Raw genomic sequence first — 114,784 nt, 5'->3', positions numbered from 1 at the left:
CCCCCCTATTGCGCTAGACTTTCTAGCGTGCCCGCCCGCACCGAGCGGTACGTTCGGGCGGGGCTACCAATTCCACCACGCCTGCATTTCAATTATCAATTCGGGATGCAAATATAAAGCAATTTTTGAAATCTCTAAATTTTAAAACTACTAAAACGTTCTTTTTTGTAATTTTAAAAACTACCCTAATTTCGTATCATGCAAAATATACAGGAATACCTGGCCCAAAACAAGGGCCGCTTTTTAGACGAACTTATCGATTTACTCAAAATTCCGTCGATAAGCGCCGATACGGCATTCTCCCAAGACGTTCTCGACACCTCCGAAGCGGTAAGGACCGCCCTGGAAAATGCAGGCTGCGATACGGTCGAGATTTGCGAAACCGATGGCTACCCCATTGTCTATGGCGAAAAGATCATCGACCCCGATCTGCCGACCGTCTTGGTATACGGGCACTACGACGTGCAACCCCCCGATCCGGTGGACCTCTGGAACTCCCCGCCCTTCGAGCCCGTGATCAAGGAAACGCCCACACACCCCGAAGGGGCCATCTACGCCCGCGGGGCCTGCGACGACAAGGGTCAAATGTACATGCATGTAAAGGCCTTCGAGTTTATGGTCAAGACCGACCAATTGCCTTGCAACGTCAAGTTTATGATCGAGGGCGAGGAAGAAGTGGGCAGTAGAAACCTAGGGACCTTCGTTGCCGCCAACAAGGAAAAACTCGCCAACGACGTCATCCTGATTTCCGATACCGGCATGATCGCCAACGACGTACCTTCCATAACCACGGGCCTGCGAGGCCTCAGCTACGTCGAAGTGGAGGTCACCGGACCCAATCGCGATCTACATTCCGGACTCTATGGCGGGGCCGTGGCCAACCCCATCAACGTACTGGCCCAAATGATCGCGTCGCTTCACGATGAAAACAACCACATTACCATACCCGGCTTTTACGACAAGGTAGAAGACCTATCGGAACAAGAACGGTCCGAAATGGCAAAGGCCCCCTTTAGCCTCGAGAATTATAAAAACACCCTCGAAATAGATGACGTCTACGGCGAAAAAGGGTATTCGACCAACGAGAGAAACTCCATTCGCCCCACTTTGGACGTAAACGGTATCTGGGGCGGCTATACTGGCGAAGGGGCCAAGACCGTAATCCCCAGTAAGGCCTTTGCCAAAATATCGATGCGTCTGGTGCCCCACCAAGATTGGGAAGAAATCACCCAGCTCTTTAAAGATCATTTTGAGCGTATCGCCCCAAAAAGCGTAAAGGTAAAGGTTACCCCCCATCACGGCGGGCAGGGCTATGTTACCCCGATCGACAACGTGGCCTACCGCGCGGCGGCCAAGGCCTACGAGACCACCTTTGGAAAAACCCCGGTACCCCAACGTAGCGGGGGCAGTATACCCATCGTCGCCCTATTCGAAAAGGAACTGAAAAGCAAGACCATACTGATGGGCTTCGGACTCGATAGCGACGCCATACACTCGCCCAACGAACACTTCGGGGTGTGGAACTACTTTAAGGGAATCGAGACCATTCCCTATTTTTACCGGTATTTCACCGATATGAAGGCATAAAAAAAGTAAAAAAAGGGAGTCGATGCAAAATGACTCCCTTTTAACTCAGGTTTTCTTGACGTACTTGGTAATGATCACGATCTGTTGGCCGTCTACCTTGCCCTCGATATACTCCGCATTCTCGCGGTCCAGCGAAATACGCCGTACCGCCGTACCCTGCTTGGCCACCATGCTCGAGCCTTTTACCTTTAAGTCTTTAATGAGCACCACGTTATCGCCGTTCTCCAAAATGGCGCCATTGGCATCGCGGTGAACGATTTTTTCGCTCTCCGAAAGACCTTCTCCCGTGGCCTTCGCCCACTCCAAGGCCTCATCTTCCAAATACATCATATCGAGCAGGTCTTTGGGCCAGCCCTCGTCCTTTAAACGCGAAAGCATCCGCCAGGCGACCACCTTTACGGCATCGTGCTCGCTCCACATACTATCGTTAAGGCACCTCCAATGGTTGGGATCCATCGTATCGGCATTTTCGATTTGACCGATACAGGTACCACAGGCCAAAATGCTGCCGTCCACACCACCGGTAGAGATCGGCGGCACCTCGTAAACCTTCAATTCGTCCGTGGCACCACATAGTTCACAGGCATTGCCACTTCTATTCTGTAACTCTTCAAGTACACTCATAATTCTTAAATAAGGCCCAAATTTAAAATTTTCGATCAGAAAAGGCCGTTCGCGGCCCGACTTTTATACAGCAATTCCTATGTCGGGCGTTCCCTCGTCGTGAACGAGGTCGGGCTATCCGTTGCAAGTCCGCTTCGCCTCAGGGCGAATGCGGGCTTTTCCCTCCTATCCCTAACGCGATCACGCCCCATATGCAAATAAAACATTCTACATTTGTAGAATTAAAATATTTGTTCTATGTTTGTAGAACAAAAAGAAAGCCAAGATGAAACTATCAAAAGCGGAAGAAGAACTGATGAACCTTTTGTGGAAGCAAAAAAAGGCCTTTATGAAAGACCTTCTCGATGCCTATCCCGAACCCAAACCGGCCATCACCACCATAGCTACCCTTCTTCGGCGCATGACAGACAAGGGCTTTGTGGCCTATACCCATGTGGGGCGCTCGCGCGAATACTACCCGCTGGTCAAAAAGAAGGACTATTTTTCAAAGCACGTCAACGGACTCATCAAAGACTTTTTCAACAACAGTCCCGGCCAGTTCGCCTCCTTCTTTACCCAAGAGACCGACCTCACCCGCGAAGAGCTCGAAGAGCTGAGAAAACTTATAGACAACGAAATCAAAAAACGATAGCCATGTGGGTATTCCTTCTTAAATCGACCGCTTGTTTGGCCATCTTTATGGCCTTCTACAAGCTTTTGCTCGAAAACGAGCCGATGCACGGTTTTAAGCGCGTCTACCTCATTGGCGCATTGTTGCTTTCCCTTGTAATTCCTTCGATCGTTTTCGTAGAATATATCGAGGTCGCCCCGCCCGTCGTCCAGGTCGAGAACCTTGAAACGCCCCCGCAGCAAATGGTCGTCGCCACGGCCGACGAACCTGCCGACCTTGACGGAACCTATATCCTTGCCTTTGTCTATCTATTGGGCCTGTCGGTGCTTCTCTTTCGGTTTTCAAAGAACTTAAGGCGAATCGTTATCGACATCCGCAACAACCCAAAACTGAGGGTGCATTCCCTGGTCAAGGTATTGCTTCCCAACGGTACGGTGCCCCACACCTTTTTCAACTACATATTTTTGAACAAACGCAAGTTCGAATCGAGCGAGATTCCCGAAGAGGTGCTGCTTCACGAGGCCGCCCATGCCAAACAGAAACACAGCCTCGACATCCTGTTCGTAGAACTGGCACAAATTCTCTTTTGGTTCAACCCCTTGGTCTACGTCTTAAAAAATTGGATCAAGCTGAACCACGAATTTTTGGCCGACCAGGCCGTCATAAAATCAGGTACCCCGACCCATCAATACCAAAATACACTTTTGGCGTTTGCCTCATCAACAAACCCTAAAGATAATCAGTCGAGTTTGGCCAATGCCATCAATTATTCATCAATCAAAAAACGTTTTACAGTCATGAAAAAAAGCACCTCCCAAAAGTCGGTGATCTTAAGAAGCTTTGCCGCCTTGCCCTTGATCGCCATGCTCATACTGGGCTTTAGCGAACAGGTTACCCTGCCCAAAGAGCCAGCACCCCTGCAAATTACCCAAAACGGGGCCACTGATGGCGAACTGGAACGGTACGACAAACTGGCCCGTAAGTACAACGCCCAACCTGTTGAGAAGCGGCTTATACCGCTAAAAGACCTAAAGGTACTCGAAACCCTGTACCGAAAAATGTCGGAAAGCCAGAAAGAAAATGCCCGGCCCTTTCCGGAATGCCACCTGCAAAAAACCGTTCAGGAAATTGAGATCGGCGTCAATAAAAACGGCCTCCTACTGATCGACGCACAGCTACTGGAAGTCGACGAACTTCCCGAATACCTCAAGCAACTCAATACCCCAAAAACCTACGAGGAAAGGGAGAAAAAACTAAGGGTACTCATCACCGCCGACGCCAAGGCCCCGCAGGAGGTCTTGGAAAAAATCGATGCCATAGTATCGGAATTCGGCGCCGCGATGGTAAACATTATCGAACACAAGGCCTATCCCCAACAAGCCTCACTAACGCCGAAGGAATTTAAGGAGTACAATAAACTGGCAGGCAAGTACAACGCGATGATCGCCAAGGGCAAAAACCTACGCATACGCCAATCGGATGTAGAACGCATGCAATACCTCTACGAAGGTATGGACGCCGAGCAACGAAAAAACGCGGAACCTTTCCCCGAACTGCCCGAACCCCCGGCCCCGCCCGTACCGCCTACGCCGCCCGAAGAAGCGATCGAATTGGAGGAAGATATGGACTTTACCATAGCCATCGATGAAAAGGCGGTAGCGGACATCGTCGAACACCAGGAAATTTACGATGCCGTAGGGTCGGTTCCCGTCCATAAGATCATCGTAAGCACGAAAAACAAAGACCACGTTATAGAGCTAAGTCCATCGACCAAGGCAGCGATCAAGAAGAAAATACTTGTGATGGCCCCGCCCCTAACGGCCGAAGAAGCCACTGAAATTGCCGAAGACATCGAATACTCCATAACCATCGACGAGAAGGCCGTTGAAGAACTCATAGAGGCAAAGGAAATTTACGACGAGGTACAAGTGGTAGAACACATCGATCGCCCCCATGGCGAAGCCGTAGTCGTCCGCAAAAGTTTTACCGTGAAACCGGTAAGTCCGCCCCAGCCCAAATCCCCCGTCGAACATGTAAGGGAGATGGCGCAAAAAAATGCCCTGTTCTACTATAAAGGCAAGAAAATCAGTTCGAAAAAGGCCATCGAGATTCTTGAAAAGAGCAAGAGCGTCAACATCGATTCCCGAAGCACCAAGGGTAAGAGGCCCGTCGTAAAACTATCGACCGAACCCATTGAGATCGACGACTGAGCCGAACAAACAATACGTTAAAGCCTTCATTTAGAAGGCTTTTTTTGTAACAAATTGTTGAATTTACCGTTCTAACAGTCTATATGGATCATCATCAATCAAAACCAGAACACTATGTTACAACGTTTCTTTATCCTCTGCTCGGGGGCCGATACCGCTATTCTTGATACGTGCTCCGAAGGCGAACAAAACAAATTCGCCGGTATCGGCGCCACGGTCTTCTTTACCGCCCTAATGGCCTTCATCGCCAGCAGTTATGCGCTTTATACGGTTTTCGACAATATGTACTCAGCCCTTCCCTTCGGACTCATTTGGGGCCTTTTGATCTTTAATCTCGATCGTTTTATCGTCTCCACCCTAAAAAAACGAAACCGCTGGGGCAAGGAACTACTACAGGCCGTACCCCGGATTCTATTGGCCCTAATCATCGCCATCGTTATTTCAAAACCCTTGGAGTTGAAAATCTTTGAAAAAGAGATCGACCAGGTCTTGCTGGAGGAAAAAAACGGGATGACCTTGGCCAACAAACAACAGCTGGCCCAACAATATACCCCGGTCATTGAAAAACTAAACCAAGACATCAACGACCTAAAGCAGGAAATCGCCATAAAGGAAGCCGAGACCAACGCCCTATACGATACCTATATTTCAGAGGCGGAGGGCACGGCCGGAACCGGCCTACTGGGCAAGGGTCCCGTATATGCCGAAAAACGCGACAAGCACGATGCGTCCCTTGCAGAATTAAGGCAGCTAAAGGAAGGCAACGCAGAAAAAATAGCGGTCATAGAAAGCCAGATCGCCGCATTGAACACCGAGTATGCAGAAACCGTAAAGAACACCCAACCGATCATCGATGGCTTTGACGGGCTCATGGCCCGCATCAACGCCCTCGAAAAACTCCCTTGGTTACCTTCGTTCTTTATATTTCTATTGTTCCTCGCTATCGAAACCTCCCCGATCATCGCCAAATTATTGGCCCCAAAGGGCGAATACGACCTAAAACTGGAAGATAAGGAAAGTAGCCTCCGTACTTGGGTAAGCCAAAAGGTACACCAACGGGAAAAGATATGGGCTACCGATACCGAACTGAACAACCGGATATATAGCGATATTACCGAAGAGGAAGCCGTATATGCCTATAAAAAACAAAAGGCCGAGGAGCTTTTGAAACTTCAGGCAGATGCCTTTCAAAAAGGACAGTTGGAGGGACTTTAAACAGGTTTAAACCGTATCCAAAAAACGGGTGACGGTCTTTAGCAATACCTTAAAATCGGGATCGAGACTAGTATCACCCACTTCCAGCCGTTCTTTATGGGCCTCGGCAAAGTCAAAACCCTTTTTCATGCCCAGCACACTGAACTTGTACTTCAGCTTATGGACGATCTCGGCCGCCGCCCTGGGCTCATCGATTTTGATATGGTATAGATACTTACCCAAATCCCATCTGAATTCAGTTTTCATGATGGCCACAAACTTTTGTTTAAACTCAAAATCCTGTGTGCCTACCAGATCAACTACATAATCTAGATTAGGTACTTCCCGTAAATATTCTTCCTGTACATCCATAATTAGAGCACGCATTTAAGAGCATACACCGTTTAAACAAAATCCATCTTAGATTTTAAAGGTAAGAATTATACTACCTTTTCCTAAGGTTTTGTTGTGAAAACGGAAATTTAAGTAGGCAGCAGGGAATTAAACGTGGTTTCTCCCTGTAGAGGTAAATAACGATGGGCGCAATACAATAGTATTTACTTTAAAATTTTTTTGGGGAAAGGCCGTTTTATCGAGGTTTGGCACCCTGTACCGCGTAATTTTGTCCTTCCATCCCTTTTGGACAACTTCAAAGACAGGGACGTTGGGATCAATTTCCCCAAATACGCTTCCATAGGGCCGCCATCAATCTTTTGGCATCGTCCTTCCTTCGGGGAAGTTTGACCACCTCCACATCACCGTCCGGTCTTGGTTTCAAAAGATAGCTAAAGGCAAATTGGGTTTCCCCCGGGTCGAGGCTGACCAATCCGAAGCGCAGGTCGTTAAAAAGGAGTCCTTCGTCCGATCTTCCGATGGCGTACCAGCCGTCGGTAATGCCGATCAAGCGCCTAACCCGGCCGTTGGCTGCCAAATCTCCCAAATCTTGATGGTTCTTCGGATAGCTTTCGAAGCTTATTCCCCTTGAATCGAAAAAGGAGTAATTGCCCATCAGATAGGCATCGCCCACATCTATGTTGGCCATCCACAACACACCGTTGAAGGGCGACGGACGGGTGTCCATTTTTACATACGGTATATTCTGCGCCTCGAGGGCCTGGTCGAATTTGTAATAGGCCACCCCCTTCAAGATCAGGGTCAGCACCAGGTACGAAGTACTGACCACAAGCCCCAGCCCATTCCATTTTCTTCGCTTGGGCGAGGTTCGGTCTTCCCTCATGGCCAAAATCAGAAAGACCAGAAACGGAAGGGTATACAGCGGGTCTATGACAAAGATGCTCTGAAAGGCCAGGCGTAGGTCAAAGGGCCAGAACAAGCGCGTTCCCCAAGTCGTGAAGGCGTCGAGCACCGGGTGGGTGACCATGCCCCAGAACATCAGCCACGACCAGTCTTTAAAACCTGCCGGTCCCCGGCTTTCGATTTTGGAGACCAATGCCCCGAACAAGGGGGCGAACACCACGGAGAAGAAGATGGAATGCGTAAACCCCCGGTGCAATTCGGTTGCCGTAACGGTATCGAAAAAGTAGTTGGCGAGCACATCCAAATCGGGAATGGTACCGGCGATAGCCCCGTAAAGCATGGCTTTATTGCCTACCTTTTTCCCCAGTACCGCCTCCCCGACGGCGGCCCCCAAAACGATCTGGGTCAATGAATCCATGTGCTACAATATTCGGTGTTTCTATTTTTTTAACTGCCTATGGCTAATCAACGATTTCCATTTTCCTCAATAAGAACGAGGCGTTCATATTTTTACAGACGCCGTCTTTAAACTTATAGTCGAAATGCAGCTCGTTGTCAATAATTTCCGCGTCAAAATAATGGTTCTCCACTTGCGGCAGTTCATCGGCCACCTCGCAAAGACTTAGGTCGTGGGTGGCAATAATGCCCGTTGACCTTGATCGGACAAGGCGTTCGACGAACTTTCGGCTGCCCTTGGCCTTATCAATGCTGTTCGTTCCCTTTAAGATCTCATCAAGTACAATAAAATAGCGGTCCTTTTGAATTTCATCGACGATAAACTTCAGCCGTTTCAGTTCGGAAAAGAAATACGATTCGTCATCGGTCAGCGAATCGGTGGTACGCATACTGGTAATCAGCTTGATCGGCGAATACCTTACCTCCTTTGCACATACGGGCAATCCCAAGTTGGCCATCACGATTTCCAGTGAAACGGTGCGCAAAAAAGTGCTTTTGCCCGCCATATTGGCCCCTGTAACAATAAAAAACTGCTGCTTGTCTATGGTAAAGTCGTTCAAGACACTCTGTTCGGGGTCCAAAAGCGGGTGTCCGGTACCTATCGATTCCAAAACCCGGTCGCCGTTCGCGATCTTGGGAAAACTGTACGAAGGGTGGTTGAACGCAAAGTTGCCCAAACTGTTGTACGCATCGAAAAAGGCCACGGTGTCGAACCATTTTTCGGTATAGGTCCCGTACTTCCCGATCCAATCCTCAACCTGATAGCAATGGCTTACCGTTCTGAGAAAGAATCCGTTCGCAAAAATGGAATAGACCAGGTTGCCCACCTTGTCCAAATTGTACAACAGCTTCGAAAAACGCTCCGTAACCTCCGAAACCTTGAATTTCTCCGAGGTAATGTTGGTCTTTTCGTTTTGCAACATCCTGGCCTCGAACTCTTGGTCCTCTATGAGTACCATCAACTTGTGGTATTGCTGAAAAACACTTTGGGCATTTGCCGTGTGCTCCATCAAGAACATTGTTTTTTTCAGGTAGGCCCCCGTTATGCCCATTCCTACCACCCACCAGGTTATCAAAAGGGCCTCGGGTACGACATCCATAAAATAAAGTACCAACCAGCACAGGGTGAGCGCCGAGAAGACATAGGGAATCACTTTCATGACCCCCGGAACGAAGCGCTGGTAACCCTTTAACCAATCTGAAATGCCTTGGGTGGTCGCCCCTGTTTTCGCCAATGAGGCGATGGCCGAAAACCTTTGCCGCCATTCCGGATTTTGAGCCAGTTCCTTTATGGCCTCTTGCTTTAATTCGATTCCATCGATGCCATTTTCAGTAAGCAAACGGGCAAAAATTTCAGAGCCTTGCTTAAGGGCCGTTCGGTTGGCATACTGATAAAACGAGCCCCTGCCGAAGAGGTCGATGTCTTGGCTATAATAATGCAAGGGGTCCTTGAATTCGGATCCGTCGGGCAAATCGTGAAAATCGCGCCGGAGTACCCGTAGTTCGGTTGTATTGATATCTATGAGCGCTGTCAACAGGTCGCGCCGGTACTGCAGGCGCGAATGTCTTGTCACCAAAAAAAGAAACAAGGCGATTGCAGGCAAGAGCAGGGCCAACATCCATTTTCCTTGGGGATAGGCAAGGTAGAGTCCGCCGATTGCCCCGCAAAAAACGAGCAATCGAAGCATGCTCGAGGCGTAAAGACGCTTTTTGGCAACAGACAGTTCACTCTCGTACCTTTCGATTTCAGCGGTGTAAAAGGAAATCAATTCTTGCATTATGGGCCTCGATTTTTGATGGCGCATAAAGATACACCTTCTCTACCAGTTGAACGAAAGCCTTTGCCCCACCCTAATCGAGACCCTCGTACTCCGCCCTTAGTTTTTTGGTGAACTTGGCCACGACGAGGTCATAGGAATGGTCGATAAGCTCGGCCACCAAGTTCGATGGAACCTTGTGGAGTATGATCGTATTCCAATGTGCCTTGTTCATATGGTATCCGGCGATAATCGCCCCATCGTAGCTTTCGCGCAGGGCAAGGGCACGTTCGGGTGCACACTTTAAATTTACCTGTTGCGGGAGCCTTTCTAGTCCCGTAAGGGCGAACACCTTGCCCATTACCTTGAACACAAGGGTGTCGGGACCAAAAGGCAGTTCTTCGGTAACGCCCTTTTTGGCCAAACAGTAATCGCGAAACGCTTCGATGTCCATATCCTACGATTTTTTCTCTATTGGGGCCAAGGCCGCCAATGCCTTTACCATTTGACCGTTTCCCTTATCATCGCCGGCAGGGTTGCAATCACCCCGCCACCCTTGCCCGCAACCCGGTTAATCCTGTATCGTCATCGAATCGTAGACGATGACCTTCGACCATAATTTTTCCGATTCCTCCACAAAAAGTTTATGCGGCGGCTCGTCTTGATAGTTTTGCTGGGCTTCCGCCGATTCGAAGGTTACGATCAAAGAGTAGGTAAACGAGCCATCTACCACATCGCGGCTTGCCTTAGGCGGCTTGCCGATAAATTTGGTCTTGGCATAGGCCGAATTGTCCAAAAACTTTTGAAGTGATGTTTCGAAGGCCTTACGGTCTTCTTGACTGTCCGGGTTTTTTAACCAGAAATAAACCGTGTGTGCAAAGTTAGGGTCAAATTCTCTCATTTCAGTTGTTGTTTGGCCATAAGAAGTTATGGCTATCATTAAAAATACAATAGTGGTCGTCAATTTTTTCATGGTTCCGTAGATGCTTCTTTTTCAATTAATTCTTTCTGTTTTTCTGAAATCTTCAGACTCGAATAATCCAATTTCCAACCTATGGTCTCCACAATTTTTTCAATGAGGAGCACGGCCTGAACGGCTTCCTTTTTAGCCGTTTCCATTAGTCCGCTTTCCGGAATTTTTTCCCGAATGTGCTGTTTGGCCTCCTTGTTCAACAAAGTAAGGTCGTCGGGGGAGAAGAAATTGAACATCCCGCTCTGTATGTCGTAAAATTGGATATCGGGCTCTATGGAAAGTATCTCGGGCTCGGGGAAGTTGGTCATGACAATTCGCTTGTTTTCATTGTCGGCGTGCATCCCTATCTTTTTGAGGTCGTAGCCGATCTGTGCCTTGGCATTGATTACGATAAGGGCCTTTTTCTTGCTCGTCACCAAACTCATGAACCGTTCCTTTTTATTCTCGTAGCGGTAAATCTCGGCAAAATCACCTTCCACGGAGACCAGTTTACAGACCGTACGTATTTTGTCGAGCAGTACCTCCGACTGGTGTTCGGTAACCTCCTTGCTCTTCTTGTTCCGAAAAAAGGAGAACACCCAGTACATGAGAATGGCCCCAAGGACGAGACCCAAAAAAGAATCGAAAATCGTATCCATTTTATTTTCCTATTTCACCCAAATGGGTAAACTTAAAGCCTTTGTCATACTTTAGCCCATAACCGAACATACGGTCCATGGCCGAATGCGAAAATAAGATAATCCCGACCAACTGCCATTCCGGTCGCGAAAAATAACTTGCCAAAACATAAATTGCAATGGCTATGGCCTTATGGTGAAAGAGATTATAGACCAAGGCCCCTATCCTATTTCCAAAAAGATAACCGACCATTCCTATGTCCGGAGCCAACAAAAGTGCCAAAAACCACCACCATGCGTACGGCAGCATGGCAAAAAGGTAAATGCCCAGGCCGAACATGGCCAACTCTTCCAACTTTAAACTGTTCTTCATACCCATTAAATTATCAGGTTACCCTTTTATGGCTCTATTTTGTAAAGTACGGGGCGACTGGGACTGGCGTCGTTTTCGAAGGCGGCGACCTGAAGGTTCAGAAAATAGAATCCGTCCTCGATCCCGTCAGGCACGTAAACAAACTCCGTTATCGTTGCATTTTTACGCAACTGTCCGTTAAAGTCCCAAAAGGTCTTATGGGCGCTCAATGCCCCACCGTCCTTTTCCTTATCTATCGATGGAAGGTCTACCAGTAAATGGCGCACTCCCTTTTCCAGCAAGAGCTCCACGGCTTCCGGCAATACATAAGGCGGATTGGTATGCGAATAGTGCTTTGACAACTTATCGCGCCCATTGGGTGCGGTTCGGATAATAAGGGCCTCAATGGCCGCGCTTTGCATGGCGTGGTCCAAAACATGCCTTGAAACCACCCAATCATCTTCCCGAAGTTCGGGAACCACCGTTACCAGTTCGGCCCGAAAAAAGTACCTGTCCAGGTTCTGGTTGACCGAATGAAACTCTTCGGTAATATGCCCGACACACTCGGTATGGGTACCGTGCGCATGCGGATTGAACCAAATATCGTTGAAATTGGTGGAGCCGCCCTCGGCAACCCTGCCCACAAAATCGCCGTCCCTATGGGGTTCGATTTTTGGATGGCCTAGGTACCAGGCGTTCACGTTTTGGGCATTGCCCCTTAAAGGAATCGAAATATCAAGGGGCTTCGCCAAGTCTATCGTATATTTTTTTTTGTCGAGTTCTATGGATGCTTTCATAATTTTCGTCCTGGTTTTAGAATTAAGACTACGATAAATTAACCATAAATAAATCGGCTGCTATGCCATCGGCCAAAAATTTTCCCTTTTTGGTGGTCAAGAGAACATCCCCCTTAAAATAAAGCAAATTTTCCCCAACATGCTTTTCCGCTTGGCGAAGGGCGTAATTTCTATACCTTTCCCCGAAATCCGAAGCTATTCTCTCCATCGATACGCCCCAAATGGTCCGCAGCCCTGTCATTACGTACTCGTTGTAGCGGTCCGTTACCGAAAGGGTCTCCGTTTCCATGGGAAGCTCCCCCGAGCCAATGGCCTTGATGTATTTTGGGTTGTTGCTGATGTTCCAAGCCCTGCGAACACCGTCAAAGGAATGCGCCGACGGACCGATACCCAGGTACTTTTTTTGCTGCCAATAGGCCGTATTGTTTTTTGAAAAGTATCCGGGTTTCCCAAAATTCGACAGCTCATAATGTTCAAAACCGGCGGCTTGCAAGGTGTCGACCAACAGATGAAAATGGGCCTGTGCCGCCTCGTCGTCCACATTCTTTACGATTCCCCTTTCAATAAAATTGGCCAGGGCGGTACGGGGCTCTACCGTTAGGGCGTAGCTCGAAATATGCGGAACACCAAAGGAAAGGGCTTTGTCTATATTATGCTTCCAGCGCTCATTGGTCATATCCGGAACGCCGTAGATCAAATCGATGGAAATATTATCGAAATAGGCGGTCGCTTCCCTAATGCAATTCTCCGCTTCACTGGCATTATGCGCCCGGTTCATCAGTTTTAAATCCTCTTCAAAGAAGGACTGTATTCCAATACTCAAGCGGTTGACAGGACTCTTGGAAAGGGCCTTTATCTTCTCGGTGGACAAATCGTCGGGGTTGGCCTCCAAGGTAATCTCGGGCGCCTCCGCAACCTTATAATCGGCGTAAACCGCATCGATTATCGACCGTATCTCGTGCAGCTCCAGAACGCTGGGCGTACCCCCGCCCAAATAAATGGTCTCGACCACCTCGCCCTTAAACTCATCCTTACGCAAGAGCAGTTCTTTCCGCAAAGCCGCAACCATGGCTTCTTTCTTCCCCATTGAAGTCGAGAAATGGAAGTCGCAATAATGGCAGGCCTGTTTGCAAAAGGGGATATGGATGTAGATGCCGCTCATGGTTCAATTTACAATTAGCAATTAACAATGTACAATTGGGAAGACCCTGATATCAGTCAAAGCTTTTTCATTCTTGTAGATTTTAAAACAGAGAACATAATGCGCGATAACTCATCCGCCTTTTCAATCAAACACCCCGCCTTACTATCGGACAAATAGCCTGAATCCATCAACAATCTCAGCCAATATTTAGTTTCTAGGCTTTCCTTATAGGCAATCGACACCTTAGCTGAAAAATCTGCACTGGAGATAGCTCCATTTGCTTCAGCGATATTGGCGCCAATCGAAGTTCCTGAACGAAGAAGCTGTTTAGAAAGTATATATTCCTTTTTCCGCTCGGAGAGAAACCTTGAAACCTTCACAATCTCCAATGCCAAGGAATATGACTTTTCCGCTAAAGGATTGCTTTTTTGAGTCATTGTTCATTGTTTATTGTTCATTGTTCATTGCTAATTGCTCATTGCTAATTGACCTTTTTAGGATTCTGCTTTACAAACGCCTCCCAGCCCGAATAATTTTTACCGACATCGACCCGGCCCTGGTTGTAAAAGTGGCAAACGGCCGCTGCAAGGCCATCGGTGCTGTCCAGGTTTTTGGGCAAGGTTTTTAATCCCAATAGGCTTTGGAGCATCTTGGCCACTTGCTCCTTACTGGCATTACCGTTGCCGGTAATCGCCATCTTTATCTTTTTGGGAAGATACTCCGTAATGGGAATCTGTCTTGACAGGCCCGCGGCCATGGCCACGCCCTGTGCCCTGCCCAGTTTGAGCATCGACTGAACGTTTTTGCCGAAGAAAGGCGCTTCTATGGCGATCTCATCGGGGTGATAGGTATCGATCAACTCGATCGTACGCTCAAAGATCAGTTTCAGTTTGACATAGGGATCGTTGTACTTTTGCAGCAAAAGCTCGTTCATTTGGATGAACTCCATCTTCTTGCCCACTACCTTTATGAGTCCGAAACCCATAATGGTCGTACCGGGATCGATTCCTAATATAATTTTTTCAGTTTTCAAGTATTTTTATGATTGCTTTTCCCGAAACCTTTCGGGGTGATACATGTATTGTTTGTTCTTCGCCATGGGTGCACCCTACCCCAACTACCCAATAACTATCAACTTATAACTAATAACTTACAACTAATAACTATTAACTAGTAACTAATAACTCGTAACTATTAACCCGTAACCCTATTGCGGACTCAAGACAATGGGCACACGAAACTTGACCTTTACGGGAATGCCCCTTTTTAGGGCCGGCTTGATCGTTGGCAAGCTGTCGAGTCCGGATTGGATATGGTTTTTGAACACCGCTTCAAAATTGCGGGTTCCTTCCGCACCGTGAATTTCCGTCAAGGTAATCGCACCGAGGTCATCCATCAAAAAGTCGACATAAAGGGTATCTGCCACCTCTTCCTCCAATACGAGCTCCGATCTTTGTAGGCTGTGCGAAAGGTAGTCGAGCAGGGTTTTGGTAAAACAAGCCTTTTGCTCGTCTTTGTCGACGGTTTCGTCGCAGACCTCAAAGAGGGGGTATTTATCCACATCGTCCCAATCGATACCCAAAATCTCTTCATTGACCAGTTCACGGGTTTTCTTTTCACGCGAGGCGCTCCAGTTGCAGCCTGTCAAAAAACAAAGAAGTAAGAATGTTATGAGGTTTCGCATTGCCTAGATTTCTAAGAGACTGTACATCTTCGCGCCTCTTTTGCCCAGTTCTACCTCAAAAATAACACAATAAAATCCTAATCTCCTATTTAAGAAAGTTACGTTGCGGAAATTTGACGGATTTTGTAGGAAATCAATCCGCCGAAAAATGAATCTCTTCCCTTAACTGCGCGATTCGCTTCTTGGCCATTTGCACGGCATAGCCCTTTTCATGCCCATAGCGCCCGAGATATTCCTCATATAGGGGCAATACCTTTTTGGGGTCATCATCAACTTGATCCGATAGGGTACATACATTGTAGAACAGGAGGGAAACCTCGGGTGCCTCCTTGTGTGCCATTTGATAATATTCCAAGGCTTTTTTAGGGTTGTCCCTTACACGTTCAATACGGGCCAAGGCCTCATACTCCCCGGCCAGAACCGGTGTCTGCACCTCAATGGATCGGCGTATGTGGATGTGGGCACTATCGGTCTGTTGTTCCTTTAGATAAACCAGACCCAAATTGTAATACGCATCGGCATTCTTGTCGTTTAGCAAAAGGACTTGTCGGTAAACGGATTTCGCCTTTTGGAATTCCCAATTTTTAAAATAGCAGTAAGCCAACTTGGAAAGTATGTACTCTTTGGCCTCCCCTAGTTCGACCAAACGCTCGAACAAGGGCAGGGCCTTTGGGTATTCGTCATTGTTGAAGTACGCCAAGGCCTTCAAATTGATGAGCGACACATCATCGGGGTATACCGAAAGCCCTTGGTCTATATACGACAGCGCCGTCTCCTTTTCCCGTTTGGCCACAAAGTATTTTCCCAATTGAAACAGGCTTCTTAAATGAAGGCTATCGTTTTCTATCGCCCTTTTGTACGAATTGAGACTGCTTGCGGGTTGGTCGAGCCCGGCATAGGTTTCGGCCAGGTAATAGTGATACTCGGGATTGGTGGCATTTATGGCTATCAACTTCGAAAACAATTGTAGCCCCTCGTCATAGGCCTTGGTCTTCAAGAGCAGCTTGCCCAGTTCAAAACCGGCAATCTGGGCCGTGGAGTCGGTACGCAAAACATACCTATACTCCTTCATGGCCTTGTCCAACCGGCCCAATGCGGTATAGGATCGGGCCATTTGAAGGTGGGCCCGCTCACTATCGGAACGGGCATAAGCATTTATGGCCTTGGTGTAATCGCCTATGGCATAGAGGCTATCGGCTACGGCAAAAACCGGAGACTGGGCCTCGGCCTTTGCCGCAATCAACAGGCCGATAAGAATCAGTTTTCTCAATATCATTTTTTAAGGGTCACTTCCACAACGCCATGGCTTCCTTTCTCCCCATATTTTTTACGGGCCGCTTCCCCTTTAAGAACATTGACCGATTCGATCGTTTCCGGAACCGTTTTCTTCAGCTCCCCATAAGAGACCTCCTTACCATCGATGTAGACTAAGGGTTCTTGATCGGGGCCTTCGATACTTCTAATTTGTATTTCGTTGCCCGATGCGTCGCCCTGCAACTTAAAGGTAATGGGAATGGAATAGGCCACGGCCACCTCTTTCCCTTGGTGAATGGCCGGCTGCATTTGAGGCAGTTTTTTTATGATCCTGAGGGCCTCCTCTTCCAAGGAGGGGTCGGGACCCCGGTAGCGTATACCTTGGACGCTTCCATCCTCGGCAATGGTAAATACAAGGGCCACCCTGCCCTGTACGCCCCTCTCCTGGGCATCTTGGGGATAGCTGAAATTCTCACGGATATGTCTTTGCATGCTTTGCTGAAAACAGGCCTTGGTATCGGCCTCGTTTTCACAGCCGGGAAAGATGGGCGCCTGGTCCACCTCGGCAAAGGGGACCATATTCAAGCCCGCCATCACCTCGTCCATCGACATGCGTTCCTCTTGGGGCGTATCACCTGCAAATGTTCCTAACGAGCTCGACTGCAGTTTAAAAACGATGGGAATGGAAAACGGTACGTTAACAGCCTTACCTCGTTGTTTTCCCGGCTCCATCCGGGGCAGGCGTGAAATGATGCGTTCTACCTCGTCTTCCAAAAGTTTATGTGGCCCACGTTTTCTGATGTTGGTGATATTTCCGTCTTCGCTTATGGTAAATATAACAGACACCTTTCCCTCAATCCCCTGTTTTTGGGCTTCTTCCGGATACCGGAAGTTCTTACTGATGTGCTTTTGCACGCTCTGCTGAAAGCAGTCCCGTGGATCATCGGCATTTTCACAGCCCGGAAAGACCGGAACCTCTTCGACCACCCTAAAGGGAACCTCGACCTTGTCTCCGGTAAGCGCAATACTTTTTAACCCGCTTTCAAAAATATCAAAATCACTTTCCAGCACTTTCGATTCAATTTGCATTCGAGCCTTGATGGGCACCCCGTTGGGTCCGGAGATAAAGGAATTGTCATTTGCGGGATTCGCAAAAGTGATGGTAGAGTTATCGTCTTTGAGAACCAAGGTCCATTCGCCTCCCTGCTTGGAGTGTTCCATTAGACGGATATACAGGTCTTGCTCTTCTTCCGCCGTAAGGCTTTCGACATTGCTTACCGTTATCGTATTTTCAGAAGTTCCATCTTGAAAATCCCGTTCGCAAGAGGTATAGAACAGAATGCCCAACAACAAGGGCACCAAGGCCAAATACTTTAATTTCGAGATTTCGCTTGATTTTGATTTTTGTAACATGACTATTCGTTTTTTGATTAATGATGATTTAAAAAATTGATTGATGAAGGAGATATCTTGGGTCTGAAAGACCTGTGACAGCAATAGCTCGTAATGTTCCCTTTTGTTATTATGGGCCACCTCCGCATCTGCAATAAACTCGTGAAGCTCAGAGACCCGGCTTTGATAGACGTAGACCAAGGGGTTGAACCAGCCCACTATGCGCATAAGCTCAAAGAAAAGCAGGTCGTAGGTGTGCCTTTGCCTGATGTGCACCAGCTCGTGCTTGATGATGTTCCCGTGCTCCGATTCGAGTACCTTGTCCCCCAAGAAAATGGATTTGAAAAAGGAAAAGGCCATGTGGCTATCGGCCATCACAATCCGGGTAAAGTCCGTAAAATAGGATATGGTCCCTGTTTGGCGCAGGCGGTACAACTGCCACATTTTTCGGGCAAAAACAATTAGGCTTGCGAGCGCCCCAAGTACAAAGACCCAGACCATCGGAGGGAGAGGAAAAGGTGAAGCTTCGGGGGCAGAAACCTCTACCCCATCGTTAAGCCCCCACAAATATTCGGGATAGACATAATACTTTTCGGGCACAGTGGTTTTAAAGGTTTCTATTTTTATCCAGGGCAGCACCAATGACAAAAGGTAGGTACCGATAAGGTAAAAACGGTTCCATTGAAAAAAGGTCTCCCGTTTCAAAAAGAAATCGTAGACGGCCAAAAACACCAATTGAAAGGCGATGCATTCTAAAACGTACTGTGCCATTATTACCAATTTTACCTGTTCTATTTGTTATCCGGTCCTTCCTGGCCGTCGGATTTCCTGATTTCCTTCATTATCGATTCCAACTCCGAAAGGCTCATGTCGTTCTTCTTCATAAAGAAGGATACCATACTCTTAAAAGAGCCCTGAAAATAGCCATCGACCAATTTGTTGATGCTCTGGTTGCTGTAATCCGATTTCTTTACCAATGGAAAATACAAATGCCCCTTGCCTGCCTTTTCGTGGTCGACAAAGCCCTTGTTTTCCAAGATCCGCACAATGGTCGACACCGTATTATAGGCCGGTTTTGGTTCCGGTAATTCTTCAATAATTGCCGCAACATTGCATTTTTCCAACTTCCACAATATCTGCATTACCTCTTCTTCGGCCTTTGTCAACTGTTTCATTTCATCCTAATTTTCTACTACACCCCAAATATAACTAAATTTTTAGTTTAAACTAATTTTATAGTTGAAAAAATTTTTGATGTGCGCCGAGGCCCTACCTTGGAATCTCGACTCCCCAGGCGGTTTTGGCATCCGTCGAAAGTATTGCCCATCGACCTTCAATTGTAACAAATTCACTTTATCTTAGTCAAACAAGAAATTTTGAACCATGGATATTGCATTGTTGATTATAGGCTTCTTTTTTATGGTCATCGGCATTTTGGGAAGTTTTTTGCCCGTCTTGCCCGGGCCACCCTTAAGTTGGGTCGGACTCCTGCTCCTGCAACTCACCGATGCCGTACCCAAAGACGGGTGGTTTTTAGGAATCACCGGCCTGATAGCCCTCGTGGTCTTTGGGCTCGATTATGTCATACCGGCCATGGGAACCAAGAAGTTCGGGGGCACCAAGGCCGGTATGATCGGCACCACCATAGGCCTATTGGTGGCCCTGTTCTTCCCCGTTTTTGGTCCCTTTGGCATCATCATATGGCCCTTTGTGGGCGCCTTGGTGGGCGAACTTTTGAACAAGGCCGACAAAAAAACGGCCACCAAGGCCGCTTTTGGGTCCTTTCTCGGTTTTTTAACGGGAACCTTTATCAAGTTTCTCGTGGCCATCGTCTACCTAGGCCTTTTTATTTCCATGGCCTGGGAACATCGCGCCGCCTTATTTCCCTTTCTCCAATAAAATCCCAAAAAATGAAAAAATTTGTACTTGTATTTCTGATCGGCTGTCTGTCCGCCCTTTCCATTTCGGCCCAAGAACTCAACAGGGCCAAGTTGGACAGTCTCTTCAACATCTTGGAAAGCAACGACAGGTATATGGGCAGTTTTGCCCTGTCGCACAAAGGACGTATCCTATATTCCAAGGCCATCGGCTACGAAGACCGGGCCTTGGGCAAAAAGGCCACCCCCGATACCAAATACAGGATCGGCTCCATTACCAAAATGTTCACCTCGGCCCTTGTTTTTATGGCGGTTGAAGAAAATAAGATCGGCCTCGACCAAACGATCGACACCTATTTCCCCGAGGTAAAAAACGCCAGTGCAATAACGATAGGCCATCTGCTCAACCACCGCAGCGGCATTCACAACCTTACGAGTGTAGAAGATTACCTGAACTGGAACACCCAGCCCAAAACCAAGGAAGAGCTCCTTAAAAAAATTGCCGATGGGCCAAGCGTCTTTGACCCCGGTAGCAAGGCCGAGTATAGCAATAGCAATTATGTATTGCTCACCTTTATACTGGAAGATGTATTCGACAGGCCGTATGGCGACCTGATAGCCGACAAAATAACGGTGCCCCTAGGCCTCGACGACACCTATGTGGGCTCAAAAATATACAACGCCCGACACGAGGCGTTTTCATACACGTATACCTCGTCGTGGAAAAAAGAATCGGAAACGGACATGTCGATTCCCTTGGGAGCGGGAGCCCTTGTATCAAACCCGACCGACCTGAACAAATTTATAGAAGGCCTGTTCTCCGGCCAACTCATAGCGCAAAAAAGCCTTGACCAAATGAAGACCATAACCGACGGTTACGGCATGGGTATTTTTCAAATGCCCTTTTACGAAAAAAAGGGCTTCGGCCACAACGGGGGCATCGACGGGTTTTCTTCGGCCCTGGGCTATATTCCCGAAGACCAATTGGCCTTTGCCCTGACCAGCAACGGAAGCCGGTTTTCAAACAACGACATCTTGATTGCCGCCCTCAGCGCATTTTACGGCAAGCCTTTCGACCTTCCCTCCTTCACCTCGATTGAACTGACATCGGAAGAACTCGACCCGTATTTGGGCAGCTACGCCAGTGACCAGATACCGTTAAAAATAACGATCACCAAAGAAAAGAACGTTCTGATCGCCCAAGCCACCGGCCAGCCTTCCTTCCCGTTGGAGGCTACGGAAAAACACGTATTTGAGTTTGCCATGGCCGGAGTGCGCTTAGAGTTCGATCCCGACCAAAATACCATGATCCTTAAACAAGGGGGCGGAGTCTATACTTATTCAAAGGAGTAGAAACCCCGCCCATGGCCCTTTGTTTGCCCCACCACATCCCATTCAGGCCTACCGTTCGTCTATAAGGCGTTATACCGTTCGTCTAGTTTTGCCCAAGACATATACTAAATTGATTTTTAATTTGTTGTTAAGGCCAATTAAAGACACAAGCTGGTTTTATGAAACAAAAACTACACCCCCCAAAGTACCCTTTGCTGCTTATTTCCTTCTTATTACTGAGCATCGGCTCCAAGGCACAATGCGAACTGTTCAAGAGCGAGATGATCGAAGTACAGAAGTTTATGATGGAAGTCAGCCAAATAACGGACTCCCTATCGACCGTAGCCGAGTCGGCTTCCCATGGGGCCCATTTAAAGAGCGTACAATCGGATGTAAGGAAATTCGAGGCCCTGGTGGCCAAAGCCCTTACCTCTTCGGAAGAAGCGGCAACCATGTCCGCCGAGGCCCAATACTACTCCGAGGTATGCGGTATGGAAGGCATCATCAGCTATGCCAACGCGGTCGAGGATTATGCCACGGACGCACGTGACTTCGCCGACGAGGCCTACATCAATGCCAAGCAAGCGCTAGCTACCAAGAACCTAGGCAATATACGATACTATGTGCGCAAGGCGCATGTCGCCATTCAGGAAGCCCAAAATGCGGCCGACTACGCCGTTATCGCCGCATCAAATTCCTTGGCAGGCTCCATTGAAAACAGTTATACCAAGAATCGGTGAATAGTAGCGTATATACCCGATTATCCCCATAACCCGAAAGGCTTAGCGATCCATCCAAGTCACCTTATCCTCGATAGGGGTTCTGTTCGCTTCGGGAAGCTTTTCGTCAAAATGCCCCATATAGAAAAAACCAAGGCAAACCTCACCCTCCTGCATCTCAAAAAACTCGTCCATATACTTGACCAAGGGTGGGGAACTCCAGTAACAACCTATTCCCATTTCGGTACAACACAGCCACATGTTCTGTACGGCCATGGCCGTAGCCGCCACTTCTTCCCATTCCGGGATACGTTCTTGGGGGTCGCGCTGCATACAAATGGCAATAATGGCACCGGCCTTTTTGGGGTTGTCAATAAGTTTTTTGGCCTTTATCTGCTTCGGGTTGGGCACATGCTCCATATACATGTAACTCAGAAAAAGTCCTAATTTTTCCTTTGACTCCCCGGTCATTACCTTAAAGCGCCAAGGTTCGGTGTTTTTATGGTTCGGGGCCCAGTTGGCCGCCTGAAGTATTTTTTCTATGTCGGCCACGGCTATCGGCCTATCGTTATATTGGACCGGAAAAACCGACCGTCTTTTCTTTATTATATCAAATACCACAATTCAGATAATTTCTTTCAAAAATACCCTTTTTCCCTCTTTCCTTCGGGCCATTGGGAAAAAGATAACAAAGCAGTGCGTGCCTACTCCTCGTCCAACCAGCTCTTGTAATAGTTGCCGTCATCGATATCCAAGGCGGTCCGGGTCAGTTTCAGGGGTTTGAACGTATCGATCATAACGGCGAGTTCCTCCGTTCCCTTTTTGCCGATACTGGCTTCATAGGTCCCCGGATGCGGTCCATGGGGTATACCTGCCGGATGGAGCGAAATATAGCCCTTGTCGATACCCTTGCGGCTCATAAAGTCGCCATCCACATAGTACAATAGCTCATCGGAATCGATGTTCGAATGATTGTAGGGAGCCGGAATCGCCTCGGGGTGGTAATCGTACAAACGCGGGCAAAAAGAGCAGACTACAAAGGCAGCGGTCTCAAAGGTTTGGTGTACCGGTGGCGGTTGGTGCACACGGCCCGTTATCGGCTCAAAATTATGTATGGAAAAACCGTACGGATAGTTATAACCGTCCCATCCCACTACGTCAAAAGGATGGGTGGCATAGGTTAAGTGATGCAACTGCCCCTGCTTCTTCACCTTGATCAAAAAGGCTCCCTTCTCGTCGTAGGTCTGCAGGTTTCTTGGCAGCTTAAAATCCCGCTCGCAAAAGGGGGAGTGTTCCAAGTGTTGGCCGAACCAGTTCCTATACCGCTTCGGGGTGTAAATGGGGTGGTAGCTTTCGGTGATCAACAGGCGGTTGTCGGCATCGTCAAAATGGATCTGGTAGATCATCCCCCTCGGAATCAACAGGTAATCGCCGTACTCGAAGGGAATCTCGCCCAATAGGGTTTTCAGGTTACCCTTGCCCCGGTGCACGAACAGCAGCTCGTCGGCATCGGCGTTTTTATAGAAATAGTCGGTCATCGAGGTTTTGGGTGCGGCGAGGGCCACATGAACATCGTTGTTGAACAACACGATTTTACGACTTGCGAGGTAGTCGTCTTCGGGCCTGACCTCCAAGCCCTTCAACAACCTAGAGGTAATATTGTATTCCACCGCCGCACGGGGGGCCACGTCCAGGGTTTTTCCGATCTCTTTGACCTGGGTCGGCCGATGCAGGTGGTAGAGCAACGACGACATGCCGTCAAACCCTATGGTGCCGAACAACTGCTCGTAGTACAGTGAGCCATCTTCCTTTCTAAATTGGGTATGCCGCTTTTGCGGGATTTTTCCCAGCTTGTGATATATAGGCATAGAATTGTAGTTTTAAGTCGTCCCTTTAAATTTACGACAAATTTTACATTCGAAGCAGCTCCCTTTTTGCCGAAAAGACGGGAAGGGGCCATGTACCACCACAAACAAAAAAAGCCTTCCGATTTGGAAAGCCTTTCATTGGCCCTCACCTAAAATTAGGTGCGTGGGTCACAACACAACACGACAAATATAGTAAAGCTTTTTAATAATTGGGCATGAAGCCCCAAACTATGTTCCGGATTTATACGGCCGAACGATCAAACGGGCCGCCTTATCGTAGTTAATATAGTTGTAGGCCCAGTTAAAGAATACGATTACCTTGTTCCTAAAGCCCACCAAGGCCATGAGGTGGACGAACATCCATACGAACCAGGCCAGAAAACCGGAAAACTTCACTTTTTTAAGATCGACCACGGCCCGGTTTCTTCCCACAGTGGCCATGGTTCCCTTATCGTTATAGGCAAACGGCACCATGGGCCGACCCTGCATCAGGCGTTTTAGGTTTTCCGCCAAGTGTTCGCCCTGTTGAATGGCCGGTTGGGCTACCTGCGGATGTCCGGCCTTATAGGCCTCCGTTTCCATATAGGCGATATCGCCTATGGCGTAGATATTGTCGTAACCTTCTACTTTGTTATACCTGTCGACTCGATATCTGTTCAACCTCTCCACTATCGAATCGGAACCCATACCCTCAATTTTGGCGCCGGTAACCCCGGCCGCCCAGACCAGGTTTTTGCTACGCAAGGTGCTTCCGTCGTTCAGCGTTACCGTTTCGCCATCGTAATCGCTGACCAAGGTCTTGAGGTGAATTTGCACCCCCAATTCTTCGAGAAAGGCCGTCGCCTTCTCCGAGGCATGTTCGCTCATAGGAGGCAGGATCCGGTCGGCTCCCTCAAAGAGATGGATTTCCATTTCATCAATGTTCAGGTGCCTGTAGTCCTTTGGAAAAACATTTCGTTTCAGTTCGGCCAGGGCCCCTGAAAGCTCTACCCCCGTCGGACCACCACCCACAATACAAAAATTGAGCAAGGCCCTTCGTTCGTCCGCATTGTCAGAATCATCGGCCTTTTCAAAGTTTTGCAACATCAGGCTTCGGATGTTCAGCGCTTGCGGAACGTTCTTCATCGGCAAGGCGTTTTGGGCCACTTTTTCATTGCCGAAGAAATTGGTACGGGTACCGGTGGCGATGACCAGATAATCATAGGTAAGACGGCCAATGTTCGTCACCAGGGTATTGCTTTCGGCATCTATACGTTCAACGGTGGCCAATCGGAAATGAAAATTATCCAGGCGTTTGAGCACTTTTCGAATCGGATAGGCAATGGAGTCGGGCTCGAGTCCACTCGTCGAAACCTGATATAGTAGGGGCTGAAAGGTATGGTAGTTGTGCTTGTCGATAAGAACAAGTTGAACATCGAGGTCCTTTAGTTTCTTGGCCAGGGAAATTCCGGCAAAACCACCGCCTATGATCACTAATCGCTTCTTCTCGGTTTGGGGTAGGTTCATTTATTTTTAAGACAAATTTACGCTTAATTCAGGAGGAAATGGAGCCGATTCGCCCAAATAGCTGCCCCAAAAAACAATAGAATGCCCCCGATGGGCACCGGAGAGGCCAAAGTGCCTCCCTTAGCCTTTGGTTTTCAACATAAAGCCGATACCAAGGCCCTTGTCGGGTATACCCAAACTCTTTTCCATGGGGAATGACAACGATCATATTTTAACTCGATGCCCATTGGGATCTTTGCGGCTCAAAACAAAAAGCTATGAAAATTGTACCGAAGGCCGAGGCCGTATCTGTGGTAAACCCTGGCGACCGAGTGTTCATTCAAGGTGCGGCCATGACCCCCAATGCCTTGATCGATGCACTGTGCGACAGGTATCAAGAACTGGACAACGTTGAAATAATTTCGATACACACCGAGGGTGATGCCAAATACGCCCGCGAACCCTACAACAAAAGTTTTACAATGAACAGCTGTTTTGTGGGCAGCAATGTGCGCAAGGTTGTCAACAGTACGCAAGGCGATTATATCCCTATCTTTCTAAGCGAAATACACTTATTGTTCAGACAGCGGATATTACCCATCGATGTAGCCATAGTACAGGTCTCCCCACCGGACAAGCACGGATTTTGCTCCTTGGGGGTTTCGATCGATATCGCCCTACCTGCCATAGAAACGGCAAAAAAGGTAATTGCCCAGATCAATCCATCGGTACCAAGAACCCATGGCGACGGCATCATACACATAAAAAACATTGATTACGCCATAGAAGTGGATAGCCCCATACATATACATGGCATAAGCCCCATATCATCCGTAGAGGCCGAGATCGGAAAAAATGTCGCCGAACTCATAGAAGACGGGGCCACTTTGCAAATGGGCATCGGAAGTATTCCGAATGCCGTACTGAACAACCTGCACAACCACAAACACCTGGGCGTTCACACCGAAATGTTTACCGACGGTATTCTGCCCCTAATCGAAAAAGGAGTGGTTACGGGGGAAAAAAAGAAGGTGAAGACCGGCAAGATCGTAACCTGTTTCGCCGTAGGCTCCCAAGATTTATACGACTTTGTCGACGACAACCCCTTGGTTCACTTTAAGGAAGCCGCCTATACCAACGACACGGCCATTATACGCAGAAATCCCAAGGTGACGGCCATCAACAGTGCAATCGAAATAGATTTGACCGGCCAAATCTGTGCCGATACCATAGGAAACCGACAGTATTCGGGGGTCGGCGGCCAAATGGATTTTATCAGGGGCGCCTCCCTTTCCAAAGGCGGAAAACCCATATTCGCCATGCCCTCGACAACCGCCAAGGGAATTTCAAAGATAACGCCCTACCTCAAACCCGGAGCCGGCGTAACCACCACCAGGGCCCACGTCCACTATGTGGTTACGGAGTACGGGGTTGCCAATTTGTTCGGCAAAAACCTAAAGGAAAGAGCCAAGGCCCTCATTGAAATTGCCCACCCCGACCACAGACAAGAACTGGAAAAAGCTACCTTTGAACGTTTTCGCACCTAACTTTGGCCGGCAAGCCGTTTTAAACCCATGGCAAGAACAGAAATAAAAAATAGGGAGCAGGTCGACACCTTGGTACGAACCTTTTATGGCAAAATCAGAAAGCATCAGGTTTTGGGTCCCATATTCGAGCGTATAATAGACGATTGGGAAGCACATTTTAAAATACTTGTCGATTTCTGGGAAACCCAGCTGTTTTTAAGGCGAAAATATCACGGAAACCCGATCGCGGCACATCAGGCCGTTGACAAAGAAATGAAATACGGGATTACCTCCGAGCATTTTGGCCTCTGGCTCAACCTTTGGTTCGAAACCATTGACGAACTCTTTGAGGGCGAAACGGCCTATATTGCCAAGAACAGGGCACAGAAAATGAGCACCATGCTCTATATTGAAATGTTCAAGGCCAGGCCAAAGGAAATTTAGTGCCCCAACGGTACCCCACCCCCTTATTCATTTTAATTTTTGCTAAATTCGGCCCAAATTTGTTTTGCATGAAAGTTCGCGAAAAGTTTATATTGATTGCCTTTTTGACGGTGGTATCGATCTTGGCCATTTCACTGGTATGGCCTCCGATCTTATGGTTGTTCTTATTGGTCGGGCCCTTGGTATTGATGGGCGTGTTCGATATGGTACAAAAGAAGCATACCATTCGCAGAAACTTTCCGGTAATAGGACGCTTCCGCTACTTATTGGAGTCCATTCGGCCGGAAATCATGCAGTACTTTGTAGAAACCGATACCGAAGGCCGCCCCCTGAACCGCATTCTGAGGTCGCTTATATACAGAAGGGCCAAAAGTGCGAACGACACCGAGCCCTTCGGCACCCAAATGGACCTCTACCAGCCCGGCTACGAATGGATGGAACACTCGATGTACGCCAAGAACAACCCTAAGAACATCGGGGCCTTCCCCAGGATCACCATTGGGGGCAAAGACTGTAAACAGCCCTATTCATCAAGTCTCTTGAACATTTCGGCCATGAGTTTCGGCTCCCTGAGCAAAAATGCGGTTTTGGCCATGAACCAAGGGGCCAAAATGGGAAACTTTGCCCATAACACGGGAGAAGGGGGTATAAGCGATTACCACATTGAAGGGGGAGGCGACCTGATCTGGCAAATAGGTACCGGTTACTTCGGATGTAGAAACGACGATGGCACCTTCAACGAAAAGACCTTTAGGGAGAATGCCCTTCGCCCCACCGTAAAAATGATCGAAATAAAGCTGTCGCAAGGTGCCAAGCCCGGCCATGGGGGAATATTGCCGGCGGTGAAGAACACCGAGGAAATCGCCAAGATCAGACACATTAAACCCGGGGTGGCGGTACACTCGCCCCCATCGCATTCCGCATTTTCGAACCCTATAGAGTTCATGTACTTTATCAAGAAGCTCCGTGAGCTTTCCGATGGAAAGCCCATAGGCTTTAAACTCTGTATCGGGAGAAAACAGGAATTCATGGATTTTTGCGAGGCCATGGTACACACCGGCATCACCCCCGACTTCATCACCGTCGACGGAGGGGAAGGCGGTACGGGAGCGGCCCCTGTCGAGTTTTCGAACACCATGGGCATGCCCTCACGGGAAGGCCTGATCTTCGTACACGACACTTTGGTGGGCTTCGGCCTTAGAAAAGAGATAAAGGTAATCGTCGCCGGAAAGATCATATCGGGCTTTGATATGGCCAGGGCCATAGCCCTTGGGGCGGATGGTTGCAACAGTGCCCGGGCCATGATGCTCGCCGTGGGTTGTATCCAAGCCCTAAAATGCAATACCAATACCTGTCCGGTCGGCGTGGCGACACAAAACAAATCGCTGATGAAAGGTTTGGTAGTCAGCGATAAGGCGCCAAGGGTAAAAAACTACCACGAAGCGACCATAAAAAGTTTCTTGGAGCTAGTAGCCGCGGCGGGACTCTCGGGACCTGACGAGCTGGGTCGCGAACACATCAGTAAGCGGGTGGGCATGTACGACGTTAAGACCTATGACGAAATTTACCCCTACATGGAAGAAGGTTGCCTGTTGGACGCATCGAACATTCCCGAATGCTACCAACGGTATTTTAGGCATACACGCATTATGACCTGATTACGCCTGTATTTCATTATATTGGGATTAAGCGTTTGGCATTCCTTACGAAAAAATGTAATTTCCTTTCTTTTTTCAAGCCAAACCCATTAATCCAAGTTATCAATGAAGCAAAAACCTTCAAGAAGGGCATTTTTAAAAAAAGTGACCTTGGGTTCTGCCGCCCTTACCACGGCCCCCATGGTCTTGGCATCCCGAGGAAATGAAACCATACTCCTTGGCAGGCACTACGAACAGAGCCTGTATTCGACAAACGACCAGATCAACCTGGGCGTAATCGGAGTAGGCATTCAGGGCATTTACGATGCCAAGGATGCCTTGAAGGTCGGCGGCTGTAAGGTAGTTGCGGCCTGCGACCTCTATACGGGCCGGCTCGATCGCGCCAAGGAACTCTGGGGAAGCGATATTTATACCACACGCGATTACAGGGCTTTACTCGACCGAAAGGACATCGACGCCGTAATTGTGGCGACCCCCGACCACTGGCACAAAAAGATAACCATCGATGCACTAAAAGGGGGCAAGCATGTGTACTGCGAAAAACCCATGGTGCAGAAGTGGGAAGACGGCCAGGCCATCATTTCGGCACAAAAAAAATCGGGAAAGCTGTGCCAAATAGGGAGCCAGGGCATGGCCTCGCTAGGTAACGAAAAGGCGAAACAACTCTATGAAGAAGGCGCCATCGGCGACATTGTCATGCTCGATTTCTTTAACGACCGCTATTCGGCCGAGGGCGCATGGCAATACCCCATCCCTCCCGACGCCAATAAGGAAACCGTAGACTTCGACACCTTTTTGGGTTCGGCGCCCAAGGTGCCCTTCGAGCCCAAACGCTTCTTTCGCTGGAGAAACTACCGCGACTACGGCACAGGAGTGGCGGGCGACCTTTTCGTCCATGCCTTTTCGACCCTCAACCACGTCATCGGCTCGCACGGCCCCAACCGTGCCCTTGCCACGGGGGGACTAAGATACTGGAAGGATGGTCGCGACGTACCCGATGTAAGCATAACGCTGTACGATTATCCCAAGACCGAAACCCATGCCGCCTTCAACGCGGCCTTCCGCATTAATTTCATCGCAGGAAGCGGTGGCGGCGGCGGCTTTAAACTGATCGGTACCGAAGGGGAAATGGAGGTAGGCCAGAACGCCGTTACCCTAAGACGCTCCAAACTGAACATGGTTCCCGGTGGGTATTCAATGGTATCGTTTACCGAGGAAATGCAGGAGAAAATAAAAGAGGGCTATGCTTCCCAAAACTTGGAGACCAGGGAATCGGCACTAAGTACCGGAACCACAACCTGGCAGGCCCCAAAAGACTATAAAGGTGGACGCTACGATCATTTTTACAATTTTTTCCAGGCCATTCGGGGCAAGGGCAAAATCGTACAAGACCCGACTTTTGGACTAAGGGCTGCCGGTGCCGCCCTTTTGGCCAACGATAGTTATTACAAAAAACAACCCGTAAACTGGGACCCGACCGCCATGAAAATGATATAGGACCAAGGCGACAAATGCGGCAACGGATGCTTTCTGAAAAACCTAAAACACGATAGAAATGAAAACACGATCACAATCTTTTCAGTACAGTTGTACCAAGCTAGTTCGCGGTGTTGTCGCAGCCACGCTATTCTCGACCCTCGGGCCGGTAGCGAACGCACAAATTCAATTTCCCGTTGATGTCGGGACCAAGCCCGAAAGCATCACCAAGGGGTTTGACGACAAGTACTACGTTACCCTGATGAACGGTAAAGAGCAGGGCGATGGCCAGGTAGCGGAAATATCGAGCAGTGGGGTTCGGGTATTCTCCGAAGGCTTCGACGAACCCAAAGGCATAGTCTACTTGAACGGAAACCTTTATTTGTCGGACATCACGCGCGTATGGAAGGTTGACAAGAACGGCAAAGCCACCGTTTTCGCAAAAAAGGAGGATTTTCCCGAGGAGGTTCTCTACCTGAACGATGTGGCCGTCGATGCCGATGGGAAAGGGATCTATGTGGCCGATATGGGTGCAACCAGCTATATGCGTGACGAGAACAACCAACTTTGGCCACTTGATAGCGAGCAGGCCAAAAAAATACCGCAATTGGGCCGAATATACCATATTGACCTCAATGGAAAGATAAGCATAGCGCAAGACACCTCTCCCCTACTTCCAAACCCCAATGGGGTAGGCGTCGACAACGATGGCGAAATCATGATCGGCGCTTTTTTTCTCGGTAATTTTCTCGTGAAGAAAAATGGGGTCCTAACCCCATTGGACGGAGTCTATAGAGGTGCCGATGCCGTTGAACAAGACAGTAAGGGCGATTATTACATCAGTAGCTGGGCCTTGGCCAAGGTTTGGAAGATAGACGGCAAAACGGAAAAAGCCATAGTATTAAAGGACGACCTGGAATCGGCCGCTGACTTTTACCTGGAGGAAGATAAGGGACGATTGCTTTTGCCCGATATGCTCGCAGGGAAAATTTATGCCGTCGACATCAACCCCTGACATAGCTGTCGAAGGACCATTGAGAAAACAAAGGGGCGGCCGAATTCGGCCGCCCCTTCTCGATCAAAAGCTAAATACTAATCTAATCACTTATCTTAAAGGTTATAACCGGTATCTTTGAATGGTTTGCAATATCTTCCCCGATACTGCCCATAAAGAAATGGGACAGCCCCTTGCGTCCATGGGTTGGTATGCCAACGGCGTCGGCCCCGTTCGTTTCACAATAATTCAACACCCCTCTTTCGACACTGTAATCGTTGTGTATGCTTACCTCATCGGAACTATTGGCCTTGTGCAAAAATGTATTGATCCGTTCATAGGCGTCGCCAGTACTCAAGAAATTATCCCCGGGCGTATTCACGTAAACAAGGTTAAACTCGGCCGAGAGCATTTCGGCGAAGGCCTTGGCCCTTTTAAAGGCCGATAGGTTTTCAAGTTTAAAATCGCATGCGAATACAAACCGATCGATCTTAAACCCGGCCATTTCATCCTTGACCACGATTACGGGCACATCGGCATTTCTAACCACCCTTTCGGCATTTGACCCTACGAAAATTTCCGTAAGTCCGTCCGCCCCGTGCGATCCCATTACGATGAGTTCAGCACCGTGTTCCTTGGCCACCTCGTTCACTTCGCTGAACACTTTGTAGTGTTTTATGATCGGCTTGACCTCCACCCCTTCGAGGTAAGGTTTCTCCAAAAACTCCTTGAACCGTTTTTCGGCCAATTTGATCAAAAAAACGGTCTGCTCGGGGTAAAACCCTTCGGTAGAGGTAATTATGGCCTGGTTGAGTTCCAGCATGTGCAGGGCCAAAATTTTCGCCCCGTGTTTTTTTGCCAATGACACGGCTACCTTTAAGGCATATTCCGACTGTTGTGAAAAGTCTACGGGAACAATGATTGTTTTCATTCTGCTGTTTTTAGGATGGTTTTGATAACAACTTCTTCAAAAGTATAAAAGACCCTGGAATCGAAATATGACAATTCTCAGTTATACGATGATTATAAACGGCCCCGGTATGAATTTAGTATCCCCCTTCGATAGGGACGGGCCGTAACTCGTTTCCATCGCCATCCAACAAATAGGGTTCAAAGTCGCCATCGTTCACCCAGCCGGCCTTGGGGCGCTTTCCTGCCATAAAATCCGAATAAAAGTTACGCCCATTTACAAAAGGGGCCTGTTCATAAATAGGTCCGTAGCCCATCATGCGCAAATCGCCCTGATCGCGCAACTGACTTTCCATCTCGGCCTTAAGTGCTTCCTTTTTGGCGGCAAAGGCAAGGTCGGCCGCCAGGTTGTCGATGCAAAAGGGATCCTTTTCAATGTCGTACAATTCTTCCGCTACCCTTTTCCCAAAATTCATTTTCCAATAGTGGGCGTCGCCCCTTCTTCGTAAATTCAATATTTCCGTTTTGGTGGGGCTACCATCGGTATTGAGGTAGCCGGTTTCGGGATTGCCCTTCGGCCATCGGTCTATTTCATAATTCCTGACATATAAAAAATTGTCCTTGTGTATGCCGCGGATAGGGTATCCCACATCATTGGGGCGACCGGTATCGTGCCTTTCTTTTCCCACCAATACGAAATCCCTGTCCGGGTCCAATTGCCCCGATTTTTCGGAAGTGATCAAAGGCATCAAACTTTTTCCCGGCGAGGGGTGCATTCCGGATGACCGCCAGTCGACCCCGGCAGCCTCGAGAATGGTGGGGGCCAAGTCGATAAAGCTGACATAGTCGTCTACCTTTCTTCCCCCTACCTTCGTTTTTTCCTTCCACAGTATGGCCATGGGCACGTGGTTGGCATTTTCGTACTGATCGCCCTTTACCCGCGGGAAAGGCATCCCGTGATCCGAGGTAACAATGACCAAGGTATTTTCCAACTCGCCCGCGTCTTTTAAGGCCTCCATGATTTTCTGGATGTGCGCATCCATGGTCTCAATTTCAAAGGCATAGTCAAGAAGGTCGTTTCGGGTTACCTCGTTATCGGGCCAATAGGGCGGAAAATTTTTGATCATATCCTCCGTTTTGCCCCCCAGTCTTTTGCCCGAGCCGTATTCATAGCCCCGGTGGGGCTCCAGGCTACCGACCCAAAAGCTCCAAGGCCTGTCTTTTGGGGCCGCTTCCAAAAAAGCCTTGAAATTTGCACTGTAGTCGTTTGTGGAAATACTGGAAGTCGGCGGCACCAGCTTTAGTTCGTTATAGGCCGGCCCCACGACCTCCCTGTCATCACCATAGGCCGTTTTGGTAACGGCCGGGGCATAGCCCTTGCCCGTATGGCCGGTCACATATCCGTGTTCGAGCAATACTTCCTGATAGGTCTTGAACTTAGGGGGAAAGTAGATGACGTGGTTGGCGGCCGCGTCGAGCTGCCAAGAGTTTCTTCCGGTAATAATCGAGGCCCTTGAGGGGGCGCATTTGGCATTGGGGGTATAGGCCCGGTTAAACAGAATTCCCTCTTCCGCTATGGCATCAAAACCAGGCGTCCGCACATAGGTGCTACCGTAGGCTCCCATATCAAGACCCGCATCGTCAAAAATTATGACCAGCACATTGGGACGATCGGGCTTCTGGGACACCATGGGGAAGGTGACTTGAAAAAAGAACAAAAAAAGTAATGCGAATCTCATTTCCATACCAAACTTTAAATAAAAGACAGTTTAGAAAATTATAAAATATTTGTGAGGATAAATACTACCAACATAAATAAAATGTTACGTATACGGGCAATTAATGAGGATTCTATACATAAAATTATATTTTTGCCCCAACTCAATTAAAACAACAAGCGGATGATCTTACTTTTAATGGCGGCCGGAAGCGGTAGCCGATATGGAAAACTAAAACAATTTGACGATTTAGGCCCCAATGGTGAATTTCTTATGGAATTTGGCATATCGGATGCCCTTAAAAACGGATTTGACCATATTGTACTAATTACCAAAAAAGACAACGTAGCTTTTTTGGACGACCATTTAAGAAGCCGTTTGCCCTCCAATATCAAACTGGATGTCCTGGCCCAGGAAATCACCGATTTACCCGATGGCTGCACCTTTGAAGGTGAGCGTACAAAACCTTGGGGCACGGCCCACGCCGTTTGGACGGCCCGAAAAGTTATCGATGGCCCCTTCGCCGTAATCAATGCCGATGACTTTTACGGGCAACCCGCCTACGAAAATGCCGCCAATTTTATGCGTGCGCACCAAGCGGACAACACCTATGCCTTGGTCGGCTACACCCTGAAAGACACACTTTCGGAGCATGGATCGGTCTCTCGCGGAGTATGCAAGGTCGACGGCGACAATCTGGTCTCGGTCGACGAACGGTTAAAACTGGTACAGGAGGAAGGCAAGGTCATTGACCTTGACTCGGGCAACGAATATACGGGCAACGAAAGCGTAAGTATGAACTTTTGGATCTGTAAACCCTCGATCTTCGATAAAATCGAAAACGATTTTAGAACCTTCTTGGACTGCAAGGACCTAGATGCAAAAAGCGAACTGTACATCCCAAAAATAATCCAAGACATGCTCCAGGCCGGTGAAATCAAGGTAAAGGTCGTGCCCTCGGGCGGTGACTGGTTCGGCGTTACCTATGCCAGCGACCGCGATGCCGCCGTGGCCTACCTAAAGGAAAAAACCGAAGCCGGAAAATATACATCGCCACTCTGGCCAAACGAATGAGCAGATATTCAGATAAAGAACTCGAAAACCTTTTAAGAAATTTCTCGGTAGAAGAGAAAAAATACACCTTTCGTCCGATTACGAACGGTTACATCAACGATACCTTTTTGGTCTTCGACGGGCCCACGCCCAAGTACATTTTGCAAAGGATCAACCATAAGGTGTTTGAAAATGTCGCGGGCTTGATGAACAATGTCCAAGATGCCTTTAAGCATTTGAACGACGATGATTATCAATCCATTACCCTGACCGAGACCGTGAATGGGAGCAGTTACCTCAGCGTTGAAAACGGGGAGAAGGCGTTTTGGCGGGTAATGACCTATATCGACGGTAGCACGGCCTATAACACCACCGAAGATCCCAAAGTCGCCTTTGAGGCCGGTAAAGTAATCGCCAAGTTCAACATTTTGCTGCAAAAGGCCAATACCGCCGACTACGTTGATACCATTCCGCAATTTCACGATCTCGACCTGCGTAAACGACAATTCGAAGAAGCACTGCGGTCAGCGGATCCGAGTAAAAAAGAAACGGCCAAGGACGCCCTGCTTTTTACCAACAAGGTTTTGGCAAAATTAGCCGACCTTAAATTTAACGGACTACCGATCCGGGTGTGCCATAACGACACCAAGCTCAACAACATACTGTTTTCGAAGGCAACGAAGAAAGCGCTATGCCTGATCGACCTCGACACCCTTATGCGGGGCTATTTTCTCTACGATTTCGGCGATGCCGTCCGTACCATCGTCAATACGGCCCCTGAAGACGAACAAGACCATGGGAAAATCGTCTTTGACAAAGGGCTTTTCGATGCTTTTGTAGACGGTCTTTCGGCCAATGTGCCCTTTCTTTCAAAAAGGGAAATCGACACTTTGCCATGGGGCGCGGTTCTTATGCCCTTCTTGCACGGTATTCGGGCCCTTACCGATTACCTCAATGGAAACATCTATTACAAGATTGCCTACGAAAACCAAAATTTGGACCGCAGCCTGAGTCTGTTCGCCTTTACCCAAAAGGCCTTGGACCATTTTTCGTACATGACCGAGGTTACCCAGAAAAAGTTACCTTCAATAGACTGAAGCGCTTTTTTGACCGCAACTATTTTTGGCGCCTTTGAACAACTCGCGCCCTGATGTCGCAGCTCGCCCTTACCTTCTTGTAACTTTATAATGATCGGCCCGAAAAAGGGCCGATTGTAAAAGAATTACACCCCAGGCCACTCTTAACGCTTCCTTAGGGAAGTCAGGGAGGATTATTGGTTAATTTTGTCTTCGGAAAGAAAGAATACCATGCCACAAGCCCCAAAAGATAAAATACCTTATTCCATATTGGAATTGGCCACCATTGGTGTCGGCTTTACCCCGACCCAAGTTTTCAAAAACAGCCTCGACCTTGCCCAAAAAGCGGAAGCATTTGGTTATCACCGATTTTGGTTGGCCGAGCACCACAACATGGTCAGTATAGCCAGTGCGGCCACCTCGGTACTTATCGGCCATATTGCCGGCGGTACGGAAAAAATTCGAGTAGGCTCGGGAGGCATAATGCTTCCGAACCACTCGTCATTGTTGGTCGCCGAACAGTTTGCCACCTTGGCCTCGCTGTACCCCGATCGCATCGACCTGGGACTGGGCAGGGCGCCGGGTACCGACCAGTTGACCGCACAGGCCATCCGCCCCGACAGGATGCAGGCCGTGTACAGGTTTCCCGAGGAATTGCACAACATTCAACGTTATTTTTCTTCCGAAAACAAGCAGGCCAAGGTTAGGGTACCCATGGCCGAGGGCATCGATATGCCCATATACATTTTGGGCTCCAGTACAGACAGTGCCCATTTGGCGGCCAAAGAGGGACTCCCCTATGTTTTTGCCAGTCATTTTGCCCCCACCCATCTTTTTGAGGCACTTTCTATCTACTACAATAATTTTCAGCCGTCAAAATATTTAAAAGAACCCTATACCATGGCCTGCATCAACGTTATCGCGGCCGATACCGACGCCGAGGCGGAACGGATATCAACGTCGAGCATACGCATGGTAGTCGGCGTATTGACGGGCAAGATAGACTATTTACAGCCCCCGACCGAAATGACCCCCGAACTGAGGCAAATTTCACAAGACCCGGCTTTGCAGCGTATGATGAAATATTCCTTCATCGGAAGCAAGGAAACCGTTAAAAAGAAAACGGAAGCTTTTTTAAAGGAGACCGGAGTGAACGAGATCATGGTCGCCTCCCATATTTACGACCCGCAAGCCCGAATTGCCTCCTACCGTATTTTTTCGGAGCTTATGAAAGAACTTGAAAACGCAAAGACCTTGAATTAACGTAAAACACATATAAGGACCGGAGCAAGGGCTACCGCAAAAGAACAGGGGCCAAATTCATGGCCCCTTTTGTCCTCATTTCTTACCGGTTGTAATTATACCTACCTCGGCGAAAGAAGCGGTCTGGTCGTCCCCGTCAACCATAAGGGCCCTTAATTTTATATAGCGCGCCGAAACGGGATCGAAACCAATGGTTTGCAATATTCGGTTGTTGACCACATTGCCAAATTCACCCTTGGAAACGACATGCCAATTTCTATTGTTCGTACTTACCGAAAATTCATAATCGGTTATTATACCAAAGGGGTACCTGTCTTGTATCGGCAGATAAGTAAAGCCCTTTAACTCGTGGGTATCACCCAGATCGATTACGATCTCTTGGGGAGTGCCCGCCCCTTTTTCCGTTGCCCACGTACTATTGGGGTCCTCGTCCATAAGTTTTACGGCCTCATCGATATTGCCCGATGAAACATGTATTACTTTCCAATCTTTCTTCGCAACATCGAGGTGTACCGATAGGCTTTCGGACCGTTCACCGGTTTTGGCATCGTATCCAATAGCCTTGAGCGTGCCCGGTGCATCTACCATAAAGGGTTTTTCGTACTTTGTACTGTTGGGGCCAGGCTCGCTTCCATCTAAAGTATAGTAAATACCTACCTCATCGTCAGGCACCGAAAGACCGACCATACCGCTGCGGTCCCTACTTATTTCGGGAGCGGTCAAAAGATTGGGGGCCCGGTACAATTCAACATTGCAAATGACAAGGGGCCCTTTGGCTTCCTCAAAATTGACCCTTATTTTGGTCGCCTCCACCGTATCGAAACGAAGAATGCGTTTGTTGCCTATGGTCGTTTGTCCGTCTATTTTCTTCCATTGCCCATCTACTTCCGCTTCCACGGAAAACCGGATTACCCTTTGCCCCAAGGGAATATATTCCTGCAATAAAATACGATTGACCTCGGTAGGTTGGTCAAATTCAAAAGTTAACGAAGCCTTCTCTACCCCATCGCTCGTCGCCCAGTAGGTCTTGTCGTCCCCGTCATTGACATTTGAGGCGGAATAGGCCGCATCCCCTCCCCTTACCTCGCTTGCCGTTACCTTGGCATCCTTAGCGAGTTCATGGGCAAAATCCTTATCGATCTGTTCTTTAAGGGCCATTAATTGCCTTACATCGTTTTCATGGACCAGCCCCCTATCGTCTACGGGAAGGTTCAATAAAAAATTGCCGTTTCTCCCTATGGATTCGTAGTAGGTTTGTACCAAACGGGCCAAACTCTTTACCTGATGGTCTTCCCGCGGATGGTAGTACCACCCTGGCCGAATGGAGGTATTCACCTCGGCCGGAAGCCAATGGGTACCGTCTTGGTGTCCCGAACGCAATTCTTTGTATCGGGGCCAACCGGGATAGATCTCATCGCGTCTCATAATGCTCCAGTTGGTTTCATTGGCAAACCCCTCTTCGGTTCCCACCCAGCGGATATCCGGTCCGCCATCACTAAAAATAACGGCATTGGGCTGAAGTTCGCGAACAATCTCGGTAACCTTATCCCATTGATAATAGGTTTTATTGTCGATCTTTCGTTCTTCGTTGGCCCCGCCATAATATCCTGTACCCCCATTGGCCCCGTCGAACCACACTTCGAACACCTCACCGTAGTTGGTCAGCAGTTCGCGCAATTGTTCGTGGTACTTGGCCACGTACGCCGGTGTGCCGTAATCGGCATCGTGACGGTCCCACGGGGAAAGATAGACCCCGAATTTGAGTCCGTATTCTTTGCAGGCTTCCGACAAATCTTTTATTACATCTCCCTTTCCGTCTTTCCAAGGAGCGTTTTTGACCGAATGTTCGGTAGTCTTGGTCGGCCACAGGCAAAACCCGTCGTGGTGCTTGGCCGTAATTATAATGCCTTTCATACCGGCATCCTTGGCAACCTTGGCCCATTGCCTTGTATCCAATTGCGATGGATTGAACAACTCCGGCGACTCGTCGCCCAAGCCCCATTCCATATCGGTAAAGGTGTTCATATTGAAATGAACGAAGGCATAATACTCCAAATCGTGCCAAGCCAAGTGCCTCTCGGAAGGCAAAGGCCCCACAGGTTTTGGGGGTTCGGTCGTTTGGCAGGATATCAAGGTAAGGATCAAGCCGATTGCAAATAGTTTGGTCTTCTTCATAATTATCGGATTTTATTGTACCGTAAGCCAGGTATACCCCTCGGCAGGTATTTGGATCGGAACATCTACTTTATACGTTCTATCGAGTTCAAAAACTTTTGGTGTCCGCCCCTTCGTGGCAATCTTTGCCTGGGTATCCAACCCGGTATAATACAATGGAATTTCGACGACCTCATCAATCGGTCGGTCGGTCGGATTAAAAATGAGTATAAGGCCTTTGTATTCCAAAGAAGGATCTACGTGCATAAAGCCGTCCCACGACCTGCCGTTCGGCCTTCCCAAATGAATGATATCGGCATTTAATATATCGCGATACTTCTTATACCAGTCGATCTGCTCCTTCACCAATCTTTTGGTTTCCTTGCTATCGTAAAGCCGGGGGCCCCGATAACAGGCCTGTACCCCTGAGCCATAATTTTGTACCATATGTGCCTTGTAGGCGTCCAAATGGTCCTTTAACGGCTCTAAGGTAGCTATTTCGCCGCCCCCGTGGTACTCGGTCAAAGGCACAAAGGTCCATGCCATGGAGGGCGATTTTTCCCAAGTGCCATCATAAATATTCTGGCGTCCGAGCATAATCTGTTGGTCCCTGGGCAAAGACCAATTTACCTCGCGATAGCCGATTCCGCATTTATTGGATCCCTGCAAAAAATAAAAATCCGGGGCGTTCAGATATATATCATTTTCGCGCAGACGGTTGTAAAAATCGACACTCATTTTCCATTGCGCCCATTGTGAATCTTCATAACCCTTATGGTATTTATGGGAGGTAGACGCACAATAATCACCGGGATACGGTCCATCATGCTCCAATAGGTCAAAACCCGTTTTCCCTAAAAAGTAGGCGATCTTATCGAGATAATCGCGACCCCACTCCGATGCCAGACAAGGTGCGTTTAAAAATTTGGCCCCTCCCGGCTTGCCCGTGGCCTTGTCTATCACATCTACGGAGTCGTTTATGGTTCTGCTGGAAAAAAGGGAATACCCGCCCAGTTGAATACCTTTCTTGTGGGCATAATCGGCCAATTTCCTGAACTTGGAAATATTCACCGCCGTAGTGTCTTCCATATTGAGTCCGCTACCAAAACTTAGAATTACCATTTCGTAACCCGTTTCGACGCATTGGTCGATCGCCGATTTGACCACTTTGGGCTCTGTGGTGGTCAAATGCATAAATATGGGGTTTTCAGTGACCCATGGTGCCAAGGCCCTGTACATCTTTCGAATAGCCAGGGTATTTCTTTCCCTATCCGTACCGTCCAACAACAATTCATAGGTGCGGAAACCCTGAAAGGTATCGCCCGCCTTCAATGTGGCATTCGGACCCACCTTTAGCGTACTGACCAAGAGACATGGTGTTTCCAACAACCAGTTAACCTGGGAGGTGTACTCGGGGTCGGGCTCCCAAAACGTTGTTACATTCGACTCGCCCGAGGTGAAGCCCCCGAAGGCATAATCGCTTTCTACATGCATGTTGGGTTTTTTCCAATCGGTGGGCGTCTCTACCGGATTCTCCATTTCGGGAAAGGCCAAAATTTCACTTTTAAAACCGGTAATCGTAAGGGACCGCCCCGAAGCGTTTTCTACGGTTATCCTTTTCGATAGCAGTGGCAGGCCATCGTAAACAACGTAATGAACGTTTACCGTTACCCCCGACATGGCCTCGGAGGCATGGGTAAAACTAAGCGTCAATTCCTTGCCGCTAGGCGCGGTCTTTTTGGCGGTGTGGTAGCGCTTACTCCCTTTCCAATCGATATGGGGGGAAAGCTCGGCAATAGTGTGGCCCTTATATTGAAAGGCAGTGGAATCGGACGTAAGTGCGGGCAGCCATTTCTCCAACAAGTATCCATGCTCCTTGAGGCCGATCAATCCGCCAATGGCATATGCCTTTCCGTCAATGGTCACCTCCGCTTCCGGCTTAATGCTCCTGAGCATATGCTCACCGGTGACCAAATTTTCAAAAGCCACGGTAGCCGCATTGGGGGCCATAACCAGCTTGCGTTTCACCAAGCCATTTTGAAGGACCAAGGTATTGTCTCCCTCAACGATCTCAGCCACGTAATCATCGGCATCGAGCAGCCAGTCTTTCTTATCCGCTTTTTCTTGCCCCCATACCTGGGCTGTCGCGATACATAGAAGCAGAACAATATTTCGAATACTATAGTTACCCATTTTTCACAGCTTAATTGCTTTCAATTACCGAACCGTCTTCACGGTAGAGGTCTACTTCACCGTCCAGCATCACCGCAAGTACGGTCATATTTTTATCGAGTACATACTCGGGAAGCTCAATGTATTTGATACCAGGGTAGTGGCTCCAATAGACCTTGCCCACTTCCCTGTGTTTGAGTTTTGTGCCCTCGCCCACTACATAGATCCTGTTAATGTTGTTTTTCAATCCCCTTAGCACTACCTCCCCATTGGCATTCCCTTTCACAAAAAGGTAAAGTGTTTTTTTGTCTTTCGACAAGGTAGTAGGCCCATAGAAGTGCTCTTTGGGAATTCCGGCAATGGTGCCATAGATCGCTTCCTTGTGTTTGTTCGTCCACCGGCCCAGACCTTGGAGGATTTCAACCTGTTCATTGGGAATTGAACCATCTCCCTTAGGACCAATATCCAGTAGAAGGTTCCCTCCATTGGAAATAACATCGGCAAAAATACCTATGACCTGATCGGTTGTTTTGTAGTCGGAATCGTTTTTTTGGTAGCCCCACGAATTGTTCATGGTCATGCACAGTTCCCAATATGGACTTTTGGGGCGTGTAATGGGCATACCTTGTTCGGGCGTTTCGTAATCCCCATGTCCCCGAAGTCGGGAGTTTAATATAACATTCGGATTTTTATCGAGTAACATCTGTCTAACCTTGGGCGCCTCCCATTCGTCAGAGCTATGTTCCCAGTCACCATCGAACCAATACAGGTCGGGGTTATAGTTCTCCGATAGCTCCCTCAATTGGCCTTGATACAGTTTTAAGAATTTCTGCCACCGCTGAGGCTCTTCTTCCACCTTATATCGGATTGAATCGCGGGTAAAGTGGGTATACCCGCCATACGACCAATCGGGCAGGGAGTAGTAGATGCCCAATTTGAGTTTTTCCTCCCGTACGGCATTTACAAATGGGGTAAGCACATCTTTTTTGGCCGCCGAATTGTCAACCGCATTAAAATCGCCGTACGCCGAATCCCAAAGCGCAAAACCTTCATGGTGCTTTGAAGTGATAACCGTATATTTTGCCCCGCTGTTCTTGATCAGCTTGGCCCATGCCTTGGGGTCGTACTTTTTGGCATTGAACCCCTTGGTTTGTTTGAGATAGTCTTTGTGCGAAATATAACCGTTGTAGAACGACCATGACTCGTCTATGCCATTCACCGAATAAAGTCCCCAATGTATAAAAACACCCAGCTTGGCATCTTTGAACCATTGCATTTTCAACTCCTTTTCCGGGACTATCCCGGTCTGTGCCTGCAATGACATGCCCATTAAAAACAGTATTACGTAAACCACTCTGCCCATTACCTCCAAATTCTATTTCCCTATTTGTTGCTTTATATATGCCGCCCAGACTTTATAGCCTTCCGGCTTTAGATGGATTCCATCGCTCGAAAATAGCCTAGCATCAAGTTTTCCCTGCCCATCTAAAAAAAGGTGGGCAATTTCGTGATAGGAAACCCGGGGATCTTCCCCTAAGCTATCGATCGCCCTTTGCATCTCGTTATATTTTTTGCGTTGGGGGGAATCCGGTTCGATACCGGTGACCAAAGGACCGAACAACAAAATCCTTGAGTCGGGAAATTTCCTTTCGGCCACCTCGACAACGCGCCTGATCCCTTGCGCGATCTCGTTTGAACTTTCAAACGGAAAATTGTTTACCCCAACCGTCAACACGACCACTTTGGGACCTGCTTTTTCATAAGCCCCATGCAGCAGGCGCCAAAGAACATTTTGCGTACGATCACCCGAAATACCGGCATTTATCCAATTGTATCCAGAAAAATACAGATCCGCCGCCTCCTTTCCCGGACGGTGGGTAACATGGGGCCTAGTACCTCCAAAGCCTTGGGTTATTGAGTTGCCTACCAGCAAGAGGTCAGCTTTTTTGCCCTTGGCACAAATCGAGTCGATATCCGCGGCTTGGGCCCACCAATCCTTACCATTTGTCCATCCCGCGGCAGAACGGTATTCGGCCGAAGGAGCCGGCACCGTGGCAAAGTTTATCTTTTGCCCCGTAGCCCTCAAAATAAAGTTCAAGATCGGCGTGGGGTTCGGCAGGCTATGCGGGTGATGTCCGTTTTCCGGCTTATAAATGGTTTCTATCGTTCCGCCGTTCCCTTCGATTCCCTTCGCGAAAGGAATGGTGTTTTCAACGATCGGCACCACTTTGTCCGTTTCGCCACAAACGTGTAAGATAGGGTAGCCGCCTTGGGCTATTTTTTTGATTTTGGCCATTGGATCGCCCTCAAAATATTCGCCCCCACCGTCATCGGTCACACCGTGCGCCAATTTAAACTTTTCCCAATCCTTGGCACTGCCTGTGCCCGTTCCTTTCCCCCCTGGCCAACTTTTTCCGGTGAGCACAGGTGCATCGGCATATATGCAGGCCACCTTGTCCGCGTTTTGGGCCGCCCAATTATACGCAATCAATCCGCCACGGCTCATAGCTTCTATCACCACCTTTTGCGACAGGCCTTTCCCGGTCATCAAGGCATGGAACGAATTCCAACGCCCAACGGCTTCCCGATTGCCGAAAAGTTCCGAAACGTCGCAATAGGCAATATGAAACCCGCGCTCCAACAAAGCAATATCGGTTTGGGGCTCATGCCCCCAAAACCTCGCACGCAGTACCCATGGCAGACCTTTGGCCGGCCTTTTGGGTAGGGCCAACTTGGCCTCATGCCCTTTAAATTTGAACTGCAAGAGCCGATAACCATAAAAATTGGTTTCCGACAAGGCCTCTATTCTTTTATCCTCACCCAGGTCAACGTCTTTATCCCCCGGCCTTCGCACCAGGCATTCGTACAACCTTTGGGCAATAACCGCCGCCCCCAGATCGGAAGGATGGATTTTATCGGGCAGTAAATCGGCCCGGTCTACAAACAGTTGGTAGAGGTCAATTACCTCGCTTTCGGTGGTGTAGGCCACTTCTTGAATTTTGGGGATAATCGATTGTTTGATAACGGGGTCGTAAATACTGGTAGAATCTTGTGTAAAGGCCGGAACAGGCAACAAAAGTATAATTCGGGTGTCCTGGTTTTTAGCCTTGAAACTGCCAATAAGCTCTTCATAGTCTTTTTTCATCTCGTTCAGGTAAACCCGATTTTGCGATTTGCTATCGTTCGTTCCCAATTTTATAAAAACGATATCGGGCACAAAGGCCAATGCGTTTTTATAGGCCTCGGTTTCCCAGTAGGGGCGATCCCCCCTTTTAAGCAAGGTGGTGCCGCTCACCCCAAAATTTTTCACTTGATAATCGTTGCCCAGCAAATTTTGCAATTGTGCCGGATAGGAGTTCATGGTACGGTTATGCACCCTCGCCCCATAGGTAATGCTGTTGCCTACGCAGGCGACCTTAATTTTTTTCAAGGTGTCTTTTTGTCCTTGCCCCCAATGGGGAAACACCAATGATACAATCAAAAGAAAAAAAACACCTCTATTCACTTCAAATGGTTTTTGGCCGATTATTTAAATTTAATGGTAAACGCTTCGCTTTGAAGCAGTTTTTCTTTGATCGCATCAGGAATCCGTACAACAACCCCTTCATTTTTGCGGCTCCATTTCAACCGGGTCTTTGAACCTAAAATCGTTGCCCGGCTTCCTTTTTTGGGCACTAGGCCTTCAAAATAAATTTCGGAAGGAATTTCTGTTTGACCTTCCTCTACCAAATAAATAAGGAAATCGGTACCATCGGGCTTTGAGGTCAAGCATATATTTTTATACTTATACGGTGCCTTGGCCTCGGTACCATAAATGGCTTCATCGTTTACCTTCATCCAATTTCCAATTTCCTCCAAAAGTTTATAGGCACCCGCATCCCATTCTCCCTCCGGACTGGGGGCGATGTTCAAAAGTAGGTTACCGCCCTTCGCCACAATATCGACCAAAGTATGTACCGCTTCACGGCCGCTCATATAAGTGGCGTTAGGCGAATAAGACCATCCGCCACCGGCAATAATACAAGACTCCCAGGGATACGGCAAAGCCTTATCGGGAACCCGGTTTTCAGGAGTCAGGTAATTCTGGTTCTTACCGTGAACAGCACGGTCGACCACAATCAGGCCCGGCTGTTTTTCACGTGCCTTTTTTACCAATTCGTCCATTTTAATATCCTGATTGACAATGCGATTTTTAAGGTAACCACTTTCATTATCCTTTAACTGGGCGTCGTACCAGCTTGTAATTTCCGATTTTGGTGTTTTGGCCACCCACCCCCCGTCGAGCCAAAGAATATCTACTTTGCCATAATCGGTCAGTAATTCCAGGATTTGATTGTGGGTGAAATCGACAAACTCCTGCCACTTTTCCGGGTTTTCCTCAGGGCTATAGTTAACATTTCTATCGCGGGGAGGGTAATAGGGGTCCCAGTACGAATCAACATTCCAATCCGGTTTAGAAAAATAAGCTCCCGCCCAAAGCCCTTCTTTTCTAAAGGCATCGAAGATTTCTTTGGTAATGTTCGCCTTCGGATGGGTACTGAACGGAGTTTTACTATCCGTTATTTTATAATCGGTATACTTGGTGTCGAACATCGAAAATCCATCGTGGTGCTTGGTAGTAAAAACCACATATTTCATACCAGCATTCTTTGCCGCCTTCGCCCATTTTTCAGGGTTAAACTTTACAGGGTTAAAGGTGGTTTGGAGTCCTTCGTATTCTTTTTTGTAGGCGAAATAATTATCGGGGTTCGAGCCTTTTTTACGTTCACACCACCCATATTCCTCGGGGCATATCGACCAAGACTCCACCACGCCCCATTGACTATAGGGCCCCCAATGCATGAGCAATCCGAATTTAATATCTTGCCATTGGTCCAGTTTCTCTAGAACCAAAGGGTCGGTTTCGGGCACATAGCGTTCATCTTCATAAATGGCTTGTGCATTCAAAAACTGAATAAAGCAAAAGAAAATAAAGCTGGTAACTCTTAGTTTCATGTGTTATGGTTTATATTGGCTATTGAATTGACTTTGGTTACATGTTCAGAAGTGCCCAAACCTGCAAATACCTGTGGAAACAATGCAGTTAGACAACAAGTTTGTATAGCTATGTTATGTTCGGCCATCTATCGAACATTGAATATACAGGCAAGGACAGAATCATCGCGATTTTTAAATTATGCCGTTTGCGCCATTGGGCAAAGCTATATTGAACAAAACTAAACCTTACCCCTTTGCTTCTCTACCTCAAAAATGACCATCAACGATACTTTTTTTGCCCAAAACAAAAAAATACTACCACTATGCGTACAACTTGATATAGTCACTAGGAGACATCCCCACAATAGACTTAAACTGTCGGTTAAAATTGGAAATATTGTTAAACCCTGATTCGAAACAAACCGAGGTCACCGTATTTTTATTTTCCATTAACAATTTACAAGCATACCCTATGCGAATCTCGTTCAAATATCTTGTAAACGTTTTTTGATGTATCCTTTTAAAGAAACGGCTAAAAGCAGAGGCGTTCATATTGGCCACATCGGCTACATCCCTTGAACGGATTGGTGTATTGAAGTTTTTAAAGATATAGGCATAAATCCTGTCCAAGTTCTCATTCTCCGCCTCCTTAAAGGAATCGACGAATCCGGCGCTGGATAAAAACCGATACCGCGAATGTTTCGACAACTTATTCAAAACATTTACAAAGCCCATAGTTTTATCAAAACCATGCAGACCGTTCAAGTTCTCCAAATCATCAATAAGTTTAGGAGGAAGGCCGATAAATTTAATACCACGCCTGGCACGCTCAAACAAATTGGCTATAGACCGCATTTCAGGTGCCCTTAAAAAACCATCGCCCAAGAAATTTTCACTAAAATAAATGACAACAGCCTCGGCCACCAACGTCGAGTTTTTTTCAAAATAACACTCATCGTTCAACCACATATGGGGCAAATTCCGTCCTATAAGTACTACCTCTCCCTCTTCGAACTTCTCAATACTATCGCCTATAAACCGGGTACCCGTACTTTTTCGAATGACCACGAGCTCTAATTCGGGGTGATGGTGCCAAACCTTTAAAAAGTATGGGGATTGATTCATACTCACCGTAAAGGAACTATGCTTGGCACTGGCACGATCTAATAAATGAAGTTTCATGTTAAGGTTTTCCAAACACAGGTTAATTGATAAGGAACAAAAATCAACAAAAGAAGTACAATTATCCACTTTGGGCAAAAAAAATACCACTAGATGTATAATTTTTAGTAGATATTAACATCCTTCTCTCATATTTTTGGCTGCTTTGATTAATAAAATGTTAAATATCCAACATTGAAAACAATCAAAATTAATTCTAACTAACAAACTCGCACTTATGAAAGAAATCAAAAACAACGGGAGACCAAAACGGCTCTTCCTTAAACTTGATTATCGAACAGTATTTCTGTTACTGTGCTCGGTAATCATCCAACAAGGTGCTTTTGCGTCAAAAAGTGTGCACGAGCACACCTACACAACTGTCCCGCAAACGGCCATTACGGGTACCGTAACCGATGAAAGTGGGGTTCCACTCCCTGGTGCCACTGTACTTGAAGTTGGCACCTCGAATGGTGTTTCGACCGATTTTGATGGGAATTATACCATTGTTCCGTCAGGAGATTCCCCCGTATTGGAATTCTCCTATATCGGTTACGCCACAAAAACCATTACCGTTAATGGTCAAACCTCCATCAACGTCGTACTGGCCGAGGATGCGAGTGAACTTGAGGAAGTGGTCGTAACCGGTTTGGGCATCACCAGGGCCAAAAAGGCAATCGGTTATGCGGTGGCTACCGTAGAAGCCGAATCCTTGGTAGAAGCTGCACCGACCAATTTCGCAACCGCTCTTTACGGAAAGGCACCCGGTGTGCAAATCGCCGCCACTCCCGGTGGGAACACCAGTGCCGTCAACATCAACATCAGGGGGCTTAATTCGATCAACGGAAGCAACCAGCCCCTAATCATTAAAGATGGTATCCCCATTCGAAACCAAGATGTTTCCAATTCAAATTACTGGAGCAATCAGCGGGTAGAGGGCAACGGCCTATTGGACATCAATCCTGAGGATATCGAAAACATCTCAATCTTAAAAGGAGCCTCGGCAGCGGCCCTATACGGTTCGGAGGCGGTAAACGGTGTTGTCTTGATCACGACGAAAAAAGGTAAAGGCAAGGGATGGAGCGGAGAATTCAATTCCGTCTATAGCTTTGACAACGTTGCGTACATGCCCAAATGGCAAAACGAAAGAGGCCCCGGATACCCTTGGTATGTGGCGACTTGGGGCGACGATGTCGACGAGGACGGATTTCAATGGTACGATACCAACGGAGACGGAACTCCCGACACAAAAGGGGTAATCGGCACCAACCTCAACTACGGCCCCAGATTTGACGGCCAACCCATTTTGGCCTGGGACGGTAAGGTACGGCCCTATACGGCCCAAAACAGCTACGAGGGACTCTTCAAGACCGCCCATAACACCAGGTTCAACGTAGGCCTATCGCACGTATCCGACAAGGCCAATACCCGCTTTTCGTACACCAGATCGGACAACCAAGCCATAACCCCGAACTCGAGTAACTACAACAACACCTTTAGTTTAAACTCGAACATAGATTGGACGGATAATTTCAGAACGCAGGTTGTTGTAGATTACTACAACAAGAAAGTGCACAACAGACCTTACAAGATCGATAGGATCGTTAACAACTTCGGAGGTATGATGAACCGTTTTGACAATGCGGACTGGTATGAAGACCAATACAAGACCAGTTTAGGCTATCGTTACGTTACAGGTTCAGGGCAAAGCCTGACCCCTGACGAAAACATCACCATACCAGGTTATAGGGGAGATATTCTCGACTACTTCTGGCGTATCAACGAATACGACTACGAAGAAGCATCCGACCGTGTAATAGCCGCATTGACCTTGGAATACGATTTTTTGAATGACTTTACCCTTCGGGCAAGGGCATCCCACGATTTCACTTCGGAATACACCGAAGACAAACGCCCTACCGAGATTCCATTGGTATACAACAATACCACTGGCATGTTTGGCATGCGTCAAAAAAAGGACAATGTCAAATACGGCGAACTTTTATTGACCTACAACAAGGCGATCAACGACGACTTTTCCGTTCTGGCCCGCCTAGGATATAACGCCGAGGAAAGAACCAATAGAATGACACAGTTGCAGACCGTTGGCGGCCTAACCGTCGAAAATTGGTTCGACTTGTCCGCTTCCAGGCTTCAACCGACCACGGCAAACCTAAAAGGCTGGAACAATAGGGATAACTATCTTCGAGATGGGATTTTCGGAACGCTTAACCTAGACTACAAAGGGTTTCTTTATGTAGAAGGTACGATTCGAAGGGATAGGATTTCAACTATTCCAGCGGCCTACAACGGATTTACCTACCCATCAGTGAATGGTAGTTTTGTGGTATCGCAGGCATTTGAATTACCACAGTCAATCGACTTACTAAAGGTAAGAGGTTCTTGGGGAGTTGTCGGTAATGCACCGGAACTTTATGCCGCCAATATAGCATACACCCAATTGGGTATCAACGGTTCTGAGACCATTTACACTACGCTACCCACGCAATACGGAAACGACCAAATAAAACCGGAGGAAAAACATGAAATTGAGTTTGGCCTGGAACTTAAAATGCTTCAAAACAGAATAGGCTTGGATGTATCGTACTACGATGCGGAAATTAGAGATCAAATTCTGCAATACACCCTGCCCAGGAGTACAGGTGCGCAGTCGGTGTTGGCCAATATTGGCATCTTGGGCAACAAGGGACTTGAAGTAGGATTAAACGGATCCCCGATCAGAACGTCCGATGTAGATTGGAGCCTTGGAATCAATTTTTCCCGAAACGTAAATACAGTTAAAAAACTAACTGACGATTCTGACCAACTTGTCCACCAAGACCAAGACGGAAGTGCCGTTCGACTCGTTTCCAATGTTGGTGAAGCCATGGGGGACATTATGGTTCACCCGCTACTAACCGATGAAAACGGCAACAATGTTGTTTCCGACAATGGCCTATACCTGGTAGACTCCGACGAATGGGTAAAGGCTGGAAACGTAAACCCGGATTTTATCGGCGGTATCTGGTCAAGCCTATCGGTCAAGAATTTTAGCTTGGACTTTAGCATTGATTATAGCTGGGGCGGTGAAATTATGCCCAAGGGCTATTATTGGATGGTAGGAAGGGGACTAACCGAGGAAAGCTTGGCCTTCAGTGATGCAGCCCGCGGTGGAATTAGCTATTATCCTTCCCAGGTTGGCGATGATGTGCAGCTGATACAAACAAGTTCGAGCCAAGGGCCGGCAGGAGAAAGCGTATACAATGACGGAATTATATTGGAAGGCGTTAAGACCGATGGAACACCCAACGATATCGTCGTCTCAAACCCGGATTATTTCTGGACGGTCTATAATTGGGGTGGACCCGCATATAGCCCCAACGCCCGTTACGACCTATTTGTAAGGGAAAACAACTATTTAAAAATGAGGGAGATTTCAATCGGCTATAGCATCCCTAAAGATGTGGTTGAAAAAACCGGGCTTTCTTCGATAAACCTTTCCGTTTTTGGTAGAAACCTGTTCTATCTCTACAGAAGTATAAAGGAAGTTGATGGGGAAGCGGTAACCGTCGGGACCGATTGGAAGGAAAACTGGTACAATGGTGCCAATGGATGGACAAGCAAGACTGTCGGCCTTCAACTTAGGGCAAGTTTTTAATTATACATTAACGATATATTTATATTCATGAAGAATTTAAAAATAATTATAGCCAACCTTCTCACGGCGGCCATACTATTGGTCTCTTGTCAAGAAGATGATTTCACCGAATATTATTCCGATCCGGCGACTATAGCCGAGACGACGGTAGAAAAGCAGTACGCGGGCTTCATGCAAAGTAACAAGGACGACATTATGCCTTCCTATTCAAAGTACTTTGTTACAGGCCGCCCAACCCTTATGATCTACACCCAGACCCGAGGGTTCGAAAATAGCATCGGGCGTTTCACCCCTGGTGACGCTCCTGTAGACCCGATCTACAATAGGTACTATGCCACGCTATTTCAATTTAGGGAAATGGAAAGGATTTACGACCAATTGACACCCGCGGAACAGGATGAGTATCGTATCTTTATCATAACCGCTAAAATCTATTTATACGATTATACCCAAAAAATAGTCGACCTATTTGGCGATATCCCCTTTACCGAGGCTGGAAAGATTAGTCAGAACGAGGGCGATTATCAATCCTCATATGCAGCCTTTGATTCAGCCGAAAGCATCTATAGGTTGATGATCGATGACTTGAAATCTATTGCCCAAGAGTTAAATAGCATTTCGTTGACTACGGCTATAAAAGACTATTTCACCGTACAAGATTTTGTAAATGGCGGCGATATAGATATTTGGAAGAAGTATTGTAATTCCTTACGCATTCGGCTTTTGACCAGGGCATCAGCAAGCGATGAGTTCTCGAGTATTGCCCAAACCCAAATTGGAGAAATCTTGGGCAACCCGGCGACATACCCCATTGTCGAGGGCAACGAAGAGAACATTCAAATCGAGTCTTTGGGTGAAGGCATGGGACTTCAAGCAGATTTTCAAGGCACCTTTGTCGAAGGCGACAGCTGGAACTCGAATGTTGCAAGCAAAGCTATGATCGACCATATGGTCGAAAATACCGATCCCAGATTGCGTTGCATATTCCAACCCGGTAGCGAAGCAGGGGAAAATGAATTTCTAGGATTAGACCCCACAATGGCCCAAAGTGCACAAAACGCCCTTATTAATTCAGGTACCGTTAGCATCTATAACAACTGGACCTTTAAGAACAACAGAAACTTTCCGGGTATATTGATTTCCGCATCGGATATTGATTTTTATTTATCCGAATACTATTTGGGAAGCAATGATGCCATGGCCAAGGAACACTATGAAAAAGGGATAAGCGAATCAATAAATTTCTATTACAGTGTTAGGGATTTGGCCATCAATTTCGAAGATTCCCCCGAAATAGACGATTTAGACCCGAGTGAGATCGACAACTACCTTATGGAAGCCAACATTTCATGGGATGCCGCAACCAGTAATGAGGAAAAATTAGCCCTTCTTGCCCGACAGAAATGGCTACACACCAATATGGTCGAAATGTATGAGAATTGGGCAGAGCTCAGAAGGCTAGGTTTGCCAGAACTGGAATTCGTCCCTGACAACTCCTCGGCACAGGCCACTCCTCCAAATCGGTTTTTGTATCCGTCCGTTGAAAGAACCTTTAACGCTGAAAACTACAGTGCAGTCAGTGAAGATGACAACTTAGATGCAAAAATTTTCTGGGACATCGATTAAACCAATAAATCAGTTTCTAAATTTAAGTTGACTCAGAACGGTCGGTCAAAATTGACCGACCGTTCTTTTTATATACCTTTACCCCTTAAACCAAACCCTAGTAAATGACAAGTTCTACCCCCAAAATGCACCACCAATGCAATTACAAAAGATTAACCCTCAAATCGATTTTCTTCCTCCTCACGGCCTTGCTTATCACATCGTGTGAACCTAAAGAGCAAGAAATCCTAGTTTTTAGCAAAACCGCCGGTTTTAGGCATAAATCCATCGAAGCAGGGGTGTCGGCCCTAAAAAAATTGGGATCGGAAAACGGCTATAAGGTTACGGCCACCGAAGATTCCGATTACTTTGTTGAAGATTCGTTGCGCAACTACGCCGCCGTCGTTTTCTTGAACACCACACGTGATATCCTCAACGATGTCGAACAAGCCGATTTCGAACGCTATATTCAGGCCGGGGGCGGTTTTGTAGGCGTACATGCCGCCACCGATACGGAGTACGACTGGCCATGGTACAACAAACTGGTCGGTGCCGTTTTCGACGGCCACCCCAAGATACAGGAAGCCCACCTACACATAGAGGACAAAAACCACAGCTCTACCCAAGCCTTGCCCGATTCGGTATGGGTCAAAAGCGATGAGTGGTACAATTTCAAGAACATCAATCCGGACATCAATGTCGTGCTTAGTGTCGACGAGAAAAGCTACAAGGGAGGCACCAACGGGGACGACCACCCCATTTCGTGGTACCATGAATACGACGGCGGACGGGCCTTCTATACCGAGTTGGGCCATACCGACGAAACCTATAAGAACCCCAAATTTTTGACCCACTTGCTGGGAGGGATCAAGTACGCCATTGGCGACGGAAAACTCGACTACAGTCGCGCCAAAACCCAACGTGTACCGCCCGAGGACCGTTTTGAAAAAAAGATACTGGACTTTAACCTGAACGAACCCATGGAGCTCGACGAACTGCCCGGGGAGGGTATTCTGTTCGTAGAGCGCAGGGGAGCCGTCAAACTATACGATTTCGAGACTGAGCAAACAAGCACCCTCGCCCAGTTGGAGGTTTTTTACATAAATGAAGATGGCCTCCTGGGCCTCGCGGTCGACCCCGACTACCTAAAGAACAATTGGATCTACCTGTTCTACTCGGCGCCGACCGAGAAAGCAGCGCAACGCATCTCAAGGTTTACCCTGAAAGATAAAAAGCTGGACCTAAACTCGGAGAAGATCATCCTTGAAATACCGACCGACCGCCAATGCTGCCATAGTGGTGGAGGCCTTGAATTCGGACCGAACGGCAACCTATATATCGGGCTTGGCGACAACACCAATCCCTTTGCCTCTTCGGGCTTTGCCCCCATTGACGAGCGTGAGGGAAGAAGGGCCTGGGATGCCCAAAAATCAGCATCGAACACCAACGACCTAAGGGGAAAGATACTCCGTATAAAGCCCGAGGACGATGGCACCTACTCCATTCCCGAAGGTAACCTCTTTCCCAAGGGAACGCCAAAGACCCGGCCCGAAATCTACGTTATGGGAAACCGGAATCCGTTCAGGTTTTCCATAGACACCAAAACAGGCTATTTGTACTGGGGCGATGTGGGTCCCGACGCAGGAAAGGCGGATCCGAACCGGGGGCCAAGCGGTATGGGCGAATTCGACCAGGCCCGCCATGCGGGATTTTGGGGATGGCCCTATACCCGTGGCTATAACGAGCCTTATAACGATTACGACTTTGCCACAAAAACTTCAGGCCCCAAATTCGACCCCGAAAACCTGATCAACGACTCGCCCAACAATACCGGGCTTAAAAAGCTTCCCCCGGCACAACCGTCCATGATTCCAATGACCTATTACCGTTCAGAGGAATTTCCTTGGATGGGTGCCGGCGGTATCAACCCCATGGCCGGGCCGGTCTATCACGCATCCGACTATCCGAACGCCAAAAACCCGTTTCCGGAGTACTTCGAGAACAAACTATTTTTGTACGAATGGATGAGGGACTGGATCTACGTCATCACCCTCGACGAAAACCAAGACTATGTAAAGGCCGATGCCTTTATGCCCAACACGGAATTCTCGCATCCCATGGATATGATTTTCGGTTCGGACGGAAAAATGTACCTGCTCGAATATGGCCAAAAATGGAACTCGCAGAACTTGGATGCCCGTCTCAGCAGCATATCCTACCTACCAGGCAATAGGAAGCCCATAGCAAGGTTAACGCACGACAAAGCGGTGGGCGCCGCTCCCCTGACCGTCCAATTTTCGGCAGAAGGGTCGTTGGACTACGACAAGGACGTACTTTCCTACGAATGGTATTTCGACTCCGATACCGTTCAATCGACCGAAAAAGCCCCCCAATTTGTATTCGAAAAAGAGGGAAGCTTCGACGTACGGCTCAAGGTTACCGACACCGAGGGCAATACCGCCACGACCAATACCAAAATCTTGGTGGGCAACGATGCACCGGTCCTGTCCATAGAAATAGAAAACAACGATTCCATCTATTGGGAAGGAAAAAAAATCGACTACCGCATAACAGTGACCGACAAACAGGACGGATCCACGGCCGACGGATCCATAAACCGGGACGAGGTTAAGGTCACGTTCGACTATATCCCCGAAGGCAAGGATATCGTAAAGGCGACCATAGGCCATCAACGCAACATCGTACCGGAAGGGAAGAAAGCCATAGACGGTACCGACTGTAAGGCCTGCCACGCCATAAAGGAAAAAGTAAACGGACCGAGTTATACGGAAATCGCAAAAAAATACAACAAGGAAGACACCGGATACCTGGTCGCCAAGATCATCAAAGGCGGCGGTGGCGTTTGGGGTGAAAATGCCATGTCGGCCCATCCCCAATTGAGTGTCGGTGAAGTGACCCAGATGGTAGAGTATATCCTATCGCTTAAACCCTCGGAAGAGAAGGCTCAAAACTACCTCCCCTTGGAGGGCTCGCTCACCTTTGACAAGCACCTACCGACAGAAGGCAAGGGCACATATATTTTAATGGCCTCGTACCGCGACAAGGGCAATCCGCAACAACCCGAATCGGAGTTGACGGCCAACGAGCAGTTTGTGTTCAAACCCAAGGAAGCAAAAAAAGATGAATAATATAACCTATAGCGCCCAGGGTTATGGTCAATCAGCAAACCCATTTCCATTAATGACAAAAGGCCTTACATTGAACAATGTAGGCCTTTTGCACTTAAAATGAACTCAACAAACAATTATAAACTCGACGTTTCGGGGGACCCTTAACGACTAATTTTTTTCGCTATTTCTTCTCAATGGCCAACGGTACCCCATCGGGGTCTTGGTCGCACCCTGACCACACCTGAAAAGGCGTCTTTCCGATAAGAAAGGGCAGCAATTTTAATCACCTGGCAAAGGTATGAAAAAAAATTATTTTGCAATATTTTGCAGCTTTTTTTAGCAAAAAACCGAAGCGCGGACAGCCCGAAAAAAATATGCACCATAAGCTACACCTATCGATTTGCGACATTGTTGGGACACAGCCCTAAGGAACAAGGTATATTAGTAGCCCAACATCAACGGCCGGAGATTGGCCGGAACTATTTTTAAGATACGGGGGGCGATTAGAAATAATCGAAAAGCGACACCACCCCGTTATACGACATAACGCATGCAAAGACGAAGGCGAGTACCAGGCCCACATTGATCAAAGGGCTGGTCTTATACCCCTTCATCAGGGTTTTGTCGTTCACAAGAACGGTGATGGCAGCAATGACCAGAGGCAATACAAACACATTGAAAATTTGTGAAACAATCTGCATTTCCACGGGATTAGAACCGAAAACCGGAACGATCAGGGCGAACAAACAGGCAAAGGCCGTGATAAACTTGAACTGGCGCGAAGACGTATCCAGTTCCCCGGATTGAAAATCGGCGATCAGAATCGGCGCTATAAGCAGTATTGGAAAAATAGAGGACAGTCCGGCACTAAGTGTGCCAAAGAAAAACAAGGTGAGCGCAAATTTACCGGCAACGGGCTCCAAGGTGTGTACCATATCCAGAACCTCGGTAACCGGCTTACCTTCGTGATAAAGTGCCCCGCTTGCCACGGCCATTACGGCCCCACTTATGGCAAATACCAAAATGGCAGCTACGATGGCATCCCTTTTTTGGTCCTTTAGGTTATCGATGGTCCACCCCTTACCCTTTACAAAAAGGGGTCGCGACAAAAACGTTGCGGCGGCCATGGTGGTGCCCACAAAGGCCACGACGAGCATCTTGCCCCCTTCTACCTGGGGTATCGAAGGTACAAGGCCCTCAAGAACCTCCATGGGTAGCGGGTATACCATGAAAAGCGAAATCAAGAAAGAGCCCCCCATAATCGTTACGAAAACGACGAGGATCTTCTCAAAAAAGGTGTACTTTCCTACCAAAAGCAAGAAATACATTACCCCGGTTACGATCAGGGCGATCAAGATAACCGCTTCGTACTTATAGGCCTCAAGCTGGGGAAAATAGATTACGAATATTTCGTAGATGATGTTGGCCGAAATACCCATGATGCCCATGAGGGAATTCCATTGCCCAAAGGATATCCCGATAATGATAAGAACGGCGATAAGCCTCCCCCATTTGAGGTGTTTCTTAAAGGCAAACAGTGCGGTCTCGCCCGTAATCAGGGCATAGTTCCCATACACGTACATCAGGATTCCCGAAAACAGACAGCTTACCACCAATACCCACAACAACTGCATACCATAGGTACTTCCTGCCACGGTCATCGAGGTTACACTGCCCGTTCCAATGGTATAGCCGATGGCAAAGATACCAGGGCCAAAGGCCAGTACCATAGCAAGAATCTTTTTTAGCAAGCCCGGTTTCTCTTCAAGCATTGTATCAACTATTTTAAAGGTTCGTTTATGGCTATCGCCCTATAGCGGGCACCGGCTTACACTTCACCGGATAGAATTTTGTTGAAATCGTACGATTCGGGGTCGGGAAGGTAGGCCTTGGCCGCCTCGTAGTCGCCCTCTTCGATGTAGTGCATGTTTTGAAAGCAGAGCCTTGCAAATTCGGAGTCCACATTCACAAGGCGGGGGGCTATCTTACCGTCTTCACCTTGTAGGTCTTCCAAAAACAAGGGGGTTACCTCACCGCGGGAATTGGCCGTAACAATACAACCGCTGAGACCTTGGGCAAAGAGTTTTTTTACCCCTAGCCCCAAGAGGGTGCAAAGGGTCAGATCGAAGCCTATGGGCCTGCAACACCTGAGTTCATATCCCAGTTCTACCGGCCTGCTCTTTATGTGGATGCCCAGTTCCTTCAATTTTACCTGAACGAGCATATTAAAGATATGCGATTTGCTCACGTTTCCCAGTTCGGGATGGCCGTGGTCGTCATAGGTGAAGTTGATACCGCAGTGGTCGAGCTCGCTATCGGGCATAATATGGAAAACGCCTTCGCTTACCAAGGCGACACCGTAGTTGATGTTCTCTATTTTTCGTTTTACGATAGATGAAATGATCAGGCGTACCACCTTGTCAAAAGTAATGGGGGTGCGGTTGAACATTTCCGGGATGACCATCATCGGAAAATGGCAACTGGTAGCGATACCGAAGGCCAAATGGCCGGCAGAGCGCCCCATGGTAGACATCACGAACCAGTTTTGGCTCGTACGTGCATCCTCATAGGTGGTATTACCGATACGTACCCCTTCGTCCTTTGCCGAATGAAATCCAAAGGTGGGGTTTCGGTCGGGCAAGGGCAAATCGTTATCTATGGTTTTGGGCACATGTATGTTCGAGATGGATATGTTCTCCTTTGACAGGTACCCTGTAATTCTGTTGGCCGTAGAGGCAGTGTCGTCACCGCCAATACTGACCAACAGTTTTACATTGTTATCGGAAAAAAGTCTCGTATTTATTTTTTCATTGCCCGGTTTGAACCTGCTCATGATCAAAGTAGATCCACCGCGACTAAAAATACGATCGGCATGTGCAAAATCGAATTCCTTGATCTGTGGCCTCTCGGAAAAAATACCCTTAAAGCCCTCGTGAAGGCCCAAAACACGGTACCCATCCTTAAGGAAAATCTTGGCCACCGTACTGATAACGGCGTTGATGCCCGGTGCGGGACCTCCGCCACAAATGATCAGTATCGATTTTTTAGAAGCCATCTTTTTTGTTTTAAAAAATTACCGCGCTACCCTTCCGGAAGCGTCGCCGCCCATGAGTTTTTCCACTTCGCTTACAGTGACCAAATTGGCATCTCCCTTTATGGTATGCTTTAAGCAGGATGCCGCCACGGCAAAATCGAGGGCGTTTTGATCGTCTTCGGGATATTTCAACAGGCCGTAGATCAATCCTCCCATAAACGAATCGCCACCACCTACGCGGTCTACGATATCGGTAATCTGATACTGTCGCGTCTCGTACATTTTCTCACCATCGTAAAGTACCCCGGCCCATGTGTTGTGCGATGCCGAGATGGAGCCCCTTAAGGTGGTGATTACTTTTTTGGCCTTTGGGAATTTTTTCATCATCTGTTTACAGACCGATAAAAAAGCCTCGGCCTTTACCTCGCTCCCCTGTTTGTGCACATCGAGTCCTTCGGGATGGATCCCGAAGTGTTTTTCGGCATCTTCCTCGTTGCCCAAAATAATGTCGCAGTACGAGGTAAGCTCGGTCATTATGGCTTCGCGGTCACCGCCATAGTTCCAAAGTTTGGCCCTATAGTTAAGGTCGGTGGAAATGGTGATGCCCATATCGCTGGCCACTTTTACGGCCTCCAAGCAAACATCGGCGGCACTTTGTGAAATGGCGGGGGTGATGCCCGTCCAATGGAACCATCCGGCCCCTTCAAAGACTTTTTTCCAGTCGATCATTCCCGGTTCAATTTCGGAAATGGCCGAATGGGCACGGTCGTAAACCACCTTACTGCCCCGGCTAACGGCACCGGTTTCCAAAAAATAGATTCCGAGGCGCTCGCCACCGAAAATAATGTTTTGGGTGTTGACACCTCTTTTTCGCATTTCCATCAAGGCGCATTCGCCAATGTCGTTTTTGGGCAATCGCGTCACAAAATCGACAGGAACCCCGTAATTGGCCAAGGAAACCGCCACGTTCGACTCGCCACCACCATAGACCACGTCGAAACTGGTGGTCTGGGAAAATCTTAAAAATCCAGGAGGAGCCAATCGCAACATGATTTCCCCGAAGGTTACTACTTTTTTCATTTCAATCGTATTGAATATATTAGTGTTCTTTGATTCTTGCCCGGGCCAAAGGAATGTTCAACTTAAATTCCCAATCCTTGCCCTCCGGTTATTTGAATGGTTTCGGCCGTAAGAAAAGCGGCATCGTCGCTTGCCAAGAACGAAACAACGGAAGCCACTTCCTCTGGCTGTCCCAATCTCCCCAAAAGGATATTGTTCTTCCACGATGCAAATACTTCCGGCTTGGTCGATTTGATCTGGGCATGAAACGGTGTGTCAATGGTTCCGGGAGACACGGCGTTTACCCTAATCCCGTATTCCGCAAGGTCTTTGGCCAAGGCCCTGGTCAAGGCATGTACTCCCGCCTTTGATGTGCCATAGATTCCGGCGCCCGGTCCGCCGGCGTTCCAACCCGCTATCGAGGTGTAATTGATGATAGAGGCATTTTCCCCTTTTTTTAGAAAAGGGATGGCCGCCCTAGAGGCAAAAAATGCAGAATCGAGATTCAAGGCCATTACGGATCGATAAAATTCGGTCGTCATTTCCTCGAAGCGCGACCTTCCCCCTAGTCCACCTGCATTGTTTACAAGCACATCGATCTTTCCATACTTATCGCCAATGGCCTTAATGTTTGTGTCGACGGCTTGCTCATCGGTAACGTCAAAGCCGTAATATTCGGCCGAAATACCATCTGCCGCGAGTTCTTTCACCCTTTCGGCCCCTTTGTCATCCTCTATGCCGTTCAACACCACGGTATAACCGTCTTTGCCCAATCTTTTGGCTACTTCAAATCCGATTCCACCAGTTGCTCCGGTTATGACTGCGATTTTCTCTTTTAATTTCATTTTTAATGGATGTATAGTTAATTAAAGTGATTCTAGTTCTACAGGCCTGATTTTTTTGATCAGCATAAATATGCTGAGTACGGCCAATGGTGCCAGTACGGCGATTACGATGAAGGCCGGGGTATACGATACCGAGGCGATCATTGGGATCAGGCTGTTCATAATTATGACCGATACGGCCGCTACGGTTCCGGCAAGGCCGGCCAAAGTACCCACCGAGGGTCCGCTGAAGAGGTCGCTCGATATTGTTTGGATATTGCCAATGGCAAACTGGAAGCCGAAAAGCACTACCGCCACGATGTAAATAAAGGTCATTGGGTTCTTTTCGGTCACAAGGAAGATGATTCCCAACAAGCCCAAGAAAATAAGGGCTCCGCCAATGCTTATGGTAATCTTTCGGGCCGCATCGACCGTTTTGGTCTCCATGAGCTTACCGCAATACCAACCGCCGATAATACTTCCTGCCATACCGCCCAGATACGAGATCCAGATGGTGGATCCTATCTCTTCGATACTGAAGCCGAACTTCGAATTGAGGTAGAGCGGCATCCATCCCACAAAGAGCCACCATATAGGTTCGATAAAGAAACGGGACATAAGGACACCCCAAGACTCCTTATAACTTAAAATTTTACCGACCGACAGGCCTTTCTCATTTTCCTTTGTCGGATTTAGGGCGATTTGGTCGGCAAGAATCAATTTTTGTTCTTCCTCGGTGATCCAAGGATGTTTTTCGGGTTTTGCCTTGTTGATGAACAACCAGGGAATTACCCATAAAAGGCCGATCGCCCCAATGATGATAAAGGTGGATCGCCACCCGAAATGGCCGTATAGATAAGCGATAAGCACGGGTGCGATAACGCTTCCCAATGATGCCCCCGCATTAAATATACCCTGTGCAATGGCCCTTTGTTTTACCGGGAACCATTCCCCGTTACTTTTTACCGCTCCCGGCCAATTACCCGCCTCACCAAGGCCCAACAAGGCCCGGAACAAGGTCAGCGAAAACAGGCCCCTTGCAAATGCGTGGAATACGGAAGCTACGGACCATACCACTATCGACACCACGAAGCCCATTCGGGTACCGATCATATCGTAGAGTTTGCCCGACAAAAATTTGCCCAAGGCATACGTAATCATAAAAACGTTGAGCATAACGGCATAATCAGCCTCATCCATACCCAGGTCCTTGCCCATTTCGGGCCACATTACGCCAAAGGCCGTGCGGTCGATATAGTTAATGACCGTGGCCAAACAGATGAGTGCGATCACATACCATCTTAGTCCTTTTACCTTCATTTTAAACTATTTAAATTAGAGCCAAATGCCTTAAATTAGAGCAAACACCACCCTAACCCAATCCATGGGCCTACCTTGCGAATGATCTCATTCGCTTTTTTTTCACTCAAATGCTTTTCACAACGGAACCCTAGTACCAAGGAAGCTGGCACTATCCATGCGTCGAATAAGATTCAAGTATTATTCCCTTCAGTTATGTTAATCATAAAGGATAAATCGTGCACTTTTATCCTTTAATCACTTTTTTTCTGTTTTCACCATAAATGTAATCGTACAACTTTGTAAAATGCAATTTCATTTTTTCCTTGGCCAGTTGGGGATCTTGGTCCCTTATGGCCATGTAGATATCCTCATGCTGTTTGATCTGGGCCAGTGCCACATCGCCCTCGCAGACCCTATCTTCTTGATAGGCCACGATTATTTCGGGGGTGATCAAGAGCATCAGGGTATTCATAGTGGTATTCTTACAGGCGGAGGCGATGGCCAAATGGAACAATAGGTCTTCTTCCACACAGGGTTCCCCATTGATCATCTTCACCTTATAGGCCGACAAGGCCTGCCTTATCCGTTCCAGATCTTCTTCGGTACGCCGCAGGGCCGCCATCTTAACGATTTTGAGTTCAAGCAATATCCTGGTTTCCACCAAGGATTTAAAATCGTGCTCGCCCAAACTCAAAATATCCTCTATCATACCATTCATGGCAATTTGCCCAATGTTCGAAATAAAGGTCCCGCTCTGGGGCTTACTGTACAAAATGCCATAAAACTCCAGCTTTTGTATGGCGCTCCTAACACTGCTTCTACTGACCCCGAATTTTTCGGAGAGCACCCTTTCGGCCGGCAACTTATCCCCTGGCTCCAAGTTTTTATAGTTGATCAAATCGCGGATTTTGGATATAATTTCGTCCTCGATCTCACGATTTTCATTCTTGGTCAATATTTCTAGCTTCATAGGGGCCTATATTTGGTAAATTGGTTAACCAGTTTGGATATGTTAAAATTATACTTTTTTGTTCATTAAGCCAATTCTACACTCAAAAAATAGGCCTATTTACGGCGGTTTTCCAAGATTGTTGGAATTTACCGACCTTGATTAAAAGGTCGGTAAAATTCACACTGATACAACTCTAAAAACAACTCTATAAAAAACAACTGAACTCAAATCCGTAATCTACTAGTAACCCGGGTTTTGGGTTATTACACCACCACTTGCCAGTATCTCCGAAATCGGAACCGGAAACAAGTAATAATTGCTATTGATCGCTTGCCCCATTTCAGCATCAACGGCCCCGGTCCTCACCAAATCGAACCATCTTTGGCCTTCAAAGGCCAATTCAAGCCTTCGTTCGTCTAGAATGGCCTGTCTGACCAGGGCCTGGGTATTGATGACCGTATGGTCCAAAGGTGCCAATCCGGCCCTGGTCCGTATTGGGTCCAAAAGATCGAGCACGGCCTCAGGGGAGGCGCCATTCTCGTTTAATGCCTCGGCATATAGGAGAATAACATCTGCCAATCTAATTTCTATCCAGTCATGATCGGGGCCCAAACCACCTTCTTTTGGAAATTTTATAGCCGTCATCCCGTCTTCACTAAGCGTTACCGCCCTTCGCAAATCGGTACCACCACCATTGGCGTCACTGGCGTCAAAAGCGGCGACCAAATCCGGGTCTACCGGTAAATCCGCTTTTGAATCATCCCCTACGAACCAGTTCCAAAAACGGGAAGCAAATGAATATTCGTCTACTATGGAACTCACTATTTGGGTCGAAAAAATAATTTCGGAATTTTCGACCTCGTTGGCCGCACCAAAAATCTCATTATAATTGTCCTTCAAACTGATTCCAGCAGCGGCTGCCCCACTGACCACGGCGGCCAAATGCGTTTGGGCGCTGCTAAAATCGCCTTTGAACATATACACCTTGCCCAACAAGGCCTGTGCGGCATATTTTGAAGCCCTTCCATCGACTATTTCCGCATCCAAGGCCGAAATGGCATCCTGTAAATCGGGGATGATCACATCGTCATAGACCTCACTAGCCGGCCTTCTCACCAAAATAGAGGTGTCGGTAAGGCTGGGTTCGGCGGATAAATTGACGGTAACGTCACCAAATACCTGCACCAGTTTAAAATAGGACAGGGCCCTTAAAAATTTTGCTTCACCTATATCGGTGGCACTCGTTGAATTTTCGATAACATTGTTCGCACTTAGTATCGACTTGTACAAGGCGGTATAGAAAGGACCGAAAAACTGATCTTCCATTGCCGTCAGTCCCCCACCGTAGGTGTCGAATTCGGTATAGGGTTCCTCATCCATTAGTGCGTTGTCGGACCTAAACTCACCCATTACCGCCATAGGTGTAACCGTGCCAAGCTGATAATAATAGGCCGCATTCAAGACCCCCTCAAAATCTGTCAAGGAATCGGAACTCGCAATATTTGGCGGAACCTGATCTAAATCGCTATCACATGCTGTCACGATAAGCAACAATCCCAATATTCTATATATGTTTTTCATATCTTTTTTTTTAAAAGTTAACATTTAAACCGACGGTAAAGCTCCTTACGACCGGACTCGCACCCACTTGGACTCCGTAAGTTGTCGGCCCTAAATAGTCACTTCCACTGGTCTGTACCCCCTCTGGGTTGTACGATGTATAATTATCCGCCATCAAATACAAGAGATTGGTGGCCGCCACATAGATCCTTGCCGAATTCACGCCAATTCCATCCATAACACTTGAATCGATCGTATAGCCCAAGGTCAAGTTTCTCAAGGCGATGTACGAGGCATCCTGCAACACGGCATCGGTTTGGTTTCTGTTAGCCGTATAGAACTCGCCATTATGATCGGCAATACCATCTTCATTGGCATCAAAACTACTTGCCAATCTTCCTCCCCATTGCGAACCGTAGTAAAGCGGGTCGATATTGTAGACCTCCGCACCGTGGGATCCCTGTAACTGAAAGGACATATCAAAAGCCTTGTATCTAAAGTTATGGCTCATCCCCCAGTAAAAATCAGGTGTATTCTGACCTATTTTAACCAAATCGCCCCCATCTTCGACGCTTTTGGTATTATCGATTATACCGTCGCCGTTTTGGTCGACCACATAAGATTCCCCTGACTGGTTGTTAGGGTACTGTGTAGCATCGGCCAAATATTCCATTTCGACTTCACCGATGGTCTCCAATCCCCACATTTCACCAATTTCACCGCCTACGTAATTTCTAAATACGGGACCTCGACCGCTCACGCCGTAAATGGCCTGGGGCAATTCGTCCAAGCCTCCCAGCCCTTTGATTTCCGTTTCTACGGTAGACAGGTTGGCGCCAAAACTCCAGCTGAAATTTTCGCCTTGTACGACATTGGCGTTCAGTTCAAACTCCAAACCGGTACTTCTCACATCACCGGAATTAAGTACGATAGATGTGGTACCCAACACTTCGGAAACGCTTTGGTTGATCAAAATATCCTCGATATCGGAAGTGTAATAGTCAACACCCAACCTAATTCGGTTGTTGAACAAACCTAAATCGATACCGTAGTTGGTCTCCGTATTGGTTTGCCAGGTCAGGTCAGGATTGGCTATATTTTCCGGAATGAGATATCCCGTCCCATAAACTGTCGCCTGGGGATCTAAAAGGCTCAAGGCATCGTAGGAACCTAAAAATGACGTGGTACCCAAGGAACCGGTACTAAACCTCAATTTTAATTGACTCAACACCTCGCTTCCTTCCAAGAAGGATTCGTTATGAACGTTCCACCCAAGGGACAGGGCAGGGAAGGTTTCGTATTGTTTATTGGCCCCGAACCGGGAATCGCCATCCCTTCTTACCGATGCCGATATCAAGTAGCGATCGTCATAGGCATAGTTAATCCTTCCAAAAACGCTCTGGCGCACCCGCTTTTCATCCCTTTCGGTTACGGTAATATCCTCGGGCGAGAACAGGTTATAATTTAGAATATCGGTATCGGGCACGTTCACGCCATCCAAGGCAGTACCTTTAAAAGTGGTCGTTTGGAATTCGATTCCCGCTACCGCCGAGATATCGTGATTGCCCAATACCTTGGCATAGTTCAATGTGGTTTCGCTCAACATCGAAGACACCTTTAAATCGGTTTGGTCCCGGTAAGTTTGTGAAGATCGCGCCCTGGAGTCGAAGCCGAGTAATCTATGTTCGTAGAATTGGGTGTCCCTTAGATCTCCGCCCAAAACGGTTTTTATATTCAAGCCGTCCAAAATCTCATATTGCAGGTAAGAACTGACGTTACCGAAAAATGTTTTTTCCCAACGATCGGTGTTGTCGAGCTTTGCCGCGGGGCCAGCATCACCGGACCCCCCAATGCCGTTGTTAGACCTTCCGTAATGCCAGTCTTGGGCCGCCATACCAGGCTCCAATTCATAAATACTGCCGGCCTCGTAGGTAGAGCCCCTATACCCATTGTCAAAGGGATCCAAACCAAGCGCCTGGGCCTGGGCGTCCAAGGCCTGGACAAAGGCAATAGACTCGTTTGTATGGTAAATAGGGCTGATGGGGTACGCCCTTAGCAGGTCTCTCATATCGTGTCCCAAAATATCCCTATGGGAAGTAAAGCCATTGAAGCTAACACCCGTCTTGAATTTATCGCCCAACTTGGCGTCTATGTTCAATCGCGCGTTCAACCGTTCGTATCCCTGGGTGATGACGACCCCCTCGGCATTTTGATAGCCAATGGACGCAAAGTAATTTACATCGTCGGTACCCCCGCTCATACTAAAGTCGTGGCTTATGGAGCTACCGCTTTTAAAGAGCCACTCTTCGGGACTGATGGCCCCTGGCGAATTTTCATAGGCACTTAGCCTATATTCGAGAAAAGCTGGGTCAACATTGTCAACGGTACCTTGCCAGTTCCCTGCGGCAATTTCCGACCTTGCAAAAGCGCCCCATTCCGATGCCGGCATAATAATATTATCGCGATACTTACTCGAAAAACTTGTGTAGGCATTATAGCTAAAGCTGGCCTTACCGGTCTTACCCTTCTTGGTCGTGACCAAGATAACACCGTTGGCCCCCCTTGAACCGTAGATCGCGGCAGATGCGGCATCTTTCAATACCTCCAAACTTTCAATATCATTGGGGTTGACCGTGGCCAAATTCCCTGAAATGGGATAGCCATCAACCACGATCAAGGGGCTTGAATCGCCCGAAATGGAGGAAGCCGCCCTAATTTGGATCTTGGGGTCCGCCCCTGGGGAGCCGTCTTGATTTTGAATCAAGACCCCGGGGAGCTTACCCGCCAAGGCATCGTCGACACGGGTCGACTGGACCGCAGCGATATCGTCGCCCCCGACTTTGGCGACCGCCCCGGTCAAATGTGATTTTTTACGGGTACCATAACCTACGACTACAACCTCATCGAGCAGGGCCGCATCTTCGGCCATGACGACGTCGATAGTTTCTTGGCCATCGACGGTTACGGTTTGCGTCACATAACCGATATAGGAGAATTGAAGTACGTCCCCATTGTTTACACTTATCGAATAATTACCATCGAAATCGGTCGAGGTTCCGGTAGTGGAATTAACGATAAGAATGTTAACCCCGGGTATGGGAATTTGTGCTTCATCTAGAACGGTACCGGTCAGTGTGTAACCGTCTTGCGCGTATAACGAGATATTGAGGAACAACACCATCGTTATAAATAATTTAGTTTTCAAATTCATTTGTAGTTTATTAAGTTAGTAAAGTGACCGGCCAAACCGGTTGTAGCGATGTACGGTTGAGGCATACATCCGCTTTTGAATTTCCCTAAAACACGCAGCCCGCTTTTGTAAATGAATTTTGTATTTTTGTGGCGAACGTGTTATAGTAATGCATGCATGTTCTCTGTATTACTTCCCTTCAGACTGAAGTAATCGTTTTAAAAAGGATGGGCGTGCACCCGTCCTTTTTTTTGTTTTCCCTTTAAGACTTCATGACCCTATTGTTTAGTTAGTACTTTTTTTGATGTATTTCATTATTGGTTATCCATACTGGTTTACCAAATTGGTTTACCAAATATATATTAATTAAACTTTACTAAAAAATTAAAATCAAAAAAAATGGAGGTGTTTTTTATGTAAATGCAACATTTAACATTAAAACACCTCCAGAATCCTCAACTAATTGGCAAATTTTAAGAAAATGCCAGTCCCCCGTTAATATCAATATTGGCGCCCGTAATAAAACTGGTCTCGCTTGAAGCCAGACAGGCCACGGTGTTGGCAATCTCTTCTGACGTACCCTCGCGCCTTAAGGGCGTTGCCCCTGCTACTTTTTTGCGCACTTCGTCAGTAGTGAAGGTATCGTGAAAGGTAGTGGCGATCATACCGGGGCATAGGGCATTGACCCTAATGTTCTTCGGACCGACCTCTTTGGCCAAGCCCCTGGTAAAGGTCATGACAGCCCCCTTGGAGGTCGCATAGGCCAAAGACCCGCCGCCGCCGCCGTCGCGACCGGCCTGGGAGGCTATATTAATGATCGAGGCCCCGCTGCCCATGTAGGGCAATACGGCCTGGGTAACCAAAAAGGTGGAATTGAGGTTCAAGGCGATCACCTTGTTGAAAAAGGCCTCGTCCATTTCAGCGATGGATTTTCTGGCCACCAAACCACCGGCGTTGTTTACCAATATATCGATGCTCTGGCCAAAAGCCTTTACGGACTCGGAGACCAAACGGTCTACATCGCTCTTTTGGGTCATGTCCCCTTTTACGGCTATGGCCTCACCCTCTAGGGCTTCGATTTCGCCTAGGGTCTTTTTCGCATTTTCCTCATTGTTCAGGTAATTGACCACCACTTTGGCTCCTTCCTTGGCCAACTTGACCGAAATGGCCTTTCCAATATCCCTCGTTCCGCCTGTTACAACGGCAATCTTTCCTTTTAAATACATAGCTTAATTTTTAGTCATAAAATCTTCCCGTATCGGGCTGAAAACATCTATGAGAACCCCGGCCTCTTGGCAAACGGTTCCGTGCATAACGTGCGGCGGTATATAAAAGGAATCCCCTCCTTTTAGTATTCGCGTCTCTTCGCCGATTGTCATCTTGAACTCCCCGCTGACCACGTAGGTTACCTGTGAATGGTGGTGCTCGTGCATGGGCCCGATCCCCCCTTTCTCAAATTTTACGTTGACCAGCATAATTCGGTCGTCATAGCCCATAATCTGACGCTGGACTCCTTCCCCCACGGTTTCCCATGGTATTTCATCGCCTATCAAAAACTCCTTGCTTGATCCAAAACTTTCCATATCTAGTTTTTTTTAGTTATTAGTTATTAGTTAGTAGTTAGTAGTTTTTACCAATTGAAAAGGACCTTTCCAGGTATAACCCCTTTCATCGATCTTTAAATGATGTTCCCTATCCATTTTACTATCGCTGTTCGACATCATAAACAACAACTTCTCCCCATTGGATGCATTTTCAATGGCTATTGCCGTGTATTCCCCCGTATCGACAAGGGTTTCCAATTTGCCAACCGAACTGTTCGCGTTTACCGAAAACTCCGAAACCGGACTATAGCTCCCGTGCGACTCGACCACCGACACAAAAGTGGTATTACGCGTGTCTTTTCTCCGTAAAATAAAACCTGCGTCCCTTCTCAAATTAAACTCCGGATCCTTGGCCCCTATGCGCACCAAATGCAGTTCGTCGTCCTTGCCCGTTGCCGTGGTAAGGGTATAGAAACGTCCGTTTTCCAACCAGCTGAGCTGTGTGCTCTCCGCCTTGGGCCAGCCCTGCCCCTCTGACCAGAGATGTTGATAGCCGTTATCTGAACCTAGGGGCTCCAGGCTTTCGGGTACCGTGTATTCGAAATTGGCCTGCATCACCTGGCCAAGAAAATAAAAGGGCAGATCGTATTGGTTCGCCGAGTTCGATGTCACCTTAAGGATATCGAGCACAAAGGGTCTTTCAAAACCATCGGCTTTTATCAAGGCCAGGGTCCGGTGCATTACCGTACCGGGATAAGCGTTTTGCTCTTTGGCGCCCACCACCTGCACATCGGGGTTGGAAGCATCAAAAAAGTAGAGCTCCGAATGGTGTTGGCTTCCCACTTCGTACTTTCCCTCAAAATGTGAGGTTTCGTTCTGTACGAGGGTATTGTGGGCTATGGTCTGTTTGGCCCAGGTCGTGTTTTCCTTTAGGTAATTGCCCCCGCCTTTTTGCTCGATGTTGACAAAACGGGCGAGACCGTAATCTTGCAATATTTCCGTGCCTTTTTCGTAAAGTGAGTACGACAGTTTGTCGTAGTGCCCATGGCTTAGCCCTTGCGCGGCATATTTGAAGACCAGGGTCATGTCTTCGTTACCGTACCTGAGTACGGCCACACCACCTTGCTTACCATCGGCCCCATCGCCAAGATTGATCGATTTTTTCTGGAAGGCCTCACTTTTTCCTTCCCTGATGCCCAAGGCTACGGCCAGTCCCGAATCGTCCAATAAAACTTGGCCCTGTTCTTCGGCTATGCTGAGCAATTGTGGATTGTGGTTTCCGTAGTGATAGGCAATATCAACGGCGGTAACCAGCTCGCGCGAGTGATAGGACATACCTTTTTGGGCATCGTTCAAGGGAAAGAATTCGCCATCGGCATCGGAGAGGTTCAAAAGCGCGTTTACCGATTTGAGCAATACGCCATCCTTATGTTCAAAAATTTTCAGTTCGGGCCTTACGTTGTGCAGGGCTTCGGCAAAGACCAAAAAGGGATACATGGCATACCTTTGGTAATAAGGACCTTCGGTGTAATATCCGTCAGGAGAAAAAGGCTCGTCTATATTGGCCAGGAAACCGGCCTTTTGGCCTTCCACCTTAATAAATCCACCGTCGTTGTCCTTGGCCCCGACCGGCAAGCCATCGTCTTCAATACCGTAGAGGGCCCTGTGGATCAACTCCTCATCGCCCATCACCAAACCGATCATCCCCACGGCGGCGTTGCCCCAGGTACTGTGGTTGTGTACGCGGTTGTAGAATTGCGGATTTTCTACGGATATGTAATCGGCAAAAGGCCTGAAAAGGTTTTTTTCAAGTTGCTTTCGCTCTTTTTTCGACAGGTAGTCGTACACACAGTCATAGGCCTGGCTCACGTATACCAACCAGTTCGAATCGTTTAGGCACTGCCAGAACAGCTTGCCCCTGGCATACGAACGCGTTTGTGGATGCACCGGTAGGTCTTTGTACAGGCCTTCGTACCGAAACAACATGTCCTTTACATATTGCGCATATTTTTCATCGTTTAGAATTTGGTACAAGACCCCTGCTTTTTGAAGGATCAAAAAGTTGCGCTTATGGCGTTCGTGGGTATAGCCCCCGGAATAATCCTTGGGGATAGGCGTATCTATGCCCAATGCTATTTCGGCATCCACTTCGGCCTTTACCTTTTCCAGGGTGGCGTCAAAAATGGGTATGTTACCCAATTCGGCCCTTATCTTTTCCACTCCCGCCTTGGTCAGTATCAGGCTGGGGTGTTCTTGCGAATTTCCGTTGGCGAAGACCAACAGGGCGCCCATCAAAAGAAAGAAAAAAGTTGTTTTAGTGCGATTTATCATTAGTTGTGCTTTAAACCTAAGTCGGAACCATCGGTGGCCTTACCTTTCAGAGGCGAATCGTCGCTTAGCGAATAATCCCCTTTGCCCGAAAATTTTGGAGGGAGCTGCCATTGGTTTTCAACACTGTATTTTTGGTCGCCGGTAACCTTTAGCTTTTCAGAATTGCTCAAGGCGTTATTTCTAATTTTCACTATGGGCTCACCGACAACCAAATGCATGTTAATGGCCTTGCTATCTTTAAAAATGTTATTCTTTATATCAATTTCCTGAACGCCGTATAGGGAAATGGCCGCGTCGTATTTATTTCTTTTGTCGTGCCCCACGTTGTCGAATACCGAATGATCGATTTCCAAGAAGGGCCCAAAAGTACTTTCGTCGGTACCTCCACGATAGAGTCGCAATGCGGCACCGCCGATGTTTTTAAAACTGTTGTTTTTCAATATTACGTACTCCACATTGTAAATACCGATGTCATCGGTTTCCTTGTCAAAGGCCATTACGTTACCGGTCACCGCTTCAAAATGGGAGTTTTTAACGCTTACGGTATCGGCAAAGGTGTTCTTGTACACGCGGATAACGTCGAAGGAATGGTTAACGTCCAGGTTCACAAAATCACAGTTTTCAACAAACAACTTATAGTTCTGGTTCATCGAATATTTGCTGGTGGAGATGACGGAGTTGCCGTTGTCATCGGGTGCGTTCTCGCCATCGAACCTCAGCCCTTCCAAGCGAAGCGCACCTCCATTTTCGATATCAAAAAGCGATTTTTTCTCAAACAGCACCACCGGTTTGGTTCCCGTGGCACCCTTAACGGTCAAGGGATGGGTAACCGCAATCGCCTTGGTATTGTTATAGGGTCCTTCGGAAGTCAGCTCGAGAATATCGCCGGGTTCCGAGTTTTTGGCCGCATCGAACAGCGAATTGAGTCCGGCCTCGACCTGGATGGTCTTGCCCGAAGACAAGGGCACCGACCAATCGGCCTTGGAGTACCAGGAAACCCCGGTATTTTCCTTTGTGGCTATCTTATCGCTGATCTTGGCCCCTACTTTTAGACTTTCATCCGCAGGCACCAAAAGCCCCATTTCATTTTTCTTTAGATCAAGCGCCTTCTTGACGAAACCTTCCGCTATAGGTTTGATATTGGGACTTATAATATTGTTCTCGAAATCGATACCGCTAATGTCGTCGTAAACGGTAAAGACATCGTCTTTTTTCTCGTTGTAGAAAATATTGTCGGCCACTATCGAGTTGATCGGCACCGCACTTCTTTCGGCATCGCTACCGGCACACAGTTGCACATGGTCGCAATCGATAAAGGTATTATTGGCCACCTTGGCATCCTCTACCTGAAAATACCTGTTGATGGGCGAATTGGGTACACCGTTCATGATTACGAAAGCCCCCCTGAAACGATAGCCCGTAAGACCGATGCCGTAATTGTTGATTACTGTTTGCTGGCCGTTGATTACACGTATGCCGCCCGTACTGGGCTTATTGTTTCCGATAAAGACATTGCCATCGACCAAGGTTTCGTTGCCGTGGCGCATGGTAAGGGTACCGGTACACTCATAAAAGGTGTTGTACTTATAGGTATTTTGGTTTGATTTGTTCGAAATAATTTCGTGTTCGCCGTTACACCGGTCGAAGTAATTGCTCTCGACCAAGGTTTTTGAATTGGTCATCGAGTAGTGGCTGGTACCTATCCGAAGGGTTTCCCCGCCATTCGACCCCAAATTGGGCCTGTGCCCAAAATAGTTATGGTCGATCAAGTGGTTGTTTTCTTGACTTTCCTTTGAATTCAAACGCACGATCATGGTGACCCCCTTGGTATTCTTTCCCGCCAAATGATTGTGGTCGACCCGGTTGTTCTTACCATAAATGGCCACCCAGGTATCGGTTTCGTGCCGTTCGGGATTGTTGTACCTATCAATTACGGTTTCGGTAAGCCGGCAGTTGTTGGCCAGGGTCTCGCTGTCCTTCCTAAACGAAATGACCTCATTGGTGGGCGTAAATCCGTTTTTAAAGACCAGACCTTCAACGACCAAGTGGTTACCCGCAATTCTCAGGTTACTTTTTCCCTCCAAGCTAACCTTGCCTTTTTCCTCCACGGATAATACAATGGGCTTTTCTTCGGTACCGTTAGCTTCAAAAAGAAGTTCGGCATCCTGCCATACACCATTGGCCAATACGATGGTATCTCCCGGTAGGGCCCGGGCCACCCTTTCGTGAAACTCTTCAACCGTGGCGACCTGTCCGCGCGAAGTTGCCTGGCCGTTTTTTCCCTGTCCACAGGATACGATGATCAAAGAAAATAGAAGGTAAAATACGTTGTGTCCTTTCATAACTGTTAATTGGTTTACCAAATTGGTTTACCAAAAATAGAAATATTATCTTACTAAACAAACTATATGTCAAAAATATCCCCTGAATCTTTCGAATTATCCATATTTTCGAGCCAAATACTTCAAAATAGTATCGACAATCTCCTGTTCGGAATAGGTCATATCGATGGTCAGGGCCCTTTTGGGTACCTCAAGGGATTCAAAATCGGATTTTAGCAATTCGGCCGGCCTAGGCTTACCTCCCACCTGCTCGGCACGTTGGGCGACATATTCGTAGGATCCGCTCATAAAGATCCAGTCCAACTCATGGTCTACCTGGGAGGAGAGCATTATGCGTTGATCCTTTTTCAGTACCGAGCACGAAACCACACATCCTTTTAACCGGGCTTGTTCCGAGATAAGTTCCTTAATGGCCGTCAGCCATCCTTCCAAATCCACATCCTGCAAAAATCCGTCTTCCGGAAGTCCATCGGTAACGAGCAGCTTATCGGCATCAAAGAACGGAACTTCCAACCTATCGGCCACTTTTCGACCTATGGTACTTTTTCCGGTACCGCAAACCCCTACCAAGATAAGCACGTAGTTATGTCTTTTCATTTTTAACTTTTAATTGGTTAACCAATTTGGTTAACCAAATATAATTATATTTGACAATAAACAAAGCCTTAACTTCAAAAAAATTCATTACCAAGCAATTACGATCATGAGCCACCACCATAAAAACACATCGCGCAGGACGTTTATCAAGCTATCGGGCGCCGGTGTTGCAGGCCTCCCCTTTCTCAGCCTGGCCGCCCCGTTTTCCGGATACGGAAAACCCGAGGAAACGGGCTTGGAAGTCCACCTCTTCTCCAAGCACCTACAGTTTTTAAACTATACCGAAATGTCGGAAGCCGCAGCCGAAATGGGTTTCGACGGCTTGGACCTTACGGTCCGACCCAAGGGCCATGTACTGCCCGAACGCGCCAACGACGATCTGCCCAAGGCCGTAGAAGCTATGAAAAAACATGGGTTAAAGCCCCATTTGATGACCACCAATGTAAAGGACCCCCACAACGAAATGGAAAGAAGCCTACTTGAAACGGCAAGTGCACAGGGCTTTAAACACTATCGAATGGGCTGGCTCAAATACGATGGGCACAGGTCCATCCCCGAACAGCTCGTTGAATTTTCACGACTGTTCGGGGAACTAGAATCCCTCAATGCCCACCTATCCCTCAAAGGGGCCTATCAAAATCACGCGGGCATACATGTGGGCGCCCCGATCTGGGACACCTACGAAATCATCAAGAACCTCAAATCGGGATATTTGGGCGCCCAATACGATATTCGTCACGCCGTTGTCGAGGGCGGTGCCAGTTGGGAACTGGGCCTCAGGTTGATCAAAGACCGCATCCATACAATAGCCATCAAAGACTTTAAGTGGGGCAAGGTGAACGGGGCCTGGCAACCGGTCAACACCCCGCTCGGTGAAGGTATGGTCGATTTCGACCGTTATTTTTCCCTATTGAAGAAATATGGGATCCGGGTACCGGTTTCGCTCCACCTTGAGTACGACCTGGGCGGGGCGGAACACGGAGCCCGCCAGATAACCATCGACCGAAAGACCGTTTTCTCGCGGATGAAGAACGATTTGGACTTTATCAAAACCACGTGGTCCAAAGCCACATCCGACTAGATTTCAAGGAATACCCCGACCCATTCACATGTGGGTCTTTGCCGGTCTTTGATAAAAGCTTGAAACAAAGATTGAAGTAATGCCAATTTTTATTATTTTGTCCTGCCCCAAATCCTAATTTAAATTATTAAATTAAGATTAAAGGTACACTTGAAAAAAATCACACTTCTCGCCCTGGTCGGCCTGTTTGTTTTCTGTACTCCCCGAAAAAAGAAAATCGGTTCTTCCGATCCTTTGGTGGAAACCGACAGTATTTCGTATTACTACAAGCGTTCCAAGGACAAAAGGCTTTCCCTGCAGGAACGATGTACTGCCATTCAACGATCGTACGCCCTGGCAAAAACCAAGGCGCGCGACTCCATATATGGCCAGGTACTCTATCGAAAGAACCTGTTGCACCTAAGCGCCAAGCAATACGATAGCCTTTTGGCCTACAGCAAGCTGCTCATAGGCCAGGAATCAAAATTACAGGCCCCTTCGGTCATGGCCAGACAATATTACCTACTGGGTTACTACTACGATGAAGTCGCCCAAGACTATGCCAAGGCCATCGCCAGTTACACGGCCTCAAAAAACCAGGCCCTTAAGTACAACGACAGCAGCCTGGTCGGTAAAAGCTTAATGAACATAGGTGTTTTGCAAAAGGACCAAAACGACTTTTTTGGCAGTAAGGAGACCTTGGTCGAAGCCTTAAAATTCATAAAAGACCCCTTATTGGCCACCTATTGCCATAACGCCCTGGGCACCGACCACAGAAAACTTCTCAACCACTCCGAGGCCATCAACTACTATAAAAAGGCAATCAAGGGCGCCGGCACCCCCGACGACCGCATCCTGTACCAGAACAACCTCGCTACCGCCTACATCGACAACCGGGAATACGAAAAGGCAGAAGCCCTGTTGAAAACGATTTCAAAGGACACGGCACTTCCGAAAAACCAAAAACAGCACGCCAGGGTACTGGACAATTTGGCCTATGCCCGGTGGCTTTCGGGCCTCGAAATCGGGGAGGGGGAATTTCAACTACCGCTCAACATGAGAAAGGCACAAAACGACCTTAGGGGCCAAATTGCCAGCTATACCCATTTGGGGGAGTTCTTTAGCAATACAGATAAACAAAGGGCAAAGGTGTATTTTGATTCGGTAATCCAGCTTTCCAAACGCCTAGGGATTCCCAGGGCCGAAAAGGACGCCCTACAGTTTTTAATGCCCTTGGAACCTTCTAACGTGAAGTTGAGAGATCGCTACGTTTTTCTACAAGACAGCCTGTATGTGCAAGAACTAAAGGTAAAGACCCAGTTCGCCAAATACATCTACGACGACCAATTAAGGCAGGAATCGATCCGCCGGTTGGAAAAAGCCAATCTGGAACACGAACTCGAAGCCGTACGCCAGCGCAACCAAAAAATCATCTCGGTTTCGGCTTTGATACTTGTTCTTTTGACCGCCCTTTCCATCGGCTACTTTCTGGTACAGCGTGGCAAACAACTGAAGCAGCAGAACAGAACGGCCAAACTCGAGGCCACTTACGAGACCGAAGCGTCCCTTTCGCGAAAATTGCACGACGACTTCGGAGGCAAGCTCAACCACGCCATGGTACTGCTCCAAAACGGTACCAGTCCCGAAAAGGTACTCGATGTTGTCGGGGAACTGTACAACCAAAGCCGAAACTTCTCCAGGGAGATAAACGATGTCGATACCGGGCCCAACTTTAAGGATACCCTGTTCGGCATTCTGGAGGCCTACTCCAAAAACACCCAACTCTTCATTACCGGAAGCAAGGACGTTCAATGGAACAACCTCAGCCCCCTTTCCAAAAAGACGCTTTACAAAGTGTTGCAAGAGCTGATGATCAACATGCAAAAACACAGTAAGGCCACCATGGTGTTCATCTCCTTCGAACAAAGCAAAAAAACCTTAAAAATCAACTATTCAGACAATGGAATAGGTGTTTCTCCGAAGGGGATGAAAAATAAAAATGGCCTTAGGAATACAGAAAAGCGTATTCATGCCATTGATGGAAGCATTATTTTTGATTCGAGCAAAGGCGAAGGCTTTAACGCCTTTATTGAGATACCGAATTAAATTGTGCCGACCATGTTCAATAAAATATTGATTGCCGAAGATTTCCAAGACACCAACAAGGGTATCGTAAACGCCCTTGAAACCCGATTGCCCATTAAGACCATGTGTGGGGAACTGTATTGCGACAAGGCCTATAACCGATTTAAAGCGGCCTTGGACGAAAACCAGCCTTTTGAGCTCTTGATAACGGATCTATCATTCAAGGAAGGGCCGGTACCCCGAAGGCTTACCTCCGGGCAAGACCTTATCAAAGAGGTGAGAACCCACGACCCGAACATAAAGATCATCGTAAACTCCATGATCGAAAACCCCGTGCAAATCAACAGGCTATTTACCGAGTACCAGATCAACGGATATGTCTGCAAGGGCCGTAACAGCCTCGACGAATTGGTGAACGCCATTTACGAAGTATGCCAGAACAGGACCTTTGTCTCTCCCCACATTAACCTGAACAGTGCCAACACCGTTTTTGAATTGGACGAATACGACCTTATGATCTTAAAAGATCTTGCGGAGGGCTTTACGAAAAAGGAAATATCGCAAAGGCTAAAGGGAAGAAACATCTCGCCCAACAGTGAAAGTACCATAGATAAAAAGGTTAGCCGGCTCTTTGATCAATTTGAGGCCAAAAACACCCATCACCTCATCGCCAAGTTAATCAAGCAAGGAAAAATCTAAGCCGCGTTCCCAACTTCCTTAAAAAAAAATTCGCCCATTACGGAAATCTGTAAAATTATTAGCCAAAATCGATTTAGGTTTGGGGGTCGGTTCTTTTTGAACCCTATTTCTGCTTTTAAAAGATAGACCGGCCTGCTTAAGCGATGATTGGGGGATCTTTCGATTTTGCGGGCTCGGTCTTTTAAAGAAAGCCTCCCTCACACCGACCAACCAACTCAACCGTTCCCTATGAAAACCAGCACCTTAACCCTCACCGACCTTATCAAACCAACCCAATCACCAACCCTGCCGGCCAATCTGAATTCCGCTACCGAAAACAGCTCCGTGGCCTTGGAAGCCATTCAATGGATCAACTGGTGGTATGTGGCCATTACCCTGGAAGGATTGGTCGTTCTCTTTATCTTGGTCAAGCTCATACGCGCCCAAAGAAGCTATAAGGCGGACAAATCAAAATACGAAAGCCTATTAAGGGCCGCCCATAACGATTTTGGTATCCATCCCGTGGAAAAAGACTCGTACCAGGCCCAGAAATTGTATAGGGTCCTATGCCGCAAGTGCCATCCCGATCGATTTAAGGACCAGTACCAAAAGGCGCTGGCCCACGAGCTGTTTCAGGAAATATCGATACATCGCGGCCATTATGCCAAACTCGCACAACTAAAGGTCAAGGCAGAACGTCACCTTGGTATAAAGCTTTGAATTCAATCGCTAGTCAACACCCTGCACACCTTCGAGGGTAGGTTTTACCGGCTTGATGCTTCCATCCGCGTTGAATTCCATCCTATCGATACACACTTCCCTGTGGTATCCGGCGGCATCGCCCATTTCAATCCCCTTGGGCCGGCTAAAACGATGGTACACGATATACCAATCGTCGGTCCCGGGCACATGGATTACCGAGTTATGGCCCGTTCCGTAGATTTGCTGCGAATCATCCCTTTTAATAACCAGATTATCCTCTGGTATGTTCAAGGGGCCCAAAGGCGATTTGGCGGTGGCATAGCGCACCCGATAGTTAGGGCTACGGGTATCGTCTTCGGACCATAGAAAATAATATAGGCCGTTTCTATAGAAAATTTCCGCACCTTCCCTAAAGGTTTTATCGGGGGTCAACACCTTTACGGTCTCCTTTTTAAGACTGAGCATATCGGCATTCAATTCGGCCACGGCCAGGTACCCATTGCCCCAATACAGGTATGGGGTGCCACTTACGGTATCAATAAATACATCGGGGTCGATTTCTTGTCCGCCGCTTATCCCATCAGGCTTAAAATCGATCAAGGGCCGACCCGAGTCTTTAAACGGGCCGGTCGGGGCATCGGAAACCGCCACCCCGATCTTCTGGGCCGCGGTGAAGTAATAAAAGTACCTGTAGTTTCCGTCTACCTTGGCTTCTACCAAGCTTGGTGCCCATGCGTTTCTATCGGCCCATGACACGTCTTTCTTTAAGTCGAGCAGGATGCCCTCGTCGTGCCAGTTCACCAAGTCGGTAGACGAAAAGGCTTTAAAATAGGTGCCCGACCAACCGGTAAATCCATCGCTGGTTGGGTAGAGATAGTACTTCCCGTGTTTCTCGGAATAAATGATCTCAGGGTCGGCATAGTAGCCTTTCAGCACGGGATTGTTGGCCTTGGACACCCTCACCGAATACCGTTCTTGCTTTCCGTCCAGGGTGGTCAAGGTATAATCGAGGGGGCCTTTTGAAAAGTCCCGTACCCCCATAGGCGACAGTGAATTTTCTGGAAACAACTGAAAATTGGGATCAAATCGCGATATATCGGTCTTGGAATCAACAGGAAGGTAAACTTCCTTGTTTTCCTCGTCGACGACCATATTGATCGGCTTGGCACCCTCGGCCTTTGAGCTTAAAATACCCGGAACCTTTCGTGATGGGAATTGAGTCAAAAGCCGCTCACTTTCTTCTGCGGTAATAGGCAATACGCTACCGTGGCGCGGATGGAAATTCATATATACCTGCTCATCGACGACCTTAAAATTCTTAAGATCGGTACTTTCGGTAAATTGATATTTTCCACTCATATACATATCGTACATCAGTATGTATTTATCGGAACCGATCAGCTTAAAAACGCCCGATCCCTCTACCGCTTCATCGGTTTGGTCTACATTGCCCTCAAGGGCCCCATAGCCTGAAGTCAGTTTATCGGATATCGCCACTTTAATTCCTTTGTCCTTGGTGCCCTCGGTCTTATAGAACAAATGGAATTTACCATCCTTTTTTACTATATCGCCGTCAATGGCCGCCATTTTATTGGGGTTGAAAAACAGCTGCCGGGGTGCCGATTCGAGTCCGGTAAAATCTGCGTTGGCATAGGCGTAGTAGATCTTGTCGTAACTCCCGGGTTCGAGCATGGAAAAATACACCATGTATTTATCCTTTTCGTCATCATAGATGGTCTGGGGCGCCCAGACGCGGTTAACTTTTGAAAAGGTATCTGGAAACGCCTTCGGAATATCGACTACCGAAGACTCCCAATGAACCAAATCTTTTGAGGTCAGCATAATCATCGCCGTATTCGTCCACCCGTTTTTTGAAAGCAAATCGGTCAGCACCATAAAATACGTACCATCCTTGCCCCGCAAAATGTGCGGATCCCGAACACCGCCCGTAGTACTAATTTTTTCCGAATCGATCACGGGTTCGTTATCATTGAGGGCATAATAATTATACCCATCGGAGCTAAGGGCGTACCTTACCGCCTCTTCTCCGGCCCCGTTACCCGTAAAATAAGCGAAGAGGTAATGGGTATACTCCTCCCGAGGTTCGGCCAGGTTACAAGAATTAAAGGACAAAAACAGTAGCAAGGCTACAGCGTTTCGCATGGCAAGGGATATTATCAATGACCTTGTTCCTTTAAAAACGGCAGGTCTTCGTTTATCGGCGATCGGTATAAAATTCTCCATTTTTTTTGCTTTTCGGGATGGTCGGTTTTATTCTAAAACCATAAATATGGCATTTTAAAGGATGCCAGAAAAATTATTTCGTATTTGCCACATCTATGCGTTTAATCAATCTATTTCATCACGGCCCTAAACCGAACAACACGTAATTCGGCACAAATAAAAACGCAAAAAGTCCCCACACAAGGGATTCTCATCGCAGCCTACCTTTTTATTTGCTATCTATTGTCTTTTTTACGCCAGTAATTGGCCAACAGGGACCCCGAAATATTCATCCAAGGACTAAAAACGGCCGCGGCCAGACCCAAGGTCGCCAATTTTCCCATGGCTCCTGCCAAGCCCGATGCCATGCCGCCGTTCTGCAAGCCCACTTCAAAAGCTATGGTCTGGCTCTGTTTTCGGTCCAACCCTGTCGACCTGCTCAGCCAATAACCGAAGAAATAGCCCGCCCCATTGTGCAATACGGCGGCCAAAAAGAGCAAGCCCCCAATTTCCAGCAGGTGATCGCGGCCGGCCGCAGTAGTGACCAAGGTAAAATAAACAATGCCGAACATAGAGAAGTAAGGCATCAGCACATCTATTTTGGCATAGCCCCTGTAGAGCAGATTGTACAAGTACCCTATTGCGATAGCCCCGCACAAAAAGTTGACAATCTCAAAAATACTTGCTGCCGTTTTCGATTCCAGGCCGGCGAAAAAGTCGGCCAAAAAAAGGGCCGCCATTAACCACGCCATGGAGATTATCGTAGCATACCCGATTTTTTTTCGGGTACCCGGCCCATAGTTTTTCAGCATGTCGTGTACCATGGCCGCCAATAGGGGGACCAATACTATTTTAACAATCTGCATCATCATATCGAAAAAATCGATTTCTATAAAAGTGCCTGCAAACATCTTCATTAAAAAGGTGGTCATGATCGGTGCGGTCAATGTTGAAATCGCGGTAACCGTAACCGACAATACCAAATCGCCCTTGGCTATATAGGTCATTACATTGGATGCCAGACCACTACTGCAAGAACCGATCAAGACAATCCCTGCGGCAACTTCGGCATCAAAGCCAAAGGTTTTCGCAATCGTAAAGCCAAGAAGGGGCATTATGGTAAATTGGCCCAAGAGGGCGACGAGCACCCCCTTACCAGACTTGCGAATTCCTGTAAAATCCTTAAGTCCCATTTGGGTACCCATGCCGAACATGACCAATTGGACAATGATAAGAATAAGCCACTTGTTCCGTAAATCAACGCCCCCGACATTCAAGAAAAAATCGGGATATACCAATCCGGCAACTACGGCAGCCATGATCCAGAAGGTATATTGGTAGCCTTCCATTTTTTTTAAATGGCCCACGCCAATGGCCAAACTGGAACACCCGAGAATCAAGGCCAATTTCCACGGTACTTCAATTTGCCATAATCCGCCAAATGCGGAAACGGCGAACAGTACAAGGGAGGCCCAAAGAAAGTATTTCCGCATAAGACCAGGTTATTTCAAATAGGTTTCCGCCAATTTTTTCATGGCGATTTCGGGGCTGGCCAAAATGGGAACGGTTTTTTCTTCAGGTTTTAGTCCATCGACCACACGCGCCATGGATGCCTGCGCCAATACGATTACATCGACTTCCCGTATCAACGCCTTAAGTGCCGAGGCAACCATTTCGTCGTGTTTCCCCGGATTGCCGCCCATTAGTGCCTCAAAGGCCCCTTCACACAATCTGGAAACCAGGGTTACCTCCTTGCCCATCGCTTCGGCCCTTCTTTTTACCAAATCACTGGTGGGAGCCAAGGTGGTCGGCAATGTGGCTATTACCCCGATTTTATTGCCCATCCGTACCGCTTCGTCGGCCATGGCCCGATCTACCCGGATTACAGGGACATTGCTGAGGGTAGCCGCCGTTTCGATGGCCGAACCGATGGATGAGCATGTTGCCAATATTACATCGGCTCCCGCAGCTTCCGCAGCTTTTATATGGTTTACCACCCTTGCCGCCGTATTCGGTGTTAGCCTGCCTTGCTTGATTACATCTTTGATCACACTATCGTCGGCAATATTGAAGGTATCGACGTTCGTTAGGTATTTGTCCGTCAATTGCTGAAAAACGGGTACCAGCGTAGCCGATGTATGCACAAAGCCCAATGTTCTTTTTTTCATAATTTTTCGCCTTTTAAAACTTTTAAAAAATAGTTAGGGGTGCCTACTTGACCGCCCTTAAAATTCAATTCCAGTCCATCGACCATCGCATCGTCTGAAATAGCCCTGCACAAAGGTGCGCCCGGCGCCAAGGGTGCAATCATCTCCAAAGCGATGATGTTCAGTTCCGATGCCGCATAACTCGAGGTGTCGCCACCTGCAAAAAGAATGCGTTTTACCTTTGCTTCGGCCAACACCTTTTTTGCGATCCGCCCTAGAATGGAGCCGTATTCCCTACTGCATTCTTTCTGAATATCGGCAACATCCAGGCCCCGTTCCTTAAAGTAGCCTTCCGTTTCCGCAATGCGCGGGTCTTTGGGACCGATGCTGGTATGCAAGATGCAACTTTTGCCCTCTTTTAAATCTTCGATAACCCGGCAGGCCGTGTTTTCCAGGAGTTCGGGATGATGGTGCTCGTCAACGGCATTGCTCCCCAACGCGATTTCGGAGAATCCGTGACCCAAAGCGTATTCGATCTGTTGGGCGGTAACCGGGGAACAGCTTCCCGACAAAACCAGTATGGGCCCAGCTTCGCCCAAGGAATCGAACGACACCGTATTCCGCAGTACACCCTCTGCCTTCCAGGCCAGGCCCAAGGCCATTTCCACACCCGATGACCCTACAGAAAACAATGTCTTCCCCTTGGCCAATTGATGAAAGACGGTGCCCACGGTATGGAGGTGGGCAAGGTTGAGGCCATCGAAAAATAGAATTTCAGCCTCTTTGTTTTTGGCCACTGCCTTAAGAACCGCCTTGGGTCCTTCCTCTATAACCCCAATATGAACAAGTGCAATGGACTTTGAGGTCTGCTTCGCCAAGTGCAGCGTTAAATCGGCCTCATCGGCAGGTGTAACCGGATGCTTGCCCATCGAAGGGTGACGGTCTATTCTATAAATTTCGGCATCGCCGAAGGTTCCCATCTTCGCAAACAGGTTTCCAAAAACGCAATACCTGCCCAAGTGGGGTGCCGCGGGCAATATCATAACCGTTTTTTGCCCAAAAACCGCACTGCCTATTTCAATCGCCTTACCGATATTACCCACATGGGGCGCTGAATCGAAGGTAGAGCACACCTTGTAATGTACATGTGCGGGATTCAATTTCTTAAGGATTTTAAAAGAGGGAACAAGCTCCGTGTTCATCTCCGAAGGGGACATGGAACGACCCTTTCCGGCAATACCGATCGCCTGTAAGCCCTTAAATCGGTTCAAATACCCTGGCTGCGGCTCTTTTAGAAAAAGCACCGTTTTCACCCCTGCCAGGGTCAAATATTCCAAAGCATCCGTTGAACCGGTAAAATCGTCACCATAGAATGCCAAAAGCAATTGATTTTTTTGATTCATAAGTTGGAAAACTTTTTTACGGATGCCGAAAATTCCGGGGACCTTTTGGCCGTTTCCTCCAATGACAATCCTTCTACGGCTCCCGCCCAAGCTGCCTTCAGGGCGGTTACCCCGGCCTGCGGCCCCATAGGATGCGCCAAAATTCCGCCGCCGGCCATATAGAGCAAGTCGGTGGTACGCGTTCTACGATAGGTTTCAAAGGCCTGACCGCCCCACTGCCCGGAGGAGACCACCGGCACTATTCCGTCACCTCCCAAGAACGGTTGCAAACAGCTCTTGATGGAAGCGACAACGGAATCGTCGGACTCCCAAAATTTATTTTGAATCCCGTTGACATGAAGTTGGTCGACACCAGCCAGGCGTTGAAGCTTTTGATAAGCCGGAAACTCTATCCCCAACAAGGGGTGCCTATTTAACATGCCCCATCCGTTTCTATGGCCATGAACGATCAGTTCGCCCCGATCGCAAATTTTCTTGGTTCCCGTTAGCCCAACACTGTTGATGCTTACCATAGCACAACTCCCCTTTTCCTTTAAGACCAGGTCGTACTTATGCTGCATCGCATCGATCTCATCACTGATATTGAAGGCATACATTACTTTTTTGCCCGTTCGCTGTTCGTTATCGCGAATGACCTTCATAATGGCCTTGACCCTATCGTCAAAAAAGGAATTGGCCGCAGACCCCATCAACTCATCATCTTTTATAAAGTCGATTCCGGCCCCTATCAATTTCTTTACCAACGATACGGTGTCTCCAACAGATAGGCCTATACTTGGTTTGATTATGGTTCCGATCATGGGCCTGCCCGACACCTTACACGAGGCCATGGAACCTTTAATGCCAAATCGCGGCCCCCTGTAATGCTCCTTAAACGAATTCGGGACTTCGAGATCCATTAGTTTCAAGCCCGTAAACTGGCTTATCTCATACAGATTGCCCTGTAAGGTACTCACCAAAACAGGTAGGTTATACCCGAAATTTTCGATGGACCAACTTACCTTGACCCTTGCCCGGGCGTATGCCTTGTTCGGCAAGGCCTTACCTGGAATAGAGGGGCGTTCGACCGCATCCAACACCTGGATGTCTTCTACTCGGGCCGCAAATCGTTGTTTTAGAGCCTGTGTTTCCCCAGGTACCGATACAAAGGTTCCCGAAGATTGCTCACCGGCCAATACCGCCGCGGCATCTTCGACCTTATACGGTGTCTCTATATAATATTCCGCTAAAATTCTTTCCATTCGAGTCCTGTAATAATCACTCCATCAATACCCCATCCATACGGTCATTTCTTTTTTTGAACGGTTTCCCCAGGTGTAATAGGGCACCAAAGTTATATCGACGGTTTGTCTTGATTTGGAGAGCGGTTGGTACAAGGTATTGCTCCAATCATCCGTTTTCACGAAGGCTTTTGCATCGATACCCACCACGTTCCTGTTGTTTATGCCAAGGTTTTTTACGGTGAAATCCGAATCTATGTCCAGTACAACCTTATTGATGTCTACGGATGTTGAAATGTCTTCGGTTTCGAGGCAGTAGACCAATGGTCCCCGTTTTACCGCCACCTGGTTTTTTGTTTCTTCAACGAGTGGGTTGGCCTCCATCAACGTAACCGGCATTGGAATATTAAGTTCGATGGTATCGCCTTTCTTCCATCTTCTTATCAGTTTCGAATAGCTTGCGGCCGTTACGGACCCGTCTATTTCTTCATTGTTAACCGCTATCGTCGCTCCCTCGCTCCAACCGGGTATCCTCAAAAAGATGGCGAACTCTTTTTTGGGCGCCCTTACTATCTTCAAGGTTACCTTACCGTCCCATGGATAGTTTGTTTGCTGTTCGACCTCAATTGCTTCTCCGTTAAGGGCGGTGGTCTTTAGGTTGTTGCTACCGTACAGGTTTACATACAGCCCCCCATCAACAAGGTTGTAGGCATAATTACCCACTTGGGCCAAGGTACGGGTTACATTGGGCGCACAGCAGTTCGATTTAGAAATATACCCCTCTCGAAAATTTCCCCAACGTTGCTCAAAAGGCAGGTTGTTGGAAACATTCAGGGGGTTGTTATAACAAAATTCCTTTCCTTCGAGGCCAATACCTGAAAGCACGCTATTGTACAGGGCCAATTCCACTATGTCGGCATATTTGGCATCTCCGGTAATCTGCAGCATTCTCCAATTCCATAATACGTTACCGATATTGGCACAAGTTTCGTTATGGGCGGTGGCATTAGGCAGCTGATAGGGGCGGCCATAAGCCTGGTGCACTTTTTGCACTACGGACGGGTTGTATACCGTTCCGTCGGGAGACACGCCGTCGTACAGGGCTCCACAAGCCCCTGTGATGTACATTTTTCGATGGGCTACATCTTCCCAGATCGACTTGAGGTTCTGCAATAATTTTTCTTCCCCCGTTTCGGCATATAGGTCGGCGATGCCCGCGTAGAGGTAATTGGCCCGAACCGCATGGCCCATGGCCGTGGTCTGTTCCCTAAAGGGAATTCTATCTTGATTGTCGTCGGTACCGTCATCGGTGGTACCCCTTATATCTATTAGATTATTGGCCAACTCCAAGTAACGATTGTCCTTGGTGGTGCGGTACATTTCCACTACCCCCATGTAATGGGACGGACAGATGGCGTTTCGCGCCAATTCGGGGGAAGCCTTTTGGTAGAAATCGTACAGGTAATCGGCAACGCCCTTGGCCACATTCAAAAAATTCTTCTTCCCCGTGGCCCTATAATGCACACATGCGGCAGTCATTAAGTGCCCCATGTTGTATTTTTCAAAACCCAATTGTTTTTTCAGCTGTTCCGGCCCCAAGGTACCCCATCGTTCTTCGATCAATACGGGGGTGTTCAGGTAGCCGTCTTGTCTTTGCGCCTTTTCGAACAAGGCAATGGCGGCATCCATTTTCTTGTCGAGTTCAGGGTTTTTGGTTATCGCATAGGCTGCGGCCATTCCTTCCAATATTTTGTAGAAATCACCGTCGTGAAAAGAAGGCCCCTTGTGTTTACCCTTCATCAAGCCGGCCGCAATTTTAAAATTTGCATAGGCGTGGGTAACGGAATCGTTCCGGTATAGGTCCCACATATAGGGCAGGGTATGCCGGGTTTCGATATCAAATTGCTCCTTCCAAAAGCCACTGGTCCATTTTACATCTTCAAGATTTACACTTTTAAGCCTTGAATAGGGGCTGTCCATATTGGCGACCAATCCGTTTTCCTGTGCAAGAACGACTCCGCCGAAAACCATAAAAAGAAGTGTAGCTGCGATGTTTTTTGTCATTGTCCTGTATTTGTCGGTTATTAATTAAAGTTGGTTTACTGAATATATGGTTCGAACGTAACCCATGTGCCCTTTACCCTTATTCTTGCTCCCTTTTGTCGGGAAACAAGGCCAACCGGCAAATGATGCGCTACATGATCGGTTTCCGGGTGCCGTACCGGGTCGCTGTCGGTAAAAAGATTCGTCCGGATTTCGCCTTGTGCAGCTCCGGACGATCTTTTGACTAACAACTAAACTAGCTCAAACCAACTATTTTTAACTGCTCGGGATGTTAAAAAATCATTCTACCTTTCCGTTAACAAGGGCGTCAATACCCCTCGTTTTGAACAAGTTCGGGGTTCGAATCAAGTTCTGACTGTGGGAAGGGCAGTTTGTAAAAATGATCTTTGAACACCATGATGTTACCGCCCGTTGTCGGCATTCCATCCAATTTTTCCTTAGCTATGCCCCAGCGCTTAAGGTCAAAATAACGATGGCCTTCCAATGCGAGCTCTACTCTTCTTTCGTTGCGTATAAACTCGCGTAGGGAACCCTGATCCGCATACATTGTTCGATCGACTGCCGGCATGTTAACACCGCTTCTTCCGCGAACCTCATCCAATGCATTGTAGACCGACCCATCGGGGCCGCTGGCCTCGTTCTTTGCCTCGGCGTACATTAGAAGTATATCGGCATACCTTAAATGAACAAAGTCATTGTCCGATTCGAATGCATCTTCGGAGGTCAACGGCATTACGGCAAGATCGACGTACTTTTCCATCACAAAACCTGTCATGGAAGAAAAAATAGGTACATCGTTCGGCCATGACTCATCGGGTAGTTTCATGGTCATATCCAGTCGGGGGTCCCTGTTCTGATAATTTTCGGAAGGCAGGGAGGTGGAGGCGGGATCATCGCCATTGGACATTTGATAGGCATCGGCCAGATCGGCAAAAGGCTGCAAATAGTACTGTTGTCCCAACTCTAGGTACAGCCCGGCGGGTACGGGGTCTACCCGGTGTACATCGTTCGAACTGTATTTGGTAGAGAACAAGATCTCGGCATTGACGCTCGGATTCGCTTGTCCCCCTTTAAGAAAGATATCCTTATAGCTATCGGCCAATCGAAACTTACCCCCATCGATCACATCCTTTAGTACATCGGCCGCCTCGGCCCATTTTTCCTGGGTCAACAATACCCTTCCCAATAGACCTTGCGCACTGCCTTTAACGGCATGGCCCGAATACGGGGTGTCGGGCAGGGTGGAAATGGCAAAATTCAGATCTTCTTCGATCAACTGATAAATATCGGCAACAGGGCTCTTGGGTACCACCATCTCGTCCAGGTCGTCGGGAAAGGCCGTATACAAGGGGGCTTCTCCCCACAGCTGTACCACATCGAAATAGGCCAACGCCCTTATAAACCTTACCTCTGCCTTGTAAACGTTAAGCTCGTCTTCGGTCAGCAAGGGGTCTTCGAGTGCGCCATCGGCATTGGCAAGAAAATAGTTGCACGCCGTAATGGCCTTATAGGGCTGTAAAAACATATTGTTCAAGGCCCCTCCGGAAGTGGCACTCAGAGCCCCAATTGTCATTTCGTAGAGATTGGTCTGTTCGAAATTCGGCATGGCGTTCACGGCATTGTCGGAAAGGCATTCGTAATAGACCCTTTCGTACCCCAAATAGTTATCCGTTAAAGTGGCATACACCCCTGCCAAACCTGTGACCACGTGGTCTTCGGTTTGCCAAAAGGTCTCACTGGACAGGCTGTCCAATGGGTTTTTCTCAAGAAAATCGTCGTCGCAAGCCAATGCCGTACAAACCAATACAGCACCGATTATCCAATTCGATATTTTATTATTTATTTTCATGATCATCATTTCAAACTAAAATTTAACATTTAAACCGAGATTGAGAATTCTCGCTTGGGGCCAACTCAGAAACACCGTTGAAAAACTGGAAAGATGTCTTTCGGGATCTTGATTTTTAAAATCGGTCCACGTAATTAGGTTGTCCGCAGAAACGTATAACATTAAATCCTGTACATGAAATTTCCGTGTTACTTCTTGGGGCAGGGTATAGGAAAGCATCACGTTTTTCAATCTCAGGTACGATGTATCGTGCAGATTATAGGTAGAACCACTGTATGCGGCCACTCCGGTGTAACCATCCATGTGCAGGGCCGGCATATCGTTGGTTGGATTGTCGGGGGTCCATGCGTTACGCCAATCCTTGGTAGGGGGAATTCCCGATCCGAAAGGCGAATTTGGTGTCCAATACTGCAAAAGGGCCTTTCTACCTTCCACGCCCTGAAAGAACATGTTGAGTCCGAAACGCTTGTATTCAAAGTTCAATCCAAAGGAATAGGTAAAATCGGGATACCTTCCGCTTATCGGAACACGGTCGTCGGCATCGATATCGCCATCGCCATCTATATCCTTCATTTTTAGGTCACCTGCCCGGGGGTTTTGGTTTCCTTCATGAACGGGGTAATTGCCGCTCGCTATATCCTCTTCCTGAAAAATACCGTCCCATACATACAGGTTAAACTCGTCGTAAGGGTAACCTACATCCCTAATGGTACTGCCGGTGCTCGGGGTATAGATAGACACCACCTCGTTCTTATACTTGGTAAGCAAAAAGTTCGTGTTGTAAAACAGCTCCCCGATATGGTTTCTATGGGTGAGTTCGAGTTCAAAACCCTTGTTGCGCATTTCGCCATTGTTGACCGTAGGATTGTTCAACCCCGTACTTCTGGGGATTTGAACGGAGGCCAGAATATCGAAGGTGTTTTTGTTAAAATAGTCGAACGAGACCCCCAGCAATGAGTTCTTGATGCTGATATCAACACCGATATCGGTTACCTCTGTGGTTTCCCATTGCAAGCTCTGGTCCCTAAAGGTGGTCAGGTTTGCCCCTTGCAAGACCTCGTTTTCCTCGTCAAAGGAGTATACCGAACTGATCGACAGGTTATTCTGGTACAGATAAGATCCAATATTCTGGTTACCCAACCTACCGTATGAGGCCCTGACCTTAAATTGATCCAACCAGTCAACACCGTTTTTTATAAAATTCTCTTCCGAGATCACCCAGCCCGCAGAGGCCGAAGGAAACAAGCCCCACCTGTAATCGGGGGAAACTTTTGACGTACCGTCGTATCTCAGGTTTGCCTCCAAAAGGTATTTCTCTTTGTAATTATACGCCAAACGACCAAAGTAGGAGCGAATGGCCCATTCTTCGGGCCGTTCCAATGCGGCCAGCCTAAAATGCGAATTGAACAGTTTCTCCCCATCGGAAGAATAGGCCTGAATATCGGTTAAGTGGGGGGCGACCGAATTTGGCCTATTGGCCCTAAGTATCCTTCGCTTGAAGCTCACCTGCTCGTAGCCTGCCATAGCGGACAAATTATGGTCTTCGCCGAATGTGGTATCATAGGCCAAGGTAGAGAACACGGTGGGGGTCGACTCGGTCATATGTTCATCGGTCAAGCCCGGCACTTCGGCACTAATGGCATCGAAGTTCTGGTTATTGGGCAACACCTCTACCCCGTCGTCGGGAAAAATATCGACGTTGTGCCAAAAATAGGTCTTGTATGATTTCTGGTGCATCTTAAAATACCTGTATTGGTAGTTGATGGCAAATTTGGTATTCCATGTCAGCCCTTTAAAGGGCTTAAGTTCAAAATTGAGGTGTGCGTTTAGGTTGTTGGTATTAAAATATTGGCTACCGATCAGGTCGAATACCTCTTGGGGCGACTGCCGGTATTGAATCGCTTGCTCACCCACATAGGCCTCACCCGCTACACGCCCATCGGGAAGGTAGGGCGGACTAAGAGGGGAGGTCGCATAAATGTACATTGGTATGAACAGGTTCATCATCGGCGGGCGCGTATCCTCGGTACTGGTCAAATTGAATGAAGTGCTCATGGTCAACCAATCAGTAACATCTATTGAATAGTTAAAAAGGCCGTTATACCGGTCAAAGTCGTAGCCTGGCGCCATGGCATCTTGGGTAAGGGCCGAAACCGAAAAATTGTACAGACTTCGGTCGCCTCCCCCGGATATCGACAGATTGTGATTGTGTACGGTGGCATCTTTAAACCAATAATCTACCGAGTTGAAGTTCCATGGATAGGTACCGTTTCGATACTTTTCGATTTCCGTTTCGGGGTAATAGGTCTCCCCTGGGAAGGAACGGGCATAGGCCGTATTGAACATCTCCATATACTCGGCCGAATTATCGATAAAATCGGGTAAGGCGGTAGGCGATTGAATAGAGACGTTGCCCCTATAACTCACAACGGGCTTGCCTTTTTTCCCTTTTTTAGTGGTTACCAGTATAACCCCGTTGGCCGCCCTTGCCCCATAAATTGCCGAGGAAGCTGCATCTTTTAAGACGGTTACGTTTTCGATCATATCGGGCGCCAGGTTGGTCAATGATCCCGCGGCACCGTCGATCAAGATCAAGGGATCGTTGCTGCCCCCATAGGAACCGACCCCCCTTATTTGGATAATGGGACTGTTTTGGCCCGGTTCCGCGCTGGGCTGAATGATCTCTACCCCCGATATGCGTCCTTGCAAAAGGTTGGCAGAGTTGGTCGCCGGCCTTTGGATCAAAACATCGCCCGAAACGTCGTCCACGGCACCCGTCAGGTTTACTTTTTTCTGGGCTCCGTACCCCACAATGACAACCTCATCGAGACTTGCGGCATCTTCTTGCAGCGCAATGGTGAAATTGGTCTGGTCCCCTACGGTTACTTCCTTGGTCGCAAAACCGATGTACGAGATGACCAAAACAGCATTTTGATCCGTAACCGCAATGGCAAAATTTCCATCGAAATCAGTTTGGGTCCCGTTTGAGGTACCTTGCTCGATCACGTTGGCCCCAGGCAAGGGCTGGCCGTCTTGATCGGTAACCGTTCCGGTAACCTCCCTCTGCTGAATAGTTTTGACCTTTTCTGCCAACTTCTCTATTAAAATGGTGTTGTTTTCGGTAACGACAACGTTGAAATGACCACTGGACAAACTTCTTTTCAACAGTCTATTGGCAAGTATGGTCCCTTTTTTTACCTCAACCTTGGGGTAGTCATCAAAAATACCTTCTTGGTAAATAAACTTGTAATCGGTCTGGTTCATAATGAGATCAAAAACCTCATCGACGCTTATCGTCCTATCGGCATCTATCTTAACTTTTGAATTTTGCGACAGGATGGTATTCGGCGCGAAACTGAATACCGTGGTAAGCGACAAAAAGATAAAAGTTCTCATAATATTGATTAACAATCCCCTCCTGAAGCGGAATAGGACATTTTGCAAATTAATTTTCATAAATTTGGTGGTTATTAGTTAGTTAAACATTTTAATTAATTAGTAATCACAATCGGGGATTTGAGCATATACTTTCCAGGTGTCCGCTCTGTCCCCTTTTTACATGTCATACTATACTGTGGGTCCTTATTTCAAGATGATTTTCTTTTCATTTATTTCATAGTTTTCGATTATACTTAAAGTTTTGATTGCCGATAAAATTTCCTGAAGGTCTTGGTTCTTGCCCAGCACACCTTTGAAAGTCACCGCTTCCAGCTCTTTATTTTCAAAAACCACGTCTACGTCATACCACCGCGATATCACTTTCATGATGTCTTTTAAAGGTTTGTCCCTAAAACTGAAGATGCCGTTTTTCCACGAAGTCTCGTTGTATACGTTCACCTTGTACACATTAAAGGTGTTGCTCCCTATATCCAGTTTTGATTGTTGTGCCGGTGCCAGCTTCTGTACCTGGCCTCCACTACCTACGGTAACCGACCCTTCGACCAAGGTGGTATAGATATGGGCCTCGTCCCTATAGGCCTTGATATTGAATTCGGTGCCCAAGACCTCGATTTCCTGGTTTTTGTTCAAAACCTTGAATTTAGACCCCTTGTGCTCGGTACTTGGCGAGACATCGAAATAGGCCTCGCCATACACCAGTTCAACCTCCCGTGTTTCGTTCTCCCTAAAACTTACGGGATATTTTAAGCGCGATTCAGAATTGAGCCAGACCTCCGTACCATCGGACAACTTGATGTAAAATTGTCCGCCTCGCGGTATCGTCAGGTAATTGTATTCTATTTTGGACGGCTTGGCCCCCACGTTCTTGTACACAATTTGTTCGCCATTACTTTTTGCATGGGGTGCATCGTACGGGTTGGTTTTGTCCAATGCTACCATAGATCCATCTTCCAAGGTCAGGATCGCCTTGTCGGTACCGGGTTCGATTGTATTTTTCAAGGTAAGCTCTACCGGTTTTTCCTCAATCGGCTCTGCGGGCGAATTAAATTGATAAAAATAGGCACAGGCAAAAACGCCTATGACTACCGCAGCTGCCGCATAGTTCATCACTTTGCGCCTTCTTTCGAGTTTAATGGCCTTTTTTTCGTTGGCCATCTCCCGCAACAATCTATTTTTTAACTTTTCCGAATCGAACCTTCTCATATTAAAATCGATGGCGTAGTTTGTTTTGACATAAGCCTTAAAAAGTTTTTCATGACGGGGGTCTTCCATCCAATTTTCCAATTCTTCGAGCTCAGAGATTGAAGCTTGGTTATTGATGAATTTTATGATTAGATTCTCCGTTTCTGGGGCGATCATCAAGGCCAATTATTTAATGCAATACGTTTGATTTTTTCATTACCCTATCTAATTGTGATATTTTTTTATATTTTCGCAATGGAAGGCGCCGATTACTGCCATTTTATCATATGACCGAAAACTACTCCGACAATGCGCAATTGATAAACGCACTCAAGAAAGGGAGCTCAAAGGCGTTCGATTATTTGGTAGACACCTATCACCATAAGCTCTGCATGTATGCCTATAGCCTAATACACGACCAAGATTCGGCCGAAGACATAGTGCAGAACGTTTTTGTGCGTACTTGGCAAAAACGCCATAAACTAAAGACCACCTTTTCGATCAAAAGCTTTTTATACAGGTCTGTCTATAATGAATTTATCGACCAATATCGCAAACGAAAGCCCTTCTTTCCCTTGGAAAAGAAATATATCGATACCGTTACCGAAATTGTTGAGGACGACGACAAACACTCCTTGGAGCGTATTATCAACCTGGTCAAACAAGAAATTCAGAACCTGCCGCCCAAGTGCAGGGAAGTCTTCCTATTAAGCAAGGAAGACGGCCTGAGCAATGTGGAAATCGCGGAATACAAAAATGTCTCCATCAAGGCCGTTGAAGGGCATTTGCACAAAGCGTTCAGTATTTTGCGCAAAAGTTTCGACGGTAAGTTCGACAGTTATTTCTTCCTGTTGTTCGGATTCGCCAAAAAGGAAGGATAATCTTCGCCTCCCCTTGGTTTTTTGAGCCCCATTTTATTCGTTCATGCCGTAATTGTTCATCCATTCGATATCCTTTGCCCTCTCGACCGGACTAACGGACACTTTTTCTACCTTGCCCTTTCTATAGCGTACCTCGACGATGGTGTTCTTTGGGGCATGAAGTTTAAAATCAACGTCCCACTCCTTGGGCCAGGCAGGAAAAAGGTAGATCTTGTCCCCTACGTTTTGCATGAGCATCTCCTGCAAGGCTATCATGCCCGACCCTCCCCAATTATGATCGGGCACCCAGTCATGGCCCGGACCCCAGAATGTCGGAAACCTTCTATCGGCATCTTGCATCTTTTTTACGATTTCCCTCGCGGCCTCGTCGGTCAGGCCCAACCTTGCGCAAAAAATAGGGTCTTGGTGCCAACTGACATGGTTTTTTTGCCCTGGTACATCGGCACCGTAAAACCACGTATTCCTGGCCACCTCGAGGCCCTCCCGGCCCACACCATGAACCCCCCACGGATAAACACTGTACAACTGGGGCAGTTCAACGTTGTTTATTCGTTCCCACGATTGGGCAGGCGCCAAGGTTTTCTTTCCGTTCTGCATCCGATAATGGATGCCCTCGGGCAAACGTTGGAAAAGCGATTCGATATAGGTACGGGTCGAATCGTCCAGAATCTCCCGAGGCAGGCTCGACATAGACCCGATTACCGATTTCATCGCCGTTATGACGGTTATCGGGTTCGTGGCCATTTTATACGTTTCACCCGCCGTGGAGGGATAAAAAACCAGATGTCCTTGCTGATCCAAACTTTGAGTCGTTCGCAGCCGGCTTAAATACTGGTAGTGTTCATCGTAAAAGCGAAGGCAACTTTCGATAAGGGGGATGTACTTTTTAATGGCAACACCTTTGTACAGATAGGCATCGAGTATCATTTTACAAAACTCGAAAGAAGTGTCCCATTGGTATTCTATCCACGAGTTGTATTGGACCCCAGGGTCGAAGTATTCCGGTCTCTTCCACCCGTACTCAAATCCAACAGGGAGGCCGAAACGTTCCATCTGTTCCGTAAAGCTCGCCCCGCCGTGCCCCCAGTAATGCCGGGTCCGTATTTCCGCATTTTTTAGGGCATCGGCATAAAAATCAAATTGCGGCGCCATCATATCAACATCCCCACTTTTGAGCATGGGCCAATACACGAGCCGCTGGTTCTGGGCCGTTGCGCTACCTCCTCCCCAACTTCTGTAATCGGGACTATACCTCATTTTAGCATTTACATATTCGGGATCTGTGGTGAAGAGGCCTCCATTGAATTTGGTAGGAAAGCTGCCAAAGGCATTGCAACCCAATTGGTACCTGAACACTTGATAATTTCGGGCTACCTGCCATCTTTTATCCTTTATATCGGGCTGGTCTTTGTTGATGTATATATGGCTCCTGTCCCAAAAATCCTCCCACCAGTCCATACTCCTTTTCCTGGCCGACATTCGCGTCTTGGCAACATCTCGCTCCACATTTTTCAGTGCTGTTTCCCACTCCTGCACCGAAGTTGAGTGTTGGTTGTGCATGACCACCTTTATGCGGTGCCTACGTGCAGGTTGTACCGACTTGAGCCGCCATCCGCGAAAATCGGTAGAAGCATACCTACCCCTTACGGTATCCAAGGGCTGCATGTTGCTGCCTGTCATACGCCCGCCATAGGTAAGGTTAGCCATGGGGTTCCACAACTGCGGTTTCACGGAATCGAGGCCCTGCTGCCGCACGAGCAGGTCAAAAACAGTCTCACCGGAATTACGGTGGTAAAACAGTACGCCCGATTCCGAAAATTCGACCCTATCCTTTTTTGCCACGGCCGGAACCGGGGCCCCGAGATAGGTCCTGCACATATTCTTCTCAAGCCCCACCAGTTCACGGTCTTCATTGCGCCAATTTTCATAGGTCGCTATTACGGTTATTTTCCGGTTCGAATCGATATCGATATGGGAGACGGGGCGGAACACATCGGCCCAAACATCAACGGCGACCCTTACATCGCCTTTTTCAGCCATGATTTGAACATAGCCCTCCTTCAACTTCAACTCTTGCCGAAAACTGTCGGGGCCATCGAAGGGATTCGGCGATAGTGCTATTCTTAGACGGCCCAGCTTGGGAAACGAATTCAGTTCGTCGAAGGTGCCGCTTCGGCTAAGGTAGATGAGCAGGTCGCCCTTCTCTACCCATACGTTCATCCCTACGTCGCCACCGCCGCACGGCATAGATTCCAAGGAATTTTCACTCGGTGATTTCCATACGATATTGTATGACTCCAATGGATCGGGTTGTTTTGCCCACCCCATGGAAAAGGACAGACCAAAAAGAAAAACGCCTATAAGCTGATACATCGACAAAATTTGTTTGAAACAATTAACCTTAAACCTGCCCAAATGACAAACACTGGGCACCCCAACCTTTGGGGTATACAGAAAGGGACTACATACCTAATACGTTTGACAATGGCCAAACCCTTTGTTTCGATTGCAATCTGTATACCTGCCCAAAAATTTTGAGGGTTCTTTCCTACAATTTTGATGATGGACAGGCGTAAGAACCCTACATTGCGTTTTATCTAGAATAATTCCAAATTAATGAGAATGTAATAATTTTTTTGTCAAATAAGTGTCATATTTATACTTTAAGGCTTCCAAACCAAATATTTCATACGAATATGGCAAATGTATTATGGTTGCAAGGAGGTGCATGCAGTGGCAACACGATGTCCTTTTTAAATGCCGAAGAACCCACGGTGGTGGAACTCATCACCGATTTCGGACTCAACATTTTATGGCACCCCACAACGGGTTTACAGATTGGGGACCAAGTTCAAGACCTCTTAAAGGATATCTTGGCCGGTAAGGTTCAGATGGATATCCTTGTTTACGAAGGTTCGTTGATCCAAGGCCCGAACAACACGGGTACAATGAACTATTTCGCCGACCGTCCGATGATGGACTGGATCAAAGAACTCTCTGAAGTTGCAGGTTATGTCGTCGCTATCGGCGATTGCGCAACATGGGGAGGTATACCTGCGGTTCCTCCGAACCCCAGTGAGTCTACCGGATTGCAATTCCATAAGAAAAACAAAGGTGGTTTCCTAGGGGCCGACTATGTATCAAAAGGAGGCTTACCGGTAATTAATATTCCCGGTTGTCCGGCCCACCCCGATTGGATCACACAAATTCTTGTGGCCATCGCCGTAGGAAGGATCGGTGATGTTCAAATCGACGATTACCACAGGCCAAAGACCTTCTTTACCGATTTTGTACAAACGGGTTGTACCAATGTGGTCAACTTTGCACAAAAAGTAGATGGTGGCTTTGGTAGGCGTGGCGGATGCCTATTCTATGAGGTTGGTTGTAGAGGCCCAATGACAAGGGCTAGCTGTAACAACATTTTGTGGAACAGACAGTCAAGTAAAACGAGGGCCAATCATCCTTGCCTTGGTTGTACCGAACCCGGTTTCCCGCACCACGACCTCAAAAAGGGAAGCGTTATGAAAACCATGAAATATATGGGCACGTTTCCAAAAGAGGTTCCTGAAGGAAGAACTAAACTAGCCTATTATATGGAGGCAGGTTTCCAAAAGATCATGCCTTCGAATAAGAGAGTACAGGAAACTTCAAAATAACCGAACCTTAAAGAATCAAAAATGTCAGTTAAAGAATTAAATATATCTCCTGTTGGCCGCGTTGAAGGCGATTTGGACGTAAAGGTCTATATCGACAACGGCAAGGTTACCCGTGCCCATACACAAGCGGCAATGTTCAGGGGCTTTGAAAAAATAATGGCGGGCAAGGACCCTCAATCGGGTCTCGTGGTTACGCCTAGAATTTGTGGAATCTGCGGAGGGTCCCACCTCTATTGTGCCTCTTCGGCTCTCGATACCGCATGGGGTACCAAGTTAACGCCCAATGCCCTTTTGTTAAGGGCCATCGGCCAGGCTTCAGAAACCCTTCAAAGTATCCCAAGATGGTTCTACGCCATCTTCGCGACCGATTTGGCAAATAAAAAATATGCAGATAAACCTTTATATAAGGAAGTAGTGAAACGTTGGTCCGCCTACGTTGGCGAGACCTTTCAAATAGGATTGACCGCCAGTGGACTGCCTGTTCAGATATACGCTTTGTTCGGTGGCCAATGGCCACACTCGAGCTATATGGTTCCGGGTGGTGTCATGTGCGCCCCTACTCTAAAGGATATTACCAGGGCGCATGCCATTCTTGCCCAGTTCAAGAATGATTGGTTGGAACCCGTTTGGTTGGGTTGCTCCATTGAACGTTACATGGAAATAAAGACTTGGGACGATATGTTGGCGTGGGTAGAAGAGAACGAGTCGCAGAGAAATAGCGACCTAGGCCTTTTGATCCGTGCAGGAATTGAATTCGGATTGGACAAATTCGGTCAAGGTGTGGGCAAATTCTTGGCAACGGGAACCTACTTGCACAAAGACATGTACAACAACCCGACCATTGAAGGTAGAAACGACGCCCTGATTTCTTCGAGCGGATTCTTCGACGGCGAGAACTATCACGTATTCGACCACATGAAAATCAGCGAGCACGTGAAGCACTCATGGTACGATAACCAAAAAGACGGACTCCATCCTTGGGATGAGCCCCTACCAACACCCATGAAGTCGCAGACCCTGCACGAAACCGATTTCGACAATCAGTACAGCTGGGCCAAATCGCCACGTTACGACGGCCATGCCGCCGAAGCTGGACCATTGGCCCGTGCCATCATGAACGCCAACCCGGCCAACAAAGACCATCAAATTCAAGACCCTTTGTTCGGTGACATAATTAAAAAGCTAGGCCCCAGTGTATTCACTAGGGTATTGGCCAGGGTACATGAGGCACCAAGAATCTACACCTTTATTGAAAAATGGTTGTCAGAAATCGATTTGGATGGCGAATTCTATGTTAAACCCGTTGAGAAAGACGGCAAAGGTTTTGGTGCTACCGAGGCGGCACGTGGTGCCCTCGCCCACTGGATCGAAATCGAAAACGGTGTGATCAAAAACTACCAAGTCATGGCGCCGACCACATGGAATGTCGGTCCGCAAGACGGTAACGATAACCCTGGTCCCATAGAGACTGCCCTGTTGGGTACCGAGATAGAAGATCCGTCAGATCCCGTTGAAGTGGGTATCGTGGCGCGTTCCTTCGACTCGTGCCTGGTATGTACCGTACATGCCCATGATGCACACAGTGGCGTTGAACTATCCCGATTTAAACTGTAATTACAGATTTCAATATTGATTACCTTAGACCTCACAGATCTTAGAGACCTGTGAGGTCTTTGTATCTAAAACAAGAGAGCTTATGAAGACGGCAATAATGGGCTTCGGAAACCCCGTACGCAGCGATGATGCAGTAGGTATTTACGTCATCGAAGAACTGCGTAAAAAACTCCCCGATACCGAAGATATCAGCATTTTTGACATGGGCACCGCGGCCTTTGAGGTACTCTTTGGCCTAAAAGGGCACGACAGGATCATTTTGGTAGATGCGGTACTTAACAGCAATGAACCTGTAGGCACCTTGTTCAAGGTACCTGCGGAAGAAGTAGTGAAGGCCCCGCAAGACGACCCCATGGTCTTTTTACACGGAATGAAATGGGACCAAGCCCTATCCTATACCAAAAAAATACTGCGCGATGAATATCCCGAGGATATCCAAGTGTATCTCGTCGCTATCGAAAACACAAAACTAGAGATAGACTTGAGCGATGAGGTCAAGGATGCCGGGGACAAAATTATACATCACATTTTGGAAGACCTAAAGCTATCGATACCCTCGTGAACCCTAAAATTAGCCTAAAAACTTCCCATATTTACTTAGACCATGAGCTGATAGCCCCCATTTTTGGGGAAAGCCTGTATGCCTATGTAACCTATGTAAAGGAACAGGGCCATATTTTGATCACGCCTGTTACAAGCCAGTGGTTCGTAAAAATGTACAAACCCACGCAGTTTCTATTAAAATCGCGTAACTTAAAGGGTGACAAGACCCTTGCCGTTCGCGAGTTGTTGATAGATAACGATTTGGATATGAGCGATAGGGACCTGGACTATGAAATTATCGAAAAGACCCGTTTGATCAAGGTGGCTATCTCATGACGAAACAACGAAACAATTGGCTTTTGGATGCCGAGGTACAATACAAGGTTACCCCGGTAAAAGGCCGTTGGGAAGTTTCGCTGATATTCATCAACACCAAAGACCCGAAACAGGTCTTGGTTCAGACCATAGGGGATTACAGAACGGAACGCCTGGCCGAGATATATGGCAGAAACATGATGTTGACGGCGGCAAAAGACCCCCGTGGCACACAAAAAGTAGACAAAGATGCTTACGATATTAACAACAACTGAGGCCTTGCAGAACGCACAAGATGCGATTGCGAGCGTTGACCGATTGGACGAATTGGTCACGGTAACCGACAACCCCGAAGGCATAACGGACGTTAAGACGCTGACATTGGAAGCCGATACTATATCGATTCCCTTGGATTGGTACGATTTGGAACCGCCCTATGTGTTTCCCAAGGTTCCATTTACCCCAAAAAATTTGCTTGCCTTGGTGTTCTACAAGTTGGGAAACCATCAGAAGGCCTTTGAATTTGTTTCGGAAGAATCGCCCCTGTACCACCATCTTTTAATTGCGACCCATTTACAGTTCGGCTATGAGATTTCGCACAACATGATCGATTTCTGCTATAATACCTCGGCCCATAACAGTGCCATTATCAATTATTACGGTGCCGTGGCGCCATCCCCGGGGCATGCCGAGCTTAAAAAAGGATTCACCGAAGCCCTGTCAAAGGCCGAAAATGACGAGGTCAAGGTTTTTACAGCAAAACATTACCTGAATTTGTTACTCGATTCAGGAGAATTGGAGGAAGCCGAACAATGGACGAAAAAACTCCTTAACATTGCCGTTTCCGACGATGCCAAAAATGCCATGAACAGTCATTTGGCCGGTATTCTAATGGCCCGGTTACAGGTGCCCTACGAGCCCGAAAAATTAAATGAAGTCCATGAACTGCAGTTGGGCTGCATTGCCTATTATGAAGAAAAAGGCCTAAACGTACAGGCGGGAATGTTACTGGTCGATGCGGCCGAAATCGCCAATTTCAAGAAAGACTTCATCGCGGCGAAGGAATTGATCAATAGGGCCATCCAATATTTTAGGAAGGAAGACATTCCCGAATTCCTTGGGGAGGCCATGTACAAAAAAGCCATTCTTTTGTACACCTGGTCAAAGAATGGGAGTCCACAGTATTACAAGGCGGCCATCAACGCCTTCCAAGACGTTCTAAAGGTATTTAAACGCGATACCCATCCGCAGAAATTTGCCGATGTACACCATAATTTGGCGCTTATCTATTCGGAAATTCCGGTATCGCCCGAAGAAAAACCCATGTGGACGGCCTTTTGCGCTTCTTCCTTCAAAGAGGTACTGGCCTTCTATACCAAAGAAAAATATCCTTACGAAAACGCCATGGCCAGCCATAATTACGCAACGGCCCTGATGCATTTTCCCCCTGCGAAAATCCATAACAATCTGGAGAAGGCGGCGGGACTTTTCAATGAGGCCCTTGAAATACGAACGGCAAACGAATATCCGTTCGAACGTGCCCTTACCCTATTGAACCAATTGGAACTGGGGTGGCTCACGCACAACGAAAACAGTTCTGAAGAACTCAAAAAATACGAAGCAATGAAGGCCAAGGCCGAGGAGATAAAAACCTTGGTCGACGACAAAAACCTGATTGCCCAGGCCGATCAGCATTTAGAGGAATTGGAAAAAGTAAAAAGTTTAATTTAATGCACGAAACATCGATTGTAAACAGCATTATGCGCACCTTGGAACAGGAGTTCGAAAGGGAGAAGCTGAACAAAATGAAGGCCATTCATTTGAAAGTAGGCGTCTTATCGAACATTGAACCCCGCCTTTTGCACAATGCCTATAGCGCCTATCACCTGACCCATCCGGGGTACCACCATGTGGAATTACACATCGAATCTACCCCGCTAAAAATCCAATGTGAGGTTTGTAACCATATTACCGATGTACAGAACTATCGGTTTATCTGTGAAAATTGCGACCGGCCCAGCAAAAATGTGATCCAAGGCGAGGAAATGCTGATCCACAAAGTAGAATTTGAAGACTGACCCCAGAGGCCAGCCCATTATAACAACGAATTACGACCCTTTAGGGTCACTAAAAAAAGGAAAAAATGGTAGAAAAATCAACGAAGGCGGCACGGGGTACCGTGCAATGTGAAAACACGAACATCCATTTGCTGAAGGCCAATGATTTTGTGGCCGACATCATTAAAAAGGAAATGGCCAAGACCGGCACCCTTTTGATCAATATCACCTCTTCGGCAGGAAGCGGTAAAACGACCCTTATGCAGAAAACGGCCGAAAAGCTGAAAGACAAGATAAATATTGCCGTTATGGTCGGCGACCTCGAAACCGAAAGGGATGCCGAACGCATCCGCGAAACGGGCATTCAGGCCCTACAGATCGTAACCGGGGGCATCTGCCATTTGGAAGCGCAAATGGTACACCAGGTACTGGACCAATTCGACTTGGAAAATATCGATTTGCTCTTCATTGAAAATGTGGGCAATCTGGTCTGCCCCTCTTCCTTTGATTTGGGCGAGGACTACCGCGTAACCCTAATGGCCACTACCGAGGGGGACGACAAACCCAAAAAATACCCCAAAATGTTCCTGACCAGCGACATGATGCTGGTTTCCAAGGCCGACCTATTGCCCTACGTTCCCTTTTCGGTTGAAGCCGTTACCAAGGATGCCCGAGAGGTGAACCACGAAATAGAGGTATTACAGATATCTTCCATCACCGATGAAGGTATCGATCAATGGTGCGATTGGCTGTTGGAAAAGGTAAAACAAAAGAAAGGATAGGTCTTTCTTTTCTTTAAAGACCTCGCTGGTCAGAGACCTCACGGGTCTTCAAGACCCGTGAGGTCTGTAGGTAGGTCTGTATTCAAAACCATGGCAAAAACTTTTCAAATCATTATTTCCGGGCAGGTACAAGGAGTCGGATTTCGCCCCTTTGTCTATGGTTTGGCGCATCGTTATCGATTAAAAGGTATGGTTTGCAATAATGAGGATGGTGTCTTGATCCACCTAAATTCAGAGGAAGAAAAGGCGGAGGAATTTTTAAGGGCCCTTATTGAAAACGCCCCTGAAATTTCAGTTATTCAATCACATTCTCTTACAGATATAGCCTTTCGTGAATATGATACCTTCAGCATAGCTCCTTCAAAAGCCCAACACCAGATCAACATTCCGTTAACGCCCGATTTTGTCATTTGCGAATCCTGCAAATCGGAGATGCGGAATACGACCGACCGCCGATACGCTTATGCCTTTACCACCTGTACCCAGTGCGGGCCCCGGTATGCGGTAACCACAAAATTTCCCTTTGAACGGGCCAACACCACCTTATCGGACTTTAGCATGTGTACCGAATGCGAAACGGAATACACCAATGCCGATGACCGGCGCTTTCATTCACAGACCAATAGCTGTAAGGAATGTGGCATTCAATTGAACCTAACGACTTCGGATGGAACGCCCCTAGCCACCGACACTACCGAGATTATAAAAAAAGTTTCGGGATTCATTCTTTCGGGAAACATCGTAGCCCTTAAAAACACGAACGGCTATTTGCTTTGTTGCGATGCCAACAACAAAACGGCCATAGCCCGACTACGGAAAAAAAAGCAACGCCCCAGCAAACCCTTTGCCCTCCTCTATCCGTCACTCGAAAAAATAAAAAACGACTTTGAACTCGGTACCGCAGAGGAAAAGGCACTTAGCTCTTCGGCAGGCCCCATTGTTATTCTTGATCCCAAGAAAGGTATTGCCGATCTGGAACGGGAAAGCATCGCCCCCCAACTACACCAATTGGGTGTAATGTTGCCTTCTTCGGCCCTGCTCACCCTTTTGATGGACGCCTTGAAAATCCCCATTATCGCCACGAGCGGAAACATTCACGGTTCACCGATCATTTCCGAAGCCGCCGATGCCGTAGCGAAGTTATCGGACGTTGCCGATTACTTTGTACACCATAATTTAAAAATAGCGTTCCCGCAGGATGATTCGGTCGTCCGTTTTGCCGGAGAACAACAGATTACCCTACGACGTTCCCGCGGGCTCGCCCCCAATTATTTGAACGCCCCCCTATCGGGAGAGAAAAAGGTACTGGCCATGGGCGCCCACCTGAAAAGCACTTTCGCTTTTGTTCCCAATGGCCACACCTATGTGAGTCCCTATTTCGGAAACCTCGACAGCTACGACGTCTTAGAACGTTTCCAAGAAAACATAACAAAATTCACCTCCCTCTTCGAAACACGGCCCGAGGTCGTTTTGATCGATGCCCACCCCCAATACCAGAGCAGTATTTTGGGAAGGGAATGGGCCAACGAATGGAAGGCCGAACTACGGACCGTTCAACATCACAAGGCCCATTTTTCCAGTGTTTTGGGAGAACACGGCCTGTTCGACACCGAAGAAAAAATAATGGGCGCGATTTGGGACGGCACCGGTTTGGGCGATGATGGTGCCATTTGGGGCGGCGAGTTCTTCGTTTTTGAAAACGGAAAGATAGAACGCTTGGCCCATTTTGAATATGTCGATTGGATCGCTGCAGACAAAATGGCCAAGGAACCCCGTTTGTCCTTGCTATGTATGCTTCCCGAAACCCAAAGGGAAGGGGTTCGGCAAAAATTCTCTAAAACGGAATGGAAGGTCTACAACACAATGTTGGAAAAAAATACCTTGAAAACCTCTTCCGTCGGCCGCTTATTCGATGCCGTGGCCTCGCTTCTTGATTTGGGCGATACGACTTCCTACGAAGGAGAGGCCGCCATGCTTTTGGAAAATGAGGCCAAAAACTATTTGGGTAGCGATTCCATCAATTTTCTGGAAGGGACACCATATCAAAACATCCCCGTAAAAACCCTTATGGCCAACATCCAAAAAGCAAAAACGGAAGGGCTGAAAAAATCACAAATCGCGCATGGTTTTATCCATACCCTGGCCCTATCGATTTTAAAGACGGCAAGGCAAAACCATTGCAAAACCATAGCCTGTAGCGGCGGTGTTTTTCAGAATTCGCTATTGGTCGAAAAACTGTCGAAACTATCGAAAACACAAGGCTTCAAGTTAAAATTTAATCGTATATTGTCTAGTAACGACGAGAACATTTCATTCGGACAACTATGCTATCATCAGTATATTAAAAATTGAATTATGTGCTTAGCAATTCCAGGAAAAATAAAGAGTATCGAATCGCAATATGACGGTATGGTACGTATGGCCAAAGTGTCTTTTGGCGGTATTACCAAGGAGGCCAGTCTAGAAATGCTGCCCGATGCCGACGTAGGTGATTATGTATTGGTGCACGTGGGTGTCGCCATTAGCAAAGTAGACGAGGAAGAAGCACAAAAAACGTTCAAATACCTTGAGGAAATCGGGGAATTGGGCGACTTGGAAGACGTTGATGAATATTTACCAAAAACCGATAAATAGCGCATTATGAAGTACATGTCGGAATACCGCGACCCCGAGTTGGCAAAAAAATATTTGGAGGAAATAAAAAGAACCGTTTCCCGACCTTGGTCCATTATGGAAGTTTGTGGGGGGCAGACGCACAGCCTGGTAAAAAATGGCATCATCGATATGTTGCCCGATAAGGTCACCATGATCCATGGGCCCGGTTGCCCGGTCTGTGTCACTCCCTTGAACCTTATCGACAAAGCCATATACCTCGCTTCGGAAAAAGGAGTGATCCTCTGTTCCTTTGGCGATATGCTTCGCGTGCCCGGTTCCGAAAAAAGTCTTTTGGAAGCCAAGGCCGAAGGTGCCGATGTACGGGTTTTATATTCGCCCTTGGAGGCCGTTAAAATTGCCGAGGACAACCCCGACAAGGAAGTGGTTTTCTTTGCCGTTGGGTTTGAGACGACAGCCCCTGCCAATGCCCTGTCCGTTGTGCATGCCCACCGTAGAGGGGTAAAAAACTATTCCATCTTGGCATCGCATGTATTGGTGCCCCCGGCCATAAAAGCGGTTATTGACGATGCGGAAAGCAAGATCGACGGGTTTTTGGCCGCAGGCCACGTATGTACCATCATGGGCAATTCGGAATACCACCCCCTATCGGCCAAGTACAAAGTGCCGATAGTCGTAACCGGTTTTGAGCCCTTGGACGTGCTTCAAGGCATCTTAATGGTCGTCCGACAGTTGGAACAGAGCCAATCGGAAGTTGAAAACCAATACGCCCGTATCGTTCGGGAGGAAGGAAATCCCGAGGCACAAAAAATCATCAACGAGGTATTCGAGGTACACAACCAAACGTGGCGCGGTATCGGAGAGATTCCCGATAGCGGCTATGCGATCCGTGATAAATATGCCGAGTTCGATGCCACCAAAAAATACAATGTCAACATAGCGGAAGCCCCCGAAAACCCTTTGTGCATTTCGGGACAGATCATGAAGGGCATCAAAAAACCTTTTGAGTGCTCCCAGTTCGGAAAAACATGTAAACCGACCAATCCCTTGGGCGCGCCCATGGTTAGTAGTGAAGGAGCCTGCGCCGCATACTATCACTTTTCAGGAATGGTGGAAGCATAATCGCGAAAGACAGGTCTTAGGCTAAATCCTATTTAAATGCAATACGAACCGATACGAGCGGACCATTACTATCATATCTACAACCAGGGAAACAACAGAGAGAACATCTTTGTTGAAGACCGGAATTATGCCTACTTTCTTCGATTGATGTACAAATACCTCCATGCCATTAGCGACATATACGCTTACTGCTTGTTGAAAAACCATTTTCACATCGTCTTGAAATTCAATGAAAATGTGGCCGACAAGGTGATTTCGCAAAAACTATCCAACCTATTCAATTCCTATGCCAAGGCCATCAACAAGGCCTACCACCGTACGGGAAGCCTTTTTCGGGACCGATTCCGAAGAAAGAGAATAGAAGACGAAAACTACCTTAAAAACTTGATCGTGTATGTGCATTTGAATCCAGAACACCACGGGTTTACCCATGATTTTAGAAGGTACAAGTATTCTTCGTACTCAAGTTACTTGTCCGATCTGCCCTCGAAGCTCGATCGGGAATTTATACTTGGGCTGTTCGAAGACAGGTCCAACTTTGTACATGCGCACCTGAACAAAAAAATGGACCTGGAAAAAAGTTTAACTTTAGAATAATAGACCTTATACGAGACCTCACGGGTCTCCAAGACCCATGAGATCTGAACTAAAAACATCATGAGACCTTACGGGTCTTGGAGACCCGTGAGGTCTGAAAAACGGAGGTCTAACCGAAAAAAATGAAAGAAAACAACAACATACGCATGCAACTGCAATGCCCCATGCCTAAACTGGACTTCGACGTCATTACCTTGGGACATGGAAGCGGCGGAGTACTTACCAACAAATTGTTGGACAGTGGGGTCTTTGACCTGCTCAGTAACGATATATTAAACAAAAGACACGACGGTGCCTTTCTCGAACTTAATGGAAAGACCGCCTTTTCCACCGACAGTTTTTTGGTCTCCCCCATCTTTTTTCCGGGCGGGAACATCGGTGAACTTGCGGTAAACGGAACCGTAAACGACCTGGCCATGTGCGGGGCCACCCCCAAATACCTATCCTTGAGCTTTATTATCGAGGAAGGACTGCCCGTAAAGGAGTTTTGGGACATTCTGGTGGCCATCAAATATGCCTGTGAAAAAGCGGGCGTGCAAATCGTAACCGGTGACACCAAGGTAGTGGAAAAGGGAAAAGGCGATAAAATTTTTGTGAATACTTCCGGACTCGGCCCCATACATCCGAAAGCGAACATTAGCGCCAAAAACATAGCGGTAGGCGATAAAATCATCATTAGCGGGAATATCGCCTCGCACGGAATGGCCATTATGTCGGTACGTGAGGGACTGGAATTCGATTCCGAAATACAAAGCGACACCACCAACCTCAACCATACGGTAATCAAACTGATCGATGAGTTTGGCGGGGATATCCACCTATTGACCGACCCTACACGGGGCGGCGTGGCCACGGTGCTAAAAGAAATAGCACAATCGTCGGAAATCGGTATCGACCTGTTTCAAAAAGACCTGCCTATAGACGACCAAGTGGCAAGCGCCTGCGAACTCTTGGGCCTCGACCCTTTGTACGTGGCCAATGAGGGACTCTTCATCGCCTTTGTGTCCGAAGCATCGGCCGATGCGGTTTTGGAACGATTACGGCAAGACGAAAAAGGCAAAAACGCACGGATCATCGGAAGCGTAGTCGGCGATCACCCTAAACAGGTAATCATGGAAAGCGGAATAGGCGGTAAACGCGTCATCAGCATGTTGCCCGGCGAACAGTTACCAAGAATCTGCTAAACCAAGAATTAAAAAAAGCTCCGAGACCCAAGAAACCATATCTATGAATTTTGAAACTTTAGGTCCGAACGTTACCAACTCATATATTTTTAAAGGTTCGGAACAAACGCCCTTTTTGGCACCAAGAGGTGTATTTGTAGCCAACAACCATCTCTTTGTTTCCGATACGGGGCGGAATCGGGTATTTATCTGGAACGACCTGCCCACATCGGAATATCAGGAACCTGACGTAGTCTTGGGCCAATCGAGCTTTTCGGAAACGGGAAGAAATTCGGGCGGTCTTGTATCGGAAAATACCTTGCACTACCCCTCCGGGATTTGGAGCGATGGCACTATATTGATCGTAGGCGACGCATGGAACCATCGGGTGCTGATCTGGCATACCCTGCCCACAGAAAATGGCCAAGCGGCCGATGTAGTCCTTGGGCAGCCCGATTTCGTTTCGAACCAACCCAATGTTGCCGGAATAGGAAACGACCCTTCGGCACAAACCTTGAATTGGCCCTATGGTGTTTTTTCGGATGGAAGTAGCCTATGGATCGCCGACACCGGAAACCGCAGGATCCTTTTTTTCGAAGACATCCCCAACACCAATTTTCAAGCGGCCGACAAGGTCATCGGCAAGCCCGATTTTACGACCCGCGATTACGAAAATCACGAACCCATATGGCCCTATTCGGTGAAAGTGAACGCCAACAAGCAAATGGTCGTCGCCGATACCCAATTCTACAGAAACCTCATCTGGAACAAGGCGGAGGATGCCTTCTCAAAACCCGCGGATGTAATCATAGGCCAGCCCGATTTTGATGCCTGCGGACAGAATCAATTTGGACTCTTCCCCAGTTCGAAATCACTCAACTGGACCTACGATGCCTGTTTCTACAAAGACGGACTTCTGGTAAACGATACGGGGAACAGTAGGATATTGTGGTTCGACAGCATTCCACAAGACCATAATGCCGAGGCCACGGCCGTCATCGGAAAGCGCGATTTTAAAACAGGAAGTGAAAACAAGGAAACCTTGCACGGTACCGCAAGTTCGCTCTACTGGCCCTTTTCCATTAGTACCCAAGCCGACAAACTGATCATTGCCGATACGGGCAACCACCGTTTGGTCATTACCGACCTAAAGCTTTAGAGGCCCAAATACAACCAATACATCCCTACGAAAATAGCGAAGAGTCCCCCCGAAAGGCGCACCGCCTTGAAAAGCGATTTGCTTTGACCTATGGCATAGCCCGATACTTTTCCCAATAGAAAGGTATATATGGTCATGGCCAGCACCGTACCTATGCCAAAGCCTACGATATATTGAAGGCTTTCGCCCTGACTTTCGAACCCCAGTACCGGGAGCAAAAGTATAAAATGGGCAACCCCTGCAAGTCCGTGCAGCACGCCTATACCAAAGGAAGACCATACATTTTGTTTTACCTTTTTATCGTGGGAATGGGCATGTTCGAGTTTATTGGTGTCATGATCGTGTTCGTGTACATGGATATAGGGCTCCTCCCCATCATGTACATGGGGGTGTTTGTGGTTTTTGGTTTTGTAGAAAAGGCTGAACAGGGCCCATAGTCCGATGGCAATCAATACCACCCCTACCAATTGCTCGCTGTGCTCCGAGATTTTTTCTATGGGAATGTACTCCCTAAAGGCAAGAAAAAGGAGTCCTATCAAAAGCATTCCTACCAAATGCCCAAAGCCCCAAAAGAGGCCTATTTTCCATACTTTTCGTCGGGTTTCAATGGCTAGGGGCGTAACCGCGGCCAAGTGGTCCGGTCCGGAAACCACATGCAGTACGGCAGCCGCAATACCGGCAAACAAAGGAAAGTTGACCATAGTGTGAATTAATAGCAACAATTTAGTGAATTACCATAAAATGAAGGCCAAAATCGCGTGATTTTATTACCCCCTACATCCCAAAAAAGTGTCGGGCAAACAGGCCCCGCCGCATAAAAATCTATCGCTTCTTGATGAGGCCCTAGGTCAAATTGGCAAGTATTCCCTATATTTACCCCCATACATGGGGTGCTCTTTAAATAGGGCTGAGATTATACCCGGAAGTGGACCACTTCGCACCTGATCCAGGTAATGCTGGCGTAGGGAAATTGGCAGGGCAGTCGCCCTAGGTTCCATTTTGGACATCCCATGATGATTATGGACAACCGGATGCAAATGGAATTTTTTTCTTCATTGATCGTATTACAATGGCTCGGGACCGCCTTTGGTGTGGTCCAGGTACTTTTGGCAAGGCAGAACAACGTGCACAATTATCTTTTTGGGATAATTGCCATTTTGATCGGTATCTATGTAATGTACCGTTCGCAACTGTATGCCGACATCCTGCTCAACCTGTACTACTTGGTCATGAGCATTTATGGATGGGCCTACTGGAAATTAGGCAAAAAAGGACAGGAGACGCCCATTTCATATTCAAATGGGAGGGAGCGCCGCATTGCCGTAGGGATCGTTCTCGGGTGTTTCATATTGATGGCCTATTGGCTCGGGCAGCACACCGATTCCGATGTGCCCTACTGGGATGCCCTGGCCTGTTCCTTTGCCTGGGCCGGTATGTGGCTGATGGCCAAAAGAAAAATGGGGTGCTGGATCTACCTGAACATCAGCAACTTTATCTCCATCCCCTTGTTGATCTACAAAGGCCTGTACATCTATGCGGGACTCACCGCCTTTTTGTTCGTAGTGGCCATCTCGGGGTATATCGAATGGAAAAAAATCATTGCACATGAAAATGGCGGCATCTATGAAAAAGCTTAGCGAATTTGATTTTGAACGGGAGGAGTTCTCCCCCGAGTTATTGGAGCAAATTGCCCGTGAAAACCTGTGGAACCTATGGGTGCCCGAAGCCTATGGCGGACTCGAAATGGGCTTGCCCGACGGCCTGAAGAAATTGCGGGAACTGGCCACGATCGACGGAAGCCTGGGGTGGACCGTAACCCTGTGCAGCGGTGCCAACTTTTTTATCGGCAACCTGCAAGAACAGGTAGCCGACGAAATTTTCAAGACCCCATGCGCACCCGTTTGTTTTGGAGGGAGCGGAGGTGTCTTTGGTACGGCGGAAAAGTCGGGCGAGGGCTATGTGCTCACGGGTACTTGGAAATACGCCACCGGGGCCCCATTTTTAACCCACTTTACCTTAAACGCCAAGATCCAAGAGAATGGTGAGGACGTACTGCAAGAGGACGGCAGTCCCTTGATCCGCTCCTTTGTCATCAAAAAGGAGGAGGTAAGGGTCATTAGGGATTGGAATACCATGGGATTGAAGGCCACGGCCACCGATTCTTTTGAAGTGCCCTCGAAATGGGTACATGCCAAGTATAGTTTTACGTACAACGAGGTGCACCAGCCCCAGCCCATTTTTAAGGTACCTTTTGCCCTATTTGCCGACCTGACCCTATGGGTGAACTATATCGGGATGGCGGACCATTTTTTGGAAGAGGCCAAGGAAACGGGCAGCCCGGAAAAAAAGTTAAAACCCCTTTACGAAACAATTAAAAGGGCCGATGCCTCGACAATGAATCTTGCAGAAAGGATACAAAAGAAGGTCGCCGCCGGAGATCCGGTTCCGGAAGCTTGGACAAACGACATACACCAAGAAGCGGCCGACTCGGTTCGTTCGCTTTCACAGGCAATAATGGAAGCCTTTCCCTATTTAGGAATTCGTGCCGCCAGGGAGAACCATAGGCTGAACCAAGTGTTCAGGGATTACTTTACCGCCACCCAGCATCATATTTTTAGAAGGCCCGAAGACCGTTAGCGCCCTCGACCGGTGTTTTACCCCAACGATCCGATGCTCCCTACTAAGTACGCAGTAGGCAGTGTTCAGTACGCAGTATGCAGTATGCAGTATTCAGTAGGAAGTACTCTGTAGGAAGTACTCTGTAGGAAGTGCGCAGTAGGCAGTAGGCAGTGTGCAGTAATCAGTACTCTGTAGGAAGTGCGCGGTAGGCTGTGCGCAGCGTTCAGTGTTCAGTAGTTCGTAGTTTTTTGTTTTTAGTTAATAGTTAATAGTTAGTGAAGTACGCAGTGTGCAGTACTCAGTATGAAGTAAGGAGCAAGCACCACAAGAATCACCGCCAACCGCCAACTGCAAACTGCCCACTGCTAACTGCTAACTGCAAACTGTTAATTGTTAATTGTTTATTGATCATTGTCAATTGTAGACTGCCAACTGCAAACTGCCAACTGCCAACTGCCAACTGCAAACTGCCAACTGTTAATTGTTCATTGTAACCTGCCAACTGCAAACTGCCAACTGCTAACTGTTAATTGTTCATTGTAACCTGCTAACTGCCAACTGTTCATTGTTCATTGCTCATTGCTCATTGTTAATTGTTAATTGTCCATCGCTCGGTCAGATTCCTGCTTTAGTGGATGCCCCGTGAACCCCAAATCCTGCAAACATATGACAGCTCCGTTGTGAAACCGACGAAGGAGGTTCACGAACACCGATAAAAAATAACAAAGCACGTGAGTAATTGCGTTCAGATT

90 protein-coding genes and 1 pseudogene are annotated in these 114,784 nt (G+C 47.7%); 39 read left to right on the top strand and 52 right to left on the bottom strand.

The features are described 5' to 3' along the window. The first annotated feature begins 198 nt into the window (after positions 1-198). A complete protein-coding gene (locus tag BUB37_RS18825) occupies positions 199-1,587 on the top strand; it encodes a dipeptidase (RefSeq protein WP_072995377.1) in 1,389 nt (462 codons plus the stop codon). 45 nt (positions 1,588-1,632) lie between these two features. Here the strand turns inward: BUB37_RS18825 and BUB37_RS18820 are convergent, their stop codons facing one another. Further along, on the bottom strand, positions 1,633-2,211 hold the full coding sequence (locus tag BUB37_RS18820) for a PhnA domain-containing protein (protein WP_072995376.1): 579 nt from the start codon (positions 2,209-2,211) through the stop codon (positions 1,633-1,635). A gap of 265 nt (positions 2,212-2,476) precedes the next feature. On the opposite strand from BUB37_RS18820, the gene BUB37_RS18815 reads away from it, so the two are divergent. The 3 genes from BUB37_RS18815 (at position 2,477) to BUB37_RS18805 (ending at position 6,246) form a co-directional block, all read left to right on the top strand. After that, the gene (locus tag BUB37_RS18815; RefSeq protein ID WP_072995375.1) at positions 2,477-2,842 is read left to right on the top strand and encodes a BlaI/MecI/CopY family transcriptional regulator; all 366 of its coding nucleotides are present in this window, start codon (positions 2,477-2,479) and stop codon (positions 2,840-2,842) included. 2 nt (positions 2,843-2,844) lie between these two features. Then, positions 2,845-5,031 carry a M56 family metallopeptidase gene (locus BUB37_RS18810; protein WP_072995374.1) on the top strand — a complete coding sequence of 729 codons (2,187 nt, stop codon included), beginning with the start codon at positions 2,845-2,847 and terminating at the stop codon, positions 5,029-5,031. 114 nt (positions 5,032-5,145) lie between these two features. After that, positions 5,146-6,246, top strand: a complete 1,101-nt coding sequence (locus BUB37_RS18805) for a DUF4407 domain-containing protein (protein ID WP_072995373.1) — start codon at positions 5,146-5,148, stop codon at positions 6,244-6,246. 6 nt (positions 6,247-6,252) lie between these two features. Here the strand turns inward: BUB37_RS18805 and BUB37_RS18800 are convergent, their stop codons facing one another. The 15 genes from BUB37_RS18800 to BUB37_RS18730 all read right to left on the bottom strand — a co-directional run bounded on the left by BUB37_RS18800 (position 6,253) and on the right by BUB37_RS18730 (position 19,083). Further along, complete coding sequence (locus BUB37_RS18800) at positions 6,253-6,612, bottom strand: hypothetical protein (protein WP_094766796.1); 360 nt, start codon at positions 6,610-6,612, stop codon at positions 6,253-6,255. Positions 6,613-6,895: 283 nt separating this feature from the next. Beyond that, positions 6,896-7,900 (bottom strand): metal-dependent hydrolase, encoded by a 1,005-nt coding sequence (locus BUB37_RS18795; protein ID WP_072995372.1) that lies wholly within the window; start codon positions 7,898-7,900, stop codon positions 6,896-6,898. A 43-nt stretch (positions 7,901-7,943) separates the two neighbouring features. Beyond that, the gene (locus BUB37_RS18790) at positions 7,944-9,716 is read right to left on the bottom strand and encodes a MutS-related protein (protein ID WP_072995371.1); all 1,773 of its coding nucleotides are present in this window, start codon (positions 9,714-9,716) and stop codon (positions 7,944-7,946) included. A gap of 73 nt (positions 9,717-9,789) precedes the next feature. Beyond that, complete coding sequence (locus tag BUB37_RS18785) at positions 9,790-10,149, bottom strand: MmcQ/YjbR family DNA-binding protein (protein WP_072995370.1); 360 nt, start codon at positions 10,147-10,149, stop codon at positions 9,790-9,792. A 117-nt stretch (positions 10,150-10,266) separates the two neighbouring features. Further along, positions 10,267-10,596: a Dabb family protein gene (locus BUB37_RS18780; RefSeq protein WP_397459884.1), complete on the bottom strand. Its 330-nt coding sequence runs from the start codon at positions 10,594-10,596 to the stop codon at positions 10,267-10,269. 68 nt (positions 10,597-10,664) lie between these two features. Next, positions 10,665-11,306: a DUF4230 domain-containing protein gene (locus BUB37_RS18775; protein WP_072995368.1), complete on the bottom strand. Its 642-nt coding sequence runs from the start codon at positions 11,304-11,306 to the stop codon at positions 10,665-10,667. A 1-nt stretch (position 11,307) separates the two neighbouring features. Next, on the bottom strand, positions 11,308-11,658 hold the full coding sequence (locus tag BUB37_RS18770) for a DUF4260 domain-containing protein (protein ID WP_072995386.1): 351 nt from the start codon (positions 11,656-11,658) through the stop codon (positions 11,308-11,310). Positions 11,659-11,684: 26 nt separating this feature from the next. Beyond that, the gene (locus BUB37_RS18765) at positions 11,685-12,434 is read right to left on the bottom strand and encodes a cyclase family protein (protein WP_072995367.1); all 750 of its coding nucleotides are present in this window, start codon (positions 12,432-12,434) and stop codon (positions 11,685-11,687) included. A 28-nt stretch (positions 12,435-12,462) separates the two neighbouring features. Further along, on the bottom strand, positions 12,463-13,596 hold the full coding sequence (gene hemW / locus BUB37_RS18760) for a radical SAM family heme chaperone HemW (protein ID WP_072995366.1): 1,134 nt from the start codon (positions 13,594-13,596) through the stop codon (positions 12,463-12,465). A gap of 56 nt (positions 13,597-13,652) precedes the next feature. Further along, the gene (locus BUB37_RS18755; protein ID WP_072995365.1) at positions 13,653-14,015 is read right to left on the bottom strand and encodes a four helix bundle protein; all 363 of its coding nucleotides are present in this window, start codon (positions 14,013-14,015) and stop codon (positions 13,653-13,655) included. Between the two features lie 44 nt (positions 14,016-14,059). Then, positions 14,060-14,611, bottom strand: coding sequence for a crossover junction endodeoxyribonuclease RuvC (gene ruvC / locus BUB37_RS18750; RefSeq protein ID WP_072995364.1), 552 nt, complete (start codon positions 14,609-14,611; stop codon positions 14,060-14,062). 174 nt (positions 14,612-14,785) lie between these two features. After that, positions 14,786-15,262: a hypothetical protein gene (locus BUB37_RS18745; RefSeq protein ID WP_072995363.1), complete on the bottom strand. Its 477-nt coding sequence runs from the start codon at positions 15,260-15,262 to the stop codon at positions 14,786-14,788. A gap of 133 nt (positions 15,263-15,395) precedes the next feature. Continuing rightward, positions 15,396-16,532, bottom strand: coding sequence for a tetratricopeptide repeat protein (locus BUB37_RS18740; protein ID WP_212635328.1), 1,137 nt, complete (start codon positions 16,530-16,532; stop codon positions 15,396-15,398). A 2-nt stretch (positions 16,533-16,534) separates the two neighbouring features. Continuing rightward, positions 16,535-18,679 (bottom strand): M56 family metallopeptidase, encoded by a 2,145-nt coding sequence (locus BUB37_RS18735; RefSeq protein ID WP_072995361.1) that lies wholly within the window; start codon positions 18,677-18,679, stop codon positions 16,535-16,537. 20 nt (positions 18,680-18,699) lie between these two features. Then, positions 18,700-19,083: a BlaI/MecI/CopY family transcriptional regulator gene (locus BUB37_RS18730; protein WP_072995360.1), complete on the bottom strand. Its 384-nt coding sequence runs from the start codon at positions 19,081-19,083 to the stop codon at positions 18,700-18,702. Between the two features lie 208 nt (positions 19,084-19,291). On the opposite strand from BUB37_RS18730, the gene BUB37_RS18725 reads away from it, so the two are divergent. The 3 genes from BUB37_RS18725 (at position 19,292) to BUB37_RS18715 (ending at position 21,857) form a co-directional block, all read left to right on the top strand. After that, on the top strand, positions 19,292-19,807 hold the full coding sequence (locus BUB37_RS18725; RefSeq protein WP_072995359.1) for a DUF456 domain-containing protein: 516 nt from the start codon (positions 19,292-19,294) through the stop codon (positions 19,805-19,807). Between the two features lie 11 nt (positions 19,808-19,818). Continuing rightward, positions 19,819-21,138, top strand: a complete 1,320-nt coding sequence (locus BUB37_RS18720) for a serine hydrolase domain-containing protein (protein ID WP_072995358.1) — start codon at positions 19,819-19,821, stop codon at positions 21,136-21,138. Positions 21,139-21,296: 158 nt separating this feature from the next. Further along, the gene (locus tag BUB37_RS18715) at positions 21,297-21,857 is read left to right on the top strand and encodes a hypothetical protein (RefSeq protein ID WP_072995357.1); all 561 of its coding nucleotides are present in this window, start codon (positions 21,297-21,299) and stop codon (positions 21,855-21,857) included. 42 nt (positions 21,858-21,899) lie between these two features. Here BUB37_RS18715 and BUB37_RS18710 read toward each other — a convergent pair whose 3' ends face one another. From BUB37_RS18710 to BUB37_RS18700, 3 genes are all read right to left on the bottom strand, one after another. Then, positions 21,900-22,457, bottom strand: a complete 558-nt coding sequence (locus BUB37_RS18710) for a nitroreductase family protein (protein ID WP_072995356.1) — start codon at positions 22,455-22,457, stop codon at positions 21,900-21,902. An 83-nt stretch (positions 22,458-22,540) separates the two neighbouring features. Beyond that, entirely contained in the window at positions 22,541-23,704 is a 1,164-nt protein-coding gene (locus BUB37_RS18705) for a homogentisate 1,2-dioxygenase (protein WP_072995355.1), read from the bottom strand. A 228-nt stretch (positions 23,705-23,932) separates the two neighbouring features. After that, positions 23,933-25,210, bottom strand: coding sequence for an NAD(P)/FAD-dependent oxidoreductase (locus BUB37_RS18700; RefSeq protein ID WP_072995354.1), 1,278 nt, complete (start codon positions 25,208-25,210; stop codon positions 23,933-23,935). Positions 25,211-25,467: 257 nt separating this feature from the next. Here BUB37_RS18700 and BUB37_RS18695 point away from each other — a divergent pair, with 257 nt between their 5' ends. The 5 genes from BUB37_RS18695 to BUB37_RS18675 all read left to right on the top strand — a co-directional run bounded on the left by BUB37_RS18695 (position 25,468) and on the right by BUB37_RS18675 (position 31,308). Next, on the top strand, positions 25,468-26,736 hold the full coding sequence (locus BUB37_RS18695; RefSeq protein ID WP_072995353.1) for an acetyl-CoA hydrolase/transferase family protein: 1,269 nt from the start codon (positions 25,468-25,470) through the stop codon (positions 26,734-26,736). 27 nt (positions 26,737-26,763) lie between these two features. After that, the gene (locus BUB37_RS18690) at positions 26,764-27,159 is read left to right on the top strand and encodes a group III truncated hemoglobin (protein WP_072995352.1); all 396 of its coding nucleotides are present in this window, start codon (positions 26,764-26,766) and stop codon (positions 27,157-27,159) included. A 68-nt stretch (positions 27,160-27,227) separates the two neighbouring features. Continuing rightward, the gene (locus tag BUB37_RS18685) at positions 27,228-28,817 is read left to right on the top strand and encodes an FMN-binding glutamate synthase family protein (RefSeq protein WP_072995351.1); all 1,590 of its coding nucleotides are present in this window, start codon (positions 27,228-27,230) and stop codon (positions 28,815-28,817) included. Between the two features lie 105 nt (positions 28,818-28,922). Next, positions 28,923-30,314, top strand: a complete 1,392-nt coding sequence (locus tag BUB37_RS18680) for a Gfo/Idh/MocA family protein (protein WP_072995350.1) — start codon at positions 28,923-28,925, stop codon at positions 30,312-30,314. Between the two features lie 58 nt (positions 30,315-30,372). After that, a complete protein-coding gene (locus BUB37_RS18675; RefSeq protein WP_212635327.1) occupies positions 30,373-31,308 on the top strand; it encodes an SMP-30/gluconolactonase/LRE family protein in 936 nt (311 codons plus the stop codon). A gap of 82 nt (positions 31,309-31,390) precedes the next feature. Here BUB37_RS18675 and BUB37_RS18670 read toward each other — a convergent pair whose 3' ends face one another. Further along, positions 31,391-32,218, bottom strand: coding sequence for a universal stress protein (locus BUB37_RS18670; protein WP_072995349.1), 828 nt, complete (start codon positions 32,216-32,218; stop codon positions 31,391-31,393). 115 nt (positions 32,219-32,333) lie between these two features. Beyond that, positions 32,334-33,935 carry a sulfatase family protein gene (locus tag BUB37_RS18665; RefSeq protein WP_212635326.1) on the bottom strand — a complete coding sequence of 534 codons (1,602 nt, stop codon included), beginning with the start codon at positions 33,933-33,935 and terminating at the stop codon, positions 32,334-32,336. A gap of 162 nt (positions 33,936-34,097) precedes the next feature. On the opposite strand from BUB37_RS18665, the gene BUB37_RS18660 reads away from it, so the two are divergent. The 3 genes from BUB37_RS18660 (at position 34,098) to BUB37_RS18650 (ending at position 37,306) form a co-directional block, all read left to right on the top strand. Further along, complete coding sequence (locus BUB37_RS18660) at positions 34,098-34,988, top strand: nucleotidyltransferase family protein (protein WP_072995347.1); 891 nt, start codon at positions 34,098-34,100, stop codon at positions 34,986-34,988. After that, complete coding sequence (locus tag BUB37_RS18655; RefSeq protein WP_072995346.1) at positions 34,985-36,064, top strand: phosphotransferase enzyme family protein; 1,080 nt, start codon at positions 34,985-34,987, stop codon at positions 36,062-36,064. The genes BUB37_RS18660 and BUB37_RS18655 overlap by 4 nt, the downstream gene beginning before the upstream one ends. Positions 36,065-36,274: 210 nt before the next feature. Then, on the top strand, positions 36,275-37,306 hold the full coding sequence (locus BUB37_RS18650; protein ID WP_072995345.1) for an LLM class flavin-dependent oxidoreductase: 1,032 nt from the start codon (positions 36,275-36,277) through the stop codon (positions 37,304-37,306). 75 nt (positions 37,307-37,381) lie between these two features. Here the strand turns inward: BUB37_RS18650 and BUB37_RS18645 are convergent, their stop codons facing one another. From BUB37_RS18645 to BUB37_RS18620, 6 genes are all read right to left on the bottom strand, one after another. Beyond that, the gene (locus tag BUB37_RS18645; RefSeq protein WP_072995344.1) at positions 37,382-39,481 is read right to left on the bottom strand and encodes an alpha-L-fucosidase; all 2,100 of its coding nucleotides are present in this window, start codon (positions 39,479-39,481) and stop codon (positions 37,382-37,384) included. Positions 39,482-39,493: 12 nt separating this feature from the next. Further along, complete coding sequence (locus BUB37_RS18640; protein WP_072995343.1) at positions 39,494-41,653, bottom strand: alpha-galactosidase; 2,160 nt, start codon at positions 41,651-41,653, stop codon at positions 39,494-39,496. Positions 41,654-41,663: 10 nt separating this feature from the next. After that, positions 41,664-42,995, bottom strand: coding sequence for an alpha-L-fucosidase (locus tag BUB37_RS18635; protein WP_072995342.1), 1,332 nt, complete (start codon positions 42,993-42,995; stop codon positions 41,664-41,666). A gap of 12 nt (positions 42,996-43,007) precedes the next feature. Next, positions 43,008-45,062 (bottom strand): GDSL-type esterase/lipase family protein, encoded by a 2,055-nt coding sequence (locus BUB37_RS21380; protein WP_170863193.1) that lies wholly within the window; start codon positions 45,060-45,062, stop codon positions 43,008-43,010. Between the two features lie 95 nt (positions 45,063-45,157). Continuing rightward, complete coding sequence (locus BUB37_RS18625; protein ID WP_072995340.1) at positions 45,158-46,627, bottom strand: alpha-L-fucosidase; 1,470 nt, start codon at positions 46,625-46,627, stop codon at positions 45,158-45,160. Between the two features lie 303 nt (positions 46,628-46,930). Then, complete coding sequence (locus tag BUB37_RS18620; protein ID WP_072995384.1) at positions 46,931-47,791, bottom strand: AraC family transcriptional regulator; 861 nt, start codon at positions 47,789-47,791, stop codon at positions 46,931-46,933. Positions 47,792-48,008: 217 nt separating this feature from the next. On the opposite strand from BUB37_RS18620, the gene BUB37_RS18615 reads away from it, so the two are divergent. The 3 genes from BUB37_RS18615 (at position 48,009) to BUB37_RS18605 (ending at position 56,182) form a co-directional block, all read left to right on the top strand. Next, positions 48,009-51,428: a SusC/RagA family TonB-linked outer membrane protein gene (locus BUB37_RS18615; protein ID WP_094766795.1), complete on the top strand. Its 3,420-nt coding sequence runs from the start codon at positions 48,009-48,011 to the stop codon at positions 51,426-51,428. 27 nt (positions 51,429-51,455) lie between these two features. Further along, complete coding sequence (locus BUB37_RS18610; RefSeq protein WP_072995338.1) at positions 51,456-53,054, top strand: SusD/RagB family nutrient-binding outer membrane lipoprotein; 1,599 nt, start codon at positions 51,456-51,458, stop codon at positions 53,052-53,054. 104 nt (positions 53,055-53,158) lie between these two features. Beyond that, positions 53,159-56,182: a ThuA domain-containing protein gene (locus BUB37_RS18605; protein WP_072995337.1), complete on the top strand. Its 3,024-nt coding sequence runs from the start codon at positions 53,159-53,161 to the stop codon at positions 56,180-56,182. 485 nt (positions 56,183-56,667) lie between these two features. Here the strand turns inward: BUB37_RS18605 and BUB37_RS18600 are convergent, their stop codons facing one another. From BUB37_RS18600 to BUB37_RS18540, 13 genes are all read right to left on the bottom strand, one after another. Then, positions 56,668-57,936: an NRAMP family divalent metal transporter gene (locus tag BUB37_RS18600; protein WP_170863192.1), complete on the bottom strand. Its 1,269-nt coding sequence runs from the start codon at positions 57,934-57,936 to the stop codon at positions 56,668-56,670. A gap of 56 nt (positions 57,937-57,992) precedes the next feature. Continuing rightward, positions 57,993-59,219 (bottom strand): 6-phosphofructokinase, encoded by a 1,227-nt coding sequence (locus BUB37_RS18595; RefSeq protein ID WP_072995336.1) that lies wholly within the window; start codon positions 59,217-59,219, stop codon positions 57,993-57,995. An 18-nt stretch (positions 59,220-59,237) separates the two neighbouring features. Continuing rightward, the gene (locus tag BUB37_RS18590) at positions 59,238-60,278 is read right to left on the bottom strand and encodes a sugar kinase (protein ID WP_072995335.1); all 1,041 of its coding nucleotides are present in this window, start codon (positions 60,276-60,278) and stop codon (positions 59,238-59,240) included. Positions 60,279-60,340: 62 nt separating this feature from the next. Further along, the gene (locus tag BUB37_RS18585; protein WP_072995334.1) at positions 60,341-61,102 is read right to left on the bottom strand and encodes an SDR family NAD(P)-dependent oxidoreductase; all 762 of its coding nucleotides are present in this window, start codon (positions 61,100-61,102) and stop codon (positions 60,341-60,343) included. A 21-nt stretch (positions 61,103-61,123) separates the two neighbouring features. Beyond that, entirely contained in the window at positions 61,124-62,401 is a 1,278-nt protein-coding gene (locus BUB37_RS18580) for an MFS transporter (RefSeq protein WP_072995333.1), read from the bottom strand. 226 nt (positions 62,402-62,627) lie between these two features. Continuing rightward, the gene (locus tag BUB37_RS18575) at positions 62,628-63,353 is read right to left on the bottom strand and encodes a FadR/GntR family transcriptional regulator (protein ID WP_072995332.1); all 726 of its coding nucleotides are present in this window, start codon (positions 63,351-63,353) and stop codon (positions 62,628-62,630) included. Positions 63,354-63,575: 222 nt separating this feature from the next. Further along, positions 63,576-64,916, bottom strand: coding sequence for a RagB/SusD family nutrient uptake outer membrane protein (locus tag BUB37_RS18570; protein ID WP_072995382.1), 1,341 nt, complete (start codon positions 64,914-64,916; stop codon positions 63,576-63,578). Positions 64,917-64,926: 10 nt separating this feature from the next. Next, a complete protein-coding gene (locus tag BUB37_RS18565) occupies positions 64,927-68,106 on the bottom strand; it encodes a SusC/RagA family TonB-linked outer membrane protein (RefSeq protein WP_072995331.1) in 3,180 nt (1,059 codons plus the stop codon). Between the two features lie 452 nt (positions 68,107-68,558). After that, a complete protein-coding gene (locus BUB37_RS18560) occupies positions 68,559-69,311 on the bottom strand; it encodes an SDR family NAD(P)-dependent oxidoreductase (protein WP_072995330.1) in 753 nt (250 codons plus the stop codon). Between the two features lie 3 nt (positions 69,312-69,314). Continuing rightward, a complete protein-coding gene (locus BUB37_RS18555) occupies positions 69,315-69,668 on the bottom strand; it encodes a cupin domain-containing protein (RefSeq protein WP_072995329.1) in 354 nt (117 codons plus the stop codon). A gap of 30 nt (positions 69,669-69,698) precedes the next feature. Beyond that, positions 69,699-71,960 carry an alginate lyase family protein gene (locus BUB37_RS18550; protein ID WP_212635325.1) on the bottom strand — a complete coding sequence of 754 codons (2,262 nt, stop codon included), beginning with the start codon at positions 71,958-71,960 and terminating at the stop codon, positions 69,699-69,701. Next, on the bottom strand, positions 71,960-74,302 hold the full coding sequence (locus tag BUB37_RS18545) for a polysaccharide lyase 6 family protein (protein WP_072995327.1): 2,343 nt from the start codon (positions 74,300-74,302) through the stop codon (positions 71,960-71,962). Before BUB37_RS18545 ends, BUB37_RS18550 begins: the two co-directional genes overlap by 1 nt. 96 nt (positions 74,303-74,398) lie before the next feature. Beyond that, entirely contained in the window at positions 74,399-74,899 is a 501-nt protein-coding gene (locus BUB37_RS18540; protein WP_072995326.1) for a shikimate kinase, read from the bottom strand. Between the two features lie 106 nt (positions 74,900-75,005). Between BUB37_RS18540 and BUB37_RS18535 the strand changes: the two genes are divergently transcribed. The 4 genes from BUB37_RS18535 (at position 75,006) to BUB37_RS18520 (ending at position 79,442) form a co-directional block, all read left to right on the top strand. Further along, entirely contained in the window at positions 75,006-75,980 is a 975-nt protein-coding gene (locus BUB37_RS18535; protein ID WP_072995325.1) for a sugar phosphate isomerase/epimerase family protein, read from the top strand. Between the two features lie 150 nt (positions 75,981-76,130). Beyond that, entirely contained in the window at positions 76,131-78,065 is a 1,935-nt protein-coding gene (locus tag BUB37_RS18530; RefSeq protein ID WP_072995324.1) for a tetratricopeptide repeat protein, read from the top strand. 12 nt (positions 78,066-78,077) lie between these two features. After that, on the top strand, positions 78,078-78,743 hold the full coding sequence (locus BUB37_RS18525; RefSeq protein ID WP_072995323.1) for a helix-turn-helix domain-containing protein: 666 nt from the start codon (positions 78,078-78,080) through the stop codon (positions 78,741-78,743). Between the two features lie 228 nt (positions 78,744-78,971). Continuing rightward, on the top strand, positions 78,972-79,442 hold the full coding sequence (locus BUB37_RS18520; RefSeq protein ID WP_072995322.1) for a J domain-containing protein: 471 nt from the start codon (positions 78,972-78,974) through the stop codon (positions 79,440-79,442). A 9-nt stretch (positions 79,443-79,451) separates the two neighbouring features. On the opposite strand, the gene BUB37_RS18515 is transcribed toward BUB37_RS18520, so the two are convergent. The 10 genes and pseudogenes from BUB37_RS18515 to BUB37_RS18475 form a co-directional block, all read right to left on the bottom strand. Next, positions 79,452-81,668 carry a glycoside hydrolase family 43 protein gene (locus BUB37_RS18515; RefSeq protein ID WP_244526899.1) on the bottom strand — a complete coding sequence of 739 codons (2,217 nt, stop codon included), beginning with the start codon at positions 81,666-81,668 and terminating at the stop codon, positions 79,452-79,454. 215 nt (positions 81,669-81,883) lie between these two features. Next, positions 81,884-83,140: a bile acid:sodium symporter family protein gene (locus BUB37_RS18510; protein WP_072995321.1), complete on the bottom strand. Its 1,257-nt coding sequence runs from the start codon at positions 83,138-83,140 to the stop codon at positions 81,884-81,886. A gap of 9 nt (positions 83,141-83,149) precedes the next feature. After that, positions 83,150-83,815: an aspartate/glutamate racemase family protein gene (locus BUB37_RS18505; protein WP_072995320.1), complete on the bottom strand. Its 666-nt coding sequence runs from the start codon at positions 83,813-83,815 to the stop codon at positions 83,150-83,152. After that, complete coding sequence (locus BUB37_RS18500) at positions 83,812-85,197, bottom strand: four-carbon acid sugar kinase family protein (protein ID WP_072995319.1); 1,386 nt, start codon at positions 85,195-85,197, stop codon at positions 83,812-83,814. The genes BUB37_RS18505 and BUB37_RS18500 overlap by 4 nt, the downstream gene beginning before the upstream one ends. Beyond that, positions 85,194-86,096 carry a RuBisCO large subunit C-terminal-like domain-containing protein gene (locus tag BUB37_RS18495; protein ID WP_317616558.1) on the bottom strand — a complete coding sequence of 301 codons (903 nt, stop codon included), beginning with the start codon at positions 86,094-86,096 and terminating at the stop codon, positions 85,194-85,196. Before BUB37_RS18495 ends, BUB37_RS18500 begins: the two co-directional genes overlap by 4 nt. Next, a pseudogene (locus BUB37_RS21985) lies at positions 86,082-86,441 on the bottom strand (ribulose 1,5-bisphosphate carboxylase); the annotation flags it as partial. The pseudogene BUB37_RS21985 and the gene BUB37_RS18495, both read right to left, overlap by 15 nt. A 21-nt stretch (positions 86,442-86,462) precedes the next feature. After that, on the bottom strand, positions 86,463-88,481 hold the full coding sequence (locus BUB37_RS18490) for an aceric acid hydrolase (protein WP_072995317.1): 2,019 nt from the start codon (positions 88,479-88,481) through the stop codon (positions 86,463-86,465). 307 nt (positions 88,482-88,788) lie between these two features. Further along, entirely contained in the window at positions 88,789-90,330 is a 1,542-nt protein-coding gene (locus BUB37_RS18485) for a RagB/SusD family nutrient uptake outer membrane protein (protein ID WP_072995380.1), read from the bottom strand. A 15-nt stretch (positions 90,331-90,345) separates the two neighbouring features. Continuing rightward, positions 90,346-93,726: a SusC/RagA family TonB-linked outer membrane protein gene (locus BUB37_RS18480; RefSeq protein WP_170863191.1), complete on the bottom strand. Its 3,381-nt coding sequence runs from the start codon at positions 93,724-93,726 to the stop codon at positions 90,346-90,348. Between the two features lie 186 nt (positions 93,727-93,912). Continuing rightward, positions 93,913-95,088 (bottom strand): FecR family protein, encoded by a 1,176-nt coding sequence (locus BUB37_RS18475; protein WP_072995315.1) that lies wholly within the window; start codon positions 95,086-95,088, stop codon positions 93,913-93,915. Positions 95,089-95,198: 110 nt separating this feature from the next. Between BUB37_RS18475 and BUB37_RS18470 the strand changes: the two genes are divergently transcribed. Next, positions 95,199-95,792: an RNA polymerase sigma factor gene (locus BUB37_RS18470; protein WP_072995314.1), complete on the top strand. Its 594-nt coding sequence runs from the start codon at positions 95,199-95,201 to the stop codon at positions 95,790-95,792. 33 nt (positions 95,793-95,825) lie between these two features. Here BUB37_RS18470 and BUB37_RS18465 read toward each other — a convergent pair whose 3' ends face one another. Further along, on the bottom strand, positions 95,826-98,165 hold the full coding sequence (locus tag BUB37_RS18465) for a DUF5703 domain-containing protein (RefSeq protein ID WP_072995313.1): 2,340 nt from the start codon (positions 98,163-98,165) through the stop codon (positions 95,826-95,828). Between the two features lie 323 nt (positions 98,166-98,488). Between BUB37_RS18465 and BUB37_RS18460 the strand changes: the two genes are divergently transcribed. From BUB37_RS18460 to BUB37_RS18395, 14 genes are all read left to right on the top strand, one after another. Beyond that, positions 98,489-99,448 (top strand): NADH-quinone oxidoreductase subunit B family protein, encoded by a 960-nt coding sequence (locus tag BUB37_RS18460; protein ID WP_046287861.1) that lies wholly within the window; start codon positions 98,489-98,491, stop codon positions 99,446-99,448. 21 nt (positions 99,449-99,469) lie between these two features. Then, positions 99,470-101,062, top strand: coding sequence for a nickel-dependent hydrogenase large subunit (locus BUB37_RS18455; RefSeq protein ID WP_047244930.1), 1,593 nt, complete (start codon positions 99,470-99,472; stop codon positions 101,060-101,062). An 82-nt stretch (positions 101,063-101,144) separates the two neighbouring features. After that, positions 101,145-101,624 carry a hydrogenase maturation protease gene (locus BUB37_RS18450; RefSeq protein WP_072995312.1) on the top strand — a complete coding sequence of 160 codons (480 nt, stop codon included), beginning with the start codon at positions 101,145-101,147 and terminating at the stop codon, positions 101,622-101,624. Continuing rightward, positions 101,621-101,941 carry a hypothetical protein gene (locus BUB37_RS18445; protein WP_072995311.1) on the top strand — a complete coding sequence of 107 codons (321 nt, stop codon included), beginning with the start codon at positions 101,621-101,623 and terminating at the stop codon, positions 101,939-101,941. The genes BUB37_RS18450 and BUB37_RS18445 overlap by 4 nt, the downstream gene beginning before the upstream one ends. Then, entirely contained in the window at positions 101,938-102,195 is a 258-nt protein-coding gene (locus BUB37_RS18440; protein WP_047244927.1) for a hypothetical protein, read from the top strand. Before BUB37_RS18445 ends, BUB37_RS18440 begins: the two co-directional genes overlap by 4 nt. Continuing rightward, a complete protein-coding gene (locus tag BUB37_RS18435; RefSeq protein WP_139278141.1) occupies positions 102,170-103,651 on the top strand; it encodes a hypothetical protein in 1,482 nt (493 codons plus the stop codon). Before BUB37_RS18440 ends, BUB37_RS18435 begins: the two co-directional genes overlap by 26 nt. Further along, a complete protein-coding gene (locus BUB37_RS18430) occupies positions 103,651-103,998 on the top strand; it encodes a hydrogenase maturation nickel metallochaperone HypA/HybF (RefSeq protein ID WP_072995309.1) in 348 nt (115 codons plus the stop codon). Before BUB37_RS18435 ends, BUB37_RS18430 begins: the two co-directional genes overlap by 1 nt. A 65-nt stretch (positions 103,999-104,063) precedes the next feature. Further along, positions 104,064-104,759, top strand: coding sequence for a hydrogenase nickel incorporation protein HypB (gene hypB, locus BUB37_RS18425; RefSeq protein WP_072995308.1), 696 nt, complete (start codon positions 104,064-104,066; stop codon positions 104,757-104,759). Between the two features lie 90 nt (positions 104,760-104,849). Then, entirely contained in the window at positions 104,850-107,111 is a 2,262-nt protein-coding gene (gene hypF / locus BUB37_RS18420) for a carbamoyltransferase HypF (protein ID WP_072995307.1), read from the top strand. Between the two features lie 3 nt (positions 107,112-107,114). Continuing rightward, a complete protein-coding gene (locus BUB37_RS18415) occupies positions 107,115-107,393 on the top strand; it encodes a HypC/HybG/HupF family hydrogenase formation chaperone (RefSeq protein ID WP_072995306.1) in 279 nt (92 codons plus the stop codon). Positions 107,394-107,399: 6 nt separating this feature from the next. Continuing rightward, positions 107,400-108,494: a hydrogenase formation protein HypD gene (gene hypD, locus BUB37_RS18410; RefSeq protein WP_072995305.1), complete on the top strand. Its 1,095-nt coding sequence runs from the start codon at positions 107,400-107,402 to the stop codon at positions 108,492-108,494. Positions 108,495-108,530: 36 nt separating this feature from the next. Then, on the top strand, positions 108,531-109,091 hold the full coding sequence (locus BUB37_RS18405; protein ID WP_072995304.1) for a transposase: 561 nt from the start codon (positions 108,531-108,533) through the stop codon (positions 109,089-109,091). 122 nt (positions 109,092-109,213) lie between these two features. After that, complete coding sequence (gene hypE, locus BUB37_RS18400; protein ID WP_244526897.1) at positions 109,214-110,275, top strand: hydrogenase expression/formation protein HypE; 1,062 nt, start codon at positions 109,214-109,216, stop codon at positions 110,273-110,275. A gap of 43 nt (positions 110,276-110,318) precedes the next feature. After that, a complete protein-coding gene (locus tag BUB37_RS18395) occupies positions 110,319-111,413 on the top strand; it encodes an NHL repeat-containing protein (RefSeq protein ID WP_072995303.1) in 1,095 nt (364 codons plus the stop codon). Here BUB37_RS18395 and BUB37_RS18390 read toward each other — a convergent pair. Then, entirely contained in the window at positions 111,410-112,114 is a 705-nt protein-coding gene (locus BUB37_RS18390) for an urease accessory protein UreH domain-containing protein (protein WP_072995302.1), read from the bottom strand. The two genes, BUB37_RS18395 and BUB37_RS18390, sit on opposite strands and share 4 nt — an antisense overlap. A gap of 330 nt (positions 112,115-112,444) precedes the next feature. Between BUB37_RS18390 and pnuC the strand changes: the two genes are divergently transcribed. Next, the gene (pnuC, locus tag BUB37_RS18385) at positions 112,445-113,050 is read left to right on the top strand and encodes a nicotinamide riboside transporter PnuC (protein ID WP_072995378.1); all 606 of its coding nucleotides are present in this window, start codon (positions 112,445-112,447) and stop codon (positions 113,048-113,050) included. After that, the gene (locus BUB37_RS18380) at positions 113,037-114,050 is read left to right on the top strand and encodes an acyl-CoA dehydrogenase family protein (RefSeq protein ID WP_244526895.1); all 1,014 of its coding nucleotides are present in this window, start codon (positions 113,037-113,039) and stop codon (positions 114,048-114,050) included. The genes pnuC and BUB37_RS18380 overlap by 14 nt, the downstream gene beginning before the upstream one ends. Positions 114,051-114,784: the final 734 nt, after the last annotated feature.

It is taken from the genome of Pseudozobellia thermophila (assembly GCF_900141855.1).
In the GTDB taxonomy this organism is placed as follows: Bacteria; Bacteroidota; Bacteroidia; order Flavobacteriales; family Flavobacteriaceae; genus Pseudozobellia; species Pseudozobellia thermophila.
This window is presented reverse-complemented; position numbering and strand designations above follow the sequence as displayed.

What these genes read in the sequence shown, in the direction of transcription:
- BUB37_RS18825 (WP_072995377.1), top strand. Translation starts at nt 199, where the DNA reads ATGCAAAATATACAGGAATACCTGGCCCAAAACAAGGGCCGCTTTTTA.
- BUB37_RS18820 (WP_072995376.1), bottom strand. Translation starts at nt 2,211, where the DNA reads ATGAGTGTACTTGAAGAGTTACAGAATAGAAGTGGCAATGCCTGTGAA.
- BUB37_RS18815 (WP_072995375.1), top strand. Translation starts at nt 2,477, where the DNA reads ATGAAACTATCAAAAGCGGAAGAAGAACTGATGAACCTTTTGTGGAAG.
- BUB37_RS18810 (WP_072995374.1), top strand. Translation starts at nt 2,845, where the DNA reads ATGTGGGTATTCCTTCTTAAATCGACCGCTTGTTTGGCCATCTTTATG.
- BUB37_RS18805 (WP_072995373.1), top strand. Translation starts at nt 5,146, where the DNA reads ATGTTACAACGTTTCTTTATCCTCTGCTCGGGGGCCGATACCGCTATT.
- BUB37_RS18800 (WP_094766796.1), bottom strand. Translation starts at nt 6,612, where the DNA reads ATGCGTGCTCTAATTATGGATGTACAGGAAGAATATTTACGGGAAGTA.
- BUB37_RS18795 (WP_072995372.1), bottom strand. Translation starts at nt 7,900, where the DNA reads ATGGATTCATTGACCCAGATCGTTTTGGGGGCCGCCGTCGGGGAGGCG.
- BUB37_RS18790 (WP_072995371.1), bottom strand. Translation starts at nt 9,716, where the DNA reads ATGCAAGAATTGATTTCCTTTTACACCGCTGAAATCGAAAGGTACGAG.
- BUB37_RS18785 (WP_072995370.1), bottom strand. Translation starts at nt 10,149, where the DNA reads ATGGACATCGAAGCGTTTCGCGATTACTGTTTGGCCAAAAAGGGCGTT.
- BUB37_RS18780 (WP_397459884.1), bottom strand. Translation starts at nt 10,596, where the DNA reads ATGAGAGAATTTGACCCTAACTTTGCACACACGGTTTATTTCTGGTTA.
- BUB37_RS18775 (WP_072995368.1), bottom strand. Translation starts at nt 11,306, where the DNA reads ATGGATACGATTTTCGATTCTTTTTTGGGTCTCGTCCTTGGGGCCATT.
- BUB37_RS18770 (WP_072995386.1), bottom strand. Translation starts at nt 11,658, where the DNA reads ATGAAGAACAGTTTAAAGTTGGAAGAGTTGGCCATGTTCGGCCTGGGC.
- BUB37_RS18765 (WP_072995367.1), bottom strand. Translation starts at nt 12,434, where the DNA reads ATGAAAGCATCCATAGAACTCGACAAAAAAAAATATACGATAGACTTG.
- hemW (WP_072995366.1), bottom strand. Translation starts at nt 13,596, where the DNA reads ATGAGCGGCATCTACATCCATATCCCCTTTTGCAAACAGGCCTGCCAT.
- BUB37_RS18755 (WP_072995365.1), bottom strand. Translation starts at nt 14,015, where the DNA reads ATGACTCAAAAAAGCAATCCTTTAGCGGAAAAGTCATATTCCTTGGCA.
- BUB37_RS18745 (WP_072995363.1), bottom strand. Translation starts at nt 15,262, where the DNA reads ATGCGAAACCTCATAACATTCTTACTTCTTTGTTTTTTGACAGGCTGC.
- BUB37_RS18735 (WP_072995361.1), bottom strand. Translation starts at nt 18,679, where the DNA reads ATGGCACAGTACGTTTTAGAATGCATCGCCTTTCAATTGGTGTTTTTG.
- BUB37_RS18730 (WP_072995360.1), bottom strand. Translation starts at nt 19,083, where the DNA reads ATGAAACAGTTGACAAAGGCCGAAGAAGAGGTAATGCAGATATTGTGG.
- BUB37_RS18725 (WP_072995359.1), top strand. Translation starts at nt 19,292, where the DNA reads ATGGATATTGCATTGTTGATTATAGGCTTCTTTTTTATGGTCATCGGC.
- BUB37_RS18720 (WP_072995358.1), top strand. Translation starts at nt 19,819, where the DNA reads ATGAAAAAATTTGTACTTGTATTTCTGATCGGCTGTCTGTCCGCCCTT.
- BUB37_RS18715 (WP_072995357.1), top strand. Translation starts at nt 21,297, where the DNA reads ATGAAACAAAAACTACACCCCCCAAAGTACCCTTTGCTGCTTATTTCC.
- BUB37_RS18705 (WP_072995355.1), bottom strand. Translation starts at nt 23,704, where the DNA reads ATGCCTATATATCACAAGCTGGGAAAAATCCCGCAAAAGCGGCATACC.
- BUB37_RS18700 (WP_072995354.1), bottom strand. Translation starts at nt 25,210, where the DNA reads ATGAACCTACCCCAAACCGAGAAGAAGCGATTAGTGATCATAGGCGGT.
- BUB37_RS18695 (WP_072995353.1), top strand. Translation starts at nt 25,468, where the DNA reads ATGAAAATTGTACCGAAGGCCGAGGCCGTATCTGTGGTAAACCCTGGC.
- BUB37_RS18690 (WP_072995352.1), top strand. Translation starts at nt 26,764, where the DNA reads ATGGCAAGAACAGAAATAAAAAATAGGGAGCAGGTCGACACCTTGGTA.
- BUB37_RS18685 (WP_072995351.1), top strand. Translation starts at nt 27,228, where the DNA reads ATGAAAGTTCGCGAAAAGTTTATATTGATTGCCTTTTTGACGGTGGTA.
- BUB37_RS18680 (WP_072995350.1), top strand. Translation starts at nt 28,923, where the DNA reads ATGAAGCAAAAACCTTCAAGAAGGGCATTTTTAAAAAAAGTGACCTTG.
- BUB37_RS18675 (WP_212635327.1), top strand. Translation starts at nt 30,373, where the DNA reads ATGAAAACACGATCACAATCTTTTCAGTACAGTTGTACCAAGCTAGTT.
- BUB37_RS18670 (WP_072995349.1), bottom strand. Translation starts at nt 32,218, where the DNA reads ATGAAAACAATCATTGTTCCCGTAGACTTTTCACAACAGTCGGAATAT.
- BUB37_RS18665 (WP_212635326.1), bottom strand. Translation starts at nt 33,935, where the DNA reads ATGAGATTCGCATTACTTTTTTTGTTCTTTTTTCAAGTCACCTTCCCC.
- BUB37_RS18660 (WP_072995347.1), top strand. Translation starts at nt 34,098, where the DNA reads ATGATCTTACTTTTAATGGCGGCCGGAAGCGGTAGCCGATATGGAAAA.
- BUB37_RS18655 (WP_072995346.1), top strand. Translation starts at nt 34,985, where the DNA reads ATGAGCAGATATTCAGATAAAGAACTCGAAAACCTTTTAAGAAATTTC.
- BUB37_RS18650 (WP_072995345.1), top strand. Translation starts at nt 36,275, where the DNA reads ATGCCACAAGCCCCAAAAGATAAAATACCTTATTCCATATTGGAATTG.
- BUB37_RS18645 (WP_072995344.1), bottom strand. Translation starts at nt 39,481, where the DNA reads ATGAAGAAGACCAAACTATTTGCAATCGGCTTGATCCTTACCTTGATA.
- BUB37_RS18640 (WP_072995343.1), bottom strand. Translation starts at nt 41,653, where the DNA reads ATGGGTAACTATAGTATTCGAAATATTGTTCTGCTTCTATGTATCGCG.
- BUB37_RS18635 (WP_072995342.1), bottom strand. Translation starts at nt 42,995, where the DNA reads ATGGGCAGAGTGGTTTACGTAATACTGTTTTTAATGGGCATGTCATTG.
- BUB37_RS18625 (WP_072995340.1), bottom strand. Translation starts at nt 46,627, where the DNA reads ATGAAACTAAGAGTTACCAGCTTTATTTTCTTTTGCTTTATTCAGTTT.
- BUB37_RS18620 (WP_072995384.1), bottom strand. Translation starts at nt 47,791, where the DNA reads ATGAAACTTCATTTATTAGATCGTGCCAGTGCCAAGCATAGTTCCTTT.
- BUB37_RS18615 (WP_094766795.1), top strand. Translation starts at nt 48,009, where the DNA reads ATGAAAGAAATCAAAAACAACGGGAGACCAAAACGGCTCTTCCTTAAA.
- BUB37_RS18610 (WP_072995338.1), top strand. Translation starts at nt 51,456, where the DNA reads ATGAAGAATTTAAAAATAATTATAGCCAACCTTCTCACGGCGGCCATA.
- BUB37_RS18605 (WP_072995337.1), top strand. Translation starts at nt 53,159, where the DNA reads ATGACAAGTTCTACCCCCAAAATGCACCACCAATGCAATTACAAAAGA.
- BUB37_RS18600 (WP_170863192.1), bottom strand. Translation starts at nt 57,936, where the DNA reads ATGCTTGAAGAGAAACCGGGCTTGCTAAAAAAGATTCTTGCTATGGTA.
- BUB37_RS18595 (WP_072995336.1), bottom strand. Translation starts at nt 59,219, where the DNA reads ATGGCTTCTAAAAAATCGATACTGATCATTTGTGGCGGAGGTCCCGCA.
- BUB37_RS18590 (WP_072995335.1), bottom strand. Translation starts at nt 60,278, where the DNA reads ATGAAAAAAGTAGTAACCTTCGGGGAAATCATGTTGCGATTGGCTCCT.
- BUB37_RS18585 (WP_072995334.1), bottom strand. Translation starts at nt 61,102, where the DNA reads ATGAAATTAAAAGAGAAAATCGCAGTCATAACCGGAGCAACTGGTGGA.
- BUB37_RS18580 (WP_072995333.1), bottom strand. Translation starts at nt 62,401, where the DNA reads ATGAAGGTAAAAGGACTAAGATGGTATGTGATCGCACTCATCTGTTTG.
- BUB37_RS18575 (WP_072995332.1), bottom strand. Translation starts at nt 63,353, where the DNA reads ATGAAGCTAGAAATATTGACCAAGAATGAAAATCGTGAGATCGAGGAC.
- BUB37_RS18570 (WP_072995382.1), bottom strand. Translation starts at nt 64,916, where the DNA reads ATGAAAAACATATATAGAATATTGGGATTGTTGCTTATCGTGACAGCA.
- BUB37_RS18565 (WP_072995331.1), bottom strand. Translation starts at nt 68,106, where the DNA reads ATGAATTTGAAAACTAAATTATTTATAACGATGGTGTTGTTCCTCAAT.
- BUB37_RS18560 (WP_072995330.1), bottom strand. Translation starts at nt 69,311, where the DNA reads ATGTATTTAAAAGGAAAGATTGCCGTTGTAACAGGCGGAACGAGGGAT.
- BUB37_RS18555 (WP_072995329.1), bottom strand. Translation starts at nt 69,668, where the DNA reads ATGGAAAGTTTTGGATCAAGCAAGGAGTTTTTGATAGGCGATGAAATA.
- BUB37_RS18550 (WP_212635325.1), bottom strand. Translation starts at nt 71,960, where the DNA reads ATGATAAATCGCACTAAAACAACTTTTTTCTTTCTTTTGATGGGCGCC.
- BUB37_RS18545 (WP_072995327.1), bottom strand. Translation starts at nt 74,302, where the DNA reads ATGAAAGGACACAACGTATTTTACCTTCTATTTTCTTTGATCATCGTA.
- BUB37_RS18540 (WP_072995326.1), bottom strand. Translation starts at nt 74,899, where the DNA reads ATGAAAAGACATAACTACGTGCTTATCTTGGTAGGGGTTTGCGGTACC.
- BUB37_RS18535 (WP_072995325.1), top strand. Translation starts at nt 75,006, where the DNA reads ATGAGCCACCACCATAAAAACACATCGCGCAGGACGTTTATCAAGCTA.
- BUB37_RS18525 (WP_072995323.1), top strand. Translation starts at nt 78,078, where the DNA reads ATGTTCAATAAAATATTGATTGCCGAAGATTTCCAAGACACCAACAAG.
- BUB37_RS18520 (WP_072995322.1), top strand. Translation starts at nt 78,972, where the DNA reads ATGAAAACCAGCACCTTAACCCTCACCGACCTTATCAAACCAACCCAA.
- BUB37_RS18515 (WP_244526899.1), bottom strand. Translation starts at nt 81,668, where the DNA reads ATGGAGAATTTTATACCGATCGCCGATAAACGAAGACCTGCCGTTTTT.
- BUB37_RS18510 (WP_072995321.1), bottom strand. Translation starts at nt 83,140, where the DNA reads ATGCGGAAATACTTTCTTTGGGCCTCCCTTGTACTGTTCGCCGTTTCC.
- BUB37_RS18505 (WP_072995320.1), bottom strand. Translation starts at nt 83,815, where the DNA reads ATGAAAAAAAGAACATTGGGCTTTGTGCATACATCGGCTACGCTGGTA.
- BUB37_RS18500 (WP_072995319.1), bottom strand. Translation starts at nt 85,197, where the DNA reads ATGAATCAAAAAAATCAATTGCTTTTGGCATTCTATGGTGACGATTTT.
- BUB37_RS18495 (WP_317616558.1), bottom strand. Translation starts at nt 86,096, where the DNA reads ATGGATCTCGAAGTCCCGAATTCGTTTAAGGAGCATTACAGGGGGCCG.
- BUB37_RS18490 (WP_072995317.1), bottom strand. Translation starts at nt 88,481, where the DNA reads ATGACAAAAAACATCGCAGCTACACTTCTTTTTATGGTTTTCGGCGGA.
- BUB37_RS18485 (WP_072995380.1), bottom strand. Translation starts at nt 90,330, where the DNA reads ATGAAAATAAATAATAAAATATCGAATTGGATAATCGGTGCTGTATTG.
- BUB37_RS18480 (WP_170863191.1), bottom strand. Translation starts at nt 93,726, where the DNA reads ATGAGAACTTTTATCTTTTTGTCGCTTACCACGGTATTCAGTTTCGCG.
- BUB37_RS18475 (WP_072995315.1), bottom strand. Translation starts at nt 95,088, where the DNA reads ATGATCGCCCCAGAAACGGAGAATCTAATCATAAAATTCATCAATAAC.
- BUB37_RS18470 (WP_072995314.1), top strand. Translation starts at nt 95,199, where the DNA reads ATGACCGAAAACTACTCCGACAATGCGCAATTGATAAACGCACTCAAG.
- BUB37_RS18465 (WP_072995313.1), bottom strand. Translation starts at nt 98,165, where the DNA reads ATGTATCAGCTTATAGGCGTTTTTCTTTTTGGTCTGTCCTTTTCCATG.
- BUB37_RS18460 (WP_046287861.1), top strand. Translation starts at nt 98,489, where the DNA reads ATGGCAAATGTATTATGGTTGCAAGGAGGTGCATGCAGTGGCAACACG.
- BUB37_RS18455 (WP_047244930.1), top strand. Translation starts at nt 99,470, where the DNA reads ATGTCAGTTAAAGAATTAAATATATCTCCTGTTGGCCGCGTTGAAGGC.
- BUB37_RS18450 (WP_072995312.1), top strand. Translation starts at nt 101,145, where the DNA reads ATGAAGACGGCAATAATGGGCTTCGGAAACCCCGTACGCAGCGATGAT.
- BUB37_RS18440 (WP_047244927.1), top strand. Translation starts at nt 101,938, where the DNA reads ATGACGAAACAACGAAACAATTGGCTTTTGGATGCCGAGGTACAATAC.
- BUB37_RS18435 (WP_139278141.1), top strand. Translation starts at nt 102,170, where the DNA reads ATGCTTACGATATTAACAACAACTGAGGCCTTGCAGAACGCACAAGAT.
- BUB37_RS18430 (WP_072995309.1), top strand. Translation starts at nt 103,651, where the DNA reads ATGCACGAAACATCGATTGTAAACAGCATTATGCGCACCTTGGAACAG.
- hypB (WP_072995308.1), top strand. Translation starts at nt 104,064, where the DNA reads ATGGTAGAAAAATCAACGAAGGCGGCACGGGGTACCGTGCAATGTGAA.
- hypF (WP_072995307.1), top strand. Translation starts at nt 104,850, where the DNA reads ATGGCAAAAACTTTTCAAATCATTATTTCCGGGCAGGTACAAGGAGTC.
- BUB37_RS18415 (WP_072995306.1), top strand. Translation starts at nt 107,115, where the DNA reads ATGTGCTTAGCAATTCCAGGAAAAATAAAGAGTATCGAATCGCAATAT.
- hypD (WP_072995305.1), top strand. Translation starts at nt 107,400, where the DNA reads ATGAAGTACATGTCGGAATACCGCGACCCCGAGTTGGCAAAAAAATAT.
- BUB37_RS18405 (WP_072995304.1), top strand. Translation starts at nt 108,531, where the DNA reads ATGCAATACGAACCGATACGAGCGGACCATTACTATCATATCTACAAC.
- hypE (WP_244526897.1), top strand. Translation starts at nt 109,214, where the DNA reads ATGAAAGAAAACAACAACATACGCATGCAACTGCAATGCCCCATGCCT.
- BUB37_RS18395 (WP_072995303.1), top strand. Translation starts at nt 110,319, where the DNA reads ATGAATTTTGAAACTTTAGGTCCGAACGTTACCAACTCATATATTTTT.
- BUB37_RS18390 (WP_072995302.1), bottom strand. Translation starts at nt 112,114, where the DNA reads ATGGTCAACTTTCCTTTGTTTGCCGGTATTGCGGCTGCCGTACTGCAT.
- pnuC (WP_072995378.1), top strand. Translation starts at nt 112,445, where the DNA reads ATGCAAATGGAATTTTTTTCTTCATTGATCGTATTACAATGGCTCGGG.
- BUB37_RS18380 (WP_244526895.1), top strand. Translation starts at nt 113,037, where the DNA reads ATGAAAAAGCTTAGCGAATTTGATTTTGAACGGGAGGAGTTCTCCCCC.